General features: G+C 70.6%; 104 protein-coding genes, 1 other RNA gene and 2 pseudogenes (1 of these 107 only partly in view). 63 read left to right on the top strand and 44 right to left on the bottom strand.

Annotation, left to right across the window (positions count from 1 at the left end; genetic code table 11):
- A protein-coding gene (locus ACXJKQ_RS06535; protein ID WP_457104951.1) for a GNAT family N-acetyltransferase crosses the window boundary here: on the top strand, positions 1-1,072 show its 3' portion. Its footprint begins 62 nt before the window's first position; only the last 1,072 of its 1,134 coding nucleotides appear in the window; the start codon falls outside the window, past its left edge; its stop codon occupies positions 1,070-1,072.
- 48 nt (positions 1,073-1,120) lie between these two features.
- On the opposite strand, the gene ACXJKQ_RS06530 is transcribed toward ACXJKQ_RS06535, so the two are convergent.
- Positions 1,121-1,405, bottom strand: a complete 285-nt coding sequence (locus ACXJKQ_RS06530; protein ID WP_457104950.1) for a hypothetical protein — start codon at positions 1,403-1,405, stop codon at positions 1,121-1,123.
- A 161-nt stretch (positions 1,406-1,566) separates the two neighbouring features.
- On the opposite strand from ACXJKQ_RS06530, the gene ACXJKQ_RS06525 reads away from it, so the two are divergent.
- Positions 1,567-1,821 (top strand): hypothetical protein, encoded by a 255-nt coding sequence (locus tag ACXJKQ_RS06525; protein ID WP_457104949.1) that lies wholly within the window; start codon positions 1,567-1,569, stop codon positions 1,819-1,821.
- 113 nt (positions 1,822-1,934) lie between these two features.
- Here ACXJKQ_RS06525 and ACXJKQ_RS06520 read toward each other — a convergent pair whose 3' ends face one another.
- The 4 genes and pseudogenes from ACXJKQ_RS06520 to ACXJKQ_RS06505 form a co-directional block, all read right to left on the bottom strand.
- A complete protein-coding gene (locus tag ACXJKQ_RS06520; protein ID WP_457104948.1) occupies positions 1,935-4,304 on the bottom strand; it encodes a PAS domain-containing sensor histidine kinase in 2,370 nt (789 codons plus the stop codon).
- Positions 4,305-4,492: 188 nt separating this feature from the next.
- Complete coding sequence (pepN, locus tag ACXJKQ_RS06515) at positions 4,493-7,114, bottom strand: aminopeptidase N (protein ID WP_457104947.1); 2,622 nt, start codon at positions 7,112-7,114, stop codon at positions 4,493-4,495.
- A gap of 191 nt (positions 7,115-7,305) precedes the next feature.
- Positions 7,306-7,686: a Crp/Fnr family transcriptional regulator gene (locus ACXJKQ_RS06510; RefSeq protein ID WP_457104946.1), complete on the bottom strand. Its 381-nt coding sequence runs from the start codon at positions 7,684-7,686 to the stop codon at positions 7,306-7,308.
- A gap of 118 nt (positions 7,687-7,804) precedes the next feature.
- Positions 7,805-8,017: pseudogene (locus ACXJKQ_RS06505) on the bottom strand (MBL fold metallo-hydrolase); the annotation flags it as partial.
- A 351-nt stretch (positions 8,018-8,368) separates the two neighbouring features.
- On the opposite strand from ACXJKQ_RS06505, the gene ACXJKQ_RS06500 reads away from it, so the two are divergent.
- The 9 genes from ACXJKQ_RS06500 (at position 8,369) to murD (ending at position 18,726) form a co-directional block, all read left to right on the top strand.
- Complete coding sequence (locus ACXJKQ_RS06500) at positions 8,369-8,809, top strand: VOC family protein (protein WP_457104945.1); 441 nt, start codon at positions 8,369-8,371, stop codon at positions 8,807-8,809.
- 51 nt (positions 8,810-8,860) lie between these two features.
- Positions 8,861-9,257, top strand: an RNA gene (gene rnpB / locus ACXJKQ_RS06495) — RNase P RNA component class A.
- 427 nt (positions 9,258-9,684) lie between these two features.
- The gene (gene rsmH / locus ACXJKQ_RS06490) at positions 9,685-10,752 is read left to right on the top strand and encodes a 16S rRNA (cytosine(1402)-N(4))-methyltransferase RsmH (RefSeq protein WP_457104944.1); all 1,068 of its coding nucleotides are present in this window, start codon (positions 9,685-9,687) and stop codon (positions 10,750-10,752) included.
- Positions 10,749-11,162 carry a cell division protein FtsL gene (gene ftsL, locus ACXJKQ_RS06485; RefSeq protein ID WP_012319332.1) on the top strand — a complete coding sequence of 138 codons (414 nt, stop codon included), beginning with the start codon at positions 10,749-10,751 and terminating at the stop codon, positions 11,160-11,162. Before rsmH ends, ftsL begins: the two co-directional genes overlap by 4 nt.
- A gap of 6 nt (positions 11,163-11,168) precedes the next feature.
- Positions 11,169-13,058, top strand: coding sequence for a peptidoglycan D,D-transpeptidase FtsI family protein (locus tag ACXJKQ_RS06480; RefSeq protein ID WP_457104943.1), 1,890 nt, complete (start codon positions 11,169-11,171; stop codon positions 13,056-13,058).
- Between the two features lie 10 nt (positions 13,059-13,068).
- Positions 13,069-14,526, top strand: coding sequence for a UDP-N-acetylmuramoyl-L-alanyl-D-glutamate--2,6-diaminopimelate ligase (locus ACXJKQ_RS06475; protein ID WP_457104942.1), 1,458 nt, complete (start codon positions 13,069-13,071; stop codon positions 14,524-14,526).
- Between the two features lie 19 nt (positions 14,527-14,545).
- Entirely contained in the window at positions 14,546-15,994 is a 1,449-nt protein-coding gene (locus tag ACXJKQ_RS06470; protein ID WP_457104941.1) for a UDP-N-acetylmuramoylalanyl-D-glutamyl-2,6-diaminopimelate--D-alanyl-D-alanine ligase, read from the top strand.
- 77 nt (positions 15,995-16,071) lie between these two features.
- On the top strand, positions 16,072-17,157 hold the full coding sequence (mraY, locus tag ACXJKQ_RS06465) for a phospho-N-acetylmuramoyl-pentapeptide-transferase (RefSeq protein WP_457104940.1): 1,086 nt from the start codon (positions 16,072-16,074) through the stop codon (positions 17,155-17,157).
- A 204-nt stretch (positions 17,158-17,361) separates the two neighbouring features.
- Entirely contained in the window at positions 17,362-18,726 is a 1,365-nt protein-coding gene (gene murD, locus ACXJKQ_RS06460) for a UDP-N-acetylmuramoyl-L-alanine--D-glutamate ligase (protein ID WP_457104939.1), read from the top strand.
- 13 nt (positions 18,727-18,739) lie between these two features.
- Here murD and ACXJKQ_RS06455 read toward each other — a convergent pair whose 3' ends face one another.
- Positions 18,740-20,215: a methyl-accepting chemotaxis protein gene (locus ACXJKQ_RS06455; protein WP_457104938.1), complete on the bottom strand. Its 1,476-nt coding sequence runs from the start codon at positions 20,213-20,215 to the stop codon at positions 18,740-18,742.
- A gap of 281 nt (positions 20,216-20,496) precedes the next feature.
- Here ACXJKQ_RS06455 and ACXJKQ_RS06450 point away from each other — a divergent pair, with 281 nt between their 5' ends.
- The 13 genes from ACXJKQ_RS06450 (at position 20,497) to ACXJKQ_RS06390 (ending at position 35,544) form a co-directional block, all read left to right on the top strand.
- Complete coding sequence (locus ACXJKQ_RS06450; protein ID WP_457104937.1) at positions 20,497-21,663, top strand: FtsW/RodA/SpoVE family cell cycle protein; 1,167 nt, start codon at positions 20,497-20,499, stop codon at positions 21,661-21,663.
- On the top strand, positions 21,660-22,769 hold the full coding sequence (gene murG / locus ACXJKQ_RS06445; protein WP_457104936.1) for an undecaprenyldiphospho-muramoylpentapeptide beta-N-acetylglucosaminyltransferase: 1,110 nt from the start codon (positions 21,660-21,662) through the stop codon (positions 22,767-22,769). Before ACXJKQ_RS06450 ends, murG begins: the two co-directional genes overlap by 4 nt.
- Before the next feature lie 48 nt (positions 22,770-22,817).
- On the top strand, positions 22,818-24,224 hold the full coding sequence (gene murC / locus ACXJKQ_RS06440; protein WP_457104935.1) for a UDP-N-acetylmuramate--L-alanine ligase: 1,407 nt from the start codon (positions 22,818-22,820) through the stop codon (positions 24,222-24,224).
- 4 nt (positions 24,225-24,228) lie between these two features.
- On the top strand, positions 24,229-24,828 hold the full coding sequence (locus ACXJKQ_RS06435) for an endonuclease domain-containing protein (RefSeq protein ID WP_457104934.1): 600 nt from the start codon (positions 24,229-24,231) through the stop codon (positions 24,826-24,828).
- On the top strand, positions 24,825-25,751 hold the full coding sequence (murB, locus tag ACXJKQ_RS06430; protein WP_457104933.1) for a UDP-N-acetylmuramate dehydrogenase: 927 nt from the start codon (positions 24,825-24,827) through the stop codon (positions 25,749-25,751). The genes ACXJKQ_RS06435 and murB overlap by 4 nt, the downstream gene beginning before the upstream one ends.
- 112 nt (positions 25,752-25,863) lie before the next feature.
- Positions 25,864-26,787 carry a D-alanine--D-alanine ligase gene (locus ACXJKQ_RS06425; RefSeq protein WP_457104932.1) on the top strand — a complete coding sequence of 308 codons (924 nt, stop codon included), beginning with the start codon at positions 25,864-25,866 and terminating at the stop codon, positions 26,785-26,787.
- The gene (locus ACXJKQ_RS06420; protein WP_457104931.1) at positions 26,754-27,707 is read left to right on the top strand and encodes a cell division protein FtsQ/DivIB; all 954 of its coding nucleotides are present in this window, start codon (positions 26,754-26,756) and stop codon (positions 27,705-27,707) included. Before ACXJKQ_RS06425 ends, ACXJKQ_RS06420 begins: the two co-directional genes overlap by 34 nt.
- A gap of 52 nt (positions 27,708-27,759) precedes the next feature.
- Positions 27,760-29,082: a cell division protein FtsA gene (ftsA, locus tag ACXJKQ_RS06415; protein WP_457104930.1), complete on the top strand. Its 1,323-nt coding sequence runs from the start codon at positions 27,760-27,762 to the stop codon at positions 29,080-29,082.
- A 92-nt stretch (positions 29,083-29,174) separates the two neighbouring features.
- Positions 29,175-30,923: a cell division protein FtsZ gene (gene ftsZ / locus ACXJKQ_RS06410; RefSeq protein WP_457104929.1), complete on the top strand. Its 1,749-nt coding sequence runs from the start codon at positions 29,175-29,177 to the stop codon at positions 30,921-30,923.
- A gap of 436 nt (positions 30,924-31,359) precedes the next feature.
- Positions 31,360-32,307: a UDP-3-O-acyl-N-acetylglucosamine deacetylase gene (lpxC, locus tag ACXJKQ_RS06405; protein WP_457104928.1), complete on the top strand. Its 948-nt coding sequence runs from the start codon at positions 31,360-31,362 to the stop codon at positions 32,305-32,307.
- Positions 32,308-32,499: 192 nt separating this feature from the next.
- Entirely contained in the window at positions 32,500-33,381 is an 882-nt protein-coding gene (locus tag ACXJKQ_RS06400; RefSeq protein WP_457104927.1) for an outer membrane protein assembly factor BamD, read from the top strand.
- A gap of 172 nt (positions 33,382-33,553) precedes the next feature.
- Positions 33,554-35,227, top strand: coding sequence for a DNA repair protein RecN (gene recN / locus ACXJKQ_RS06395; RefSeq protein ID WP_457104926.1), 1,674 nt, complete (start codon positions 33,554-33,556; stop codon positions 35,225-35,227).
- A 116-nt stretch (positions 35,228-35,343) separates the two neighbouring features.
- Positions 35,344-35,544, top strand: a complete 201-nt coding sequence (locus tag ACXJKQ_RS06390) for a hypothetical protein (protein ID WP_457104925.1) — start codon at positions 35,344-35,346, stop codon at positions 35,542-35,544.
- Between the two features lie 14 nt (positions 35,545-35,558).
- Here the strand turns inward: ACXJKQ_RS06390 and ACXJKQ_RS06385 are convergent, their stop codons facing one another.
- On the bottom strand, positions 35,559-35,804 hold the full coding sequence (locus ACXJKQ_RS06385; RefSeq protein ID WP_457104924.1) for a hypothetical protein: 246 nt from the start codon (positions 35,802-35,804) through the stop codon (positions 35,559-35,561).
- A 233-nt stretch (positions 35,805-36,037) separates the two neighbouring features.
- Between ACXJKQ_RS06385 and pstS the strand changes: the two genes are divergently transcribed.
- The 6 genes from pstS (at position 36,038) to phoB (ending at position 41,557) form a co-directional block, all read left to right on the top strand.
- Positions 36,038-37,078, top strand: coding sequence for a phosphate ABC transporter substrate-binding protein PstS (pstS, locus tag ACXJKQ_RS06380; RefSeq protein ID WP_457104923.1), 1,041 nt, complete (start codon positions 36,038-36,040; stop codon positions 37,076-37,078).
- An 85-nt stretch (positions 37,079-37,163) separates the two neighbouring features.
- Positions 37,164-38,141, top strand: a complete 978-nt coding sequence (pstC, locus tag ACXJKQ_RS06375) for a phosphate ABC transporter permease subunit PstC (protein ID WP_457104922.1) — start codon at positions 37,164-37,166, stop codon at positions 38,139-38,141.
- A 12-nt stretch (positions 38,142-38,153) separates the two neighbouring features.
- Entirely contained in the window at positions 38,154-39,044 is an 891-nt protein-coding gene (gene pstA, locus ACXJKQ_RS06370; protein ID WP_457104921.1) for a phosphate ABC transporter permease PstA, read from the top strand.
- 22 nt (positions 39,045-39,066) lie between these two features.
- Positions 39,067-39,882 carry a phosphate ABC transporter ATP-binding protein PstB gene (gene pstB / locus ACXJKQ_RS06365; RefSeq protein ID WP_457104920.1) on the top strand — a complete coding sequence of 272 codons (816 nt, stop codon included), beginning with the start codon at positions 39,067-39,069 and terminating at the stop codon, positions 39,880-39,882.
- A 112-nt stretch (positions 39,883-39,994) separates the two neighbouring features.
- A complete protein-coding gene (phoU, locus tag ACXJKQ_RS06360) occupies positions 39,995-40,714 on the top strand; it encodes a phosphate signaling complex protein PhoU (RefSeq protein WP_457104919.1) in 720 nt (239 codons plus the stop codon).
- Between the two features lie 147 nt (positions 40,715-40,861).
- Entirely contained in the window at positions 40,862-41,557 is a 696-nt protein-coding gene (phoB, locus tag ACXJKQ_RS06355; RefSeq protein ID WP_457104977.1) for a phosphate regulon transcriptional regulator PhoB, read from the top strand.
- A 182-nt stretch (positions 41,558-41,739) separates the two neighbouring features.
- Here the strand turns inward: phoB and ACXJKQ_RS06350 are convergent, their stop codons facing one another.
- Positions 41,740-43,917 (bottom strand): protein-disulfide reductase DsbD family protein, encoded by a 2,178-nt coding sequence (locus ACXJKQ_RS06350; protein WP_457104918.1) that lies wholly within the window; start codon positions 43,915-43,917, stop codon positions 41,740-41,742.
- A gap of 119 nt (positions 43,918-44,036) precedes the next feature.
- Positions 44,037-45,875 (bottom strand): aminopeptidase P family protein, encoded by a 1,839-nt coding sequence (locus ACXJKQ_RS06345; protein WP_457104917.1) that lies wholly within the window; start codon positions 45,873-45,875, stop codon positions 44,037-44,039.
- Positions 45,876-45,939: 64 nt separating this feature from the next.
- Between ACXJKQ_RS06345 and ACXJKQ_RS06340 the strand changes: the two genes are divergently transcribed.
- On the top strand, positions 45,940-46,266 hold the full coding sequence (locus tag ACXJKQ_RS06340) for a hypothetical protein (RefSeq protein WP_457104916.1): 327 nt from the start codon (positions 45,940-45,942) through the stop codon (positions 46,264-46,266).
- On the opposite strand, the gene rmf is transcribed toward ACXJKQ_RS06340, so the two are convergent.
- Positions 46,267-46,440 (bottom strand): ribosome modulation factor, encoded by a 174-nt coding sequence (gene rmf, locus ACXJKQ_RS06335; protein ID WP_457104915.1) that lies wholly within the window; start codon positions 46,438-46,440, stop codon positions 46,267-46,269.
- Between the two features lie 40 nt (positions 46,441-46,480).
- Positions 46,481-47,401, bottom strand: a complete 921-nt coding sequence (locus tag ACXJKQ_RS06330) for a 50S ribosomal protein L11 methyltransferase (protein ID WP_457104914.1) — start codon at positions 47,399-47,401, stop codon at positions 46,481-46,483.
- 275 nt (positions 47,402-47,676) lie between these two features.
- Here ACXJKQ_RS06330 and ACXJKQ_RS06325 point away from each other — a divergent pair, with 275 nt between their 5' ends.
- From ACXJKQ_RS06325 to modB, 4 genes are all read left to right on the top strand, one after another.
- Positions 47,677-47,820 carry a hypothetical protein gene (locus ACXJKQ_RS06325; RefSeq protein ID WP_457104913.1) on the top strand — a complete coding sequence of 48 codons (144 nt, stop codon included), beginning with the start codon at positions 47,677-47,679 and terminating at the stop codon, positions 47,818-47,820.
- 214 nt (positions 47,821-48,034) lie between these two features.
- On the top strand, positions 48,035-48,175 hold the full coding sequence (locus ACXJKQ_RS06320; RefSeq protein ID WP_457104912.1) for a hypothetical protein: 141 nt from the start codon (positions 48,035-48,037) through the stop codon (positions 48,173-48,175).
- Between the two features lie 118 nt (positions 48,176-48,293).
- A complete protein-coding gene (gene modA, locus ACXJKQ_RS06315; protein WP_457104911.1) occupies positions 48,294-49,109 on the top strand; it encodes a molybdate ABC transporter substrate-binding protein in 816 nt (271 codons plus the stop codon).
- A gap of 15 nt (positions 49,110-49,124) precedes the next feature.
- On the top strand, positions 49,125-49,817 hold the full coding sequence (modB, locus tag ACXJKQ_RS06310) for a molybdate ABC transporter permease subunit (protein WP_457104910.1): 693 nt from the start codon (positions 49,125-49,127) through the stop codon (positions 49,815-49,817).
- A gap of 30 nt (positions 49,818-49,847) precedes the next feature.
- Here the strand turns inward: modB and ACXJKQ_RS06305 are convergent, their stop codons facing one another.
- Positions 49,848-50,501, bottom strand: a complete 654-nt coding sequence (locus tag ACXJKQ_RS06305; protein ID WP_457104976.1) for a glutathione S-transferase — start codon at positions 50,499-50,501, stop codon at positions 49,848-49,850.
- A gap of 65 nt (positions 50,502-50,566) precedes the next feature.
- Between ACXJKQ_RS06305 and modC the strand changes: the two genes are divergently transcribed.
- The 5 genes from modC (at position 50,567) to ACXJKQ_RS06280 (ending at position 53,874) form a co-directional block, all read left to right on the top strand.
- A complete protein-coding gene (modC, locus tag ACXJKQ_RS06300) occupies positions 50,567-51,670 on the top strand; it encodes a molybdenum ABC transporter ATP-binding protein (protein WP_457104909.1) in 1,104 nt (367 codons plus the stop codon).
- A gap of 108 nt (positions 51,671-51,778) precedes the next feature.
- Positions 51,779-52,240: a TadE/TadG family type IV pilus assembly protein gene (locus ACXJKQ_RS06295; RefSeq protein ID WP_457104908.1), complete on the top strand. Its 462-nt coding sequence runs from the start codon at positions 51,779-51,781 to the stop codon at positions 52,238-52,240.
- Between the two features lie 183 nt (positions 52,241-52,423).
- Complete coding sequence (locus tag ACXJKQ_RS06290) at positions 52,424-53,026, top strand: TadG family pilus assembly protein (protein ID WP_457104975.1); 603 nt, start codon at positions 52,424-52,426, stop codon at positions 53,024-53,026.
- The gene (locus ACXJKQ_RS06285) at positions 53,027-53,521 is read left to right on the top strand and encodes a hypothetical protein (protein ID WP_457104907.1); all 495 of its coding nucleotides are present in this window, start codon (positions 53,027-53,029) and stop codon (positions 53,519-53,521) included.
- A 20-nt stretch (positions 53,522-53,541) separates the two neighbouring features.
- Positions 53,542-53,874 (top strand): hypothetical protein, encoded by a 333-nt coding sequence (locus ACXJKQ_RS06280; RefSeq protein WP_457104906.1) that lies wholly within the window; start codon positions 53,542-53,544, stop codon positions 53,872-53,874.
- Here ACXJKQ_RS06280 and ACXJKQ_RS06275 read toward each other — a convergent pair.
- The 5 genes from ACXJKQ_RS06275 to ACXJKQ_RS06255 all read right to left on the bottom strand — a co-directional run bounded on the left by ACXJKQ_RS06275 (position 53,756) and on the right by ACXJKQ_RS06255 (position 58,778).
- Positions 53,756-54,235, bottom strand: a complete 480-nt coding sequence (locus tag ACXJKQ_RS06275) for a hypothetical protein (RefSeq protein WP_457104974.1) — start codon at positions 54,233-54,235, stop codon at positions 53,756-53,758. The two genes, ACXJKQ_RS06280 and ACXJKQ_RS06275, sit on opposite strands and share 119 nt — an antisense overlap.
- 701 nt (positions 54,236-54,936) lie before the next feature.
- Positions 54,937-56,097: a M20 aminoacylase family protein gene (locus tag ACXJKQ_RS06270; RefSeq protein ID WP_457104905.1), complete on the bottom strand. Its 1,161-nt coding sequence runs from the start codon at positions 56,095-56,097 to the stop codon at positions 54,937-54,939.
- The gene (locus ACXJKQ_RS06265) at positions 56,094-57,362 is read right to left on the bottom strand and encodes a GNAT family N-acetyltransferase (RefSeq protein WP_457104904.1); all 1,269 of its coding nucleotides are present in this window, start codon (positions 57,360-57,362) and stop codon (positions 56,094-56,096) included. The genes ACXJKQ_RS06270 and ACXJKQ_RS06265 overlap by 4 nt, the downstream gene beginning before the upstream one ends.
- 190 nt (positions 57,363-57,552) lie before the next feature.
- A complete protein-coding gene (locus ACXJKQ_RS06260; protein WP_457104903.1) occupies positions 57,553-58,302 on the bottom strand; it encodes a glycerophosphodiester phosphodiesterase family protein in 750 nt (249 codons plus the stop codon).
- Positions 58,303-58,304: 2 nt separating this feature from the next.
- Complete coding sequence (locus ACXJKQ_RS06255) at positions 58,305-58,778, bottom strand: RidA family protein (protein WP_457104902.1); 474 nt, start codon at positions 58,776-58,778, stop codon at positions 58,305-58,307.
- 342 nt (positions 58,779-59,120) lie between these two features.
- On the opposite strand from ACXJKQ_RS06255, the gene ACXJKQ_RS06250 reads away from it, so the two are divergent.
- From ACXJKQ_RS06250 to ACXJKQ_RS06235, 4 genes are all read left to right on the top strand, one after another.
- Positions 59,121-60,311 (top strand): acetylornithine transaminase, encoded by a 1,191-nt coding sequence (locus tag ACXJKQ_RS06250; protein ID WP_457104901.1) that lies wholly within the window; start codon positions 59,121-59,123, stop codon positions 60,309-60,311.
- 169 nt (positions 60,312-60,480) lie between these two features.
- A complete protein-coding gene (gene argF, locus ACXJKQ_RS06245) occupies positions 60,481-61,461 on the top strand; it encodes an ornithine carbamoyltransferase (RefSeq protein WP_457104900.1) in 981 nt (326 codons plus the stop codon).
- Positions 61,462-61,789: 328 nt separating this feature from the next.
- Positions 61,790-62,821 (top strand): Hsp33 family molecular chaperone, encoded by a 1,032-nt coding sequence (locus tag ACXJKQ_RS06240; protein ID WP_457104899.1) that lies wholly within the window; start codon positions 61,790-61,792, stop codon positions 62,819-62,821.
- A gap of 170 nt (positions 62,822-62,991) precedes the next feature.
- On the top strand, positions 62,992-64,221 hold the full coding sequence (locus tag ACXJKQ_RS06235) for a hypothetical protein (protein ID WP_457104898.1): 1,230 nt from the start codon (positions 62,992-62,994) through the stop codon (positions 64,219-64,221).
- A 44-nt stretch (positions 64,222-64,265) separates the two neighbouring features.
- On the opposite strand, the gene speG is transcribed toward ACXJKQ_RS06235, so the two are convergent.
- The 3 genes from speG to apaG are packed head-to-tail and all read right to left on the bottom strand — an operon-like array spanning position 64,266 to position 66,428.
- On the bottom strand, positions 64,266-64,835 hold the full coding sequence (gene speG, locus ACXJKQ_RS06230; RefSeq protein ID WP_457104897.1) for a spermidine N1-acetyltransferase: 570 nt from the start codon (positions 64,833-64,835) through the stop codon (positions 64,266-64,268).
- The gene (gene argE / locus ACXJKQ_RS06225; RefSeq protein ID WP_457104896.1) at positions 64,832-66,001 is read right to left on the bottom strand and encodes an acetylornithine deacetylase; all 1,170 of its coding nucleotides are present in this window, start codon (positions 65,999-66,001) and stop codon (positions 64,832-64,834) included. Before argE ends, speG begins: the two co-directional genes overlap by 4 nt.
- Before the next feature lie 34 nt (positions 66,002-66,035).
- Positions 66,036-66,428 carry a Co2+/Mg2+ efflux protein ApaG gene (apaG, locus tag ACXJKQ_RS06220; RefSeq protein WP_043355208.1) on the bottom strand — a complete coding sequence of 131 codons (393 nt, stop codon included), beginning with the start codon at positions 66,426-66,428 and terminating at the stop codon, positions 66,036-66,038.
- 275 nt (positions 66,429-66,703) lie between these two features.
- Here apaG and ACXJKQ_RS06215 point away from each other — a divergent pair, with 275 nt between their 5' ends.
- Together ACXJKQ_RS06215 and ACXJKQ_RS06210 are read left to right on the top strand one after the other, a co-directional pair.
- The gene (locus ACXJKQ_RS06215) at positions 66,704-67,828 is read left to right on the top strand and encodes a 2'-deoxycytidine 5'-triphosphate deaminase (RefSeq protein ID WP_457104895.1); all 1,125 of its coding nucleotides are present in this window, start codon (positions 66,704-66,706) and stop codon (positions 67,826-67,828) included.
- A gap of 35 nt (positions 67,829-67,863) precedes the next feature.
- Positions 67,864-68,325: an Lrp/AsnC family transcriptional regulator gene (locus ACXJKQ_RS06210; protein ID WP_457104894.1), complete on the top strand. Its 462-nt coding sequence runs from the start codon at positions 67,864-67,866 to the stop codon at positions 68,323-68,325.
- Between the two features lie 22 nt (positions 68,326-68,347).
- Here the strand turns inward: ACXJKQ_RS06210 and ACXJKQ_RS06205 are convergent, their stop codons facing one another.
- From ACXJKQ_RS06205 to ACXJKQ_RS06175, 7 genes are all read right to left on the bottom strand, one after another.
- Positions 68,348-68,869 (bottom strand): cysteine dioxygenase, encoded by a 522-nt coding sequence (locus ACXJKQ_RS06205; RefSeq protein WP_457104893.1) that lies wholly within the window; start codon positions 68,867-68,869, stop codon positions 68,348-68,350.
- Between the two features lie 265 nt (positions 68,870-69,134).
- Positions 69,135-69,860, bottom strand: coding sequence for a 6-phosphogluconolactonase (gene pgl / locus ACXJKQ_RS06200; RefSeq protein ID WP_457104892.1), 726 nt, complete (start codon positions 69,858-69,860; stop codon positions 69,135-69,137).
- A gap of 55 nt (positions 69,861-69,915) precedes the next feature.
- Positions 69,916-70,893 (bottom strand): phosphogluconate dehydrogenase (NAD(+)-dependent, decarboxylating), encoded by a 978-nt coding sequence (gene gnd, locus ACXJKQ_RS06195; RefSeq protein ID WP_457104891.1) that lies wholly within the window; start codon positions 70,891-70,893, stop codon positions 69,916-69,918.
- A 153-nt stretch (positions 70,894-71,046) separates the two neighbouring features.
- Positions 71,047-73,893 (bottom strand): bifunctional transaldolase/phosoglucose isomerase, encoded by a 2,847-nt coding sequence (locus ACXJKQ_RS06190; protein ID WP_457104890.1) that lies wholly within the window; start codon positions 73,891-73,893, stop codon positions 71,047-71,049.
- A gap of 83 nt (positions 73,894-73,976) precedes the next feature.
- Positions 73,977-76,052, bottom strand: a complete 2,076-nt coding sequence (gene tkt / locus ACXJKQ_RS06185) for a transketolase (RefSeq protein ID WP_457104889.1) — start codon at positions 76,050-76,052, stop codon at positions 73,977-73,979.
- Positions 76,049-77,938: a glycoside hydrolase family 15 protein gene (locus ACXJKQ_RS06180; RefSeq protein WP_457104888.1), complete on the bottom strand. Its 1,890-nt coding sequence runs from the start codon at positions 77,936-77,938 to the stop codon at positions 76,049-76,051. Before ACXJKQ_RS06180 ends, tkt begins: the two co-directional genes overlap by 4 nt.
- 111 nt (positions 77,939-78,049) lie before the next feature.
- A complete protein-coding gene (locus ACXJKQ_RS06175; RefSeq protein WP_457104887.1) occupies positions 78,050-78,697 on the bottom strand; it encodes a hypothetical protein in 648 nt (215 codons plus the stop codon).
- A 220-nt stretch (positions 78,698-78,917) separates the two neighbouring features.
- Here ACXJKQ_RS06175 and ACXJKQ_RS06170 point away from each other — a divergent pair, with 220 nt between their 5' ends.
- The 7 genes from ACXJKQ_RS06170 to cysG all read left to right on the top strand — a co-directional run bounded on the left by ACXJKQ_RS06170 (position 78,918) and on the right by cysG (position 90,591).
- Positions 78,918-79,505: an ANTAR domain-containing response regulator gene (locus ACXJKQ_RS06170; protein WP_457104886.1), complete on the top strand. Its 588-nt coding sequence runs from the start codon at positions 78,918-78,920 to the stop codon at positions 79,503-79,505.
- Entirely contained in the window at positions 79,502-80,500 is a 999-nt protein-coding gene (locus ACXJKQ_RS06165; protein ID WP_457104885.1) for a CmpA/NrtA family ABC transporter substrate-binding protein, read from the top strand. The genes ACXJKQ_RS06170 and ACXJKQ_RS06165 overlap by 4 nt, the downstream gene beginning before the upstream one ends.
- A gap of 897 nt (positions 80,501-81,397) precedes the next feature.
- Positions 81,398-82,666 carry an NAD(P)/FAD-dependent oxidoreductase gene (locus ACXJKQ_RS06160; RefSeq protein WP_457104884.1) on the top strand — a complete coding sequence of 423 codons (1,269 nt, stop codon included), beginning with the start codon at positions 81,398-81,400 and terminating at the stop codon, positions 82,664-82,666.
- Positions 82,667-82,676: 10 nt separating this feature from the next.
- Positions 82,677-84,494 carry a NirA family protein gene (locus ACXJKQ_RS06155; RefSeq protein WP_457104883.1) on the top strand — a complete coding sequence of 606 codons (1,818 nt, stop codon included), beginning with the start codon at positions 82,677-82,679 and terminating at the stop codon, positions 84,492-84,494.
- Entirely contained in the window at positions 84,491-86,095 is a 1,605-nt protein-coding gene (locus ACXJKQ_RS06150) for a sulfite reductase subunit alpha (protein WP_457104882.1), read from the top strand. Before ACXJKQ_RS06155 ends, ACXJKQ_RS06150 begins: the two co-directional genes overlap by 4 nt.
- A 116-nt stretch (positions 86,096-86,211) precedes the next feature.
- Positions 86,212-88,908: a nitrate reductase gene (locus ACXJKQ_RS06145; RefSeq protein ID WP_457104881.1), complete on the top strand. Its 2,697-nt coding sequence runs from the start codon at positions 86,212-86,214 to the stop codon at positions 88,906-88,908.
- Positions 88,909-89,118: 210 nt separating this feature from the next.
- Positions 89,119-90,591: a siroheme synthase CysG gene (gene cysG, locus ACXJKQ_RS06140; RefSeq protein ID WP_457104880.1), complete on the top strand. Its 1,473-nt coding sequence runs from the start codon at positions 89,119-89,121 to the stop codon at positions 90,589-90,591.
- 82 nt (positions 90,592-90,673) lie between these two features.
- Here cysG and nudC read toward each other — a convergent pair whose 3' ends face one another.
- From nudC to ACXJKQ_RS06115, 5 genes are all read right to left on the bottom strand, one after another.
- Positions 90,674-91,576 carry an NAD(+) diphosphatase gene (gene nudC / locus ACXJKQ_RS06135; protein ID WP_457104879.1) on the bottom strand — a complete coding sequence of 301 codons (903 nt, stop codon included), beginning with the start codon at positions 91,574-91,576 and terminating at the stop codon, positions 90,674-90,676.
- 7 nt (positions 91,577-91,583) lie between these two features.
- Positions 91,584-92,003, bottom strand: coding sequence for an HIT domain-containing protein (locus tag ACXJKQ_RS06130; protein WP_457104878.1), 420 nt, complete (start codon positions 92,001-92,003; stop codon positions 91,584-91,586).
- 81 nt (positions 92,004-92,084) lie between these two features.
- On the bottom strand, positions 92,085-92,681 hold the full coding sequence (locus tag ACXJKQ_RS06125) for a hypothetical protein (RefSeq protein ID WP_457104877.1): 597 nt from the start codon (positions 92,679-92,681) through the stop codon (positions 92,085-92,087).
- Positions 92,682-92,792: 111 nt separating this feature from the next.
- Complete coding sequence (locus tag ACXJKQ_RS06120) at positions 92,793-93,656, bottom strand: universal stress protein (protein WP_457104876.1); 864 nt, start codon at positions 93,654-93,656, stop codon at positions 92,793-92,795.
- A gap of 27 nt (positions 93,657-93,683) precedes the next feature.
- Positions 93,684-94,832 carry an acyltransferase family protein gene (locus tag ACXJKQ_RS06115; protein WP_457104875.1) on the bottom strand — a complete coding sequence of 383 codons (1,149 nt, stop codon included), beginning with the start codon at positions 94,830-94,832 and terminating at the stop codon, positions 93,684-93,686.
- Between the two features lie 283 nt (positions 94,833-95,115).
- On the opposite strand from ACXJKQ_RS06115, the gene ACXJKQ_RS06110 reads away from it, so the two are divergent.
- Positions 95,116-95,817, top strand: a complete 702-nt coding sequence (locus tag ACXJKQ_RS06110) for a DUF4142 domain-containing protein (RefSeq protein ID WP_457104874.1) — start codon at positions 95,116-95,118, stop codon at positions 95,815-95,817.
- A gap of 167 nt (positions 95,818-95,984) precedes the next feature.
- Here ACXJKQ_RS06110 and ACXJKQ_RS06105 read toward each other — a convergent pair whose 3' ends face one another.
- From ACXJKQ_RS06105 to ACXJKQ_RS06095, 3 genes are all read right to left on the bottom strand, one after another.
- Entirely contained in the window at positions 95,985-96,650 is a 666-nt protein-coding gene (locus tag ACXJKQ_RS06105; protein WP_457104973.1) for a carbonic anhydrase, read from the bottom strand.
- A 44-nt stretch (positions 96,651-96,694) separates the two neighbouring features.
- Positions 96,695-97,210, bottom strand: coding sequence for an NUDIX hydrolase (locus ACXJKQ_RS06100; RefSeq protein WP_457104873.1), 516 nt, complete (start codon positions 97,208-97,210; stop codon positions 96,695-96,697).
- 88 nt (positions 97,211-97,298) lie between these two features.
- Entirely contained in the window at positions 97,299-98,066 is a 768-nt protein-coding gene (locus ACXJKQ_RS06095; protein ID WP_457104872.1) for a DUF429 domain-containing protein, read from the bottom strand.
- Between the two features lie 110 nt (positions 98,067-98,176).
- Here ACXJKQ_RS06095 and ACXJKQ_RS06090 point away from each other — a divergent pair, with 110 nt between their 5' ends.
- Both ACXJKQ_RS06090 and dut read left to right on the top strand, forming a co-directional pair.
- On the top strand, positions 98,177-99,058 hold the full coding sequence (locus tag ACXJKQ_RS06090; protein ID WP_457104871.1) for an HpcH/HpaI aldolase/citrate lyase family protein: 882 nt from the start codon (positions 98,177-98,179) through the stop codon (positions 99,056-99,058).
- Positions 99,055-99,525 carry a dUTP diphosphatase gene (dut, locus tag ACXJKQ_RS06085; protein WP_457104870.1) on the top strand — a complete coding sequence of 157 codons (471 nt, stop codon included), beginning with the start codon at positions 99,055-99,057 and terminating at the stop codon, positions 99,523-99,525. The genes ACXJKQ_RS06090 and dut overlap by 4 nt, the downstream gene beginning before the upstream one ends.
- A gap of 11 nt (positions 99,526-99,536) precedes the next feature.
- Here the strand turns inward: dut and ACXJKQ_RS06080 are convergent, their stop codons facing one another.
- On the bottom strand, positions 99,537-100,412 hold the full coding sequence (locus tag ACXJKQ_RS06080) for an ATP-binding protein (RefSeq protein WP_457104869.1): 876 nt from the start codon (positions 100,410-100,412) through the stop codon (positions 99,537-99,539).
- Positions 100,413-100,578: 166 nt separating this feature from the next.
- On the opposite strand from ACXJKQ_RS06080, the gene ACXJKQ_RS06075 reads away from it, so the two are divergent.
- The 5 genes from ACXJKQ_RS06075 to ACXJKQ_RS06055 all read left to right on the top strand — a co-directional run bounded on the left by ACXJKQ_RS06075 (position 100,579) and on the right by ACXJKQ_RS06055 (position 104,315).
- Entirely contained in the window at positions 100,579-101,022 is a 444-nt protein-coding gene (locus ACXJKQ_RS06075; RefSeq protein WP_457104868.1) for an OsmC family protein, read from the top strand.
- Positions 101,023-101,101: 79 nt separating this feature from the next.
- Complete coding sequence (locus tag ACXJKQ_RS06070; RefSeq protein WP_457104867.1) at positions 101,102-101,467, top strand: YybH family protein; 366 nt, start codon at positions 101,102-101,104, stop codon at positions 101,465-101,467.
- 99 nt (positions 101,468-101,566) lie between these two features.
- Positions 101,567-102,907, top strand: a complete 1,341-nt coding sequence (gene serS / locus ACXJKQ_RS06065; RefSeq protein ID WP_457104866.1) for a serine--tRNA ligase — start codon at positions 101,567-101,569, stop codon at positions 102,905-102,907.
- Positions 102,907-103,671, top strand: a complete 765-nt coding sequence (gene surE / locus ACXJKQ_RS06060; protein WP_457104865.1) for a 5'/3'-nucleotidase SurE — start codon at positions 102,907-102,909, stop codon at positions 103,669-103,671. Before serS ends, surE begins: the two co-directional genes overlap by 1 nt.
- A complete protein-coding gene (locus tag ACXJKQ_RS06055) occupies positions 103,668-104,315 on the top strand; it encodes a protein-L-isoaspartate O-methyltransferase family protein (RefSeq protein ID WP_457104864.1) in 648 nt (215 codons plus the stop codon). Before surE ends, ACXJKQ_RS06055 begins: the two co-directional genes overlap by 4 nt.
- 109 nt (positions 104,316-104,424) lie before the next feature.
- On the opposite strand, the gene ACXJKQ_RS06050 is transcribed toward ACXJKQ_RS06055, so the two are convergent.
- The 6 genes from ACXJKQ_RS06050 to ACXJKQ_RS06025 form a co-directional block, all read right to left on the bottom strand.
- Positions 104,425-105,303, bottom strand: a complete 879-nt coding sequence (locus ACXJKQ_RS06050; RefSeq protein WP_457104863.1) for a phytoene/squalene synthase family protein — start codon at positions 105,301-105,303, stop codon at positions 104,425-104,427.
- Complete coding sequence (locus ACXJKQ_RS06045; protein WP_457104862.1) at positions 105,303-105,701, bottom strand: Mth938-like domain-containing protein; 399 nt, start codon at positions 105,699-105,701, stop codon at positions 105,303-105,305. The genes ACXJKQ_RS06050 and ACXJKQ_RS06045 overlap by 1 nt, the downstream gene beginning before the upstream one ends.
- 12 nt (positions 105,702-105,713) lie before the next feature.
- Complete coding sequence (gene secF / locus ACXJKQ_RS06040) at positions 105,714-106,655, bottom strand: protein translocase subunit SecF (protein WP_457104861.1); 942 nt, start codon at positions 106,653-106,655, stop codon at positions 105,714-105,716.
- A gap of 190 nt (positions 106,656-106,845) precedes the next feature.
- A complete protein-coding gene (gene secD / locus ACXJKQ_RS06035; RefSeq protein ID WP_457104860.1) occupies positions 106,846-108,450 on the bottom strand; it encodes a protein translocase subunit SecD in 1,605 nt (534 codons plus the stop codon).
- 57 nt (positions 108,451-108,507) lie between these two features.
- Entirely contained in the window at positions 108,508-108,840 is a 333-nt protein-coding gene (yajC, locus tag ACXJKQ_RS06030) for a preprotein translocase subunit YajC (RefSeq protein WP_457104859.1), read from the bottom strand.
- Between the two features lie 132 nt (positions 108,841-108,972).
- Complete coding sequence (locus tag ACXJKQ_RS06025) at positions 108,973-109,854, bottom strand: alpha/beta fold hydrolase (protein ID WP_457104858.1); 882 nt, start codon at positions 109,852-109,854, stop codon at positions 108,973-108,975.
- 125 nt (positions 109,855-109,979) lie between these two features.
- Between ACXJKQ_RS06025 and ACXJKQ_RS06020 the strand changes: the two genes are divergently transcribed.
- On the top strand, positions 109,980-110,372 hold the full coding sequence (locus ACXJKQ_RS06020) for a YidB family protein (protein ID WP_457104857.1): 393 nt from the start codon (positions 109,980-109,982) through the stop codon (positions 110,370-110,372).
- An 11-nt stretch (positions 110,373-110,383) separates the two neighbouring features.
- On the opposite strand, the gene ACXJKQ_RS06015 is transcribed toward ACXJKQ_RS06020, so the two are convergent.
- Positions 110,384-110,644: a hypothetical protein gene (locus ACXJKQ_RS06015; protein WP_457104856.1), complete on the bottom strand. Its 261-nt coding sequence runs from the start codon at positions 110,642-110,644 to the stop codon at positions 110,384-110,386.
- A gap of 166 nt (positions 110,645-110,810) precedes the next feature.
- Between ACXJKQ_RS06015 and ACXJKQ_RS06010 the strand changes: the two genes are divergently transcribed.
- Positions 110,811-111,134, top strand: coding sequence for a YidB family protein (locus ACXJKQ_RS06010; protein WP_457104855.1), 324 nt, complete (start codon positions 110,811-110,813; stop codon positions 111,132-111,134).
- On the opposite strand, the pseudogene ACXJKQ_RS06005 reads toward ACXJKQ_RS06010, so the two are convergent.
- Positions 111,036-111,995, bottom strand: a pseudogene (locus ACXJKQ_RS06005) (IS481 family transposase); the annotation flags it as partial. The gene ACXJKQ_RS06010 and the pseudogene ACXJKQ_RS06005 sit on opposite strands and share 99 nt — an antisense overlap.
- Positions 111,996-112,077 lie beyond the last annotated feature (82 nt).

Here is a 112,077-nt window from a genome sequence, read left to right as displayed (position 1 = left end):
CGACGACTGGGACGCTCTGGTCGCGGCGAGCGCCGCGCCGCACCCGCATTTCTCCCGTCACGTCATGGACGCGCACAGGACCGCCGGCCTGCTTCCGGGCAACCTGCGCTACGTCACCGTCTACCGGGAGGATCGCCTCGTCGCGCTCCTGCCCTGCGTGCCGGGGCGCGACCTCTCCGGCCTCGGCGGCCGGATCCTGCGGCCGTTCCTCTCGCCCTTCGTGACGGCCACCTCCCCCCTCGTCGCCGACGGCCCGGACCGGGCCGCGCACGCGCAGGCGCTGGTGGTCGCGATGGAGCTGGCCTCCGGCGGCCGTGCCTGGCGCTGGCCGCTGCTGCCGACCGGGGAGGGCGCCGTTCCCGAAATGCTGGCCGCGATGCGCCAGCGCGGCTGGGCGATCGGCACGGTGGCGGAGTTCGAGCGCCCGGTCATGGACCGTCGCGCCGATCACGCGGCGTTCCTGACCGACCATCCGAACCGGAGTCGCTTCAAGGATCTCCGCCGCCGCGCCCGGCGCCTCGCGGAGACCGGAGCCGTCGCCTGTGCGAGCGCCACGGACGGAGCGGACCTCGCCCGCCTCGTCGCGGCCTTCCTCGATCTGGAACGCGAAGGCTGGAAGGGCGAGGCCGGCACCGCCATGGCCTGCAGGCCGGAGCATGCCGCCTTCGCCCGCGCCCTCTTCACCGCCGCACCGGGTCCGGTCGGCGTGCGGGCGGACGCGCTGACCCTCGACGGGCGGCCCATCGCGGTCAGCTTGGCCCTGGTCAACGGCGGCACCGCGACCCTGTTGAAGACCGCCTACGACGAGGGGCTCCGCAGCCACGCCCCCGGCCTTCTGCTGGAGGCAGAGATCGTCCGCGCCTGCCACGAGACCGCATTCGCCGACCGGCTCGATTCTGCCACCCTGGAGGGGTCGGCTCTGGAGAGCCTGTACCGCGACCGGATTCAGGTGGCCGAGATCATCGCCGTCCCACCGGGCAGTCACGCGCTCGCCCTGGAGCGGCGCATCCGCCTCGCGCGGTTCGAGCGGGAGGCGCGGGCTGTCGCGAAGCGGGCCTTGCGGCGGCGCTAGATCGGACCGGCGCGGGACGGCGCACTGCAGAACCCGCCGACACGACGATCAACGGCGCCGGTACGGTCCCTCGCCCTGCGCGCGTTCATAGACATCGTGCCCCGTCCGGGCGCGGTAGGCGCGTCCGGCGATCGCGCCGGGGGTCGGCGGGGTGCCCGGCTGCGCGAAGCTGGTCTCCGGCCGATAGGCCGGCCCCCAACCGATCGCCTCGTCGCCCGCGGGGTCCTTGCCGGGAAAGCCGGTGACATAGCCTGTGCTCTGCGCGGCGGCCGGCGCGGCAGTGAGTGCGAGCAGGGGCGCGAGGCACCACTGAAGCCTTGTACGGGATGGCATCGGACGTATTCTCCGCAACGGGTCCATCGGAAAGCCCTTCGCGGGAACCAACACCGGACCAAGACGCGGGTTTGCCGGCATGCGCGCATGTCGCAGGGCAGACGGTTTCAGAGCCAAGCGGGAGCCGTCCTGCGCGGGCGGACATCGCGAAGGGGCGCGATATGGAAGACTGGAAAGCGGGGTTCAGGGCCGAATTGCGGGCCATCGCGATCGCCACCGGCGATGCCGCCTCGGCGCAGCTGCCGGATCTGCTGCGGCGCCTGCAACGGCATCAGGCCGGCCTTGGCGGCCATCCGGTCCTGACCCTCTATCGTCGCTGGCGCATCCGTCGCCTCGCGCGGGCCGTTGCGGACGCGCGCTGGCACGCGGAACAGGGACGTCTCGCGCGCCGCGGCGGGCTCGACGTCCGGCCCTAGTGCTCAGACGCCGTCACGTCGTTTCCGGGCCTGAGACCTGGGTTGTTATCGAGTATCACTCGTCCAGACTGCGCTGACGCTCTCGTTTGCAGCGATGCCCGAGGCGGGTCCGGTCAGGCGGCGGCGTATCGGCCGATCGTCCCGCGGCGCGCCTGTGGCGTCTCTCGTGCGGTCCTCCCCGGAAGCCCGGCCGCGACGTGGCGCGCGGACGCGTCCAAGCGGTCGTCCAAGGCGGCCGGCAGACGCACGAGTACGATGGTGCCCACCGCCTCCTCGGAGCGGATGCGGAGCGAACCGCCGTGCAACTCGACCATCGAGCGGGTGATAGCGAGGCCGAGTCCCGAACCCTTGTGGCTCCGGGTCATCTGCGTCTCGACCTGCGTGAAGGGCCGGCCGAGCCGAGCAAGGTCGGAGCGCGGGATGCCGATGCCATTGTCCTCGATGAACAGGTGGGTGCTGGCGCCTGCGCGCCGCGCGCGCACCGCGACGCGCCCTCCGGCCGGGGTAAACTTCACGGCGTTCTGCATGAGGTTGGCGAGGATCTGCCGGATCGCATGCGGATCGGCCAGGAGATCGAGGTCGGGCGCCACGTCGATGCTGACGGTGATCGCCTTCTCGCGGGCGGCCGCCTCGACCGGGGCGAGGGCGGCCGAGACGGCGGCCTCTGCCGAGATCGCCTTGGGGCTCAGCCGCACCCGGCGCGCGTCGAGCCGGGCCATGTCGAGGATGTCGTCGATCATGGACAGGAGGTGCGAGCCGCTCTCGCGGATGTCGCGGCAATATTCGGTGTAACGCGGGGTGCCGAGGGGGCCGAGCACGGCGTTCTCCATCACGTCAGCGAAGCCGATGATGGCGTTGAGCGGCGTGCGCAGCTCGTGGCTCATGTTGGCGAGGAACTCGGCCTTGGCCTGGTTCGCGGCCTCTGCGGCGGCCTTCTGGTCGAGGTAGCGCTCGGCGAGGTCTGCGAGCTGCTGGGTCTGGAGTTCGAGGGTCCGGCGGGACCGCTTGAGGTCCTTCACGGTCTCGATCAGCTCGCGCTCGGAGGCGAGGAGCTGCTCCTGGTTGCGCTTCAGGCTGGTGATGTCGGTGCCGACGGAGACGTAGCCCCCGTCCTTCGTCCGTCGCTCGCTGATCTGCAGCCAGCGGCCATCGGTGAGTTCGGCCTCGAAGGTCCGGGCCGCCATGCCGGTCATCGCCATGCCGGCCTCGGGCGATTCCCGCCGGACCTGCGGCAGGACCCCACGGCCCATCACGTCGGTGTAGCTCCGCCCGGACTGGGCGTCCTCCGGGCTGAGGGCGTGGAGGTGGCGGAATTTCGAATTGCACAGGACCAGCCGGTTGCCGGTATCCCAGAGCACGAAGGCCTCCGAGATCGCCTCGACGGCGTCGCGCAGGCGCATGTCGGCTGCCGCGTTGGTCTCCTCCAGGGCGCGCTGTTCGCTGATGTCGGTGGCGATGCCAACGAGATGGCGGCCGCCATCGGCCGCGTCGGCCACGACCTCGGCCCGGGCGCGCAGCCAGACATAGGCCCCGTCGGCGCCACGCATCCGGAAGGCGTGGTCGATGACGGTCTGGTTGGCGGCGAGCCCCCGGGCGAGGCTGTAGAGGTCCCCGTCATCGGGGTGGACCAGGCCGTTGACGTCCCCGAAAGAGAGGTACTCGTGCTGCCGACGGTAGCCGAGCAGGGTGTACATCGAATCGGACCAGTAGATCCGGCCCCGGGCGATGTCCCAGTCCCACAGGCCGCAGGCGCCGCGGCGCAGGGCCGTCTCCAGGCGTCCGCGGATCTGCTCGCGGGCACGGTCGGCCCGGGCGGCCTGCCGGGTCTGCAGGCCGTAGGCGAGGCCGACGCCGATGATGACGAGGCTCGCGGCGGCGATCAGGACGATCTGGTCACGGGTGCGGGCGCTCCATCCGCGCAGCAGCGGCTCGACGGGCTGGAGCACCGCCACCTGTCCTGCGCCGCCCGGCAGGCTGTGCATGGCGGCGAGCACGCTCTCACCGCCCGGGAGTTCGAGGGCCATGGCGCCGGCGCGCTCCCCGAGGCCGGAGAGCGGCTCGCCCTCGCCGAGCACCTCGGCGAGGGTCGTCCGATCATCGGGCAGAGGCGGATGGGACGCGACGATGCGGGTGTCGGGGCGCACGAGCAGCAGGCGCCGGCCCGGATGGCGCTCGCTCTCCGGCATCAATGCGCGCAGGTCCGCCGCCACACTGCCGGGCGGAGCCACCACCCGGGCCGCCAGACGCGCGAAGCCTTCGACCTCGGCCCGGGCACCCGCCAGGATCTCGGCGCGCTGACCCTGGATGTGGAGCGCGGCGAGACCGACCAGGCAGGCCAGGAACACCGCGAGGGTCCCTGGAACCGCATAGCGCAGCCAACGCTCGGCTTGGCCGAGCCGCGGATCCCGAGCCCGCATCGGCCAGGAGATCGTGAGACTCGATTCCGCACGCGCGGAGAAGGAAGCGGAAGCCGCCTCCGGCATGGCCGAACCTCACCCTTGGGAACTGTGACCCGGTCGGGGCGCCCGGCCCCCGAAGGCCCCCCCGAATCTGTGTGAATACAATCACCTCGCACACCGGTTTGTCCACGGATTTTTTACCATACGGGCTTGACGCAGGCTTGGTGTGACCCGTCCGCCCGGGAATCAATTTCTACCGCAGGTTCAAACCCTTAGCCGCCTCCGAGCGTGCGGGCGACGATGTCGGCCGTGTCCCGGGAGAGGCCCGGGATCGCCTTGATCCCATTCAGCATTTCCACGGCTTTGGCACTGCGAAATTTTTCCAGCCTGCGCCACGATCCGAAGGCTGTCAGGAGCCTTGCGGCAACCTGTGGGTTGGTCGAATCGAGTGCCGCGACCGTCTCGGCGACCCGGGCGAAGCCCGCCCCGTCCTGGCGGGCGAACTGGGTCGGGTTGCCGAACGCGAAGCTGCCGATCAGGGCTCGCACCCGATTCGGATTGGTCATGGTGAAGGCCGGATGGCCCTGGAGCCGCGCGATCCGGTCGAGGGTGCCGTCCTCCGGGATCTGCGCCTGGATGGCGAACCACTTGTCGAGGACGAGCGGTTCGTCGGCATAGCGGGCGGCGAATTCCGCCAACGCGGCCTCGCGGGTTTCCCCGGGGATCAGCGCCAGGGTCCCGAGGGCGGCGAGCCGGTCGGTCATGTTGGTGGCCTCGGCCAGGCGCTCCGCGGCGCGCGCGGCACCGGACTGGGGATCGCCCGCCGCGATCAGGTCGAGGGCGGCGTTGCGAAGCGACCGGCGCCCCGCAGATGCGGCGTCTGGGCTATAAGCCGCCCCCGCGACCGGCTCGAGCGCCCCGTCGATCCCCTCGAGCCGCGGTCGCAGGATCTGGCCGAGCCGCGACCGCAGGTCGGACCTTGCCCGGTGAATCGCGTCGGGGTCGACGTCGGCGGGCACGGCGTCGGCCGCCTCGCCCTCGCTCGGCACGGCCAGGACCGAGGCCGCGAAGGCCGGGTCAGCCAGGGCCTCGCCGTCGAGGAAACGGCCGAGTGCCGCCGCGAAAGCCTCGGTCCGGTCGGCGTCGGGTTCGAGGATCAGCCGCAGCGCCACGTCCTGCGCCGCCTGCCAGCGGTTGAACGGGTCGCCGTCAAGCGCGAGGAGGCGCATGCGCTGCGCGTCGGTGAGGGCGAGATCGAGCTTCACCGGCGCGGAGAAGTCGCGCAGGAGCGAGGGCACCGGCTCCTCGGCGACGGCCTCGAACACGATCTCGGCCTCGGGCCGTTCGAGCACGTAGATGCCGTCCCGAACGTCCCGGCAGGTCGCACCGGTCAGCGGCCCGGACAACCCCACGAGGCCGAGGGCGACCGGAATCACCAGGGGCGGTCCGTCCTGTCCTGCGGCGTCGGGCAAAGTCTGGGCGAACCGGAGGGTGTAGCGCGCGGCCGTCGGATCGAAGGCGGCCGTGACCGCGAGGCGAGGCGTCCCGGGGCGCTCGTACCAGCGGGCGAAGTCGCCCAGGTCGCGCCCGGTCACCGCCGCGAAGGACGCGAGGAAATCCTCGACGGTGGCGGCGCGCCCGTCATTGTCGGCGAAGTAGCGGTCCATCCCGGCCCGGAACGCCGCCGGGCCGATCAGTGTCCGCAGCATGCGGACGATCTCGGCGCCCTTGTCGTAGACGGTCGCCGTGTAGAAGTTGTTGATCTCCGCATAGGCCCGCGGCCGAACCGGGTGGCGCAGCGGACCGGCATCCTCCGGGAACTGGCGCGCCCGCAGGCCGCGCACCTCGGCGATCCGGTGCACCGGGCGGGACCGCATGTCGGAGGAGAATTCCTGGTCGCGGAAGACCGTGAGACCCTCCTTCAGGCAGAGCTGGAACCAGTCCCGGCAGGTGACCCGGTTGCCCGACCAGTTGTGGAAATACTCGTGGGCGATGATCGCCTCGATCGCCGCGTAGTCGCCGTCGGTCGCCGTCTCGGGGCTGGCCAGGACGTATTTATCGTTGAAGATATTGAGGCCCTTGTTCTCCATCGCGCCCATGTTGAAATCGGACACGGCGACGACGTTGAACACGTCCAGGTCGTAGGCGCGGCCGAACGCGGTCTCGTCCCAGGCCATGGAGCGGATGACGGCGTCGAGGGCGTAGCCTGCGCGATCCTCCTTGCCGGGCTCGACGTAGACCGCGCAGGTGACGGACCGCCCCTCCATCGTGGTGAAGGCGGTCTCGACCTTCCCGAGCCGGCCGCCGACGAGGGCGAACAGGTAGGCGGGCTTCGGGTGCGGATCGTGCCAGACGGCGAAGTGCCGGCCGGGTCCGGCATCGCCGGTCGCGACGCAGTTGCCGTTGCCGAGCAGCACGGGGGCCTCCGCCCGGTCCGCCTCGATGCGGGTGGTATAGACCGCCATCACATCGGGGCGGTCGAGGAAATAGGTGATCCGCCGGAAGCCGTCGGCCTCGCACTGCGTGCAGTAGACCCCGCTCGACCTGTAGAGGCCCATCAGCTTGGTATTGGCGGTCGGATCCACCTCGGTGACGAGACGGAGCACGAAGGGGCGCCGCGGTGGGTCGTGCAGCGTCAGCCCCGCCGGACCCGCCGCGTAGGCATCGGGCGCGAGGGGCGCGCCGTCGAGGGCCGCCGAGACAAGCCGCAGGTCGTCGCCGTCGAGGACCAGGGGCGCATCGGCTAGACCCTCCGGGTTGGGACGAAGCGTCAGCGTGGCGTCGATGCGGGTCCCATGCGGGTCGAGACGGATGTCGAGATCGACGCGATCGATCAGATAGTCGCTCGGCCGGTATTCCTCGAGGCGGATCAGCGGCGGCGTCTCGGTGCGCATTCGGCTCACTCCGGGTTCGGGATGGACCCGTTCTGGTCCCTCGGCGCGCGCGGCGCAACGCGCGCGGCGCCTCCGGGGCGGCGACCCGTGCAACCGTCGTGCGCGTCCGATGCGCCCACGCTCGGGCTTGCTTCGCGACGCGGCGGGTCGCCATCCCGCTGAGGGCGGCCGTCTCACCGGGACGCCGCATGTCACCGCCGGCCCGAGACCTCCAAGCTGGCACGGTCAACTATCTCGACAGCGCCCCGACGGAGCTCGATCAGACCCGCCTCGGCCCATTGCCCCAGAATGCGGCTCACGACCTCGCGAACGCTGCCGATGTCGTCTGCGCGCTTCTGATGGGTGACGGCTGCGACGCCGTGCGGATCGGTCTCGGCGAGCAGGCGTTGCGCGAGGCGCTGCTTCAGCGGTGCGAACGCGACTTCGTCGATCAGCGTGAACAGGACGGACACCAGGCGCGTGTCGTCGTCCATGACGACGCAGCGGAAGATGCGCGTGCGTCCCTCCCGGTACATCGGGTCGTTGGTGCACGCGCCGTCCAGTTCGCAGGTGGTCGCCCACGCCTCCAGCATCGGGATGTGAACGGTTCCCCGGGCGATCTGAGGAGCGCCGGGCTCAGCCCTTGGAAAAGCGGAAACCGGTCGATCCAGCGCTCGACTTCCTGGGCATCCGTCATGGCTGGCGTCGTCCCCGACCATGACGACGGGCTGATCGTCCGGCGCGCGTTGCGTTTTTCACCGGCCGTGCCGGACTTGTGCGGATGCTGCGCCGGAGCGCGTGCCCGCTGTCGCCCGGGAAGTCGGCCCGCGCCGAACCGCTGTCGGGCATGAACAGGGTATCGTGGATGAAGGCGGCGTCGCCGACCCGGTAGGCGATGGAGGCTAGGGTGTGGCCCACCGCGTAGCCTTCCCGCTCGATATGGGCGAGCAGGGCGTCGCGCCGGAGCGGGCTGAGCCTGCAGCTGCGCGACCGGCCAGGGCTTGAGGCGGAGATCCTTCGTTTCTGATGCGGTCAGCCGAGGTCCGGACAGACGTTGTCCTTGTGGCAGCCGTAGCCAGCACGCCTGCCAAACGGTTCCATTCGGGAGCCTGAAGCGATGCGGCTGCTTGTATATGGCCTACTCGCCGCCCAATCGAACGCTAGCTACCGCGGCGATCACCCAGCGGCCGCAGCCGGACGCCCGGCAAGCAAGTTCGTGTCAGTGTCTTGCCAGAACCGACAAAAATTTACTGATGACAATGGGATAGCGCCATTATGGAATTTCTGCACACCATGGTCCGGGTCGCCGATCTCGACCGCGCCCTGGCCTTCTACGTCGACACGTTCGGACTGAAGGAGGTCCGCCGGGTCGAGAACGAGAAGGGCCGCTTCACTCTCGTGTTCCTGGCCGCGCCCGGCGACGTCGAACGCGCGACGGCGACGAAATCGCCCCTCGTCGAACTCACCTACAACTGGGACCCCGAGACCTACGGGGGCGGCCGCAACTTCGGCCATCTCGCCTATCAGGTGGACGACATCTACGCCTTCTGCACGCGCCTGCAGGAGAAGGGCGTCACCATCAACCGGCCACCGCGCGACGGCTACATGGCCTTCGTGAAGTCACCGGACGGGATCTCCATCGAGATCCTGCAGAAGGGCGGCGCCAAGGAGCCGCAGGAGCCGTGGACCTCCATGGAGAACACCGGCACCTGGTAGCGGGTCCGCGCCCTTGACCCGGACGGCCCGGCGGGCGCATCTGCCCGCGGATCAGCCGGCCGGGCGGCCGCTCCGGACGCGTCAGCGTCCGGGGAGGAAAGTCCGGGCTCCATGGAGAGACGGTGCCGGATAACGTCCGGCGGGGGCGACCCCAGGGACAGTGCCACAGAAAGCAGACCGCCCCGGATGCGTCCGGGGTCAGGGTGAAAGGGTGCGGTAAGAGCGCACCGCGGACGCGGCAACGCGGACGGCACGGCAAACCCCACCGGGAGCAAGACCGAATAGGGGCGGCGCGCCCTTCGCGAGAGGGGCAGGCCGGCTCTCCAGGCCAGTCGTCCGGGTTGGTTGCTCGAGGCGGTCGGCAACGACCGTCCCAGAGGAATGGCCGCCACGTCGGCGCGCATGCGCGCCGGCCCTACAGAACCCGGCTTATAGGCCGGCTGATCCACCACCCGATAAGCCTATCCCGGTCAAAGCCTTAGCGGCCCCGCGCCAAGCGTGCGGAGTCGCGCGACCGCCTGAAGATTCCGGCGCGGCAAAAACCTTCGGTTAACCTTGCCGGGGTCAGATCGGTCCGCGCGGCAGCGCCACGCTCGTGCGTTGACGATCCTCCGAGGCCCATGATACCCGGCATCCTCCCGTCAACGGCGTGTATCGGATCGCCGGGCGCACCCTGCCTCAGTGCAGGTTCCGTCCGTGCGCGGCGTGTTGCGCGCTCCGCATCCGGTGCCGTTCCCGTCACGCGCGCCGCGCTCGCGCGGTCCGGCACAGGGCACCATGAGACGCACGAGCCGCATCCGCGACCGGATTTCCGGGGCGCGCCGACACTCCGCCCGCCATCCCGAGCGGCGCCGCACCGCCTCGGCGAGGCGTCCATGATCCGGCGTCGTCCATCACCCGAGCGCGCGACCCGGCACGGGAACGCCCCCGAAGCGCCCGCCCAGCCGCATCTGCCCGTCCTCCTGGAGGAGGTCGTCGCCGCGCTGGACACCGCCGGCGGTGTCGCGGTCGACGGCACCTTCGGCGCCGGCGGCTACACGCGCGCCTTGCTGGCGGCGGACCCGGCCCTGCAGGTGGTGGCGATCGACCGCGACCCCACGGCGATCGCGGCCGGTCAGAGGCTGGTCGCGGAGGCCGGAGGACGCCTGCATCTGCTGGCCGGCCGGTTCGGCGACCTCGACACCCTCCTGGCAGACGCGGGCATCGGGCAGGTCGACCGGGTGGTCCTCGATATCGGCGTCTCGTCGATGCAGCTCGACGCGCCGGAGCGCGGCTTCTCGTTCCGCAACGACGGCCCCCTCGACATGCGCATGGGCAACGCCGGCCCGAGCGCTTCGGACCTCGTGAACGAGGCCGACGAGACCGTGCTTGCCGACATCATCTACCATTACGGCGAGGAGCGGCGCTCGCGCGCGGTGGCGCGGACCATCCTGGAAGCCCGCCGCCGCGGACGGATCGAGACCACCGCGCAGCTCGCCGAGCTGGTGGCCGGCGTGGTGCGGGTGGAGCCCGGCAGCCACATCCATCCGGCGACGCGGACCTTCCAGGGCCTGCGCATCGCCGTGAACGACGAACTCGGCGAACTGGTCCGCGCCCTCCACGCGGCCGAGCGTGCGCTCAGGCCCGGCGGCCGGCTCGCGGTGGTGACGTTCCACTCCCTCGAGGATCGGATCGTCAAGCAGTTCTTCGCCGCGCGAAGCGGCCGCTCCGCGCAGGGCTCACGCCATCTGCCCGGGGGTCCGGTCGAGACCGTCCGAAGCTTCCGTCTCGTGACGAAGGGTCCGGTCCTGCCGGGCGACGCCGAGACCGCCCGCAACCCGCGCGCGCGGTCGGCCAAGCTCCGGGCCGCCGAGCGCACCGAATCCGACGTCCCGGAGCCGCTGGCGGCGCTGACCGCCCTGGCGAGCCTGCCGGATACCGCCCGCGGGGGCCATCGCCGATGATCCGCCTGCTCAATCTCCTGGCCGTGGCCGGCCTCGTCGCGTCGGCGATCTACGCCTACTCGATCAAGTACGACACGCTCTACCAGGGCGGCCAGGTGTCGAAGCTCCAGACGGCCCTGCACAAGGAGCGGCAGGCCATCGCCGTGCTCCGGGCCGAGTGGCAGCTGCTCACCCGGCCCGATCGCCTCCAGGCGGCCGTGGACAAGCACCTCGCCCTGGAGCCGATCGGCACCAGCCACCTCGCGCGTCTCTCCGACCTGCCCGCCCGGCCGGAGCGCGGCGACGAGATCGGCCGCCTGCTCGCCGCCACGGCGACGCCCAAGGACAAGGGCGCGATCGAGCCGCGCACCACCGGCTCGATCACCCGCACCGTGACCACGACCCGCACCCCGACGACGGCTTCGAGGTAGTCTCCCGTGTCCGATGACGCCGACCAGACCCTAGACCCGGCGGTCGAGCCCGCCGTCGCCGACCACGAGGCCGCGCTTCTCGAGGCCGCCGCGCTCGCGCATGCCGCGGGCGCGCCGCGTCTCCTCGAGGAGGAGGCCCGCGCGCCGGTGCCCCCTGCCGAGCGCGCCAAGGCGTTCCTGCGCAGCATGTTCCGGCTGGCCATCGAGCGCTCGCACATGCGGGTCGCGCTGGTCGGCCTCGTCTTCGTGGGCGTCTTCGGGACGATCTCCGCCAAGCTCCTGATGATGGCGATCTTCGGGGAGCCGCCCAGCCAGGAGCACCGGGTCGCGGCCGCGTCCTCGACCGCCTTCCGGCCCGACATCGTCGACCGCAACGGCGAGATCCTGGCCACCGACATCCGCACGGTCTCGGTCTTCGCCGAGCCCGGCAACATCTACGACAAGGACGAGGCGGTGGAGCTGCTCACCGCGGTCCTGCCGGAACTCAACGCTTCCGAGCTGCGCGCCAAGCTCACCCAGCGCAAGGACAAGAAGGGCGCGGGTTTCGTCTGGGTGAAGCGCGAGCTGACCCCGAAGCAGCAGGCCGAGGTCCATCGGCTCGGCATCCCCGGCATCGGCTTCCTGCCCGACCACAAGCGGGTCTATCCGAACGGCGTCGCCGCCGCCCACATCCTGGGCGCGACGAACCTCGACGGTGTCGGCATCGCCGGCATGGAGAAGTACATCGATTCCACCGGCCTTCAGGCGCTCAACAGCTTCGGGCTGATCAACAAGCAGGCCGACCTGAAGCCCGTGCAGTTGTCCCTCGACCTGCGCGCGCAATTCGCCGTGCGCGACGAGCTGGCCTGGGGCATCGATCACTTCAAGGCCAAGGCCGGCGCCTCGATGATCCTCGACGTGAAGACCGGCGAGGTCATCGCCCTGGTCTCCATGCCGGATTTCGACCCGAACGATCCGAAGGACGCGCTGTCGCCCGACCGCATCAACCGCATGAATGTCGGCGTCTACGAGATGGGCTCGACCTTCAAGGCGATGACGCTGGCCATGGCGCTCGATTCCGGCAAGTACAACGTCAACTCGACCTTCGACACCCGCGGCGGCGTGCTGAACTGGGGCCGGCAGAAGATCCACGAGTACCACGGCACCAACCGGGTCATCACCATGCCGGAGGTGTTCACGCATTCGTCGAACATCGGCTCGGCCAAGATGGCGTTGGGCGTGGGCGTGCCCGGCCACAAGGCCTTCCTGAAGAAGATGGGCCTGCTCGACCGGCTGCGCACCGAGCTTCCGGAGAGCGCGGCGCCAATCGTCCCGTCCCGCTGGACCGAGATCAACACCATCACCATCGCGTTCGGACACGGCATCGCGGTGGCGCCGATCCAGGCGGCGATGGCGGTGGCGGCCATCGCCAACGGCGGCGACCTGATCACTCCGACCTTCCTGAAGGCCAATCCCGACGACAAGGCCCGCAGCACGCATGTCCTGTCGGCCCAGACCTCCGAGGCAATGCGGTACATCATGCGCCTCAACGCCTCCGAGGGCTCGGCCAAGAAGGCGGCGATCCCGTACTACTTCGTCGGCGGCAAGACCGGCACGGCCGAGAAGGTGATCGGCGGCCGCTACATTCACAACCGCCTGTTCACGACCTTCATGGCGGCGGCGCCGATGAACGACCCGAAGTACCTGTTCGTCACGATCATGGACGAGCCGCAGGGCCTGCCCGAATCCGGCGGCTACGCCACGGCGGCCTGGAATTCCGGCGTGGTCACCGGCAAGGTGATTGAGCGCGTGGCGCCGATCCTGGGCCTGCCGCCGCAATTCGAGCCGCCGGTGAGGCCGTTCCCGCAGATGGTCAAGCTCAACGCCTACCACATCAACCAGCTCGGCGGCCCGTGATGGTGGCGGCATGAGCATGCGGCTCGCCGACCTCTTCCCCGAGGCCCCCGGCCCGGCCGGGGACCTGACGGTCTCGGACCTGACGGCCGACAGCCGCCAGGTCGCCACCGGCACCGTGTTCGTGGCCGTGCCGGGCACCAAGGCGGACGGGCGCCGCTTCGCCGCCCAGGCGGCCCAGCGCGGCGCCGCCGCGGTGGCCGGGGAGGGGACGCGGCCCGCCGACCTGCCCGACGCGGTCGCCTGGATCCCGGTCGCCGACGCGCGCCGCGCCCTGGCGCTGGCCGCCGCCCGCCTCGCGGGCGCGCAGCCCGGGACCGTGGTGGCCGTCACCGGCACTGCCGGCAAGAGTTCGGTGGCCGACTTCGTGCGCCAGATCCTGGCGCGCCTCGGGCGGGACGCCGCGAGCCTCGGCACCGTCGGGATCGTCACGAACCGCGGCGCGCAATACGGCTCGCTGACCACCCCCGACCCGGTATCGCTGCACCGGACGCTGGCGCGTCTCGCCGCCGAGGGCGTCACCGACCTCGCCATGGAGGCCTCGTCCCACGGGATCGAGCAGCGGCGCCTCGACGGCGTGCGCCTCGACGCGGCGGGCTTCACCAATCTCGGCCGGGACCATCTCGACTACCACGCGAGCATCGAGGAGTACCTTGCGGCCAAGCTGCGCCTGTTCACCGACCTGCTGCCGCCGGGCTGTCCGGCGATCGTCAATGCCGACGGCGCCTATGCCGAGCGGGTGATCGCCGTGGCCGAAGGCGCAGGACGCCCGGTCCGCACGGTCGGGCGGGGCGGCCGGGAGCTGCGCGTCGAATCCGTCCGGACGGAGGGCTTCGCGCAGGCGGTGCACCTCCTGTTCGAGGGCCGCGCCCGGGATCTGCGCCTGCCCCTCGTCGGGGAGTTCCAGGTCGAGAACGCCCTGGTGGCGGCCGGCCTCGCCCTGGCCACGCCGGCAGGCGCCGCCGATCCCGACGGCGTGTTCGCGGCCCTCGACCATCTCACCGGCGTCCCCGGCCGCATGGAGCGGATCGGCGAGGCTCGGGGCGGGCTCTGCCTCGTCGACTACGCCCACAAGCCCGAGGCCCTGGAGAGCGTGCTCGCGGCGCTGCGTCCGTTCGCATCGGGCCGGCTGATCGTGGTGTTCGGCTGCGGGGGCGACCGCGACCGCGGCAAGCGGCCGCTGATGGGGGCCATCGCGCAGCGGCTCGCCGATCTCGTCATCGTCACCGACGACAACCCGCGCACCGAGGATCCCGCCGCCATCCGCCGGGCGATCCTCGACGCGGCGCCGGGCGCGGAGGAGATCGGCGACCGCTCCGAAGCGATTCAGAGCGCTGTCGGCCGGCTGGGACCGGGCGACGTGCTGGTCGTGGCCGGCAAGGGCCATGAAACCGGCCAGATCGTGGGGGATCGGACGCTGCCGTTCTCGGACCACGCAGTCCTGCGTGCCGCGATCGCCGCGGCGGCCTGAGGGCGACGGGGGACCGACCATGACCGCACTCTGGACGCGGGAGGAGCTGGAATCCGCGACGGGCGGCCGCCTGACCGGCGCGGAGCGCGCCATCGGCGGTGCCTCGATCGACACGCGCACGCTCCAGCCCGGCGACCTGTTCTTCGCGATCCGCGGCGACACCCGCGACGGCCACGACTTCGTCCCCGACGCCCTGAAGCGCGGGGCCGGGGCCGCCGTGGTGGGCGCAACCCGCGCCGCGGAGCTCGCGTCGCACGGCCCCGTCCTGGCGGTGCCCGAGGCGAGCGCCGACCCGGTGCTCACCGCGATGGTGCGCCTCGGTGCCGCCGCCCGCACCCGGACGCGCGCGCAGGTCGCGGCAGTCACCGGTTCGGTCGGCAAGACCGGGACCAAGGAGGCCTTGCGCCACGTCCTGGCCGAGCAGGGCGAAACCCACGCCTCGGCGGCCTCCTACAACAATCACTGGGGCGTGCCGCTGACCCTGGCGCGGATGCCGCGCACCACGCGCTACGGCGTGTTCGAGATCGGCATGAACCACGGTGCCGAGATCGTGCCGCTGACCGCCCAGGTCCGGCCCGACATCGCGCTGATCACCACGATCGCGCCCGCCCATATCGAGCATTTCGCCTCGCTCGCCGCCATCGCGGACGCCAAGGGCGAGATCTTCTCCGGGCTCCAGCCCGGCGGCATCGCGATCCTCAATCGCGACGTCCAGCATTTCGACCGGCTCGCGGCCCACGCGCAGGCCTCCCCGGCGGGACGGGTGGTGACCTTCGGCGAGCATCCGGATTCCGACGTGCGCGCCCTGAAGATCGTGCTCCGCCCCGACCTGTCGGTGATCGACGCGGTGGTGATGGGCCAGCCCGTCACCTACAAGCTCGGCACGGCCGGCCGGCACGCGGCGCTGAACTCGCTCGGCGTCATGGCGGTGGTCCACAGCCTCGGCGCCGACCTCGCCCGCGCCGCCCTGTCGCTGGGCGGACTGACGCCGCCGGCGGGGCGGGGCGAGCGCACCGCCCTCGAGATCGGCGGCGGACCCGCCTACCTCGTGGACGAGAGCTACAACGCCAATCCCGTCGCGGTCCGGGCGGCGCTGGCGACCCTCGCGGGGATCGAGACCGGCCCCCGCGGCCGCCGCATCGCGGTGCTGGGCGACATGCTGGAACTCGGCGCCGCCGCGGCCGACCTGCATCGCGGCCTCGCGGAGGCGATCGAGGCGGCCCGGATCGACCTCGTCTTCACGGCTGGTCCGCTGATGCGCCACCTGTTCGAGGCCCTGCCGGTGAGCCGCCGCGGTGCGGTGGCCGACACCGCCGCGGACCTGCTCGAATCGCTCGTCCGGAACCTTCGGTCCGGCGATGTCGTGATGGTGAAGGGTTCGAACGGCAGCCGCATGGGCCGGATTGTCGAGGCGCTGAAAGCCCGCTACGCGGTCGATCCGACCCGGCGGACCGAGGCCGTCCCATGACCGGCACGCCCGCGCCTTCGGCGCGACCGGCGCCGACCCCCGAAACCTGAGCCTGAACAAGGGGGCCGAGCGCCCGGATGCTGTACCTTCTCTCGGACCTGAGCAGCGCCTTCACGCCGCTCAACGTCTTCCGCTACATCACCTTCCGCACCGGCGGCGCGCTGTTCACGGCGGGCCTGTTCGTGTTCTGGTTCGGACCCTGGATCATCTCCCTGCTGCGGCTCCGCCAGGGCAAGGGCCAGCCGATCCGCGAGGACGGGCCGCAGACCCATCTTCTGACCAAGCGCGGCACGCCGACCATGGGCGGCCTGATGATCCTGGCCGGCGCTGTCGTGGCGATCCTGCTTTGGGCCAATCCACGCAACCACTACGTGTGGGTGACGCTCACGGTGACGCTCGGCTTCGGCGCGATCGGCTTCTACGACGATTACCTCAAGGTCACGAAGCAGTCGCATAAGGGCTTCTCCGGCAAGTTCCGCCTCGCCCTGGAGGCGTTGATCGCCTTGGCGGCCTGCGTGACCATCGCGGTCTACTCGCCGGCTACGCTCCAGAACCAGCTCGCCTTCCCGGTGTTCAAGGACGCGCTCCTGAACCTCGGCTGGTTCTACCCCCTGTTCGGCGCCTTCGTGATCGTCGGGGCCGGCAACTCCGTCAACATGACCGACGGACTGGACGGACTGGCGATCGTTCCGGTGATGATCGCCTGCGGCACCTTCGGGTTCATCGCCTATCTCGTCGGCAACTCGTTCACCGCCAGCTATCTGCAGGTGAACTACGTCCGCGATACCGGCGAACTCGCCGTGGTCTGCGGCGCGGTGATCGGCGCAGGCCTCGGCTTCCTCTGGTTCAACGCGCCGCCGGCCCAGATCTTTATGGGCGATACCGGCTCCCTGGCTCTCGGCGGCCTGCTGGGCTCGATTGCGGTGGCGACGAAGCACGAAATCGTCCTGGCGATCGTCGGCGGCCTGTTCGTGCTCGAGATGATGTCGGTGATCATCCAGGTCGCCTCGTTCAAGCTCACGGGCAAGCGCGTCTTCCGCATGGCGCCGATCCACCACCATTTCGAGCAGAAGGGCTGGAAGGAGCCGCAGGTCGTGATCCGGTTCTGGATCATCGCGGTGATCCTGGCGATGGCCGGTCTGGCGACGCTGAAGCTGCGCTGAAAATATGTGCTAGAGGGGCGATCCGAGTGGGCGATCCCACGCTCGCCCTCATCCTGAGGTGCAGCCGCGAAGCGGGTGCCTCGAAGGAGGCTTCCAGCCGGCCCCGCGATTTCTGGAACCCTCCGTCGATGTCCGCCGATGCGGACACCTGGGGGTGAGGGCGCGGGTAGGATCGGCCGGGTCCTGCCGCATCCAGAGTTCCGCATGACACCGATCACGACCTTCGCCGACCGCACCGTCGCCCTGTTCGGACTCGGCGGCTCCGGACTCGCCACGGCGCTGGCGTTGAAGGCGGGCGGCGCGGGCGTGTGGGCCTGGGACGACAACGCCGATAGCCTCGCCCGGGCACGGGAGGCCGGGATCGAGACCCAGGACCTGCGCGAGGCCGACTGGTCGGGCTTCGCCGCGCTGGTGCTCAGCCCGGGCGTACCGCTCACGCATCCCGAGCCGCATTGGAGCGTCCGACTCGCCCGGGACGCGGGCGTGGCGATCATCGGCGACATCGAGCTGTTCTGCCGGGAGCGGCGGGCGCACGCCCCGGGGGCGCCGTTCGTGGCGATCACCGGGACCAACGGCAAGTCGACCACGACGGCCCTCATCGCCCACGTCCTCAGCCAGGCGGGACGCGACGTGCAGATGGGCGGCAATATCGGCACCGCGATCCTGTCTCTGGAGCCGCCCGCGGCCGACCGCGTCCACGTGATCGAGATGTCGTCGTTCCAGATCGACCTGACGCCGAGCCTCGATCCGAGCGTCGGCGTGCTGATGAACGTCACCCCCGACCATCTCGACCGCCACGGCACCATGGAGCAGTACGCGGCGATCAAGGAGCGACTGATCCGCGGGGCGGCCCTCGCCGTGGTCGGCGTCGACGACGGCCCGAGCCGGGCGATCGCCGAGCGGCGCGGGACCGACCTCGTGCGCGTCCACGTGCCCCACGGCGAGGTGCTGTGCACCGACGCGCTCACCGTGCGCGACGGCATCGTCCGGGATGCCGACGGCACGGCGCTGGCGGACGTCAACGGCATCGGCTCGCTCCGCGGGGCGCATAACTGGCAGAACGCCGCGGTGGCGGTGGCGGTGGCCCGCGCCCTCGGCCTGTCGCAGGAGCAGATCCAGGCCGGTCTGACGGCCTTCCCCGGTCTGCCGCACCGGATGGAGGAGGTCGGGCGGCGGGGTCCCGTGCTGTTCGTCAACGATTCGAAGGCGACCAATGCGGATTCGACCGAGAAGGCGCTCACCGCCTTCCGGGACATCCACTGGATCCTCGGCGGCAAGGCCAAGGAGGGCGGGATCTTCCCGCTGGTGCCGTATTTCGAGCGGGTCGCCCACGCCTACCTGATCGGCGCGGCCTCCGACGCCTTCGCGGCGACCCTGGAGGGTGCCGTGCCCTATACCCGCTGCGAGACCCTGGAGGTCGCGGTCCCGAAGGCCGCCGAGAACGCGGCCGCCTCGGGCGCACCGGAACCGGTGGTGCTTCTGTCCCCCGCCTGCGCCTCGTACGATCAGTTCCGGAACTTCGAGATCCGCGGCAACCGCTTCCGGGAGCTGGTGCAGGCGCTCCCCTGAATCGCTTCCCGCCTCAGCGCGCCAGCACCTTCGCGGCATCGCGGGTGGTATCGACCGCCTGCGAGACCTCGGCCACCGACTGAACGATCGCCCCGATATTGCCGGTGATCGCCGTGACGGCACCCGCCGCGCTCTGCATGCTCTCGGCGAGGTCGCGGGTCACCGCGCTCTGTTCCTCGATGGCCGCGGCCGTGGCCACGACGGTCTCGCGCATGACCGAGACGGAAGCGCCGATCGAGCCGAGCGCCCCCACGACCTCCTGCGAGACGCGCTGGATGCTGGCGATCTCGCCGTTGATCTGACCGGTGGCGCGGGCGGCCTGATCGGCCAGGGCCTTGACCTCGGAGGCGACGACCGCGAAGCCGCGGCCCGCCTCGCCGGCGCGGGCGGCCTCGATCGTGGCGTTGAGGGCCAGGAGGTTGATCTGGCCGGCGATGTTCTGGATCAGCCCGACGATGCCGGTCATGGCCGTGGCGGTGTCGGCCAGTCGTTTGGTGTGGCCGTCCGCCTCCTGGACACAGGCGTAGGCGGTGTCGGTGGCGCTTTGCGAACGCACGATGCTCTGGGACATCTCGGCCACGGAGGCGGCCAGTTCCTCCGCCGCAGCAGCGACGGTCTGGACATTGCCGGAGGTCGAGTCGGCCGCCGAGGAGGCCAGGGAGGCCGCCTTGGTCGAGTGCCCAACCGCGTGTTCGATCTCGCCGAAGTTCTTGTCGATGAGCGTCCGCAGGTCGGCCAAGAGGCGGACCTGGTCGCTGATGTCGGTGGCGAACTTCACAACCTTGTAGGGCCGCCCAGCCGCGTCGAGGATCGGATTGTAGGAAGCCTGGATCCAGACCTCGCGGCCGCCCTTGCCCAGGCGCCGGAACTGGGCCGCCTGATAGGTGCCGTTCCGCAGCGCCGCCCAGAACGCCCGGTAGGCCTCGCTCTCGCGATAGGCGGGCTCGACGAACAGGCTGTGGTGCTTTCCGACCACCTCGTCGCGGGCGTAGCCCACCGCGGCCAGGAAATTGTCGTTCACCTCGATCACGGTCCCGTCGAGGTCGAAGGCGATCACCGCCTGCGCCTTATGGATCGCCGCGATCTGGCCGGCACGGTCGGCCTCCTCGGTCCGCTGCCGGGTGATGTCGGTTGCGAACTTCACCACCTTGTAGGGCCGACCGCGTGCATCCAGCATCGGGTTGTAGGAGGCCTGGATCCAGATCGGACGTCCGCCGCGGCCCATCCGCTGGAACTGACCGGTTTCGAAAGCGCCGGATCTCAGGCGCTCCCAGAAGGTCCGGTATTCCTGCGAGTCGCGCTGGACCGGATCCATGAACAGGCTGTGGTGCTGGCCGACGATTTCGGGAAGCGTGTACCCGACCACGTCGAGGAAATTGCGGTTCGCCGAGAGGATCTTGCCGGTGAGGTCGAACTCGATCACGCCCTGGACCCGGTCGAGGGCCGCAAGCTTGGCATGCGCTTCGCGGACGTTCAGGGCAGAAAACATGGCGCGTCGGCTTCCGCTGGGCGGATCGGGGGCGGCGACGCCGCTTGCCGGGCGCCCCGCCCCGCTCCGCCGGGGTACATCCGAGAGTTGCACTGAGAAGATTAATATGGAGTATCTTTATACCAGTATTGCATCGACCAATACTGAGCTGCCGCTGCGGACCCGTGCCTGATCGGAGCGCCGGGGTGCGGGACGCATAAGGCTCCGTTTACCATTCCTGCACAGGATCCGGCCCGACCCGCGCGGATCGGCATTCGCGCGGCCTGGAGTCGTTGCCCGGCATGATGTCACGCGCGGAACGCACCCCCCTGACCGACTGGTGGTGGACCGTCGACCGCGGGCTGCTCGCGGCGCTGTTCGCGCTGATGGTGGCCGGCCTCGTCTTCCTCATGGGCGGCGGTCCGCCGGTGGCCGAGCGGATCGGCCTGCCGACCTTCTACTTCCTCAACCGGCAGGCGATGTACCTCGCGCCGACCATCCTGCTGATCTGCGCGGTCTCGTTCCTGTCGCTGCGCGGCATCCGCCGGCTCGCCCTGGTCACCTGGATCTGCGGCGTGGCGCTCTGCCTTCTCGCCGGCAAGTTCGGACCGGAGATCAAGGGCGCGCACCGCTGGATCCAGTTCGGCTCCTTCGGCCTGCAGCCGTCGGAATTCGTGAAGCCGGCCTTCGTGGTGGTGGCCGCCTGGGCGTTCTCGGAGGGCGCCCAACGCCGCGACATGCCCGGCGGCATCCTGGCGCTGCTGCTCCTGCCGATCACCATCGTGCCATTGCTGCTCCAGCCCGATTTCGGCCAGACCATGCTGATAACCATGGTGTGGTGCGCGCTGTTCTTCGTGGCCGGCCTCCACCTGATCTGGGTGGCCGTTCTCGGCGTGCTCGGCCTCGGAGGTGTGTTCGCTGCCTACCTGTTCTTCCACCACGTGCGTGAGCGCTTCAACAAGTTCCTCGACCGGGATTCGGGCGGCGGCTTCCAGGATTTCTGGTCCCGGGAATCCTTCCGCTCGGGCGGCTGGTTCGGCACCGGCCCGGGGGAGGGGGTGGCCAAGCGCCACCTGCCGGATGCGCATACCGACTTCATCTTCTCGGTCACCGGCGAGGAGTTCGGCGTGATCGTCTGCCTGTGCCTTGTGGCCCTGTTCGCGTTCATCGTGCTGCGCGGCCTCAAGCTCGCCCGGCGCACCGACGACACCTTCTCGCGGCTGGCTATCACCGGCCTGACCACGCTGTTCGGCCTCCAGGCCGCCATCAACATGGCGGTGAACACGCAGTTGATGCCCGCCAAAGGCATGACGCTGCCGTTCGTCTCCTACGGCGGCTCGTCGCTGATTTCCCTGGCGCTCGGCACCGGCTTCCTCGTCGCCCTGACCCGCAAGCGCCCCCGGACCGTCATGCTCAGCCAGAAGCCCCCCGGTACCGCGCCGGCCACCGTCGCCGGGGTGATGCGGTGACCGTCTTCACCCCCACGATCTTGCTCTGCGCAGGCGGCACCGGCGGGCACCTGTTCCCGGCCGAGAGCCTCGCACACGCCCTCCGCGCCCGCGGAATCCGTGTGGCGCTCGCCACCGACGCCCGGGTCGACGCGATCGCCTCCGAATTTCCGGCCTCCGAGGTGGTGACCATCGCGTCGGCGACCCCGTCCGGCCGCTCGCCGCTCCAGCGCGCGAGCGCCGTGCTGACGCTCGGACGCGGCTTCGGCGTCGCCGCGAAGGAAATCCGCCGGATCAACCCGGCCGCCATCGTGGGATTCGGCGGCTACCCGACCGTGCCGCCGGTGCTCGCCGGCCAGCTCCTGCGCGTGCCGACGGTGCTGCACGAGCAGAACGCCGTGATGGGCCGGGCCAACGCCTTCCTGGCGCGGGGCGCACGCACCATCGCCACCGGCTTCAAGGTCGTGCGCGGCGTACCCGACAAGGCCAAGGCCCCGCGCATCCACACCGGCAACCCGCTCCGCCCGGCGGTCATCGAGGCGGCGAAGGTCCCGTATCCGGCCTTCGGTCCGGACGCCGTCCTGCGGCTCCTGGTGTTCGGCGGCAGCCAGGGCGCCCGGGTCATGGGCGAGGTCGTGCCCGAGGCGATCGCCCGGCTGCCCGCCGCGCTGCGCGCCCGGCTCCACCTCGTCCAGCAGGTTCGGCCCGAGGATCTGACGGCGGTGCAAAACCGCTACCTCGCCATGGGGCTCGCCGGCATCGAGGCCGCGCCGTTCTTCAAGGACCTGCCGGCCCGCATGGCCGCGAGCCACCTCGTGGTCTCGCGCTCGGGCGCCTCGACGGTCTCGGAGCTGGCGGCGATCGGCCGCCCGGCGATCCTCGTGCCGCTGCCCGGCTCCCTCGATCAGGACCAGGCCGCCAATGCCGCGACCCTCGACGCCATCGGCGCCGCCCGAGCCGTGAAGCAATCCGATTTCACGCCGGAACGCCTCGCCGCGGAACTCACCGCCTGCTTCGCGACGCCGGCAAAATTGACCGCGGCGGCCGATGCGGCCAGAAGCGCCGGCATCCACGACGCCGCCGAGCGGCTGGCCGAGGTCGTCGTCGAGACGGCCGCCCGCACCTGATCCTTAGGGCTCTCGCACCGGCGATCCCGCCACCAGACGGTTCGACCCATGAAGCTGCCCGACAAGCTCGGCCCCATCCACTTCATCGGCATCGGCGGCATCGGCATGTCCGGCATCGCCGAGGTGATGCACAACCTCGGCTACACGGTGCAGGGCTCGGACGCGTCCGACAACGCCAATGTCCGCCGTCTCGCCGAGAAGGGCATGCGCACCTTCGTGGGCCACAACGCCGACAACGTGGCGGAAGCCGCTCTGGTCGTGGTCTCGACGGCGATCCAGCGCGACAATCCCGAGTTGCAGTCCGCCCGCGAGCGCCGGTTGCCGGTGGTGCGGCGGGCCGAGATGCTGGCCGAGCTGATGCGCTTCAAGTCCTGCGTGGCCATCGCGGGCACGCACGGCAAGACCACGACGACCTCGCTGGTCGCGACCCTGCTCGACGCCGGCAACCTCGACCCCACTGTGATCAACGGCGGCATCATCAACGCCTACGGCACCAACGCCCGGATGGGCGCGGGCGAGTGGATGGTGGTGGAGGCCGACGAGTCGGACGGCACCTTCCTGAAGCTGCCGGCCGACGTGGCGATCGTCACCAACATCGACCCGGAGCATCTCGACCATTTCGGCTCGTTCGACGCCATCAAGGACGCGTTCCGGCGCTTCATCGACAACATCCCGTTCTACGGCTTCGCGGTGATGTGCATAGACCACCCGGTGGTGCAGGATCTCGTCGGCCACATCGAGGACCGGCGGATCATCACCTACGGCGAGAACCCGCAGGCCGACGTGCGCCTGATCGACGTAGACCTGCGCGGCGGCCAGAGCCGCTTCCGGGTGATGATCCGGGATCGCCGGCCGGGCTACCGGATGGAGATGGAGGATCTCGTGCTGCCGATGCCCGGCAAGCACAACGCGCTGAACGCCACCGCGGCGCTCGCCGTCGCGCACGAACTCGGCGTGAAGCCCGAGGCGATCCGCAATGCGCTCGCCAGCTTCGGCGGCGTGAAGCGGCGGTTCACGCGCACCGGCGAGTGGAACGGCGCCACGATCTACGACGATTACGGACACCATCCGGTGGAGATCAAGGCGGTGCTCAAGGCGGCCCGCGCCTCCACCGAGCACGGCGTGATCGCCATCGTGCAGCCGCACCGCTACACGCGGCTGCAATCGCTGTTCGACGATTTCTGCACCTGCTTCAACGATGCCGACACGGTCATCGTCGCGCCGGTCTACGCCGCGGGCGAGCAGCCGATCGAGGGCTTCGACCGCGACAGTCTCGTCGCCGGCCTGCGCTCCCGCGGCCACCGCGACGCCCGGGCGCTGGAAAGGCCTGAGGAACTCGCCGGGATCATCGCGGACCTCGCAAAGCCGGGCGACTACGTGGTGCTCCTCGGTGCCGGCACGATCACCCAGTGGGCCTATGCGCTGCCGGACGAACTCGCCGCGCGGGGGCGGTGAGGGGATGCGCGAAGCCGAGCCGGAACGAGCCCGTTTCCGGCGGCGCTTGCGCGAGACGCAAACCGAGGCGGAGCGCCGCCTCTGGTATCGCTTGCGCGACCGGCGTCTGGCCGGTTTCAAGTTCGTCCGCCAGGAGTCGATCGGCCGATACGTCGCGGATTTCTGCTGCCGAGATCTTCGACTGATCATAGAACTCGACGGCGGCCAGCATGCCGACAGTGAGCATGATCGCGTTCGTGACGCGTGGCTGGCCACGCAGGGTTATCGCGTCCTGCGGTTCTGGAACGCTGAGATCGTGAACAACATCGTCGGTGTCTTGGACACCATCCTGGCCGCGCTTCCCCCCTCTCCCCGCGCGCGGGGAGAGGGCCGCGACGACCCTGTCGTCGGCGCGGCGAGCCCGAAGGGCGAAGGTGAGGGGGCGGCTCCGGTCGAGTCATATCCGGAGCCGCCCCCTCACCCTCGGCTGCCGCCTCGATGCGACGACATCCCAAGTCGGGCTTGCCCGACTTGGGCAACGAAGATCGGATCTCGGGCAAGCCCGAGATCCGTGGTCGTCGCATCCCTCTCCCCGCCTGCGGGGAGAGGGGAGAACCACAAATGACCACATCCCTCCACGACCGCATCCGCGCCGCCGCGCCCGACCTCCGCGGGCGCCTCCTCGCCGACCAGCCGCTCGCCGACCTCACGTGGTTCCGGGTCGGCGGACCGGCCGAGGTCCTGTTCACCCCAGCCGACGAGGAGGATCTCGCCCGCCTCCTCGCCGCCCTGGATCCGGACGTGCCCGTGACCGTGATCGGGCTCGGCTCGAATCTGATCGTGCGCGACGGCGGCGTGCCGGGCGTCGTGATCCGCCTCGGCGGCAAGGCCTTCGGCAGCATCGCGATCGACGGCGACACGCTGACCGTCGGCACCGCGGTTCCCGACATGCGCCTCGCCAAGGCGGCGGCCGAGGCCGGTCTCGACGGGCTCGCCTTCTATCGCGGCATCCCGGGCTCGATCGGCGGCGCCCTGCGGATGAATGCCGGCGCCCATGGCGGCGAGACCACCGACGTGCTGGTGGAGGCCCGCGGCATCGACAGGCGCGGCGCACTGCGCACCTACAGCCACGCCGCGATGGGCTTCTCCTACCGGCATTCGGACGCTCCGGAGGACGTGATCTTCACGCGCGCCCTGTTCCGGGGCAGGCCCGGAGACCGGGCCGCCATCGAGGCCGAGATGGAGCGGGTCACGGCCGCCCGCGAGGCGGCCCAGCCGATCCGCGAGCGCACCGGCGGCTCGACCTTCGCCAACCCCGAGGGCGGCAAGGCGTGGCAGCTCATCGACGCGGCCGGCTGCCGCGGCCTGACCCGGGGCGGCGCGCAGGTCAGCGAGATGCACTGCAACTTCCTGATCAACACCGGCACCGCGACCGCGGCCGACATCGAGGGGCTCGGCGAGGAGGTTCGCCGGCGCGTTCGCGAGACCAGCGGGATCGCCCTGCGCTGGGAGATCCGGCGGATCGGATCGGCGGCCGGGGCGCCGTGAGAAGGGCGTTCCCGACACGCTGATGCGGCCGCGACACGATGCTCGGCGGCCACGGGCGAGCGTCCGGGTGCATCCAGATTCTGTTTGAAGCCGACCTATTTGAGGTGCCCTGATGTCCAAGCACGTCGCCGTCCTGCTGGGCGGCACCTCCGCCGAGCGCGAAGTCTCGCTCAACTCCGGCAAGGCCTGCGCCGACGCCCTTGAAAGCGAGGGCTTCCGTGTGACCCGGGTCGATGTCGGTCCGGACGTCGCGTCGGTGCTCACCGCGCTCAAGCCGGACGTGGCCTTCAATGCGCTGCACGGCCCGGACGGCGAGGACGGCACGATCCAGGGACTGCTGGAGATCCTCAAGATCCCCTACACCCATTCCGGCGTCCTCGCTTCGGCTCTGGCCATGAACAAGGAGCAGGCGAAGACCGTCATGCGCGCGGCCGGCGTCGACGTGCCGGAGGGCCGGATCGTTAACCGTCGTGAGGCCGCCAGGACACACCCCCTGCCGCCACCCTACGTGGTGAAACCCATCGCCGAGGGCTCATCGGTGGGTGTGATCATCGTGCGTGACGGCCGCTCGCACCCGCCCCAGATCCTCGGCTCCGACGACTGGACCTTCGGCGAGCAAGTCCTTGTGGAACCTTACATAGCCGGCCGCGAGCTCACCTGCGGGGTGATGGGTGACAGAGCCCTCGGCGTGATCGAGGTGAAGGCCGCGACGGGGGATTGGTACGACTACGACGCCAAATACGCCCCGGGGGGGTCGGTTCACGTGCTGCCGGCCGAACTTAAACCAAATGTTTACCAGCGTGTCCAAGAACTGTCGTTAACGGCGCATCAAGCACTGGGCTGCCGGGGCGTCAGCCGTGCCGACCTTCGATTCGACGACACACCGGGTGGAACCGGTCTGCTCGTCGTGCTGGAGGTCAACACGCAACCCGGCATGACCCAGACGAGCCTTGTGCCAGAGATGGCGGCCCATGCGGGCCTGAGTTTCGGTGAGCTCGTCCGATGGATGGTGGAGGACGCTTCCCTGAATCGCTGAGCGGCGACGCCGCCGGCCGGACCGGTCCCGCGCGCCTCGTCGGCGCCGTGCTGGGTCGGATCACCGGCCGCCTGCCGTCGCGCTCCCTCTCGGTGCGCCGGTCTCGCCCGGCTCAACGGCTGATCGAGCGCCTGCCCCGTGGCGTCGGGGCGGTCGGGGTATCGGTATCCTGCGCTGTCGTGGCGCTCGCCGGCTTCGTGGCGAGCGGCCGCTACGACGCCTTCGTGGCCGAGCAGGGTCGTCCCCTGGACATCGCCGCGCGCGTCGCCGGCTTCGGCGTCGAGCGCGTGACCATCTCTGGCATCTCCCGGATGTACGAGCGCGAAGTCCTGGCCGCCGCCGGGATCGACTGGCGCTCCTCGGTTCCGTTCCTGGACRTCAACGACGTGCGCGAGCGGCTGCTCCGCGTGCCGCTGATCGCCCAGGCCTCCGTCCGGAAGATCTATCCCAACGAGATCGCCATCACCCAGGTGGAGCGCGAGCCCGCGGCCCTCTGGCAGAAGAACGGCGAGATCAGCGTGATCGCCGCCGACGGCACCGTCATCGACGCCATGCGGGACGACCGCTACGCCAGCCTCCCCCTCGTGGTCGGCGACGAAGCCAACACCAAGCTTCCGGAATATCTCGCCCTCGTCGCCGCCGCCGGTCCGCTCGCCGAGCGGATCAAGGCCGGCACCTACGTGTCCGGCCGGCGCTGGACCCTCAAGTTCGACGGCATCGATGTGCGCCTGCCCGAGGTCGATCCGGCCGCGGCGCTCGCCCGCCTCGTCCGGTTCGAGCGCGAGGCCGGCCTTCTGGAGAAGGACATCATCGCGGTGGACCTGCGCATGCGGGACCGCCTCGTTGTGCGCCTGACCGAGGAGGCCGCCGCGGCCCGTGCGGAAGCCCAGAAGGCGAAGAAGAAGGGCGCGGCCAGCTGATGACCTCGACCACGATCTCCGCCCGTCCCGCCTCCCGCGTCCGGTAGCGTCAATGCACAGCCAACACGGCCTCACGCCGCGCTTGAAGCCGCTCTCCGCCCGGCGTTCGACCACCCTCTCGGTGCTCGATATCGGCACGAGCAAGGTGGTCTGCCTGATCGCCGAGCTGCAGCCCGCCGAGGCGCTCTCGACCCTCCGCGGCCGCACGCATCTCGCGCGCATCATCGGCATCGGCCACCAGCGCTCGCTGGGGCTGAAGGGCGGCGCCATCGTCGATCTCGCGGCCGCCGAGGGGGCGATCCGCCAGGCCGTGCACGCGGCCGAGCGGATGGCCAAGGTCGAGGTCCAGTCGGTCATCGTCAACATGTCGGGCGGGCGTCTGGCCTCCCAGCATTTCCAGGCGCGGGTGAACGTGCGCTCGGGGACCGTCACGGGCAGCGACGTCGAGCGGGTGCTCGAGACCGCGAGCGCCCACGGCGTCAGCCCCGGCCGGGCCGTGCTGCACGCCCTGCCCACCGGCTACGCCCTGGACGGGCAGGGCGCCGTCATCGACCCGTCGGGCATGATCGGCGAGGCGCTCAGCGTCGATCTGCACGTGGTCACCAGCGAGCTGGCGGCGGCCCGCAACGTCATGCTGGCGGTGGAGCATTGCCACCTCGGAGTCGAGGCGGTGATCGCCACGCCGTACGCGGCCGGGCTCTCGGCGCTGGTCGACGACGAGGCCGAGATGGGCGTCTGCGTCGTCGACATGGGCGGCGGCACGACCAGCGTCGGCGTGTTCTCCGGCGGCCATCTCGTCCACGTCGACGCCCTGGCAGTCGGCGGCCACCACGTCACCATGGACATCGCCCGCGGGCTCTCCACGCGCATGGCGGCGGCCGAGCGGCTGAAGACCCTCTACGGCTCGGCCCTCTCCACCCCCTCCGACGACCGCGACATGATCGCGGTCCACGGGGTCGGCGAGGACGAGGGCGAGGCCCCGGCCCACATCCCGCGCTCGCAACTCGTGCGGATCATCAAGCCGCGGGTCGAGGAGGTGGTCGAGCTGGTCCGCGACCGCCTGCGGGACGCGGGCTTCGCCGCCCAGGCCGGGCGGCGCGTGGTCCTCACCGGCGGCGCCAGTCAGCTCGTCGGTCTGCCCGAGGTCGCCCGTCGCGTCCTCCAGGGTCAGGTGCGGATCGGGCGGCCCCTCGGCATCCGGGGTCTGCCGGAAGCCGCCAAGGGTCCGGCCTTCTCGGCGGCGGTCGGCCTGCTGGTCTACCCGCAGGTCGCCCATGCCGAGCATTTCGAGCCGCGGGGGCACGGCGCCTTCGCGGCGACCGGAACCGACAACTACCTGAACCGGGTCGGCCGCTGGCTCCGGGACAGCTTCTAGGTTTCGCGCCCGCCCGGGTGGTCGGGCGGGTCGAAGAGAATCCGGCGCTCAGGCGTCGCACGGACAGCACAGTTAGCGAGAGGCTCGACACCATGGCCATCACCCTCCAGGCGCCGGACATCCGGGAACTGAAGCCCCGCATCACCGTCTTCGGCGTCGGTGGCGCCGGCGGTAACGCCGTCAACAACATGATCGAATCGGGCCTGCTCGGCTGCGAGTTCGTCGTGGCCAACACCGACGCGCAGGCGCTCACCTCCTCGAAGGCCGAGCGCGTGATCCAGATGGGCCTCGGCGTCACGCAGGGCCTCGGTGCCGGCTCCCACCCGGAGGTCGGCTCGGCCGCCGCCGACGAGGTGATCGACGAGATCCGCGACCAGCTCTCGGGCGCCCACATGTGCTTCATCACCGCCGGCATGGGCGGTGGTACCGGCACCGGCGCCGCCCCGGTCATCGCCCGCGCCGCCCGCGACATGGGCATCCTGACGGTCGGCGTCGTGACGAAGCCGTTCCAGTTCGAGGGCATGCGCCGCATGCGCACCGCCGAGTTCGGCATCCAGGAGCTTCAGGCCGCCGTCGACACCCTGATCGTGATCCCGAACCAGAACCTGTTCCGGGTCGCCAACGAGAAGACCACCTTCGCGGACGCCTTCGCGATGGCCGACCAGGTGCTCTACTCGGGCGTCGCCTGCATCACCGACCTGATGGTGAAGGAGGGTCTCATCAACCTCGACTTCGCCGACGTGCGGGCGATCATGCGCGGCATGGGCAAGGCCATGATGGGCACCGGCGAGGCCTCCGGCGAGAAGCGCGCCAACCGCGCCGCCGAGGCGGCCATCGCCAACCCGCTCCTCGACGACGTCTCCATGAAGGGCGCCCGCGGCCTGCTGATCTCGATCACCGGCGGCTCGGACCTGACCCTGTACGAGCTCGACGAGGCCGCCACCCGAATCCGCGAGGAGGTCGATCAGGACGCCAACATCATCCTGGGCGCCACCTTCGACGAGAGCCTCGACGGCATCATCCGCGTCTCGGTGGTCGCCACCGGCATCGAGCCGCTGCTGATCTCGGCCAATTCGCCGAACAACCCGGCCATCGCCGAGACCGAGCAGCGCATCGCCGAGGTTGCCGAGCGCCTGCGCGCCGAGGCCCGCTCGCGCGCCGCTTCGCCGGTTCCGAGCATCCGCACCGAGTCGGTCGCCCCGGCGCCGAGCGTCGCTTCGGCCCCGGCGCCGCAGCCGCACTCCGAGCCGCGGATCGAGAACCGCCTCGACGCCGCGCCGGTCACCCGCGACGACGTCGTGCTGGCGCCGGCCCAGCCGCGCGCCGCCGCGCCGTTCGTCCCGGCACCGGCGCCGCAGCCGGCCGAGACCGCACCGAGCTATCAGGCCGGTCCGTTCGTGCCGCCGCGTCCCGTCGCCCCGACGGGGACGCCCCTCGCCCGCGCCCCGCGGATGCCGCAGATCCACGAGCTGCCGCCGATCGCCCAGACGCAGATCATGGCGAACCGCGCTGCCGAGGAGGCCGCCCCGGAATCCAAGCGGACGTCGCTGCTGCGCCGGCTCGCCACCGTCGGCTTCGGCGGCCGCCGCGAGGAGATGGAGGGTAGCGCCCCGGCCCCCCGGGCTGCGGCCCCCGTCGCCCCGCAGCCGCACATGCATCAGCCCCAGGTGACCCAGGCCCACGCGCCGGCGGCCCCGCGTGCGCCGGCCGCGCCCGCGGTCCCGCAATACCGTCCGGCGCAGGGCGGTCTCGACCCGCAGGGTCGGATCGCCCCGCAGTCGCGGATGATGGATGACGATCAGCTCGAAATCCCGGCCTTCCTGCGCCGTCAGGCGAACTGAACCGTCCGCGTCGCGGACGCCACGGGGGCCGGCGGGACACCGCCGGCCCTTCGCGCTGCAGCAAGGCAACCCTTGGTTGTTAAGTCGCTTCGCTGGGGCCGCGATCGGCCACTGACCGCGGCTGGCGAGGCTTCCTGCGTGGTGCATCCGCGCCACAGAACGGCCGTCGGTTAGCCACGTCTTAACCAACCTTTAAGCCTCTGGTGGATCAAGATTTTGTGGCAACCGACCGGTAAGCGTGTCTGTAACAGACCGTAAGAATCCGTGATTTGGCTGCCCTGTGCGGTGCAGCTATAGAAACGACAAGAACGAGACGACGCGCGCCGGGACACAACCTGATCGCGTGGACCAGGGCATCAAGCAGCGGACGGATCTGTGTTTTTCTCCTCACCCCCGGTCGGGGTGTCGGGAACGGATCGCGCCCGGGGGCTAAGGAATGCGAACGCATAAACAGACGACCCTCAAGGGGCCGGCGACTCTCTCGGGCATCGGGGTTCATTCCGGGAATCCCGCCGAGATCACGATCCGCCCCGCTCCCGCCAATCACGGCGTCGCCTTCCTCCGCACCGGCACCACCCATGGCAACGACCGCCTGATCAAGGCGCATCACGCCCTCGTCTCCGCCACGGAACTCTGCACCGTTCTGGGGGACGTCGAGACCGGGGCGGTCGCCACCGTCGAGCACCTGATGTCCGCCCTCTACGGGCTCGGCGTCGACAACGTTCTGATCGAGATCGACGGCCCCGAGATGCCGATTCTCGATGGATCCGCGCTCCCCTTCGTCCAGGCGATCGACCAGGTCGGGATCGCGACCTGCGACACGCCGCGGCGCTGGCTAAAGATCCTCCGCCACGTCCGCATCGAGACCGGGACGTCCTTCGCGGAACTGCGCCCGATCGACCGGGGCTTCCGCCTCGACGTCGAGATCGATTTCGAGAGCCCCGTGATCGGCCGCTCCCGCAAGGCGATGGACCTGTCCCCCGCCGTCTACCGCCGCGAGATCGCCGGCGCCCGCACCTTCGGCATGATGCGGGACGTGGAACGGTACTGGAAGGCCGGCTTCGCCCTCGGCGCGTCGCTGGAGAACACCGTGGCGGTCGGCGAGACCGCGGTGGTCAACCCCGAGGGCCTGCGCTTCCAGGACGAGTTCGTCCGCCACAAGATCCTCGACGCGATCGGCGATCTCGCCCTGGCCGGACTGCCGATCCAGGGCGCCTACCGCTCCCATTGCGGCGGCCACCGGATGAATGTCGGCGTTCTGTCGGCCCTCTTCGCCGACCGCTCGAACTACGCAATCGTCGAGGCGCAGGGCTCGCGCCGCGAGACCGTGCTGTCCGAGTTCGGCGTGGGCCTCGGCCTGGCCGCCTTCGCGGGCGACCTGTAGCCAACCATCTGTGACCCGCGGGACACAGCCGCCAACCGATCCTGGCCGCCGCAGCCTTGCCGCTTTCGTGCCCGAATCGAACGGCACGGTTTAACGGTCCGTGAACGGCGGGCACGGCCCCGGGCGGGCCGGATCCACCCACGCGATGGCATGACGGCGCGAGACGGCGCCGGATCCGGGAAAGAGCGCCAGATGCCTGTCACCATTCGTCAACGCCGGGCGGCGGCCTTCGTGGCCCCCCTCGTGGCCATCCTCGGCCTGGGTCTCGGCAGCTGCGACTTCGACCCGACCAACCTGTTCGCCGAGAAGTACAAGCCCGAGGTCGTCCCGGACGTTCCGGCCGACAAGCTGTACAGCGACGGCTTGGCCAAGCTCGAGGACAGCGACTACGAGGGCGCGGTCAAGAAGTTCGACAACCTCGACAAGCAGTACCAGTATTCCGATTGGTCCCGGAAGGCGCTGCTGATGACGGCCTACGCCAACTACGAGGGCCAGAAATACGACGACGCCATCAACGCGTCGAAGCGCTACCTGCAACGGCACCCGGCCAGCAAGGATGCCGCCTACGCGCAGTACCTGTTGGCGATGTCGAACTACAAGCAGATCCCGGACGTGACCCGTGATCAGGATCGCTCCGAGAAGGCCCTGGTCGCCCTGCAGGAGCTGGTCCAGAAGTATCCGACCTCCGAGTATGCGACCGACGCCAGGGCGAAGATCCAGATCACCCGCGACCAGCTCGCCGGCAAGGAGATGGAGATCGGGCGCTTCTATCTGGAGAAGCGGAACTTCCCGGCCGCGATCAACCGGTTCCGCGACGTGGTCGCCAAGTACCAGACTACCCGTCACGCCGAGGAGGCGCTGGAGCGCCTGACCGAGGCCTACTGGGCGCTGGGCATCACCCAGGAGGCGCAGAACGCCGCCGCGGTGCTTGGGCACAACTTCCCAGAGAGTTCCTGGTACAAGGACGCGCATGCGCTCCTGGCCCAGGGTGGCCTGGAGCCGCGGGAGGAGAAGAGTTCCTTCCTGTCGAAGATCTACCGCACGGTCACGGGCAAGACCGCCTCGGCCGAGTGAGGATCCGGGCCTGCAGAGGCCCGTTCCACGAAACACGAGGGCCCGGAGCCGCCGCTCCGGGCCTTTCCCGTTGCGGCACACCGACTGACGCGGTGCGACGCATTTTTGGGGTGAATCCGCGCCGCGGCGGCCTTATGTCTGCGGTCCCGTCCTGAGGAAACCCCGTCGCCGCATGCTGGCGCAGCTCGCGATCCGCGACATCGTCCTGATCGACAGGCTCGAACTGAATTTCCGATCCGGGCTCAGCGTCCTGACCGGGGAGACGGGTGCGGGCAAATCGATCCTGCTCGACGCCTTCGCCCTCGCTCTCGGCGGCCGGGGCGACGGCCGCCTGGTCCGCCATGGCGAGGCGCAGGGCGTGGTCACGGCGGTGTTCGACCTGCCCGTCGATCATCCGGCGCGCCGGATTGCCGGCGAGGCCGAGATCGACACCGAGGGCGACCTGATCCTGCGCCGCACCCAGCTGGCGGATGGCCGGACCCGCGCCTTCGTCAACGACCAGCCGGTGGGCGTGCAGGTCCTGCGGGCGATCGGCGCAGCCCTCGTGGAGATCCACGGTCAGCACGACGACCGAGCGCTGGCGGACCCCGCCTCACACCGGGCGATCCTCGATGCCTTTGGCGGTCTCCATTCCCAGCTCGCCAAGGTCGGCGCGGCCGCGCGGGCGGTTCGGACGGCCCGCACCGAACTCGCCGAGCAGCGCGCCCGTGTGGAGGCGGCCCGCAAGGAGGCCGACTTCCTGCGCCACGCCGTGGAGGAACTGGCCGAACTGGCGCCCCAGCCGGGCGAGGAGGCTCAGCTCGCCGAGCGCCGCAGCGTCATGCAGCAATCCGAGAAGGTTGCGCGCGAACTCAACGAGGCCCTCGAGGCTGTCGGCGGCCCGCATTCGGGCGTGCCCCATCTCTCCGCCGCCCTGCGCAAGCTGGAACGCCGCGCCGCGCAGCTGCCTGCCCTCGTGGATCCCTGCGTGACCGCCCTGGACGCCGCGATGGTCGCCCTGGACGAGGCCCGTGCGGTGCTCGACGCCGCGGTGGCCGAGACGGAGTTCGACCCGCGCGACCTGGAGCGCGTGGAGGAGCGGCTTTTTGCCCTGAGGGCTGCATCGCGGAAATACGATGTCGCCGCCGACGACCTCGCGGCCCTCGCGGAGCGCTATGCCGGCGACGTGGCGTCGATCGATGCCGGCGAGGCGGCTCTGGCGGGCCTGGAGCAGACGCTTGGCGCCGCGGAGGCGACCTATGCCGAGGCGGCGGAGAAGCTCAGCGCCGGGCGCCGCCGGGCGGCCAAGCAGCTCGATGCCGCCGTGAAGGCCGAGTTGCCGCCACTCAAGCTGGAGCGCGCCCGGTTCATCACCGAGATGGCCAGCGACCCGGATTCGCGGGATCCGGCCGGCACCGACCGTGTCGAGTTCTGGGCGCAGACCAATCCCGGCACCAAGCCGGGCCCGATGATGAAGGTCGCCTCGGGCGGCGAGCTCTCGCGCTTCATGCTGGCCCTGAAGGTCGTGCTCGCCGACAAGGGCTCGGCCCCGACCCTCATCTTCGACGAGATCGATACCGGGGTCGGGGGCGCCGTGGCGGACGCCATCGGGCTGCGGCTCGCCCGGCTGGCCGCGACCGTACAGGTCGTCGCCGTCACCCACGCGCCGCAGGTGGCGGCGCGGGCCGAGACCCATTTCCTGATCGCCAAGGCGCCCGTGAAGGGGGCCGGTCGGGTCGCCACCCGGGTGGCGAGCCTGCCGGTCGCCGAACGGCGCGAGGAGATCGCCCGGATGCTGGCGGGCGCCACGGTCACCGACGAGGCCCGCGCGGCTGCCGCGCGCCTCCTCCAGGGAGCAGCCGCGTAACCTGGCAGCAACCCTAACCGTTGGTTGATAGTAACACTTTGTTAACCACTCATCGTGAGAGTGGCGCCATCCCGAAGCCGCGGCTGGTCGAGGCGGCCGATGGGCGGGAGGGAGACATGAAGCCGTCAGTCGTCGATTCCGAAGGCCACCTGCCTGCGGGACAGCCTCTGAAGCGCGCTGTCGACACCCGCCAGCTCGGCCTCACACTCCGCATGGTCTACGAGGGCAGCGTCGACACGCAGCCGATCACCGACACCCACGTGGAACTCCTCCTGCGCCTGCGCCAGAAGGAGCGGGAGTTGCGCCGGGCGAACTGACCCGACCATCCTTCCTACCAGCGGCGCGCACCCGGCCGGCGGCGGTATTCGGCGGCGCGAATCAAGGTCAGCACCCGGTCGAGAGCTGCGAGAAGCTTGGCCTCCTCGATCTGCGCCGTCGCGGCCACCTCCGGATCCGAACTGAACTTCTGGCGGGCCTGCGCCAGGGTCAGGGCGCGTTCCACGGCTTCCCGCTCGGCATGCAGAGCCAGCCAAGCCGGATCGGCGTCCGTCGCCGTATCGACCTCCTCGCCGCTCACGATCCGGACGTCCTTCCTCTGGTGCTACCAGTGAGGAACGCACGAGACCCCGGAACCGTGCCGCCGGAGATGCGGCGCGATGTCATGCCGGTGTCATCTCCCTGTCGTAACCGGCCGGCCATCGGGCGGCCGGCGCTGGGTCTCTTCGGAAGATCGGCCGCATAGCTCTGCCGCGGGCACGGGCTTGCCGGCGGAGCGGCGCAGGATCCCGCCCGACGGCAACGGAGATTCCATTGAGACCCTTCGCTTACGCGCTCGCCGTCGGCCTCGCGACGGCTCAGCTGGCGTCCGCGGCGCTCGCCGCCGACATCACGGGTGCCGGCGCCACCTTCCCGTTCCCGGTCTACTCCAAGTGGGCCGAGGCCTACCGGAAGGAGACGGGCTCGGGCCTTAACTATCAGTCGATCGGCTCCGGCGGCGGGATCAAGCAGATCCAGGCCAAGACGGTCGATTTCGGCGCCACCGACGCACCGCTGAAGGGCGAGCAGCTGGCCAAGGACGGCCTCGTCCAGTTTCCGACGGTCATGGGCGGTGTCGTGCCGGTAGTGAACATCCCCGGGATCGAGCCGGGCAAGCTCAAGCTCACGGGTGACGTCCTCGCCGACATCTACGCCGGCAAGATCGCCAAGTGGACCGATCCCCGGATCGCCAAGCTCAACGAGGGGCTCAAGCTACCCGATTCGAACATCACGCCGGTCTACCGCTCGGATGCGTCGGGCACGACCAACATCTTCACCACCTACCTGTCCCAGGTCTCCGAGCCCTGGAAGAAGGAGTACGGCGCGGCCACGACGATCTCCTGGCCGGTCGGCCAGGGCGGCAAGGGCAACGAGGGCGTGACCGCCACCGTGAAGCAGGTGCCGAACGCCATCGGCTACGTCGAGTCGGCCTACGCCAAGCAGAACAGGCTGTCCTACGCCCTGCTCCAGAACAAGGCCGGCAAGTATCCACAGCCGGACGACAAGGCGTTCCAGGCCGCCGCCGCGAGCGCCGACTGGAAGGCAGCCCCGGGCTTCGGCATCTCGCTCACCAACCAGCCGGGCGACGAGGCGTGGCCGATCACGGCGGCGACCTTCATCCTGATCCACAAGGATGCCGCCGATCCGGCCAAGGCCGCCGATACGCTCAAGTTCTTCGATTGGGCCTACAAGAACGGCGACAAGCTCGCCTCCGACCTCGACTACGTCCCGCTGCCGGACAACGTCGTCGAGCTGATCCACCAGGAGTGGAACGACGTGAAGGGCAAGGACGGCAAGCCCGTCTACACCAAGTAAGCGTGGCCGGGAGGAGGTGAGAACCTCCTCCCTCGCTTCTGAGATCGCACCGCGCTACCACGCCACCCTTCGCAGAGAACCGCGGATGCCCGCTTTGACAGACTCGATCGCCCTGGGCCGACCTCGTGCTGCCACCGCGCGGAAGGCGCCGAGCCGGAGCCTCGACACCCTGTTCCGGACGTTCTCCTACGGAGCGGCCCTGCTCGTCCTGATCGTGCTCGCCGGCATCCTCGGATCGATCCTGTACGGCGGCTGGCCCGCCTTCCGCGAATTCGGCTTCGCCTTCCTCACCTCCAGCGCCTGGAACGTCGGGACCGAGCAGTACGGCGCCCTCGTGGCGGTGATCGGCACCGTCGCCTCCGCCTTCCTGGCTCTGCTGATCGGCGTACCGGTGTCCCTCGGGATCGCGGTCTTCCTGACCCAGCTCTGCCCGGGCTGGGCGCGCAAGCCCGTCGGCATGACGATCGAGCTGCTCGCCGCCGTGCCGAGCATCATCTACGGCATGTGGGGGCTGTTCGTGTTCGCGCCGCTCTTCGCGCGCTTCGTCCAGATCCCGACCTCGAACCTCGTGGAGGGCATGCCGGTCGTCGGCACGCTGTTTTACGCCCGGGTGCCGTCCGGCGTCGGGGTCCTGACCGCCGGGATCATCCTGGCGATCATGATCGTGCCGTTCATCGCCTCGATCGCCCGGGACATGCTCGACCAGATCCCCACCGTCCTGCGCGAGAGCGCCTACGGGATCGGCTGCACCACCTGGGAGGTGGTGCGCCACGTTCTGGTTCCGCAGGCGGCCGTCTCGATCATCGGAGCGATCATGCTCGGCCTCGGCCGGGCGCTCGGCGAGACGATGGCGGTGACCTTCGTGATCGGCAACGCCAACCGGCTCTCCGCGTCGATCTTCGATCCGAGTTCGACCATCGCGTCGCGCATCGCCAACGAGTTCAACGAGGCGGACGGCCTTCAGCTCAACGCGCTGATGGCCCTGGGCTGCATCCTGTTCGTGATCACCTTCGTCGTGCTCATCATCGCACGGCTGCTGACCCGCCGCGTCAAGGCCGCCTGAGGAATTCGCGCGATGGACGCCACCAACACGATCGCCGCGACCGCCCAGCGCCGTCCCGGCCGGGTCCGCCGGGGGCGCCGCCTCGCCGACCGGACGCTGCGCATCGCCTGCACCGCCGCGACCCTGGTGGGCGCCCTGGTCCTGGGCTCGATCCTGGTGATGCTGATCGTCCAGGGCGTGCGCGGCTTCACGCCGACCCTGTTCACCAGCCCCACCCCGGGTCCCGGCTCCGAGGGTGGCGGCATCGCCAACGCCATCCTCGGGAGCCTCGTGCTGACCGGGATCGGCATCCTGATCGCCACCCCGGTGGGCGTCATGGCGGGGACCTTCCTGGCCGAGTACGGACGCGGCTCGAAGCTCGCGGCGCTGATCCGCTTCCTCAACGACATCCTGCTCTCGGCGCCGTCGATCCTGATCGGCCTGTTCGTCTACACGCTGATGGTGCGGCCGATGGGGACCTATTCGGGCTGGGCCGGCGGCGTGGCCCTCGCCATCATCGCCGTCCCGGTGATCGTGCGCACCACCGAGGACATGCTGCGCCTTGTCCCCGGCACCCTGCGGGAGGCGGGCGCGGCCCTCGGCGCACCACCCTCGACGGTGATCGTCAGCGTGACCTGGCGGGCGGCGTCCGCCGGCATCGTCACCGGGATCATCCTGGCGCTGGCGCGCATCGCCGGCGAGACCGCGCCGCTCCTGTTCACCGCCCTCAACAACAATTCCTGGTTCTCCGCCAACCTGATGGGCGGCGTCGCGAACCTGCCGGTGATGATCTACCAGTTCGCCCTCTCGCCCTACCCGAACTGGCAGGGCCTCGCCTGGGCGGGCGCGCTCCTCATCACCGCGACGATCCTGGCGCTGTCGATCATCGCGCGCCTCGTGATCAAGCCGCAGCCCACGCGCTGAGACCCCCTTCGAGGACACGACGATGAACGCCGCCTCCGCGATCCCCACGGTCGATCTGAACCGCAATCGCGCCGAAGAGGGCGGGCCTGTACGGATCGCCGTCAAGGGCCTGAACTTCTACTACGGGAGCTTCCACGGACTGAAGGACGTCAACATCAACTTCCACGACCGGCAGGTCACGGCGCTGATCGGGCCGTCCGGCTGCGGCAAGTCCACCCTTCTGCGCTGCTTCAACCGGATCTACAGCCTCTACCCGGAGCAGCGGGCCGAGGGCGAGATTCTGCTGGACGGCGAGAACATCCTCAGCCCCTCCGTCGATTTGAACGAGTTGCGCTCGCGCATCGGCATGGTGTTCCAGAAGCCGACGCCGTTCCCGATGTCGATCTACGACAACGTCGCCTTCGGCTTGCGCCTCTACGAGAAGCTGCCGAAATCCGAGCTGGACGGCCGGATCGAGGAATCCCTGCGCAAGGCCGCCCTGTGGGACGAGGTGAAGGACAAGCTGAAGCAGCAGGGCACCGGCCTGTCGGGCGGACAGCAGCAGCGCCTGTGCATCGCCCGCACGGTGGCGCAGCGCCCGGAGGTGATCCTGTTCGACGAGCCGACCTCGGCCCTCGACCCGATCTCCACCGGCCGCATCGAGGAGTTGATCGAGCAGCTGCGCGACGAGTTCACCATCGTGATCGTCACCCACAACATGCAGCAGGCGGCGCGCATCTCGCAGTTCACCGCCTTCATGTATCTGGGCCAGCTGGTCGAGTTCGGCCCGACCAACCGGATGTTCATGAACCCGACGGAGCGGCGCACGCAGGACTACATCACCGGCCGCTTCGGCTAGCCTGCCCGAACCCTCCGGCCCCGGGCACCGCCGCTCCACCTCCGGGGTCTGCCGGCGGATCGCCGTCCGCCCCCCGGAGCGCCGCCCCCGGGACACCATCGAAGGATCCACCATGCCCGGCCATATCGTCACCTCCTACGATACCGACTTGGAGAACCTGCGTCGCTCGATCTCGGAGATGGGCGGCGTGGCCGAGAAGATGACCGCGGAGGCGACCGACGCCCTCGTGCGCCGGGACGACACCCTCGCGCAGGCGGTGATCCTGGCCGACAAGCGCCTCGACGCCCTCCAGCGGGACATCGAGGAACGCGCGGTGCTGCTCATCGCCCGGCGCCAGCCCCTGGCGATCGACCTGCGCGAGACCATCTCGGCGATCCGCGTCTCCGGCGATCTCGAGCGGATCGGCGACCTCGCCAAGAACGTCGCCAAGCGGGTGGTGGCGATCTCCGATCAGGCGCCGGCACAGAAGATCGTTCTGGGCGTGCGCCACATGAGCGACCTCGCCGAGGGTCAGCTCAAGGACGTCCTCGACGCCTATGCGAGCCGGGACATCGAGGCAGCGCACGACGTCTGGGAGCGCGACGGCGAGATCGACGCCCTGTACAATTCCCTGTTCCGCGAACTCCTGACCTACATGATGGAAGATCCGCGCAACATCTCGTTCTGCACGCATCTCCTGTTCTGCGCCAAGAACGTCGAGCGCATCGGCGATCACACCACCAACATCGCCGAGACGATCCATTACCTCGCCACGGGCGAGACCCTGGCGGGCGACAGGCCGAAGAACGATGCCTCGAACTACGTGACGGTGGACGGTGTCCAGGCTCCGTGAGCACCCGGAATCGGGCCGTACGCCGCGGCTGGGGGCGCCGTCTCCTGTGGGGTGCCGCCAGAGAGGCCGTGCGTACGGATTGAGGCGGAGCGGTGCCTCCTGCACCATCCGCGGGGCCGCTGGTAGAACGGGTCATCAAACGTGAGCATGCAAGTCCTGATCGTCGAGGACGAGGAGGCGCTGACCACGCTGCTGCGCTACAATCTCGAGGCGGAAGGCTTCCTGGTTGACACGGCTGCCCGCGGCGACGACGCCGAATTGCTGCTGGCGGAGCGGATCCCGGACCTCGTCCTGCTCGACTGGATGCTGCCGGGCCTCTCAGGGATCGAGCTGTGCCGCCGGATCCGGGCGCGCCGGGAGACCGAGCGCCTGCCGGTGATCATGCTCACCGCCCGCGGCGAGGAGGGTGACCGGATCCGGGGGCTCGGCACGGGGGCCGACGACTATATCGTCAAGCCGTTCTCGGTACCGGAACTGCTCGCCCGGATCCGTGCGCTTCTGCGCCGGGCCAAGCCCGCCCACGTTTCGGACCGTCTGGCGGCGGGCGACCTGGAGCTCGACCGCACCGGCCACCGCGTCCGCCGCGGCGGCGAGGAGTTGCATCTCGGTCCGACCGAGTTCCGGCTGCTGGAATTCCTGATGCTGGCGCCGGGCCGGGTCTTCTCCCGGGAGCAGCTGCTCGACGGGGTCTGGGGTCACGACGTCTACATCGACGAGCGGACCGTAGACGTGCATGTCGGGCGCCTGCGCAAGGCCCTGAACGGGCCGCGCCAAGCGGACCCGATCCGGACGGTGCGCGGCTCCGGCTACGCCTTCGACGAGACCTTCTCCCTCGAAGCCTGAGGCGGCCCCACGGGCTGTCCGGATAGGACATCGCTCCGGCCGTTCCGTCATCACGAGCGCAGCGAAGTGACCCAGGGCATCGGGACGCCTGTGAGCGTGGCGCTGCTGGGTTGCTTCGCTCCGCTCGCAAAGACGGCGGGACGGGCGCGCGGATCTTCGAGCGGGCTAGGCCCCTCAAAGCCTCAGCGGGCCAGCGCCGCGCTCCGGCCCGACGCGGCCGGCACCGCCTCCAGCGCCGCGAGGACCGTGCCCTCGGTCAGGATCTGCGGCAGCACCTGGGGCTCCCCGGTGCCGCTGTAGAGCAGGTAGAGCGGCACGCCGCTGCGCCCGTGCTTCTCCAGGAGGCGGGTGATCTCGGGGTTCTGATTGGTCCAGTCGCCCTTCATGTAGGTCACACCGCGCTCGGCCATCGCGGAGCGTACGGCCTTGGTGTTGAGCGAGGTCGCCTCGTTCACCGCGCAGGTGATGCACCAGGCGGCGGTCATGTCCACGAAGACCGGGCGGTGCGCATCGATCAGGGCGGCGAGGCGTGCCTGGGTGAACGGCTCGACCCCGTCGGCGGCCTGCGCCGACGGCGCGATGCGGTCCCGCGGCAGGGTCACCGCGAGGGCGGCCCCGGCGAGCAGCGCGAGGGCCGCGGCGGACTGCGCGATCCGGCCGGCCGTGGGCGCGCCGGCACGTCCGTGCTCCCAGGCCCAGGCCGCGAAGCCGATCAGCACGAGGCCGATCAGTGCCGCCAGCAGACCCTGGGGATCGACCTGCTGTGCCAGCACCCAGATCAGCCACGCCACCGTTGCGTAGACCGGGAAGGCCAGGATCTCCTTGAGGGTCTCCATCCAGGCCCCCGGCCGCGGCAGCGCCCGCAGGGCCGGCGGCCAGAGCGTCAGCACCAGGAACGGCAGGGCGAGGCCGAGGCCGAGGCTCGCGAACACGGCGAGCGCCACCCCTGCGCTCTGGGTCAGCGCGAAGCCCACCGCGGAACCCATGAACGGTGCCGTGCAGGGCGTCGCCACGAGGGTCGCGAGGACGCCGGCGAAGAACGAGCCGCTCAGGCCGGCCCTTCGGGCGAGGCCGTCACCGATCCCGGCGAGGCCGCCGCCGACATGGACGACGCCCGACAGGCTCAGGCCCATCGCGAACAGCAGGTAGGCGAGGCCCGCGACCACGGCGGGCGATTGCAGCTGGAAACCCCAGCCGATGGCCGCGCCGCCGCCCTTCAGGGCGATCAGCAAGGCGGCGAGGGCCAGGAAACTGCCCACCACGCCCGCCGTGTAGGCGAAGCCGTGCAGGCGCAGCCGCGACCGGCTCTCGCCGGCATGCCGGACGAGGCTCAGCACCTTGATCGACAGCACCGGGAACACGCAGGGCATCAGGTTGAGGATCAGGCCGCCGAGGAAGGCGAAGGCGGCAGCCGTCGCAATCGTCAGGGCGTCGAGATCGGGACCGATCGCCGTTGTGGCCGCCGCCGGTGTGGTCGCCGCCGAGGCCGCCGGGGCCGCGGCGGCCTGGAGCACCGGCTCGTCGCCATACGCGAAGGCCAGGCGTCGCGTTCCGGAATCACCCAGCTCGTCGAGGGTCAGGACGCCGGGGAGCGTGCCGGGCGCCGGATCGGCCGGAGTGCTGCGGGCGAGGGTGAGGTGCAGGCCGGATTCGTCGACGGACATCACCTGCGCGGCGGCGTTGTCGATCGCCGTCTCGGCATAGGGAAAGTACGCGGCGTTCCGGATGGAATCCGGCCTGAGGCCGGTCGCGGCGAAATCGAGCCGGAGGGTGTCACCCTGGCTCGACACGCGGAGCGGCCAGAGTGCCGGCTTGGGCAGGGCGGCCCGGGCACGGTCGAACAGCGCCGCATTGGCCGGGTCCGGGTCGGCCTTGCCCACCGGCAGGGTGAGGGCCAGATCGGCCGAACCGGGGACACATTCGGTCTCGCAGACGAGGTAGGTGAGCTTCGCCCGGATCTGCACCGGATCCGCCGGGTCGAGGCTCGGCGGCGGCGTGACCGGAACGAGGAGCGTCACCTCGCCCTCGTAGCCGTAGTTCATCAGCGTCGCGATCGGGATGCGCTCCGGGGCGGGCCACCGGATCGCCCCGGGGTTGAAGCCCGCTGGCAGCGTCCAGGTGACCTCCGGCGGCAGGCCGGAATCACCCGGGTTCCGCCAGTAGACGTGCCAGCCGGGCTTGATCTGCATCCGCACCGCCAGCGTGAAAGGCTGCGCGCCGGCGACCGCGGCGGGCTCGGCCACGAGGCTCGACCGGACGAGGTCGGGGGGCGTGCGGAATCCCTGCGGGAGACCTTGGGCGGCAGCGGCCGAGAGGCCCGCGGTGCAGGCCAGGATCAGGATGGCGAGGCGGCGGATCATGCTGTCCCTTCGCGCGCAGGGCGGTCGCGGTTTCACGCGGGGCGTGTCCGGCCCAGGGCGGGCATTTTCACGATGCCGGGTCTTACCACGACCTGCGACCGGGGTCCTGCGCCGGTGCGTCACCCTTCCAGCGGCGCCGTAGCGCGCTCCAGCCAGTCGCGCGTATCTGCGTCCAACCCGTGTGCCAGGGTGTCGCGCACCCGGGCGTGGTAGGCGTCGATCCAGGCGCGCTCCTCGGGGTCGAGCAGGTCCGTCCAGATCAGCCGCCGGTCGTACGGGGCGAGCGTCAGCGTCTCGAAGCCGAGCATCGGACGCTCGCCGCCGGCGATGGTGCGGGGCTCGACCAGCACGAGGTTCTCGATCCGGATACCGTAGGCGCCGCGGGCGTAGTAGCCGGGCTCGTTGGACAGGATCATGCCGGGTTCCAGCGCCACCGTGCCGGTCTTGGCGATCCGCTGCGGCCCCTCGTGCACCGACAGGAAGGCGCCGACGCCGTGTCCGGTGCCGTGATCGAAGTCGAGGCCCGCCCGCCAGAGCGGTGCCCGGGCGAAGGCGTCGATCTGGGCACCGGTCGTGCCCACCGGAAACACGGCCCGGGCGATGGCGACGTGGCCCTGCAGGACCCGGGTGTAGCGGTCGCGCATCTCCGCGCTCGGAGCGCCCACCGCGACCGTGCGGGTGATGTCGGTGGTGCCGTCCGGATATTGCGCCCCGGAATCGATCAGGAACAGCTCGCCGGCCCGGACCGTGCGGTCGGTGGCGCGACTCACCCGGTAATGGACGATCGCGCCGTTCGGCCCGGATCCCGAGATCGTCGGGAACGAGACCTCCCGCAGGTCGCCCCCCGCGGCGCGGAAATCCTCCAGCGCCTCGACGGCGACGATTTCGGTGAGGCCGCCGGCGGCGGCCGCGCCGTCGAGCCACGCCAGGAAGCGCACGACGCTCGCCCCGTCGCGGATATGGGCGGCGCGGGCACCAGCGATCTCGGCGGCATTCTTGACCGCCTTCATCCCGGTGATCGGATCCTTGCCGATGTCGGCGGTTCCGCCGGCGGCCTCGATCTTCTCTTTCAGGGCCACGGCGCCGGTCGCCGCATCGAGGCGGACCCGCACGCCAGCCAGGGATCCCAGCCCATCGTCCAGATCCGCCCGGGACAGGATCTCGGCGAGGGGGGCGAGCGCCGCACGCAGGGCCGGGTCGACGTTCGGCGAGCCGAGGAACAGCCGAGCCCTGCCTTCGCGGGGGAGGATCGCGTAGCCGAGGGCCAGGGGGGTGTGGCCGACATCGGAGCCGCGCAGGTTGAACGCCCAGGCGAGATTGTGCGGGTCCGAGATCACCAAGGCGTCGCAGCCTCCCTCGGCGAGGGACGCGCGGATCCGGACGAGCTTGTCTGCGGCGGTCTCGCCGGAGAGCGCATCCGGATGAATTACCACCGGTCCGGCGGGCGGCCTCGGCCGGCCGGCCCAGACCGCGTCGACGAGGTTCGGCACCGCCCGGACCGCGCCGCCCGCACGGGTCGCCGCACGCTCCAGCCGAGCCAAGCCGTCCGGCGTGTGCAGCCAGGGATCGAAGCCGAGCACCTGATCCCGCTTGAGGTTGGCGCCGATCCAGGACTCCGCCGTCGAGTCCGACAGGGGCACGACCGCGACCACGCCGGTATCGACCTGCTCGGGTGCCTGGAGGGTATAGCGGCCGTCGACGACCAGCGCCGCGGTCTCCATCAGGATCACGGCCGTGCCGGCCGAACCGGTGAAGCCGGTAAGCCAGGCCAGGCGCTCGGCATCGGCCGGAACGTATTCGGACTGGTGCTCGTCGGCCCGCGGCACGACGAAGCCGTCGAGCCCGTTCTCGCGCAACGCCGTCCGCAGGGCCTCGATTCGCTCAGGCCCCTTCCGATGGCTCGGATCGTCGAAGCTCTGGAAGCGGGCGTGGGGCCGTGGCGGGCTGGTCTCGGTCATGCCGCGAGCCTAGCGCCCGCCGCTCCCGCGTCGCAACACCCCGCCTTCGCGAGGGACCGCATCGTTGCGGTGGTTAAAGATCGTCAACAATCTTATCACGCCGTGGGTTTTGGCCTATTCCTCAGACATGCCACGCCGCGTTTACTACCGGATCAGCGACAGACCCGACGGCCGCTTCGACGCCGTCGTGACGATCGAACCTGCGACCGTGGTCCGCCGGGACGGTTTCGATTCGCTCGCGGAACTCGAGGAGTGGATCGACGGTCTGCGGATTTTGATGGCCGCCCTCGGCGCGCCGGTGGCGCAGGCCGAAGGGGGTGAACTGCCGACGGAGACGACCGGGGAACCGCCCGGGCCGCATCGGCCCGGGCGATTGCGGACCGCGCGCTGATCAGCCGCCCGTCGCCGGAGTGTCCGGCGCGCCGTCATAGCCTTCTAGCCAGGCCCTGCGGGCGGCCGAACCCGCCGGATAGGGACAGGCGTCCTTCGGCCGGCCCTGCGCCCGGGCGCGGGCGCCCTCGGCGATGGGGTCCGAGGGTGGGTTATGGGGCGACGTGCGGCTCATGCGCGGATAACGCGCAGGCGCACGGCCGGTTCGGAGCGGTTCAGCGTCGCGGACGACGCGCCGCGCCGCCGCGCATCAGGACGAGGGCGACCCAGCCCTCGATCTCGCCGCGCCGCACGAGGGCGAAGTCCTGGAGGCGGTAGGCCGCGAGGACGCCCGGGACGTCCCGGGCGATCAGGCCAGACAGAACCAGCACGCCCTCCGTGGCGACCACCCGCGCCAGCGTCGGCGCGAGCAGCCTCAGGGGCCGCGCGAGGATGTTGGCGAAGACCAGATCGAAATGGCGCGGCCGGTGGGCGAGGCGATGGCGCACCCCGGACCCCTCGTAGAGCTTGAGATAGGGGCCGAGTCCGTTGGCCCGGGCATTCTCCCGGGCCGTGCGGACGGCCTCGGCGTCGAGGTCGCCGGCCACGACCGGCTGCCGCAAAGCCTTGGCGGCCGCGAAGGCCAGGATCCCGGTGCCGGTGCCGACATCGAGCACATAAGCCGGGCGCCGGCGCTTCAACTCGGCAACCAGCGCCCGCAGGCAGCCCAGGGTCGTTCCGTGATGGCCGGTGCCGAAGGCCAGGGCCGCCTCGATCTCGATGGGCAGATCGTTGGCCCGCACGGCATCGCGGTCGTGGGAGCCGTGCACGAGGAAGCGCCCGGCGCGGACCGGCTTCAGCCCCTCCAGCGAAGCGCGCACCCAATCCTGCTCCGCGATCGTGCGGAACTCCGCGGCGTCGGCCGCGTCGCCGATCACCGGCCGGATCAGCGCGCGGACGTAATCCTCGTCGGGCGCGTCGGCGAAATACGCTTCGAGGCGCCACGTGCGGCCATCCTCGTCCTCGAAGGCCGCGACCGCGGTCTCCATGGGATCGAACATCTCGCCCAGCAGATCCGTCATCGCCCGGGCCGACCGTTCGTCGGTCAGCAGGCGCAGGACGTGGGACGGGCGGTGGGGCGGCAGGCCTTCGAGCATGATACCGGGCTGTAACGCCGGGGCGCGCCACATCCCAGGGGGCGGGGCGAAAAAATCCGGTCGCCGCGGGCGGACCCGCGCGGCCGAGACCCGGCGCGCCCCCTTGTTGCCGGTCGGACACAACCGGCAATACTTGCGATTGCGTCGATCGAAATCAGTGTCCAGAGCCATCACCCGTGCTTAAACAGTCTCGGCTTCCCCAAGGCCAGACCCTTAACTAGGCGCGCCGTTCATCGCGAACCGGCGCGCCAGTTTTTCCAGACGACCGGGCCGCCATGCTTTCGCCCCTCCTGATCAGCGTCGCCTTCGCGATCGTGACGACAGCTGCGGCCGCGGTCTGGGCGGTGCTGGTGGCGGATGGCATGAGCGGCGTCCCGGAAGGCCGGTCGGCCGATCGCCGCGACATCCGCACGTGGTGAGATGAGGTCGCGCGAATCGCAGCGGGCACTGCCCAGGAATGCGGCACACTGTTCGCGCGTTAACCACATGATCCAGCGCTGCCGCGGAACCTGCCGCTTCGAGCGACGTTTTTGCCAGCTTTTTACGTGAATCACGATTGAGCAGGGTGCGTACAGCGTGACCAAGTCCAGGCGTTCCGGCCCCCGGGGGCCCGTGGTCGTCAACGACACGTCCGTGCGTTCCCGTCCGCGCGAACGCATCTTCGGCGGTCCGGCGCCGGACGGACCCCTGCCGGGCCATCTGCTCGTCCTGCTGAGCCGCCTGCACCGGGCCGAGGCCACGCCCGAGGACCGTCGCGAGTCCACGCGGGGATGACGCGAGCTGAGGTCCGGTCGATCACCGCCGTCTGCCCTTGGCCGGCCGCGGAACCGGCCCTATGATCCCCGTCGTACCCCGCCGTATATAGCGGGCCGCGACCGGGGGACACCCTTCCATGCGCCTGACCCGACGGATCCTGGCTTCGTTCGCCCTGGCGACCCTGATGGTCGCGCCCGCGGATCGGGCGGCGCGGGCCGAGGAGCCCGTGGCGGTGTTCGCGGCCGCCAGCCTCAAGACCGCCCTGGACGAGGCCGCCGCGGCCTGGACGAAGGCGACCGGCAAGACCACACGGATCTCCTACGCGGGCTCGAACGCCCTCGCCAAGCAGATCGAAAGCGGAGCACCGGCCGACCTGTTCATCTCGGCCGACCGCGCCTGGATGGACTACGTCGACCGCGCGGGGCTCCTGAAGCCAGGATCGCGGATCGATGTCCTGCGCAATGCCCTGGTGCTGATCGCGACCGGGCCGAAGAACGGCGCCGGGGATCCGCAGGTCGCCCTCGCGCCGGATCTCGGCACCACCCTGACGCGGATGCTCGGCGGCGGCAGGCTGGCGATGGCCACGATCGACGCCGTCCCCGCGGGCCGGTACGGCAAGGCCGCCCTGGAGACATTGGGCGCCTGGGACGCGGTGAAGGGGCAGATCGCTCAGGCGGAGAATGTGCGCGCCGCCCTCTTGCTCGTGGCTCGGGGCGAGGCGCCCCTTGGCATCGTCTACGCCACCGACGCGGCCGCCGATCCGAGCGTCCATGTGCTGGCGACCTTCCCGGCGGACAGCCATCCGCCGATCGTCTACCCGGCGGCGGTGACCAAGGATTCGCTCAATCCCGACGCTGCCACCCTGCTGACCTTCCTGCGCGGGCCGGAGTCCCGCGGCCTGTTCGAGCGCCAGGGCTTCACGGTGATCGGACAGCCCGGCGCCAGCCAGTAGCGGCGCGCCACTCCCTTGCTCGGCCTCACCCCGGAGGAGTGGACCGCCGTCGCCCTGAGCCTTCGGGTGGCCACGGTGGCGACGCTCGCGAGCCTCGTGCCCGGCTTGGCCGTCGCGTGGCTGCTGGCGCGTCGGCGGTTCCCCGGCCGCGCTCTCCTCGACGGGCTGGTCCACCTGCCGCTGATCCTGCCGCCGGTGGTGACCGGCTACCTGCTGTTGCTGGCGTTCGGTCGGCGGGGGACCTTCGGCGCCGCCCTCGCGGAGATCGGCCTCGTGTTCTCGTTCCGGTGGACCGGCGCAGCCCTCGCCTGTGCGGTCATGGGATTCCCGCTGATGGTGCGGGCGATGCGGCTGTCGATCGAGGCGGTGGACCGGCGCCTGGAGCAGGCGGCGGGGACGCTGGGCGCTCCTCCCGTCGCGGTGTTCCTCACGATCACGCTGCCGCTCAGCCTGCCCGGCTGCATCGCAGGGGCGGTTCTGGCCTTCGCCAAGGCCATGGGCGAGTTCGGCGCGACGATCACCTTCGTGTCGAACATCCCGGGCGAGACCCAGACCCTGCCGTCGGCCATCTACACCCTGACCCAGGTTCCCGGCGGGGAGGGGCCGGCGCTGCGCCTCACCCTAATCTCGATCGCGCTGTCGGTGACGGCCCTGCTGATCTCGGAATTCCTGGCCGCCCGCGCCGGGCGGCGGCTGGGAGCGGGCTGAATGAGAGCGGTTCCGAGCGGGGCGGACCGTTCAGGCATACGCGTAGGGGCCACCCTGCCGCAGAGCCCGCCGATAGGCCGGTCGGGCATGGATGCGCGCGAGCCAGTCTGTCACCTGCGGCCCCGCACCCGTGCCGCGTGCCGCGAAGGCCTCGAACGGGAAGCTCATCATGATGTCGGCGGCCGTGAAATCCGCACCGCAGAAGAACGGCCGGCCGGCGAGTTCCGCCTCCCAGAAGGCCCCGTGCCGGCGCAGGTCCGGATCGACGAAGCCCTGGAGCACCGAATCGGCGATCCGGCGGATCAGGGGGCGCAGGAGCCACGGGCTGCCCGATGCCAGGCGACCGACGGTCAGCTTCAGGAGCAGCGGCGGCATCGCCGACCCCTCCGCGTAATGCAGCCCATAAACGTAGCGCGCCCGCGCCTCGGTTTCCGGTTCAGGCACCAGCCTGCCGCCGGCGAGACCCGTGAGATAGGCGACGATCGCGCCGGTCTCGGCGACCACCCGCGCACCGTCGGTGATCACCGGCGACTTGCCGAGCGGGTGCACGGCCACGAGTTCGGCTGGCGCCCGCAACGTGCGGGGATCCCGGGCGTAGCGCTTCACCGTGTAGGGCAGCCCGAGTTCCTCCAGCAGCCAGAGCACGCGCTGCGAGCGGCAGTTCTCGAGATGGTGGACCGTGATCCTCGCGGGCCTGTCCGGAGCGGCACCGGGACGCGCCGCGAGACCTGTTACCCGAGTCCCCCCGCGTGAGCATCCAGGTCGACGTGCAGCTTCGCCGCGGGGCTTTCGCCCTCGATGCCGCCTTCGAAGCCGGACCAGGGCTGACCGCCCTGTTCGGACGCTCGGGCTCCGGGAAGACCACGCTGATCGATCTGATCGCCGGCCTCGCCCGGCCGGACGTGGGACGCATCGTCGCCGGAGGGACGACGTTGGTGGATACCGCTGCCGGGCTCATCCTGCCTCCGCACCGGAGGCAGGTCGGCGTGGTGTTCCAGGATGCCCGACTGTTCCCGCATCTGAGCGTCCGCACCAACCTCGGCTACGGCCGGCTCTTCGGCCGGCACCGCGCCGACCCGGCGGCCTTCGCGGCCGTGACGGACATGCTGGGCATCGACCACCTTCTCGACCGGCGGCCCGCGGGGCTGTCGGGGGGCGAGCGCCAGCGGGTGGCGATCGGGCGGGCGCTCCTCGCCAAGCCGCGCCTCCTCTTGATGGACGAGCCCCTGGCGGCGCTGGACGAGGCCCGCAAGGCGGAGATCCTCCCCTACATCGAGCGCCTGCGCGACGAGGCCGGCGTGCCGATCGTCTACGTCAGCCATGCGGTGTCCGAGGTGGCGCGTCTCGCCACCACGGTGGTCGTCCTGGAGACGGGGCGGGTCGCCGCGGCCGGTCCCGCGGAGACGATCCTGCGGCGGGCCGATCTCGTACCGGTCCACGACGCCGAGGCAGGTGCCCTGCTGGACATGATCGTCGAGGATACCGATGCCGCGACCGGGCTGACCCGCTTGGCCGGGAGCGCCGGGCGCCTGCTGGTCCCGGGCCTCTCCCGGCCTCCGGGGACGCGGCTAAGGGTACGGATCGCCGCCCGCGACGTGCTGGTTGCCACCGAGCGCCCGCGGGGGCTCAGCGCCCGCAACGTGCTGGCCGGCCGGATCTGCGGGCTCGCGGTCGCGGGGGCCGAGACCGCGGTGGAGATCGATTGCAACGGTGCGCGCCTCGTGGCGCGCCTCACCGCCGCCTCCGTCCGCGAACTCGGCCTGGAACCGGGGCGGGACGTCCATGCAATCATCAAGAGCGCCGCCTTCGATCCGGCGGGGATCGGCCTGCTGCGGCCGCCGACGGCCATCTGAGGCGCAAGCGATACCCTCATTGGTTGCATAATATTAGATCAAAACAACCTTCGGTTATAATATCGCGCCCACGATGGGTCGTGCAGCGGTCGGGCTGCCCGAGACGCGGTGAAGGGCGATGCGATGGACGTGCGGCGCTTGCGCCGGCGCGACGCGCCGAGCGGTTGGATGTGTCGGCGCGGCAGCTCCGCGGTCGAGTTCGCCCTCGTGGCACCCATGCTGCTGCTTCTGTCCGCCAGGATCGCGGCGTTCGGGATCTGCCTCGGCGCCGCCAACAACCTGCGCCAGATCGCCGCGGAGGCGGCGCGGGCCTCCGTGGCGGGCGTCACCGATACCGAGCGTGCGAGCCTCGCCCGCAGCGTGGTGAACCGAAGCCTGAGTGCCGGCGCGATGTTCTCGCCGGGCAGCATCACCGTGCAGGTCGGCCCGGATCCCAACGATGCGACGGTGTACACGGTCACCGTCACCCTCGACGCCACGACCCTCGGGATCAACGTCTTCGCGCGGCTGCTGCCGATGCTGCCCAGCCTGATCCGTAGCACCGTCAGCGTTCGGAAGGGCGGCCTGTGATCGGGTCGGGCGGCCGGCGCGCGCGCCACTTCGGGGCCGCGCGCGGCGGCAACGTCGCGATCCTGGTGGCGCTTGGCAGCGCCATGCTGATGGGCGCGGTCGGGATCGACCTCGGCATGGTCTTCCAGGCGCGGCGCAAGGCGCAGGGCGCGGCCGACATCGCCGCCATGCTGGCCGCCGTCGATCCGACCCAGGCCGACACGGTGGCGCGCCGGTCGCTCAGCGACAACGGCTACGGCACCGCGACGGTCCACGGTCGACGCCGGCAGCTACGACGCCAGCGCCCCCGAGACCGCGCCGGGTGGCCGGTTCAGCGCCGGCGGAAGTCCGGCGAACGCGGTGCGGGTCGGTCTCTCCATGTCGGTCCCGGTGACCTTCGGCCGGGCCATCGGCCTGCCGGGCAGGGTGCCGTTTCGCGTGACCGGCACGGCCGCCAGCGCCCAGTTCGCCGCTTTCACGATCGGATCCGGAACCCTGCAACTCCAGGGCTGCATCGCCAACGCCGTTCTCGGCGCTCTCCTCGGCGCCAGGCTGTCGCTCAGCGTGAGCGACTACGACGCCCTGCTGGGCGCCCGCGTCGACGGGCTGCGCGTGCTCGACGCCCTCGGGGCCAGCCTCAACATGCAGGTCGCGAGCTACACCGACATCGTTCAGGCGCATGCCAGCGTCGGGCAGATGCTGATGGCCCTGAGGGTCGCGTCTCAGAACAGCAGCGGCGCCGTGGCCGCCCTGTCGGGGATCCTCAACGCCCTGCCGAATGCTGGCAATCTGATTACGATCGGCTAGGTGGACGGGCTGGGCGACGCCGCGGCGCTGGCACTACCGCGGGGCTTCACCGGCCCCTCCCTCAACGTGATGAACCTCCTGGGCGCCACCGGCTCCCTGGCAAACGGCCAGAACCAAGTGGCGGTCGATCTCGGGGCGACGCTGCCGGGCCTCCTCACGACTCGGCTGACCCTGGCGATTGGCGAGCGCAAGCGCAGTTCGGGCTGGGTGCGGCCAGGCAGCCCGAACGCAACCATGTCGACGGCACAGACCCGCCTGCTGATCGAGGCCACGGTCGCGGCGCCCCTGGGGCTCGGCACCGTTAACCTGCCGGTTTACGCGGAGGTCGCACCGGCGCAGGCGACGCTGCAGGCCCTCAATTGCGCCGGTTCTGGCGGCCGTCAGGTCACCCTCGACGCGCAGACCGGGCTGGCAACCCTCGCGATCGCCGGCGTGCCGCGCTCCGCCATCACGGGGGCAGCACCGGCCCAGACCTGTCGCAGCCGGCGACGCTGATCGCCCTGCCGCTCATCAGCGTGTCCGGGCGCGCGCTCGCGACGATCGGCAGCACGGCGCAGACCCTGGTGTTTTCGGACGCGGACATCGCCAATCACACCGTCCGCACGATCGCGTCGACCAACCTCACCCAGTCGCTCACCGGCAGCCTGCTCCGCAACCTGTCGCCGAATATCAACGGCATCGGCGTGAGCCCGCTGCTCCAGTCGGACCTGACGACGACGCTGAGCGCCGTCACGCCGGCCCTCGACCTCGTGCTCGACACCGCGCTGCGCAGCCTCGGCCTGCGCCTCGGCTACGCGGATCTCGACGTGGACGGGACCCTGTGCAGCCAGGCGGTGCTGGTGCAGTGAGGCGGCCCGGCGCGGCTCGATGGCTGCGCCGGCCCGCGCCGGTCACCGAGGCCCTGGCGATCCGCCGGCCCAGGTGCGGCAGCAGCATGTCGATGAGGAGCTGGAGCTCCGAATCGGCCACACCCTCCAGGACGTCGCGGCATTCGAGGGCGCGGTCCACCGCCTGCGCGAGCGCGTCCTCCCGATCCCCCACCGGAGCGGTGACCGGCTGGGATTCGGTCACGTCGATGATGATTCCATGCCCCAAGTGCCGGCTCGACGCGCCCGCCGGGATGCGACCGCGGTCGAGGATCCGTCGGATCTGTCCGGCGGGCGAGAGCGTCCGGTACTCGGCCACGAACAGGCCGCCGCGCTCGCGCATGGCCTTGAACGCCCGCACCACCGCCGGCCGGTCCTCCGGATGGACACAGGCCTTGGCCACCGATAGCGGAAGCGTGCGTCCGGCGAGCCCGGCATCTCCCGCCAGCACGTCGGCGGCGCCGGCATCGAGGATGCACCGTTCGGCGCGGGGCGACCACGACCACGCGCCGATGATGCCGGACGCGTCGAGGGCGGCCGAGAGGTCGACCGGCCAGGCGCGAAGTCCCCCCTATCGCGTCGGCAACCATAGGCGATCTCCGAATCCCGCGTGCCATGCACGCTTTCGACGAAGGCATACAACCTTTGATTGAATCAACAGATAGTTAACTCAACTCGAACGGGCATAACCCACATCGATCGTTTGGTAGAGCGGCCAGCCGATGCCTCGTCCCCTGGAGGCTGCTCTGCGTCGGCGCGACCCGGCGCGGTTGCGAACCCGGGTCTCATCCGAGCTGCGTGAGCAGCGTGAAGGCACCGAAAATCAGGACCGCCCCCACCGAAGTGGCGAGCAGGATGAGCGCGGCGCGCGATTCCCGCAACTCCGGTGACATGGCGCCTCCCCGTCGCGGCCCGCGTTGGTCGATGGGCCTTGAGGTGAAGATTTGCATCGATCGGGCGGCCTGTCGACGGCCGCCCGGGCCGCGACGTGCCATCGCCCGCCGTCCGGACAGTCCGGGACGGCGGGGCAGGGTGTCGCGGCTCTCAGGCAGCGGTGCGGCGCTCCACCATTCGCGCCAGGAAGGCGCTGCCGATCGGGATGATCGAGTCGTCGAAGTTGTAGCCGGCATTGTGCAGGCCGGGTCCGGGATTGCCGCCGAGCCAGACATAGGCGCCCGGGACGACCATGGTCATGTCGGCGAAATCCTCGCTCCCCATCTTCGGAAGCACGTTCGCCTCGACCTTGTCGGCGCCGAGCAGCTCGGTGGCGACCTCCGTGGCGGCCGCGGCCTGCTCGGGGGCGTTCTCCAGCACGGAGAACATGTCCTGCAGGTCGACCGTGATCTCGGCCCCGTAGGCCGCCGCGAAGCCCGCCGCGAGTTCGCGCATGCGGGTGCCGGCCAGCGCCCGGATCTCCTTGTCGAAGGTGCGGATCGTCCCGGCGAGGTGGGCCGTCTCCGGGATGACGTTGTAGGCGGAGCCCGCCTCGATACGGGTGATCGACAGCACGAGCGACTTCAGCGGGTCGACGTTGCGCGAGACGACCGATTGCAGCGCCTGGGCGAGACCCGTGGCGATCACGATCGGGTCGTTGCCGCCGTGCGGGTGGGCGGCGTGGCTGCCGGTACCCCGGATGTGGATGTCGAAGAAGTCGGCGGCTGCCATGAGCGGTCCGGGCCGCAGCTTGATCATGCCGTGGCCGCCGCCCGGCTGGTTGTGCAGGCCGTAGATCTCGTCGCAGGGGAAGCGCTCGAACAGCCCGTCTTTCAGCATGGCGCGGGCGCCGCCCCGTCCCTCCTCCGCCGGCTGGAACACGAAGACGGCGGTGCCGTCGAAATCGCGGGTCTCCGCGAGGTAGCGCGCCGCGCCGACCAGCATGGTGGTATGGCCGTCATGGCCGCAGGCGTGCATCTTGCCCGCATAGGTCGAGCGGTAGGGGAGGTTGGTCTCCTCCTCGATGGGCAGGGCGTCCATGTCGGCGCGCAGTCCGATGCGCCGGCCGTTGTCGGTGCGGCCCTTGAGCAGCCCGACCACGCCGGTGCCGCCGACGCCGCGATGCACCTCGCAGCCGAACGACTCCAGAAGGTCGGCGACGATGCCGGCGGTGCGGACCTCCTCGAAACCGAGTTCCGGATGGGCGTGCAGGTCGCGGCGCAGGGCCGTCAACGCGTCGGCATAGGTCTGGATGCGGTCGATCGGGTTCATGTCTCGGGACTCTCGAGGGACGAAATCTGGGCAGGCGCGGCGCCGTCGCAGGCGCCGCCCGCATCCGTACGCCGGAACGGCGTCAGCGTGTCGAGGACGTCAACCGCCTCGGCGACGTGGGCGCGCTCTCGCTGCAAGTAATCGGCCACCGCACGGCGCAAGGCCGGGTCGGCGATGTCGTGGGCCGAGTGCATCAGGACCGGCCGGTAGCCGCGGGCGAGCTTGTGCTCGCCCTGAGCCCCCGCCTCGACCCGCTTCAGGCCCCGGGCGATCGCGAAGTCGATCGCCTGATAGTAGCAGACCTCGAAATGCAGGAAGGGGTGGTCCTCGACGCAGCCCCAGTTGCGTCCGTAGAGCGCCGTGTCGCCGATCAGGTTGAGGGCGCCGGCGATGTAGGCGCCCGCCCGCTTCGCCATGATCAGGAGCACCCGGTCGGCCATGCGCTCGGAGAGCAGCGAGAAGAACCGACGGTTGAGATAGGGGCGCCCCCACTTCCGGGACCCCGTATCCAGGTAGAAGGCGTAGAACGCGTCCCAATGCGCCTCGGTGATGTCCGCGCCGGTCAGGTGCTCGACCGTGATCCCGGGCGCGAGGGCGTCGCGACGTTCCTTGCGGATGGTCTTGCGCTTACGGGAGGCGAGGGCGGCGAGGAAGTCGTCGAAGCCCGCGTAGCCGTCGTTCTCCCAGTGGAACTGCTGGTCGGTCCGCTGCAGGAAGCCCGCGGCTCCCGCCCGGTCCGACTCGGCCGCGCCCATGAAGGTGACGTGGATCGAGGACGCCTTGGTCTCGCCCCGCAATGCCCGCAGGCCGGCGACGAGGCCCGCCGTGGCCTCGTCCGGGTCGGCCCCGGGGGCGATCAGGAAGCGCGGCCCGGTGACGGGCGTGAACGGAATGCTGACCTGCAGCTTCGGGTAGTAGGAACCGCCGGCCCGCTCGTAGGCGTCGGCCCAGCCGTGATCGAACACGTATTCGCCCTGGCTGTGCGATTTCAGGTAGCAGGGTACGACCCCGAGGCGCTCGCCGTCACGCTCGACGGAGACGTGGAGGGGCAGCCAGCCGGTTTTGCGGGAAACGCACCCCGAATCCTCCAGTGCCGAGAGGAAGGCGTGCGACACGAAGGGATTGTGGGTCTCGTCGCCGCCCGCCAGGGTCTCGGCCGAGAAGGCGCAGGCATCCCAGTCCGCCGCGCCGATCTCCTTCAATCCGGGAAGCGCCCGCACAGTCAGCGTGGCGGCCTCCGGCGTCGGCCCGGGTGCTTGCTTCATGGCCGTGAGTCTAGCCGGTGTCGGGGGCGGGGCAAGCGGGCGGATGCGCGCGGCGGCCATGCCGGGCTTGTCAGACGGCTGCCGACGTCACCGGTTTTCAGGCGGCCCTGACCGGATGCGCCAGAGCCCGCCGCGCTGCCTCCGGCTCGCGCGGTCGAGGACAGCGAAGTCTGGCGCCCTCAGGGACAGATCATGGGACGAATCCCTCGAACACCATCTGGTCCGCATGCGTGCTCGCGCGGGCGCGCTGATCCTCGGTCCGGACCGTCCAGGCCATCACGGGGATCCGCCCGAGCAGCCGGCAGAGATAGGTCGGTGCGCTGGGCAGGTCGTCCACCCGCCAGGACAGGAAGTCCGGCCGCGTCTCCGCGAAGTGCAGCACGTTGGACAGCGCCCGGCGGAAAGAGGGCGGCAGGGCCGCGTAGAGCGGATCGTCCTGCGTCGTCTCGGCGACGATGCCCCGCGGGATAGTGGGAGGGCAGAGGTCGCGCAGGGCCGCAACCACCTTCGGATCGAAGGATTTCAGGGCGACCGGCCCGGCATAGGAGGCCGCGACGTCCGCCGTACGGGTCGCGAGCCGCAGGTCGCCGTCGTAGCGGGACTTCACCTCGATCACCACCGGCACCGCCCCGGCCACCGCCGCCAGGAAGGCCGGCAGGGTCGGGATCGTTTCCGCCGAGCCGGCGACGGCAAGCGTCCCGAGTTCGGCAGCCGATGTCTCCGCGACCGCCTCGCTCGCGCCCGTCAGACGCCCGAGGGCGGCGTCGTGGAACACCATCGCCTCGCCGTCGGCGCTCATCTGGACGTCGCACTCGATGGCGAAACCGCCCGCGACCGCAGCCCGGGCCGCCGCCAGGGTATTCTCCGGCCGGCCCGCCCCGCGGTCGTGCAGGCCGCGATGGGCGATCGGCCGCGCGGTGAGCCAGTCGGGCGCGGCCATGGTCAGCGGACCTCGAACATCGCCTCGACCTCGACGGCGGCGTCGAGGGGCAGTTCCGCGACGCCGACCGTGGAGCGGGCGTGGCGTCCGCGGTCGCCGAGGAGTTCGACCATCAGGTCGGAGGCGCCGTTCATCACCCCGGCCACCGCCGAGAAGCCCGGCGCCGCGTTGATGAAGCCGCCGAGCCGCACGCACTGGACCACCGCGCGATCGAGGTCGCCAACCGCCGCCTCGAGCTGGGCGAGGACGTTGAGCGCGCAGAGGCGAGCGGCCGCCTTGCCGGCCTCCGCGGAGACGTCGCCGCCGACCTTGCCCTTGTGCTCGGCCGCGATGGCGCCGTCGGCACCGAAGCAGATCTGACCGGAGATCACCACGAGGCTGCCCGTGCGCACGAACGGCACGTAGTTGGCGACCGGCGCCGCCGCCTTCGGCAGCGTGAGGCCCTGCGCCTGCAGACGTTCCTTGATCGTGCTCATCGGGATCTCCCAGCCTCCGTCGAATCCGCGGGAGCAGGAGCACGGGCGGCCCCCGCGGCGCAAGGGCCGCATGGCCCGAAGGCCGGAATCGGTCCGGGACGCGCCTGTCCCGGCGCAACCGTCGCGGCATCCGCGCCGCGGGCGTCCGATTCGCCGCCGAGATCAGCCTCCCAAGGACCGCGTGCAGGCCTGTCCGGCAGTTCCGCCGGACATTGAAACGTTGACAGAGGCCGGCTCTTTCATAGTAATCGCGCGCGTGCCGCCCAGGACTGAGGCGGCACTTTCATTTGGAGCCGGCTCAACGCTTGCTCCGAGATCCTGCTTGAAACGGAGATGGGACCCGTGACGTCAGCCCTTCTGCCGACCTACGCCCGTGCGCCGCTCGCCTTCGAGCGCGGCGAGGGCGCCTGGCTCGTGACGGAGGGCGGCGAGCGATACCTCGACTTCGGCGCCGGCATAGCGGTGAACGGGCTCGGCCATGCCCACCCGCACCTCGTCGGAGCCCTGACCGAGCAGGCGGCCAAGATCTGGCACACCTCGAATCTGTTCCAGATTCCCGGCGGCGAACGCCTTGGCCAGCGCCTCGCCGAGGCGACCTTCGCGGACGTCGTGTTCTTCTGCAATTCGGGGGCGGAAGCCAACGAGGCGGCAATCAAGATCGCCCGCAAGTACCACGCGGCAGGCGGCCATCCGGAGCGCTACCGGATCGTCACCTTCGCGGGCGCCTTCCACGGGCGGACGCTGGCGACCCTCGCGGCGGGCGGCCAGCAGAAATACATCGAGGGCTTCGGGCCGAAGGTCGAGGGCTTCGACCAAGTTCCGGCGGGCGACTGGGCGGCGCTTGAGGCGGTGATCGGGCCGGAGACGGCCGCGCTGATGATCGAGCCGATCCAGGGCGAGGGCGGCGTGCGGGAGATCCCCCACGCGGACCTGCGCCGGCTGCGCGAGATCTGCGACGCGCAGGGCTTGCTCCTGATCATGGACGAGGTCCAGACCGGCGTGGGCCGCACCGGCCGGCTGTTTGCACATGAATGGTCCGGCATCACCCCGGACATCATGAGCGTCGCCAAGGGCATCGGCGGCGGCTTTCCCCTGGGCGCCTGCCTGGCGACCCGCGAGGCCGCCCGCGGAATGACTGCAGGCACACATGGGACTACGTTCGGCGGCAACCCCCTCGCCATGGCGGTAGGCAACGCCGTGCTGGACGTCGTGCTGGCCGATGGCTTCCTCGAGGGCGTCGCCCGCTCCGGCCTGCTGCTCAAGCAGAAGCTCGCCGCCCTGCGCGACCGGCATCCGCACGTCATCGAGGAGATCCGCGGCGAGGGCCTGATGCTCGGCCTCAAGCTCGGCGTGCCGAACACGGATTTCGCCGCCGCCGCGCGGGATGCGCATCTGCTGGTGATCCCGGCGGGCGACAACATCGTCCGCCTGCTGCCGCCGCTGACCATCGGCGAGGCCGAGATCGACGAGGCGGTCCGCCGCCTGGACTCGGCGGCGTCCGGCTTCGAAGCCGTACGCGGCGCGGCCGAATAGGATCGCGAGGTCGGATTTCAGAACACCGCCCTCCGGCTCCCGGAGGGCGGCCCGAAGCATTTCCGGGCGCGGTCGATCCCGCCGCGCGTGACGGAGATGCCCCTGTCAGGAGGTAGAGTGCGGTTCATGATCAGGTGATCGGTGAGCAGACTCTAGGTATTGTGACGCGATGAAAGCCCAGATTGACGGCCGGGCAGAGGCCCCGGCCAGGCACCTGAACGGTGCCGGCCCTCGTCATTTCCTCGATCTCAAGGATTTCTCCGGTGCGGAGCTGCGCCGGGTTCTCGATGCCAGCGCCGCCATCAAGGCGCGCCGTCGGAAGGGCGAGCTGGCCGCGGAGCGACCGCTCACCGGCAAGACCCTGGCCATGGTGTTCGACCGGCCCTCGACCCGCACCCGCGTCTCGTTCGACGTGGCGATGCGCGAGCTCGGCGGCGAGACCCTGATGCTCACCGGCTCCGAGATGCAGCTCGGCCGCGGCGAGACCATCGGCGACACCGCGCAGGTGCTGTCGCGCTTCGTCGACGCGATCATGATCCGCATCCTCGACCACGGCCAGATGCTCGAACTGGCCGAGTACGCCACCGTCCCGGTGATCAACGCCCTGACCAAGGTCTCGCACCCGTGCCAGATCATGGCCGACGTGCTGACCTTCGAGGAGCATCGCGGGCCGATCAAGGGCCGCAAGGTGGCGTGGTCGGGCGATGCGAACAACGTCCTGGCGAGCTGGGTCCACGCGGCCGCCCGGTTCGACTTCACCCTGAACATCGCGAGCCCCCCCCAACTGGCTCCGCCCCCGGCGCTCCTCGCCTGGGCGCAGCAGGAGGGCGCCGACGTCCACGTCACCACCGACGCCTTCGCGGCGGTGGAGGGCGTCGATGCCGTGGTCACCGATTGCTGGGTGTCGATGGGCGACGATGACGAGGCCCACCGGCACAACCTGCTCAGCCCCTATCAGGTCAATGACAAGCTGATGGCGGCGGCCAATCCCGGCGCGATCTTCATGCACTGCCTGCCGGCCCATCGCGGCGAGGAGGTCACCGCCGAGGTGATGGACGGACCGCGCTCCGTGGTGTTCGACGAGGCCGAGAACCGCCTGCATGCGCAGAAGGGCATCCTGGCCTGGTGCCTGCGGGCGAGCGGGCTTTGAAGCGACCGCCGCGTCCGGGCTCGCGCGGGCGGGGCGGGCGCACCATATAGGCGTGAGCGGGTAGTCCAGGCCGCCCGCCTCCCCATCACGGCTGCCGACAGGCGGCATTCCCCGCGACGGATCTGACGCGCGACGCGCGCTGTCCCGCACGGGCCGGGCGGGGTGAGGGATCCGATCGCGCCGCCAAGGTCATCGCCTCACACCGCCCGGCCAGTCCGGAAGACGGATCCGCGCCGCGGATCCCGCTCCAAGCCGGGATCATGCCGGGACGGTCGCCTGATCCGGGGGCAGGGCGCCGCAGGCGCCGGACGCATCGATCGGAGAGGGCATGACCTCAGGAACGCACACCCCGACCCAGCCGCAGCAGCCCACGGCCGGAAACGGCCACGCGGGCGATGACGACGCCGTGCTCCCCTTCGCCGTCGAGGCGCTGGACGTACGCGGGCGCGTGGTCAGGCTGGGCGATTCCGTCGATACCATCCTGCGCCGCCACGGCTATCCGGACCCGGTGGCCCGGCTGCTCGGCGAGGCGGCGGCGCTCACGGTGCTTCTCGGCTCGTCCCTCAAGTTCGAGGGCCGGTTCCAGCTCCAGACCAAGACCGACGGCCCGGTGGCGATGATCGTGGTCGATTTCGAGGCGCCGGATCGCCTCCGCGCTACCGCACGGTTCGACCCGGACCGGGTCGCCGCCCTCGGCACCGGCCCGCTCAAGGACGCCGACCTGATCGGCACGGGTCATCTGGCCATGACCATCGACCAGGGCAGCGCGTCGAGCCGTTACCAGGGCGTCGTCGCCCTCGAGGGCCAGGGCCTGGAGGAGGCGGCGCACCAGTATTTCCGCCAATCCGAACAGATCCCCACGCAGGTGCGCCTCGCCGTGGCCGAAGCCGTGGAGGAGGGCAGCGGGCGCTGGCGCGCCGGCGGGCTGCTCGTGCAGTTCCTGCCGCAATCGGTGGACCGGGCGCGCCTCGCGGACCTGCCGCCGGGCGACATCCCGGAGGGTCGCGCGCATCTCTCGGGTGGCGCGCCGGAGGACGATGCCTGGGTCGAGGCGCGCTCCCTCGTGGCGACGATCGAGGATCACGAGCTGGTCGACCCCCACGTGTCGAGCGAGCGCCTGCTCTACCGGCTGTTCCACGAGCGCGGCGTCCGCGTGTTCGATCGTCAGCCGGTCCACGAGACCTGCCGGTGCTCGCGCGAGCGTGTGATGGGCATGATCCGCTCGTTCAGCCCCCAGGAGCGGCACGACATGGTCGCGGATGACGGGCGCATCGTCATCACCTGCGAGTTCTGCTCGCGGCGTTACGACCTCGATCCCCAGGATGTCGAGGCTGAGATCGGTGGTCCGCCGACGCAGTAGAGCGCCGGCCAGCCAGGTTACGGAGCAGCAATACCCATCCTTACGGTCAAGCTTTTCCGCGCGAAACGTACGATGCCCGGTATTCGTTGCATGAATTTTTGGTCACTCCGATCTGAACCGTTTCGCGACCTTCGACGTTGCGTCGCAGATTCAACATTGGAGACCTCGCGATGCGGAAATTGTCGATTGGGTTGGCCGCGCTGCTGATCAGCACCTCGGCCTATGCGCAGCAGGCCGGCGCCGGGATGGGCGGCCGCGGCGGCCAAGCCGGTGCCGAGTCCGGGATGAAGGCGGGTGGTGCCGAGCGCGGTGGCGCTCAGGGTGGCGCGCAGGGCGGCCTGCAAGGCGATATGAAGGGTGGCCGTCAGGCGACGTCCGACCGGGGCGGCGCAGAGTCGGGCCGGGCCGCACAGGGCCGGGATGCCGGCGGCGAGGGCCGCATGGCCCAGGATCGCGATCGCGGCGACACCGGGCGCGGCGGCCGTGACGGCGCCCGCGCCGACCGCAACGAGCGCGGTGACCGGAACGAGCGCGGCGACCGCGTCGCCGATCGTCATGGGGACCGGCATGGCGATCGTCACGCCGACCGGGCGGACTTCCGCGGCCGGACGGATGTGAGCCGGACGAACGTGCGGTCCGAGCGGTTCGAAGGCGGCGTCCGCCGCGAGGGCCGGTTCGTGTTCATCGGTGGCCGCCGGGTCGTGTACGGCTCGCCCGAGTACCGCCGCCTGATCGTGACCGAGAACCACGGCCCGCGCGCGCGCTACGTCGTCATTCGCGGCCAGCGCGTCCTCTACGGGTCGCCGGAATACCGCCGTCTCGTCAGCGTGCGCGAGTCCGGTCCCCGCGAGCGCTACGTCGTCGTCCGCGGCCACCGTGTCCTGTACGGCTCCCCCGAGTATCGCCGCCTCGTAACGGTGCAGGACGACCGCTTCGTGACGATCCGGGGCCAGCGCGTGCGCTACGGCTCGGCCGAGTATCGCCGCCTGAGCGGTGGCGGGACGGTCAATGCCAGCTTCCGGTCCGAGCAGCGCGCCGGCGCGCGGTTCGACCGGCACGGCGATCGGGACGGCATCCACAATGGCGCCCGGGCCGAGGGCCGCAACGACGGCCGGATGGGCCGCAACGACCGTGGCCCGGATCGGGCGGTAGCCCAGGACGGCCGCAACGGCGGCAAGGGCGCCGGCATGCGCAACAGCGACATGCGCGGCGGCCAGCAGGACGGGATCCGCAACGCCTCGGATCGCGGCGGCCAGCAGGGCAGCATGAAGTCCGGCGCCGAGGGCGGCCGGACGGGTGGCGCCGAGCGCGGCGGCATGAATTCCGGCGGCAACGGCAGCATGGGCGGCGCCCAGGGTGCCGGCCGGACCAGTGGCCAGCCGGGTGCCGGCCGCAACTGAACGGTCGCGAATCGTCGGGGGGAGGGGCTTTCGCAGCCCCTCCCTCATACTTTGAGCACGGGCTCGGCGATGTCGCCGGCCCCACCGCGGGCCTTGAGATAGTCGGGCTGGAACAGGCACATCCGAACCGCGTCGCGATAGCGCCCGTTCACGAAGAATTCGTCCCTCAGCACGCCCTCGGGGCGGAAGCCGCAACGCTCGTAGATGCGCACGGCCCGGGCATTGTCCCGGTCGACGTGCAGGTAGAGCTTGTGGATGTTGAGCACGCTGAACGCGTAATCCATGGCGATCCGGGTCGCCTGCCACGCGTAGCCGCGGCCCTGGAAGCTCGGGTGGATGGCGATCTGAAACTCGCAGCGCCGGTGCAGGTGGTTGATCTCCACGAGCTCGATCAGGCCGGCCGGCTCTCCGCTCGGATCGGCCACGATGAAACGGCGCTCGGTCTGATTGTGGATGTTGCGCTCGTAGAGCTGCTGCAGTTCGGCGAAGGATTCGTAGGCCTCCTCGAACCAGTAGCGCATGATGCTGTCGTTGTTGTTGAGCTGGTGGACGAAGCGCAGGTCCTCCCGCTCAAGCGGCCGCAGCTTAATGGTGATTCCGGTCACCGCGTTCATGACGAACACATCTCGATCAGGTTGCGCAGGAACCGCTCACCCTGGGCGAGGGCGTCGAGGGTGATGAACTCGTCGGGCTGGTGCGCCTGGGCGATGTCGCCGGGTCCGCAGACGACGGTCGGCAGGCCCGCCGCCTGAAACCGTCCGGCCTCCGTGGCGTAGGGCACTGCGACGGTGCGGTTTCGTCCAGCGATCCGCAGGCAGAGCCGCTCGGCCTCCGAGCCCGGCTCGGGGGCGAGACCCGGGATGTCCACCTCTTCCAGGGTCTCGATCCGCCCGTAATCGCCGTAGCGGTTGAGGCGTTCGCGGGTCACGCGTTCCACCTCCCGGGCGAAGAGGCGCGGGATCTCGGTCGGATCGAGATCCGGGAGGCCGCGATACTCCCAGTGGAAGCGGCACTCCTTGGCCAGGATGTTGCGGGCGGTGCCGCCGTGGATGGTGCCGACATGGACCGTGGTGGCGGCCGGGTCGAAACGTCCCGACCGGTCGCCGCGCTCGATCATGAGGTCGGCGATGCGGTTGAGGCCGGCGACGAGGTCGCAGGCAGCCGTTACGGCGTTCGCCCCCAGAGCGGGCCGGGCGGAGTGGGCCTCGTGGCCGTGGACCGTGGTGAGGCAGGTGACGATGCTCTTGTGGGCGTCCGCGACGTCCATGCCGGTGGGCTCGCCGACGATCACCGCGGCGGGTCGCGGCAGGTCGGCACCGAACCGGGCGATGCCGTCCATGGAGCCGAGGCAGGTCGTCTCTTCGTCGTACGAGAGCAGGATGTGAATCGGCCGAGTCAGCCCGGCCGCGAGCATGTCGGGCACCAGGGCCAGCGCGAGGGCGTCGAAGCCCTTCATGTCGACCGCGCCCCGTCCGTAGGCCCGGCCGTCGGCGATGCGGAGCGTGAACGGATCGCTCGTCCAGGCCTGACCCGTCACGGGGACCACGTCGGTATGGCCTGAGAGCACGACGCCGCCGTCGACCATGGGGCCAATCGTGGCCAGGACGGCGGCCTTGTCGCCCGCGGCGTTCGGGAGGCGCAGGTACGGCACACCCCAGCCGTCGAGATAGGCGCAGACCGCGTCGATCAGGGGGAGATTGGATGTGTCGCTCTCCGTGTCGAAGGACACGAGGCGGGCGAGCATGTCGAGCGGGCTCAGCCGCTCGCCGGTCGCGGACATGGATTCCTCCGGGGCGAGGCCCCGGGCCGGGGCCTCAGTGCAGGCTGCGGCGGACGTGCGGACTGTCGAGGGAGAAGGCGGGGATCTCCGCCTCAAAGCTCTCGCCGGCGACCGTCGCCATGGTGTAGCTGCCGGCCATCAACCCGTCGGGTGTGTTGAGCGGGCAGCCGCTGGTGTAGCAGAAGGACTCGCCCGGCTCCAGCACCGGCTGCTTGCCGACCACGCCGGTGCCGCGCACCTCCTGGCAGGCACCGTGGCCGTCGATGATGCGCCAATGACGCGAGCGCAGCTGGACCTGCTCGCTGCCGTTGTTCACAATCTCGACCGTGTAAGCGAAGAAGTAGCGGCTCTCGTTCGGCGAGGATTCTTCCTCGACGAAGCGGGACTGAACGGTGACACTTATTCCCCGCGTCTCGGCCTTGTACATCGCCCTATTTGGCCCTTCTTCGGACTGTACGATTCGCTGAAGTCGAGTGGAACCTGCGTCCCGGCCGGTGGTAGTGGGCGGGGGAATCGCCGTCAATCGCGGCGGACTACCTCGGACGGTCTCGATCCGGCCCCCGATCCGGGGGTTGAGACCGGCCAAGTTGAGGCTCCGGCATGACGCGGCCTGCGCGCTCGGTTAAGCCAACGTTAGCCGGTCCGGGCGGACAACCCTCACGGACGCGGACCTGCCGGGCGCGCGAAGGAGTCAGGGGCGCGATGAACGCGGGCGCAGCCACCGGAGCCGCCGATTCAGGTGCGGAGGGCCGGTCGGGCATTCTGCCGGCCCAGGCGATCGCCGCCCTGGCCAAGGTCGGCGGGATCCGGACCGAGAGCCCCTTCGCGCCCGACCAGATCCAGCCCGCGAGCCTCGACCTGCGCCTCGGCGCGAAGGCCTACCGGGTGCGGACGAGCTTCCTGCCGGGCGCGGGCCGGACGGTCCAGGCCTGCGTCGATCGGCTGTCGCTGCATGCCGTCGACCTGCGCCCCGGTGCCGTCCTGGAGACGGGCTGCGTCTATATCGCCGAGCTGCAGGAGCGCCTCGTCCTGCCGGGCGATCTCGCGGCGGCGGCGAACCCGAAGAGCTCGACGGGCCGCATCGACGTCTTCACGCGGGTCATCACCGACCGGGGCGAAGCCTTCGATCAGGTCGAGCCCGGCTATGACGGACCGCTCTACGCCGAGATCTCGCCGCGCACCTTCCCGGTTCTCGTACGCACCGGTTCGCGCCTGTCGCAGATCCGCTTCCGCCGCGGGGCACCGCGGCTGACGGAGGCGGACCTCGTCCTGCTGCATGCCCGCTCGCCTTTGGTGGACGTGGATAGCCCGTCCTTCCAGGGCGGGGTGGCAGTCTCGGTGGACCTCGCCGGATTCGACGGCCTCGTCGGCTACCGGGCGAAGCGTCATACCGGCCTCGTGGACGTCGATGCCCCCGGCCGCCACCGGGCCGCAGAATTCTGGGAGCCGCTGGCCGCCGACGGATCGCGCAGCCTGATCCTCGATCCCGGGCAGTTCTACATCCTGGCCTCCAAGGAGGCCGTCCAGGTGCCGCCGGACCACGCCGCCGAGATGGTGCCGTTCGATCCATTGGTGGGCGAATTCCGGGTCCACTACGCCGGCTTCTTCGATCCGGGCTTCGGCTATGCCGGGGCGGGCGGGGCGGGCGCGCGGGCCGTGCTGGAGGTCCGCTCCCGCGACGTCCCGTTCCTCCTGGAGGACGGGCAGATCGTCGGCCGCCTCGTCTACGAGCGGATGCTCGATCTGCCGGAGACGCTCTACGGGGCGGGGGCCGGCTCGAACTACCAAGCCCAGGGGCTCAAGCTCTCGAAGCACTTCGCCCTGTAGTCCGGCCCGGACCCGCCGACGGGAGCATCGACCGCATGGACGCCGTGGACCGGAAGATCCTCGATCTCCTCCAGCAGGACGCGACTCTCCCAGTGGCCGAACTCGCCGAGCAGGTCGGCATCAGCGCCGCGCCGTGCTGGCGCCGGGTGAAGAAGCTGGAGGCCTCCGGGGTGATCCGCCGCCGGGTCGCCCTGGTGGATCGCCGCAAGGTCAACGTCCCCACCACGGTGTTCGTTGCCGTGAAGGCGCCGCGCCACGCCGCCGACTGGTCGGACGCCTTCCGGCGGGTCTTGGCCGGATTCCCCGAGATCGTCGAGGCGTGGCGCCTGACCGGCGAGATCGACTACCTGCTGCGGATCGTGGTGCCGGACATCGAGGCCTACGACGCCGTCTATCAGCGCCTCATCGCCAAGCTCGAGTTCTCGAACCTGTCCGCCTCCATCGCCATGGAAGAGTTGAAGTACACGACCGCGGTCCCGACGATCTACGTGGCGTGAGGCGGCCGCTCCGCGGTGCGGCTCAGCCCGCCGCGACCGCGTAGGTCCGATGGATCGAGGAATCCTGCGCCCGGTGGTCGTAGCCGTAGACGTGGATCGAGACGGCCGCCTCTGGCCCGTCATTGGCGATCCGGTGCAGGTTCGGCCCCGACGGCATCATGCAGGCGACGAAACCGGGCTCGCGGACGGCGTCGACGGTCGCGACGGCGTGGGTCTCGCTGACCGGGCGATACCATGTCTCCCGCAGACTACCGCGCAGCAGGCCGAAACAGCATGAGCAATGGTGGTCGTGCACCGGCGTCACGGCGCCGGGCGCCCAGACCATCGCCCAGACGCTGATCGCCTCGGTGCCGAACAGGAGATTCCGGCTCAATCCCGACCCGCGGCCGGCCAGCTTGGCCGGATCGAGGAGATCGGGCTCGGCCAGGATGCGGACCAGGGTGGCCCGGGCCGAGGCCAGATAGGCCTCCGGCGAGCGGCTGGCGGAGCGGGCCAGGTTCGCCATCATCGCCGCGACGTCGGCCGGGCTGGTGGTCTGCGGCATCGGCGGGTCTCCTTCGGTGCCCTTTGCGCGGTGCCCATTCGAGGCTGCGAGAAGGATACCCGGAGGCCTGCCGCAACGGGTTGCGTTGTCGCGCTTGATGGCGCCCGAAGCGGCAAAGTCATTGCGCAGAGGGGCCGGGACCGGAAATGACATTGCGCGGTCTTCGCCATGCCGGCGAGACCGGCTTCGCCGAACCGGTTCCGGACAGCCGGGATGGCCGTCTCCTGGGCGGCCGAACCCCGCTGCGTCGTCGGGACGGACGGTGTTATCCGGCCGCAGCGTCGTCGAGCAGCCACGCTACGGCGCCCGTGCTGGTCACGCGGCCGGCGGGCAGGTCCTCTCCGGCGGCGAGCCGGGCGAGGGGCGCGCGCTTGCCGGCGCCCGTGACCAGGAACAGCACGTGCCGCGCGGAGGCCAGCGCCGGCAGCGTCAGGCTGATCCGCGGGACGAACGGCTCCAGGCCGGACTCCGGCACGGGGACGACGAGCCGTTCAATTTCATCGACGGCGGGCTTGCCGGGGAACAGCGAGGCGGTGTGCCCGTCCTCGCCGAGGCCGAGCAACACGCAATCGAACAGCGGCCGAGCGGAATCGAGGCGCGCGGCGCCGTAGAAATCGAGGAGCGTCCGCTCGTAGGCGCGGGCGCCCGCGTCCGGACCGTCGTCGGACGGGATGAAGTGGAGATGGGTCGGCGGGATCCGGGACCCGTGGCCGAACGCCTCCCGGACCATCCGGACATTACTGCGCGGATCGTCCCACGGTACCGCGCGGTCATCCCCGAAGAACCAGTGGATCCGTTCCCACGGCATTCGGGCGGCGTAGTCCGGGCCGGCGAGAAGCCCGTACAGCATCCTGGGCGTCGAGCCGCCCGAGAGGCAGATCGCGATCCGCTCCGATCGGCTCTCGCCGCAAGCCGCAATGATCCGCTCGGCCGCCTCGCGGGCGACCGCCTCCGGATCCTTCAGGACATGCGTTCCGACGGGAAGGCTCATGGGTTCCGGCCCTGCGGCTTCAGGAATCGGCCTCTGACGGCCCGGGGCTGCCGGCTCAGCCCTTCGGCTCCTGGTGGCCGCCGAAGCCCTTGCGCATCGCCGAGAGCAGCTTGTCGGCGTAGCTCGCGTGCTCGCGGGAGCGGAAGCGACGGTAGAGGGCGGCGGAGAGGACCGTGGCCGGGACGCCCTCCTCGACGGCGGCGTTGATGGTCCAGCGGCCCTCGCCCCAATCCTCCACGTAGCCGGAGAAGTCGGTGAGCTGCTCGTCGCCCGCCAGCGCCTGGGCGGTCAGATCGAGGAGCCAGGACGAGACGACGCTGCCCCGCCGCCAGACCTCGGCGATGTCGCCCATGTTGAGGTCGAAGCGGCGCTCGGCCGGCAGATCCTCGGCATTGGCATGGCGCAGGATGTCGAAGCCCTCGGCGTAGGCCTGCATCAGCCCGTACTCGATGCCGTTATGGACCATCTTGACGAAGTGACCGGCGCCGGTCGGCCCAGCATGGATGTAGCCCTGCTCGGCGCGGGGGTCGCGCCCCTCGCGGTTCGGGGTCTTCGGGATGTCGCCGACGCCCGGCGCCAAGGTCTTGAAGATCGGGTCGAGGCGGTCGACGGTCTCGGTGTCGCCGCCGATCATCATGCAGTAGCCGCGCTCCAGGCCCCAGACGCCGCCCGAGGTGCCGACATCCACATAGTGGAGGCCCTTCGCCTTGAGGGCGAGACCGCGGCGGACGTCGTCGCCGTAGAAGGAGTTGCCGCCGTCGATGATGCAGTCGCCGGACTGCATCAGGCCCGAGAGCGCCTGGACGGTCTGCTCGGTGATCGCGCCGGCCGGCAGCATCACCCAGGCCGCGCGCGGCACCTCCAGCTTGGAGACCAGATCCTCCAGGCTCGACGCGCCGATCGCCCCGGCCTCGACGAGGCCGGCGACGGCGGCCGGGTTCTGGTCGAACACCACGGCCGTGTGCCCGTCCCGCAGAAGGCGACGGACGATGTTGCCGCCCATCCGGCCGAGGCCGATCATGCCGAGTTGCATTGCCGATCTCCTCAGGACGATTCCGCCCCCAAGCGGGGAGGGGGCCAGGGGTGGAGTGGGGTTGGGGGCGGGTGCGTACGGGACCGCTGAGCCTCGTCCGCCATCACCCCCGTCTCCGGCTCCTCCCCGAGAAGGGGAAGAGCGAGCCGGCGCCTAAGCCACTGCGGCCTTGAGGGCCGCCGCGACGCGCTTCAGCCCAGCCACAAGGTCCCCCTTGATGTGGACCCGCAGCGCCCGCCGGCCCCGCTCGGCCAGCACGGCGAAATCGCCCCGGGCCTGCGCGGCGACCACGGTGGCGAAGCCGAGGGACCGTCCCGGGATCGGGAGATCCTGGGACGGATCCGCGGTGATCTGGAGGAAGACGCCGGTATCGGGGCCGCCCTTGTAGGCCTGGCCGGTGGAGTGCAGGAATCGCGGCCCGAATTCGAGGCAGGTCGCTACCCTGCGGGCATCGCGCACGGCGATCCGCGCCTCCTGGAGGATGCCCGCGGTCTCGGCATTGCGCGGGACGTAGGCGAGCAGCCCGAGGTAATCGCCGTCCTTGAGCCGGGCGATCTGCGCCTTCAGGGCGGATTCCAGACCCTCGGCCGCCTGCTTCAAGCCGTCGGCGTTCCGCGCGTCGGCGTAGAGGGCGATCGCGTCGTCCGAGAAGAGCGGCGTCTCGGCGGGGAGGGCGCCCTTCGCCTCAGCCTCGGCAAACAGCTTCTTGGTCTCGACCTTGCTGGCCTCGACGTCCGGCTGGTCGAATGGATTGATTCCGATCACCCCGCCGGCCACCGCGGTAGCCATCTCCAGCCGGTAGAATTCCTGCGGCAGCTGCTCGATCGAATCCAAAGTGATGCGGGCGATCGGATGGCCGTCCCGCTCCAGGGCGCGCAGGGCCTCGTCCTGCGCCGCCTCGGCGTTGCCGTCGAGGCGGAGATAGAGGAAGAACCGGTCGTGGCCATAGACCGCCGGCACGCCCACCGGCTCGCCGTCCACCGGCACGAGACCCTTGCCCTGCTTGCCGGTCGATTCCGCGATCAGCTGCTCGGCCCAGGCGCCGAAGCTGGCGATCGCCGGGGAGGCCACGACCGTCACCTTGTCGCGGCCAGACAGCGCCGCGGCCCCAATGGCGGTCCCGAGGAGCACACCCGGGTTGACGGCCGGCGGCACGGCCGGGCCGCAGGAGCGGACCATGATGCGGGCGGTCTCGAGGAGCGCCTTCACGTCGAGGCCCATGGCGGCGGCCGGCACGAGGCCGAAGGCCGAGAGCACCGAGTAGCGCCCGCCGATCTGCTTCACGCCGTAGAAGATCTTCTTGAACCCGTCCGCCCGGGCGGCGCGCTCCATGTCGGAGCCGGGGTCGGTGACGGCCACGAAATGGTCGCCGGCCCGGTCGCCGAGCACGTCCTTGGCACGTGCCAGGAAGTAGTCGCGGAAGACGTTGGGCTCCAGCGTCGAGCCGGATTTCGAGGCGACGATGAACAGCGTCCTGGCCAGGTCGATGCTGGCCTCCAGGTCCCGCACCTGATCCGGGTGCGTCGAATCGAGGATCTGGAGCTTCGGGAAGCCCTCGCGCTGGCCGTAGGTCAGGCTCAGCACCTCCGGACCAAGGCTCGATCCGCCCATACCCAGCACGACGGCGTCGGTGAAGCCCTGCGCCTTCACCCAGTCGGAAAAGGCGGCGTAGTCGGCGGCCTTCTCGAGCTCCTCCTCGACGATGTGAAGCCAGCCGAGCCAGTGCGCCTCGTCGTGGCCGGACCAGACCGAGGCGTCACCCGCCCAGAGCCGGCGGATCGAGCCGTTCGCCCGCCACGATTCGACGGTCTTCTTCGCCTCGGCCGCCAGGGCGTCGTCCATGGCGAGGCTCTGGCCGTCCAGCCGGTGCCCCAGGAGCGCGACGCGCTTGCCAGCGACCGCACCCAAAAGGTTGTCGGCCGCATCGATGAAGAGCTGCACGCCTTCCCGCACCAACTGCTCGGCCACCGCCTCGATTTCGATGCCCGCCCGGGCGAGGCGGGCCATCACGGCCTCGGCGCCGGGAACGTCTTCCTCGATGGTCGCCCGCACCACGCCGTGGTCGCGGAACGCGTCCATGGTGGCGGGCGGCATGGTGTTGACGGTGTTCGGCCCGATCAGCTCCTCGACGTAGAGGACGTCCGAATAGGCCTTGTTCTTCGTGCCGGTGGAGGCCCAGAGCAGACGCTGCGCCTTGGCGCTCTTCTCGGCCAGGGCGGTCCACTGCGCCTCGGCGAAGATCTTGCGGTAGCGCTGGTAGGCGAGCTTGGCGTTGGCGATCGCCACCTTCCCCTTCAGCTGCTCCAGGGCGATCTTCTCATCGGGGTCGTTGGCCTGAGCGATCTTCTCGTCGAGGAGCTTGTCGACCAGCACGTCGATGCGGCTGATGAAGAAGCTCGCCACGCTGGCGATCCGCGAGACGTCGTGCCCGGCCTTGGCCCGCGCGTCGAGACCGTCGATGAAGGCGCGGGCAACGGCCTCGTAGGCCTCCTGCGAGAACAGCAGGGTGACGTTGATCGAGATGCCCTCGCTCGTCAGCTGCCGGATCGCCGGGATGCCCTCTGGGGTGGCCGGCACCTTGACCATGAGATTGTCACGGGAGACCGCCTTGTGCAGGCGCCTTGCCTCGGCGAGCGTCGCCTCGGTGTCGAGGGCAAGGTAGGGCGAGACCTCCAGGCTGACGTAGCCGTCGGCGCCGTCGCTCGCCTCGTAGACCGGTCGGAGCACGTCGGCGGCCGCCTGGATGTCCGCGATGGCGAGCCCCTCGTAGAGGTCGATGACGCGGCTGTCGCCGGTCGCCTGCACGGCCTTCAGGCTGTCGTCGTACTCGTCCGAGTGGCCGATCGCCTTCTCGAAGATCGACGGGTTGGAGGTGACGCCCCGCAGGCCGTCGCGTTCCACGAGCTGCTTCAGCTCGCCCTTCTGGACAAATCCGCGGGCCACGAAGTCGAGCCAGACCGCTTGATCCTGTTCGTCGTGCAGGGCCTTGAGCGCGTTCATGTCGGTTCCTCGCCTCGCGTACCGCGTACTCTCGCCCGAACGCGCCCGCCCGCCCGGATCGGGCGGGGGAGCAGGCCCTCGGGCTACGTCCTGTGCTTGGCCAGCTGCGCTTTCGCGGCGTCCAGGACCTTATCGGGGGTAAAACCGAACTTGGTCTGGAGATCCTTGATCGGCGCCGAGGCGCCGAAGGTGTGCATGCCGATGACCGTGCCCTCGGAGCCGGCGTAGCGGTCCCAGCCGATGACGCTGCCCTGCTCCACGGCGACCCGCGCCTTCACGGCGGGCGGCAGCACCGCGTCACGGTAGGCCTGATCCTGCCGCTCGAACAGGTCCCAGGACGGCATCGACACCACGCGGGCCTTCACGCCCTCGGCCTTCAGGGCCTCATAGGCACCGACGCAGAGTTGCACCTCGGAGCCCGAGCCCAGCAGGATGACGTCGGGCGTGCCCTCGCTGTCGGCGAGCACGTAGCCGCCCTTGGCGGTGCCGGAGGCGGCCCCGTACTTCGCGCGGTCGAGGGTCGGCAGCGGCTGGCGCGACAGCGCGAGCACCGCCGGCTGGTTCTTCAGGGAGAAGATCACCCGGTAGGCCTCGGCGACCTCGTTGGCGTCGGCCGGGCGCAGGGTCACGAGGCCGGGGATGCAGCGCAACGACAGGAGCTGCTCCACCGGCTGGTGGGTCGGCCCGTCCTCGCCGACGCCGATCGAGTCGTGGGTGAAGATGTGGAAGACCGGCAGCTCCATGAGAGCGGCGAGCCGGATCGGCGGCCGCATGTAGTCGGCAAAGACCAGGAAGGTCGCGCCGTAGGCCCGCAGCCCGGAGAGGCCGAGCCCGTTCACGATCGAGCCCATGGCGTGCTCGCGGACGCCGAAATGCAGATTGCGGCCGCCCGGCGAGAACGGGCCGAAGGATCCCGCGCCCTCGAAGGTCAGGTTCGACTTGTTGGACGGGGCCAGGTCCGCCGAGCCGCCGAGCAGGAACGGCACGTGCTGGGCGATGGCGTTCAGCACCTTGCCAGAGGATTCGCGGGTGGCGAGGCCCTTGGCGTCCGGCTCGAAGACCGGGATGTCCTTGTCCCAGCCGGCCGGCAGGCGGCCTTCCAGGAAGGCGTTGAGGTCCTCGGCGTGAGCGGCGTCGGCCGCCTTGGCCTCGGCGAGCAGGCCCTGCCACGCGTCGTAGAGGCCGGCGCCGCGCTTGCCGATGCCGGTCCGGAAATTCTCCTGCACGCCGTCCGGCACGAGGAACTGGGCGTCCTCCGGCCAGCCGTAGGCGCGCTTGGCGCCCTTCACCTCGTCCTCGCCGAGCGCGTCAGAATGGGCCTTGGAGGTGCCCTGCTTCTTCGGCGCGCCGTAGCCGATCACCGACTTGACGATGATGAGCGTCGGCCGGTCGTTGGTGGCGAGGAAAGTCTCGATGGCGCCCGCGAGCGCGTGCACGTCGTTGGCGTCGGCGACGCGCAGGACCTGCCAGCCGTAGGCCAGGAACCGGGTCGCGACCTCCTCGCCAAAGGCCAGCTCCGTGTGGCCCTCGATGGTGATGGTGTTGTCGTCGTAGATCCAGCAGAGGTTGGCGAGGCGCAGGTGGCCGGCCAGCGAGGCGGCCTCCGAGGCGACGCCCTCCATGAGATCGCCGTCCGAGCAGACGGCGTAGACGTTGTAGTCGAACAGCGGCAGGTTCGGCCGGTTGAGGTGCTGGCCCAGGAAGCGGCTGCCCATGGCCATGCCGACCGAGTTGGCGACGCCCTGGCCGAGCGGGCCGGTGGTGGTCTCGACGCCGGTGGTGAAGTGGTATTCCGGGTGGCCGGGGGTCCGGCTGTCGAGCTGGCGGAACTTCTTGATGTCCTCCAGCGTCACTGCCGGCGCGTTGCCGCCGTCGCTCTCGGCGACGCCTGCGAGGTGCAGTAGCCCGTAGAGCAGCATCGAGGCGTGGCCGCAGGACAGCACGAACCGGTCGCGGTTCGGCCAGTGTGGATGCGCCGGGTCGTAGCGCAGGTAGCGGTTCCACAGGGTGTAGGCGACCGGCGCCAGCGCCATGGGCGCCCCCGCATGCCCGGAATTGGCCTTTTGCACCGCGTCGATCGCGAGCGTCCGGATCGTGTTGATGCTGAGCGTATCGATCTCAGCGAGAGCCGCCTTGGCGGGAGTGTCAGCACCGCTCATGATGTCGCGTCTTCCAGTTCGCCTCTCGCGTGCCGCTTCGCGGCTTCGCGCTGCCGAAGGACGGCGGGAGGAGCTCCGTTGCCCTTACCACCCTGCCGATCCGCCGGCCCTTCGCCGCGCGTATAGCTGAGCAGCGTGTTGACGAGCGCGACGTGAGTGAAAGCCTGCGGGAAGTTACCCACAAGTCGTTTGGCTTGCACGTCGTATTCCTCGCTGACGAGGCCGAGATCGGTGCAGATGCCGATCAGGCGCTCGATCAGCACCCCCGCCTCGTCGCGGCGCCCCAGGCCGATGAGATTGTCCGCGTACCAGAAGGTGCAGGGCAGGAAAGCCCCCTCGTTGCCCGAGAGGCCGTCGGTCGTCTGACCCTCGGTCTCGTAGCGCAGAAGGAAACCGTCCCGCATCAGCCCTTTGCCGATCGCCTCGACGGTCCCGATCACCCGGGGATCGTGCTGTGGCAGGAAGCCGGTATGGGCGATGAGCAGCAGGCTCGCGTCCAGCGCCTTGGATCCGTAGGACTGGACGAAGCTCTTGAGTTCCGGGTCGAAACCCTTCTCGCAAACCTCGGCGTGGATCTCGTCCTTGATAGCGCGCCAGCGCTTGGCATGTTCCTCGGTGGCGCCTGATTCGTGCATCTCGTGCATGCGCAGCGCCCGGTCGAACGCCACCCAGGCCATGACCTTCGAGTGGGTGAAGTGGCGGCGGCCGCCGCGCACCTCCCAGATCCCCTCGTCGGGCAGGCGCCATGCCTGCTCCAGGTGGCCGAGGATCGCCAGCCCGACCCGCAACCCGTCCTGGCTGACCGGCAGGCCCCGGGCATGGGCTTGATAGAGCGCGTCGAACAGCTCGCCATAGACGTCGATCTGAAACTGGCTGGCGGCGGCGTTGCCGATCCGGACGGGCCGGGAACCCTCATAGCCCGGAAGCCAATCCAGCTCGATCTCGGGCAGAAGCCGCTCGCCGGCGATCCCGTAGAGGATGTGCGCCTGCTCGGGGTTCCCGGCCACCGCCCGCTGCAGCCAGTCGAGCCAGTTGCGCGCCTCGTCGATGTATCCCCCGTCCATCAGGGCGATCAGCGTCAGGGTCGAATCGCGCAGCCAGCAAAAGCGGTAATCCCAGTTGCGCTCGCCGCCGAGCCCCTCCGGCAGCGAGGCCGTCGGCGCCGCCACGATGCCCCCGGTGGGTTCGTAGATCAGCGCCTTGAGGGTCAGAAGGGAGCGCTGGAGCATCCGGTCCCAGGGCGTGCCGCCCGCGCAGCGGCACGCCCATTCGCGCCAGTGCTGGTCCGTGGCGTCGAGGACCTTACGGGGCTCGATCGGGTGCGGGTCGTCTTCGTGGGAGGGGCCGTAGCTCAGGACGAACCGGTGCCTGTCGCCGGCATGGACCGTGAACTCGGCGACGGTGGTCTGCGCCTCAGAGCCCTTGAGATGGACGTCGGTACGCAGCACGACCTTGTGCGGTCCCGAGACGGCGCGCAGGTCGCCCAGCTCGGAGCGGGACACCCAGGGCACGGCCGAGCCGTAATCGAACCGGACCGCCATCTCCATCCGCATGGCGACCCGCCCGTGCACGCCTTCGACGAGGCGCACGAGATGCGATCCGTCGCCGACGGGCATGAAGTCCGTGACCAGAACCTCGCCGAGCCGGGTGGTGTGACGGGTCTCGAGGACGAGGCTGCCGGGGCGATAGGCCCAGCGCGTCTCGACGTGCTCTGCCTCGGGGAAGATCTTCCAGAAGCCGTGCGCCTCGGTCCCCAGCAGGCGGGTGAACAGGGCGGCCGCATCGAAGCGCGGCCAGCACAGCCAATCGACGCTGCCCTGCCGGCTGATCAATGCCGCGCTGCGGCAATCGCCGACGAGCGCGTAATCCTCGATTCGTGCAGCCATCCGGCCCCGGCTCCGATCAGCGGTCGGCGGCCCGGGCCGTCCGCTGCGACGCACCTAGGACGTGCGGTCAGGAGATCCAGAGGCGTCCTACGGGGCAGTCCGCGGACGGGATCAGCGCAGGCAATCGACCACCGCCAGGGCCACCGAGCCCTGGACGGCCGCAGCGCCTGAGCGAACGAGGTCCGCCGCATCGCCGACGGCCCGGGCGGCGGGAACCAGGGTCTCGACCACGGAGGCCGCGAAGGGCAGGGCCTGCGACGGCAGCGGCGCGTCCTCAGCCGTCTGGGCGCTGTCCGCACGCGCAGCCGCCAGGGGATCGGCGAAGGGATCGACGAAGGGATCGGCAAGGGAATCCGGAAGAGGGCCAGGCGTGCGCGGCGTCTCCGGGCAGCGCCGGCCCGGGCAAGCGCGTCGCACCGCCGCCGCGACGTGGGCCGGCGCCCGGGCAGCTCCGGCGGAACGGGACGGCAGAGAGCCCGTTCGCGAAGCCGCGGAGTCGAGGGGGTACAACTCTGCGAACACGATCGCGGCCGGCAGGCGGCCGGGCGTTGCGATCGCGGCGACGGGGGCGAAATCCGTGGGTCCGGGGGCCGCGGGCTCTTCCACCTCCGCCCGGACGCGCGCCGGCGTCGGGCTCGACGATGGGCAATAGAGAGAGGCCACGCCCAGGAGGGCAACGACGGCCAGCGTCGGCAGGAAGGGCATGGAGACGCGGCCGGTCGCGGCGTCCGTCAGGGCGGGCTGATCTGGCCTGCGCATCCGAATCACCGATCTCCCTGATCGCTTCGAGGCGCTCAGGATGCGGCCAGCATTGCGGCGGAAGCTGGACCGTTTCTTTGCGGGGCGGTTACCAAGGCCTAGGATGGGATTCCCCTCGACCCTCCGCGGCGGGCGCCAACTCGGGCATAGGGCTTGCTTGGCCTGCCACGGCCCGAGCCGGGCCGCCCGCCCGTCGAGACTCGCCCCGAACCGGGCCAAGATGACCGAAACCAACCTCACCGTCGCCGTGATCGACCCGAGCCGAGCCCGCGCGGCCATCCTGGAGGAGGGCCTGCGCGCCGCCGGGATCGGACGCGTGGTGGTCATCCCCGATTCGGCCGACCTCATGGAGCGCGTGGCGGCGCTGAGGCCCGACGTGGTGGTGATTCACCTTGAGAGCCCAAGCCGGGACATCCTGGAACAGATGTCCGGCGTCTCGCGGCAAGTCGAGCGGCCCGTGGCGATGTTCGTCGACCGGTCGGACTCGACCATGATGCAGGCCGCCGTCGATGCCGGGATCTCCGCCTACGTGGTGGACGGTCTGCGGGCCGAGCGGATCAAGTCGATCCTCGACATCGCGATCCTGCGCTTCAACGCCTTCGCGCGGCTCCAGCGCGAGCTGACGGAGGCCCGGAGCGAACTCGCCGACCGCAAGCTGATCGAGCGGGCGAAGGGCATCCTGATGACCATGAAGGGCCTCTCGGAGGATGAAGCGTACAAGCAGCTGCGCCGCAAGGCCATGAACGAGAAGCGCAAGATCGCCGACATCGCCCGGGCCATCGTCACCACCGCGGACCTGCTCGGATGAGGCTGCAGCTCGGCTACGTCCCGCTCTGCGACGCGGCGCCCCTGATCGCCGCGCATGAACTCGGCTTCGCCCGGGCCGAGGGCCTCGACCTCGATCTCACCGCCGAGCCGTCCTGGGCGACCCTGCGCGACCGTCTGGCGCTGGGGCATCTCGACGGCGCCCACATGCTGGCACCGCTGGCGCTCGCCAGCCGCCTCGCGCTGTCGGGGCCGCCCTCCGACCTGATCGTGCCGATGCAGCTCAGCGTCAACGGCAACGCCGTGACGCTGTCCCACACCCTCTGGACGACGATGGGCGCTGAGAGCACGGCCGTTGCGGCCGTCGCCCGCGCCTTCGCCCGGGTGGCGGAGCAGAGGTACCGCGCCGGCAGCCCCGTCACGCTCGGCACCGTGCATCCCTTCTCGTGCCACAGCTACCAGCTACGGCTGTTCGCCGAAGCCGGCGGGCTCGATCCCTCGACCGTCCGCACCGTCGTCGTCCCGCCGCAACACTGCGTGGAGGCCCTGGCCCGCGGCCTGGTGGACGGGTTCTGCGCGGGGGCGCCCTGGAACGACGTCGCTGTCGCGGCCGGCCATGGGTGCATCGCTGTGCGCGGCGGCGCCCTGGCGCCGGACGCGCCCGAGAAGGTGCTGGCCGTCTCCGCACGGCTCGACGGCGCGATCCTACCGCTGGTGCGGGCGGTCGCCCGGGCCGGACGCTGGTGCGCGGATCCCGAGAACCGCACCGAGCTGATCCATCGGCTCGCCCGCGCCACCTACCTGAATCTCGAACCGTCGCTGCTCGGGCAGGCCTTTGCCGACGGGGCCGAAGCGCCGGCCGCAGCCGGCGCGGTCCTCCGGTTCGACGCGACGATCCAGGAGCCGCGCGCGGAGCACGCCCGGTGGCTTCTGAAGCAGATGGGCGCGTCGCAGCAGATCCCCCGTCACCTGGACCTCGCGGCGGCGGCGACCGTTTTCCGTGGCGACCTGTATCGCGCAGCCGTCGCCGATTTCTGAGGACCGCGACAGTCGCGGCCTTTCGTCACCGACCCGAGGCGCCGGTGCGAACCGAGGCGGAACGTCGGACAGGCTCACCCGTTGTGGTCATGCCATGCCCGGATGCCGCAAACTCGAAACTGGATCGTCGATCTCGCATCCGCGCGGGCGGGTCGAGCTGAGACGTTACGTAGGCCGGGGCGGCAAGGTCCCCCGCGCGTGTAACGATAACCGCCGGCCCGGCCCGACCTATACGTGGTACTGGGTCCTCGCGGCCGGCGCGATGCCGACCCTGGGCTTGCTGGCGATGCTCTCGACGCTGCTTTAGCAGGCGATCCACCCGGCGCAGCGGGTATCGATCGATCGCATCACCGGGCGACACTCGCCTTCGGTGCATTGCGGATCGAGATCGGGTATCTGTTCTCAGCAGGACACATTGTGCGGTCTTGTTGCGGTTTCTTACCGTATTGCCGCCGTCCTGCATGCATAAGGCGATATTTATCGTGTCGCCACGCGCCTTGACCTCGTCCTGATCGGCGTTGCCAAGCACTTTCCCTCGCCCCGGAAATCCCCCCGTCGCGGCGACAGCCCTCTCTGATCCCTGTCTCGATCCGTGACCGTTTTTACAACGGTCCGCACACTTTTTGTGCAGCGCAACGCCGACGATGGTCGGGGGCCGCCTGTCTGCGAGCCGCCGCGGATTTCTAAATTACTTCAACATGTTGCTGTCAGTCATTCTGGCTGGCACGGAACCTGCTGAGCCTCGGGCGTCCGTCAACGGCGACGGACAGCGCCGTCAGCGAGGCCGCTGATCCGGTTCTCCTGAGGCTTGAGCCTGCCGGGAGACGACCGGCAGCGGCTTTTTCGTGGGCGGTCCGCCAACGATCCTGCAATCGAGGTTCCAGACGCGACCGAGCGATGGCGACATCTCCCAAAGCTTTCCCTGAGAACGACGTGCGCGGTGACATCGCTCTGCCGCGCGAGCGGCTCGTCGTCGTCGGCAACGGCATGGCCTCGCTGCGTTTCCTCGAGCGGCTGTCCGAGTGCGCGCCCGACCGGTTCGACGTCACCTGCGTCGGAGCCGAACCGACCGCCGCCTACAACCGCGTGCTGTTGTCCTCTTTGCTCGGCGGCGAAGTGGACGAGGCCGCCTGCACCTTCCGCGGCCTCGACTGGTACGCGGATCACGGCATACGCCTGATCACCGGCGCGCCGGTGACGCGGATCGATCGGGAGAACGGCCTCGTCATCGTGGGCGAAACCCACGTCCTGCCCTTCGACAAGCTGGTCCTCGCGGTCGGCTCTTTGCCGATCCGCCTGCCCAAGCCCGGCATGGACCTGCCGGGCGTCATCACCTTCCGTGACCTCGCCGACGTGGCGGCGATCCGGAAGGCCGCCGTGCAGCATGCCCGGGCGATCGTCATCGGCGGCGGCCTCCTGGGCCTCGAGGCGGCGGTCGGGCTCGCGCGGCTCGGCGTCGACACCACGCTGCTCCACGTCATGGACCGGCTGATGGAGCGCCAGCTCGACCATCACGCCGCCGGGCTGGTGAAGCGCGCCATGGAGGCGCGGGGCGTGCGCGTGATCCTCAAGGCCGACACCGCCCGGATCGAGGGTGCGGCCGGCGTCGAGCGCCTCGTCCTGGCCGACGGCACCGTGCTCCCGGCCGACCTCGTCGTGATGTCGGTGGGCGTGCGCCCCTCGGTGGCGCTGGCCCAGGCGGCGGGTCTGGCGATCGGCAGGGGCATCACGGTCGATGACCGCCTGACAACCTCGGACCCGAGCATCTTCGCGCTGGGCGAGTGTGCCGAGCACCGCGGACAGATCTACGGACTGGTCGAGCCGGCCTACGAGCACGCCGAGACGCTGGCCCGGAACCTCGCGGGTGAGCCGGCCGAGTATCGGGGCACGGCCCTGTCCACGAGCCTGAAGGTATCGGGCCTGCCGGTCTTCTCGGCGGGCGTCGTGGACACGCCCGACGACGCCGAGGCGATCGTGCTCTCCGATCCCGGCGCCGGCCTCTACCGCAAGCTGTTGGTGCGCGAGGGCAGGCTGATCGGTGCGGTGTTCGTCGGCGACATCGCCGAGCAGGGCGCCTGCAAGGGGCTGATCCGCTCCGGCGCCCCCATCGAGAACGTGGACGACTTGATGTTCGGGCGCCCCGCGCCCGAGCCGCTGGCTGCTTGAGGAGGCGCGCATGTCCGAGACCAATACCCAGACCGCCGTGGGCGTCTTCGACGCCGAGCAGAAGCGCTACCTCGAAGGCTTCGCCTCCGGCATCGCCGCCGTCCGCATGACCGGCGGCCTCGCCGGGGGCGGAGCTGCGGCGGCCGCAGCCCCCGCCGAGCCCACGGGACCGGACGCGATCCACATCAAGGCGCAGGACCGGACCGTGAAGAACGGCGGCAAGCTCTGCGACCAGGAGAAGTGGAAGCGCGCCGAGAACCCGTTCGACGGCCACAACCGTCTCATCCAGGAGGCCGCTGCCGGCAAGCAGCCGAAGCCCGAGGACAATTTCCGCTGGCGCTACCACGGGATGTTCTGGGTCGCGCCGAACCAGGTCTCGTACATGTGCCGGCTGCGGATCCCGAACGGGATCCTCCACCACTGGCAGTTCGCGGGCGTCGCTGACCTCGCCGACGAACACGGCGGCGGCTACGTCCACGTCACCACCCGGGCGAACCTGCAGGTCCGCGAGATCAGCCCGGAGCACGCTCAGCCCTTCCTCGACGGGCTCACCGATATCGGCCTCACGGCCCGGGGGGCGGGCGCCGACAACATCCGCAACGTCACCGGCTCCTCGACCGCCGGCATCGACGCCCAGGAGCTGCTGGACACGCGCCCGCTCGCCAAGTCCTGGCACACCTGGATCCTGAACGACCGATCGCTCTACGGCCTGCCGCGCAAGTTCAACGTCGCCTTCGACGGCAGCGGCGTGATGCCGACCCTGGAGGAGACCAACGACATCGGCTTCCAGGCCGTGGAGGTGCTCGACGGCGCCGCGGTGGCGCCGGGCATCTACATGCGCCTCGTGCTCGGGGGCATCTCGGGCCACCGCGATCTCGCCCGCGACACCGGCATCGTCCTGAAGCCCGAGGACTGCAACGTGGTCGCCGACGCGATCATCCGGGTGTTCATCGAGAACGGCGACCGGACGAACCGCAACAAGAGCCGGATGAAGTACGTCCTCGACGCCTGGGGCTTCGACAAGTACCTCGCCGCCGTCGAGGACAAGCTCGGCCGCAAGCTCGACCGGGTCGCGCCGGAGCACGTGGCGCCGCGCAAGGCCACCGACCGCTTCGCCCATGTCGGCGTGCACGCCCAGAAGCAGCCGGGCCTCAACTGGATCGGCGTCGTCCTGCCCGTGGGCAAGATGACCAGCGATCAGGTGCGAGCTCTGGCCAAGATCGCGGCCGAGTGCGGCGACGGCCAGATCCGCCTGACCGTCTGGCAGAACTTCATTTTTTCAGGGGTTCCGGACGCGAAGGTCGCCGAGGTCGAGCAGCGGGTGCTTGATCTCGGCCTCACCACTAAGGCGGCCGGCATCCGCTCCGGCCTCGTCGCCTGCACGGGCGCCCGAGGCTGCAAGTTCGCAGCCTCCGATACCAAGGGCCACGCCCTGATCATCGCGGACCACGTCGAGACGGCCCTGCCGAACCTCGACGTCCCGGTGAACCTCCACCTCACCGGCTGCCACCACAGCTGCGCCCAGCACTACATCGGCGATATCGGGTTGATCGGCGCCAAGGTCGTCGTCTCGGAGGAGGGCGACACCGTCGAGGGCTACGACGTCGTGGTCGGCGGCGGTTTCGCCGAGAACCCGAAGATCGGCACCGAGATCTGGAAGGCCGTGAAGGCCGAGGACGCGCCCGCCCGCGTCGAGGCTCTGCTGCGCGCCTACCTCGCCCTCCGCCAGGGGCCGGAGGAGAGCTTCCAGGCCTTCACCAGCCGCACCGGCGCGGAGGCGCTCCGCGACGCCGCCGAGGACCACCCCGCCCTGAAGGCCGCCGCATGACCCAGCACGTCTCGCCCCCCCTCGTCCTGATCCCCGAGACCGCGCCCTTCAACGAGGACCAGCGGGCCTGGCTCTCGGGCTACTTCGCGGCTCTGCTCGGCCCCGCCATCGAGGGCGCCACGGCCCTGGCGCCCGGAGAACTGCCGGGCGCCGGCGCGAAGCAGCTTGCCGACAACGACGACGCCCCCTGGCACGACCCTTCCGTGCCGATCGGCGACCGGATGGAGATGGCCAAGGACCGCTCCGAGCCGCAGAAGCTGATGGCCGCCATGGCCCAGCAGGATTGCGGCCAGTGCGGCTACAACTGCGCCGACTACGCCAACGCGATCTTCCTGAAGAACGAGGCGCGCCTGAACCTTTGCCAGCCCGGCGGCAAAGAGACCCTGCGCATGCTCAAGAAGCTGGATGAGGAGTTCGGCGCCGCCGGAGGCGCCCCGGCCGCGCCGAAGGCGGACGACGACGCCCCGAAGGCGGCCGACCTCGGGCCGCTCGGCTATTGCCGCGAGAACCCCGTCGAGGCGCTCTTCCTGTCCCGCCGCCGCCTCAACGACCCGGGCGGCGAGAAGGAGACGTGGCACGTCGAGATCGGCCTCGACGGCACGCCGATCCAGTACGAGGTCGGCGACTCGCTCGGCCTGTTCCCCGCCAACGCCCCGGCCCTGGTCGACGCGGTGATCGCGGAACTCGGCGCCCGGCCCGAACGGGTGATCGGCGAGAAGACCCTGCGCGAGCACCTGCTGATCAACTACGCACTCGGCGCCGCGCCCGACAATCTCTACCAGCTCCTGTCGCTCCTCACCTCGGGCGCAGCCCGCAAGAAGGCGCAGGCGCTCGCCTCCGGCGAGGATCCGGACGGCGACGCCGCCTATCTCGACGTGCTCGGCGCGCTCCACAAGTTCCCGGGCGCCCGGCCCGACGCTGAGGTCTTCCTCGAGGCCCTCGACGAGCTGCAGCCCCGGCTCTACTCGATCTCGTCCTCGCCGAAGATGGATGTCGGCCGCGTGTCGCTGACGGTGGACGCGGTGCGCTACAACCACCGCTCGCGGCTGCGGCTCGGCGTCGCCTCGACCCACCTGGGCGAGCGCCTGCCCGAGCAGACCCGGGTGAAGGTCTATCTCCAGAAGGCGCACGGCTTCGGCCTGCCGGCCGACCTGTCGAAGGACGTGATCATGTGCGGCCCCGGCACCGGCGTCGCGCCGTTCCGGGCCTTCCTGCGCGAGCGGGCCGCCACGCAGGCGCCCGGCCGCAACTGGCTGTTCTACGGCCACCAGCGTCAGGCGAGCGACTTCTTCTACAAGGACGAGCTGACCAAGCTGAAGGACGACAAGGTGCTTACCCGCCTGTCCCTGGCCTGGTCGCGCGACGGCAAGGAGAAGACCTACGTCCAGGATCGGATGCGCGAGAACGGCGCCGAGCTGTGGAAATGGCTCGAGGGCGGCGCGCACTTCTACGTCTGCGGCGACGCCAAGCGCATGGCCAAGGATGTCGAGCGGGCGATCATCGACGTGGCCGCGCAGTTCGGCGGCAAGAGCCCCGAAGACGCGGTGGCCTACCTCGCCGCGCTGAGGAAGGCCGGGCGCTATCAGGCCGACGTGTACTGAGCGTCCAAAACCCTTCCTCCTGCGGGGGAGGGTGCGCCGCGGATGCGGGGCGGGAGCGGGGAAGCGGCGGCGCGAAGCTTGCTCCTGCCCGGAACGACCCTTCGAGGATTCGAGCCATGACCCAGCCAGTGGCGGCGCCGACGGTGCGGACCACCTGCCCCTATTGCGGGGTCGGGTGCGGCGTGCTCGCGAGCCCGGACGGGCAGGGCGGCGCCACGATCGCTGGCGATGCCGAGCACCCGGCCAATTTCGGCCGCCTATGCTCGAAGGGCTCGGCGCTGGGCGAAACCCTGTCGCTGGAGAACCGCCTGCTCCACCCGCAGGTCGACGGCGCGCAGGTCTCGTGGGACGCGGCCCTCGACACGGTCACGGCGAAGCTGCGCGCGGTCGCCGCGGAGCACGGGCCGGACGCGATCGCCTTCTACCTCTCGGGCCAGCTCCTCACCGAGGATTACTACGTCGCCAACAAGCTCGCGAAGGGCTTCATCGGCACGCCGCACGTGGACACCAATTCGCGGCTGTGCATGTCGAGCGCGGTCGCGGCCCACCGCCGGGCCTTCGGCTCCGACACGGTGCCGGGCTGCTACGAGGATCTCGACGAGGCCGACCTGATCGTGCTGGTCGGCTCCAACACCGCGTGGTGCCACCCGATCCTGTTCCGCCGCATGGCCGACGCCAAGGAGCGCCGCGGAACCAGATTCGTGGTCATCGACCCCCGCCGGACCCAGACTGCGGAGGAATCCGACCTGTTCCTTGGCATCCGGCCGGGCACCGATACCGCCCTGTTCTCGGGCCTGCTGGTCTACCTGTCCGACAACGGTTTTCGCGATCGCGCCTTCGTCGACGCCCACACGGCCGGGCTCGACGGCGCCCTCGACCGCGCCCGCCAGATCGCACCGGATCTCGCGGCGGTCGCCGCCGTCACCGGCGTGCCGGAGGCCGACATCGCGGCCTTCTACGCCCTGTTCGCCGGGACCCGCCGGGTGGTCACGGCCTTCTCGCAGGGGGTCAATCAGTCGGCGCAGGGGACCGACAAGGGCAACAGCATCATCAACTGCCACCTCATCACCGGCCGCATCGGCGAGACCGGGATGGGGCCGTTCTCCCTGACCGGCCAGCCCAACGCCATGGGCGGGCGCGAGGTCGGGGGGCTGGCCAACATGCTGGCCGCCCACATGCACTTCACCCCGGAGGAGGTCGACCGGGTGCGCCGCTACTGGGGCGCCCCACGGATCATCACCGGCGAGGGCATGAAGGCGGTGGCGCTGTTTGAGGCGATCGACCGCGGCAAGATCAAGGCCCTCTGGGTGATGGGCACGAACCCGCTGGTCTCGATGCCGCGGGCCGACGCGATCCGCGAGTCGCTCGCCGGCCTCGACCTCTACGTGGTCTCCGAGGCGGTGGCGGATTCCGACACGGCCCGGGGATGCGGCAAGACCACCGTGCTTCTCCCCGCCCAGGCCTGGGGCGAGAAGGACGGCACGGTCACCAATTCCGAGCGCCGGATCTCGCGCCAGCGCCGCTTCCTCACGAGCCCCGGCGAGGCCCGGCCCGACTGGGCGGCGCTGGCGAATGTCGGCCGCCGCCTCGGCCACGGCCGGGCCTTCGCGTTCGATTCCGCTGCCGAGATCTTCCGCGAGCATGCCGGGCTCTCGGCCTACGAGAACAACGGCACCCGCGACTTCGACCTCGGCGCGCTCGCGGAGATCAGCGACGCCGCCTACGACGCGAGCCCGCCGGTGCAGTGGCCGATCCCGAAGCGCTCCGGCTTCCGGGGCGCCCCGCAGGGCAAGGCCAGGCTGTTCGGCGACGGCCGGTTCTACACCTTCGACCGGCGCGCCCGTTTCGTGGCGGTGCAGCCGCCCGCCCTCGCGCTCGCGGCCTCGACGGCGTTCCCGCTCATGCTCAACACCGGCCGGGTCCGCGACCACTGGCACACGATGACCCGAACCGGGAAGAGCCAGCGCCTGTCGGCACACCGGGCCGTCCCGTTCGTCGAGGTCCATCCGGACGACGCCGCGGCCCACGGCCTCGCGGAGGGCGACATCGCCCGGGTATCGACTGCGCACGGCAGGGCCGAGCTGGAGGTGACGGTCACCGACACGGTGGTGCCGGGCAGCCTGTTCATGCCGATGCACTGGAGCGGCGCCTTCGCGTCGCAGGCGCGGGTCGGCGCGCTGGTGCGCGGCATGCCCGACCCGGTCTCGGGTCAGCCCGAACTCAAGGCGACCCCCGCGGCCATCACGCCCGTCGGATACCGCGCCCGCGGCTTCCTGCTGACGCGCCGGCAGGTGGCGCTCCCCGACGGCTGGTGGTGGGCGCGCGCCGCGATCACCGGCGGCTGGGGCGCGCAATTCGCCACCGCCGACAGCTCCCGGGCGGTGGCGCTGATGGTGCGCGGGCTGATCCAGAGCGAAGCGCTGTCGGGCTGCGAATTGGCGGAATATGCCGACCACGCCCGCGACCGCTACCGCTGCGCGGTCTACGACGGCGACCGCCTCGTCGCCTGCCTCGCCTACGCGCCCGCCGCGGAGCGGCCGGACTGGGAGGCCGCCAAGGCCCTGTTCGCCGCCGAGGCGCCCGATGCCGCCGAGCGGCGGGCGCTGCTCTCGGGCCGTGCGGCCGCGGCGTCGGCGGGACCGGTGGTGTGCGCCTGCCACGGCGTCGGCGCCGACGTGATCGCCACGACGATCGCCGGGGGCGCCCCCTCCGTGGAGGCGGTGGGCGCCGCCTGCAAGGCCGGCACGAATTGCGGCTCGTGCATACCGGAGATCCGCAGGATGCTGGCCGGGCAAACCGCATGCGCCGCGTGATTTTCTGATACACTCGCCGCCGAGGACAGATCGGCTTCTCCTGCCAGATCACCTCATCCTGAGGTGCCTGCGTGAGCGGGCCTCGAAGGAGGGTTCCAGCCGGCCTCGTGATCCCTGGAGCCCTCCTTCGAGGCCTCCGCTGCGTTCTGGCACCTCAGGATGAGGGGCGTGGGCGGGACCAGTCAAATCAGGACGATTCAGGACAGGCCCGTGACCGAGACCCCCCTGCGCGCCGCCCGCGCCCCCCGCGAGACCAAGGCCGCCGGCCTGGAGCCGCTGGCGGTGCTGCCCGTCTTCGTGCCCCTGCGCGGCAAGCGCGTGGTTCTCGCCGGCTCGTCCGGGGGCGCCCCGTGGAAGGTGAAGGTGCTGGCCGCGGCCGGCGCCCATGTCGACGTCTACGCGCCCGAGCCCAGCGAGGAGCTGCGCGCCGTGCCGGGCGAGATCGTCGACGGGCAGGTGGTGCTGCACCAACGCACCTGGAGCCCGGACGATCTCTGGGGCGCGGCCTTCTGCATCGGCGCGATGGAGGACGAGGCCGAGTGCGTCGCCTTCGTGGTCGCGGCCCGCGGGGCCGGCGCCATCGTCAACGCGGTGGACCGGCCGCATCTCTGCGACGTGAAGTTCGGCGCCATCGTGAACCGCTCGCCGCTCGTGGTCGGCATCTCCACGGAGGGCGCCGCCCCGGTCTTCGGCCAGACCGTGCGCGCCCGGATCGAGGCGATGCTGCCCCGAGGCTTCGCCCGCTGGGTCGGCGCCGCCCGCGACTGGCGGGACGGCGTCACGGCCCGCTTCCACGGTTTCGCGGAGCGGCGCTTCTTCTGGGAGCGCTTCACAGACCGCGCCTTCGCGGAGCCCGACCGGGCGCCGTCGGACACGGACCTCGCCGAACTGCTCGGCGAGACCGAGGCCGCCCCGAAAGGCGGCGCGGTCTGGCTGGTGGGGGCCGGCCCAGGCGACGCGGAACTGCTGACGCTCAAGGCGCTTCGGGCGCTCCGCAACGCCGACGTGATCCTCTACGACGACCTCGTCGCCCCCGAGATCCTGGATTACGCCCGCCGCGAGGCCCGCACGATGCTGGTTGGCAAGACCGGCCACGGACCCTCCTGCCGCCAGGACGACATCAACGCGCTGATGGTGCAGCTCGCCCGCTCGGGCAAGCAGGTGGTGCGGCTGAAATCCGGCGACCCGCTGGTCTTCGGCCGGGCGGGCGAGGAGATCGAGGCCTGCCGGGTCGCCGGCATCCCCGTGACGGTGGTGCCGGGCGTCTCGGCCGCGCAGGGTGCGGCGGCGTCGCTCGGACTGTCCCTGACCCATCGCGACGCCGCGCGCCGGCTCCAGTTCGTCACCGGCCACGACCGCCGCGGGGCGCTCCCCGATGACCTGAACTGGGGGGCGCTCGCCGATCCCAGCGTCACCACGGTGGTCTACATGCCCAAGCGCACCCTCCGGGCGCTGCTGGCACGGGCGGTGGAGGAGGGACTGGCGCCGTCGACCCCGGCGCTCCTCGTGTTCAACGCCACCCGCCCGAACCAGCAGGCCCTGCGGGGCACGGCCGCCGACCTCGCCGACGCGGTGGAGGCGGCAGGTCTCGACGGGCCGGCGCTGCTGATGGTCGGGACGGCCTTCGCGGAAATGCGGGGCGCGGTGCCGGTGGACGCGGAGCAGAGCCGCATGGTGGTCTGACCGCAGAGCCTCCGCGCGTCTCTTGCGTCGCGACGATCCGAACCGACAGCCCGGCGGCCCGGGCTGAACCGAGCCACGTCGGTCAGGTCTCGCCGGCCACGAAGGCGCGCATCAGATAATTGGCAATCGCCATGGGCGGGGGGGCCTGGATGCCCTCGGGATGCGTGCCGTCGAGCATGGCGGCGACGTCGCCCCGGGTGAACCATCGGGCGTCCTCCAGCTCGTTCGGGTCGGTCACGATCGCCGCGTCGAGGGCCTCGGCCGCGCAGCCGAGCATCAGGGAGGACGGGAACGGCCAGGGCTGCGATGTCCGGTAGGTGACCGCGCCGACGCGGATCCGCGTCTCCTCGAAGACCTCGCGGCGGACCGCGTCCTCGATCGTCTCCCCGGGCTCCAGGAAGCCCGCGAGGCAGGAGAACATGTGCGGCCGGAAATGCGGCCCCCGCCCCAGGAGGCAGGTGTCGCCCCGGCGCACCAGCATGATCACCACGGGGTCGACCCGGGGAAAGTGGTGGGCGCTGCACTGCGGGCATTCCCGCCGGAAGCCGCCCGCCTTCGCCACGGTGGCGGTGCCGCAATTGGCGCAGAAGCCGTGACGAGCGTGCCAGTCGAGCATCGACTTGGCCACGGCCAAGAGGCCGAGTTCTTCGGCCTCCACGGCGGCTTCGGTGGCGATCGACCGCAGGTCGAGGGTCCGGGTCCGGTCGTCGGCGAACCGCTCCGCCGCCTCGGCGGGTGCGGCGGCAGCGAAGACAGGCTGCCCGTCCCGATGGCCGAGGAAGATGCGCGGGCCGGGCTCGAGGTCGGCCGCCGCCGCGGGCGCGATCAGCGCCGTCGGCCCGTGCAGGACGATCCGGTCGCCGCAGATCAGGACGAGGCGGGCGCCCGGCGCGTCGAAGGCGGGCACCGCCTCCTCGGGCTGCTCGGCCGAGTGGCGCTCGAGGCGGTTGCGGACGAAGCCCAGGGTGTCGCGGGGATCGGTCATGCGAGCGTCAGGCCGCGGAGAACAAGGCGCCGGCGCGCTCCAGGAGCTGGGCGCGGGCATGGGTCGGGTAGGGCGTGCGGGTCTCGAAGCCCCAGACGGGGCTCGGCCAGGCCGGATCCGAACGGAATCGGCCGACCACGTGGACGTGGAGCTGCGCCACGACATTGCCGAGGGCGCCGACATTCACCTTGTCGGGCCTCGACAACGTCTGCATCACACCCGTGGCGAGACGGATCTCCTGCCAGAGCGTGGCCGCGTCGGTCTCGGTGAGATCGGTGACCTCGCTGACGTCCGGACGGCGGGGCACCAGGATCAGCCACGGAAACCGGGCATCGTCCATCAGCAGCACGCGGCACAGGGAAAGGTCGCCGACTTCGACGGTGTCGGCGGCCAGGCGCGGATCGAGGGTGAAGGCGGACTCGGTCATCGCCCACCGATGTAGCGCAGCTTGCGCGTCCGCGCGCGGGTTCCCTGCGCCGTCGGTGACGCAGCGCGGCGATCGGCGCGGTCAGAGTCCCGGGACGACGCCCTGGCGTCCCACCGCGATCGTCCCGGCCACCAGGGCGCCACCCTCCGGCCCCGACCGCGCGAAGATCGTGACGGCAGCGCCCGGCTGGAGCATCGCCTTCTCGCCGGGGGAGAACTGGGTGACCGGCGTGCCCTCGGGGATCGCGAAGGACGCTTGGCCTCCGCCATAGGCGAGCGTCAGCCGCATCGGCGCCCCCCTCTGGAGGTCGGCGACCCATCCGGCCGACAGAATCGCCCCCTTCGCCGTGTCCCAGGGCTGGCTGCCCGCCTCGAAGCCCCGCTCGGAGGGCGAGTACAGCGTCACCGCCTGGGCCTGTCGCGGCTCGGAGCCGCCAGCGCCCAGAACGCTGACGTAGCTCTCGGGCTTGATGTTCCGCAGGGCGGCCCCGTTGACCGCGTAGATCCGGGTCCGCGGGCTCATCTGCACCGTGAGGGTGCTGCCGCTGGAACGGCGGATCTCCAGCCGCTCTGAATCGGCCGACACCACGACGCCGCGGAACCGGACCGTCATCGGCTCGGCCCGCGCGGCGGGACCGGCTGCGACCGCCAGGACGCCGGCGAGGAAGAGACGTCTCACGAGGCTCGTCACGGGGCTCCTCTACAATCGGTCCGCCATCCGGGTGCGGGAGCCGAACGCCAGGGGCCGGCACCGGTTCCCGGCGCGGTCGCGGTCCGGCGCCCGGTCGGCTCAGTGGGCCATCAGAACCGGCATGTCGGCATGGGCCAGGACGTGGCTGGTGACGCCGCCGAAGATCATCTGGCGCAGGCGGCTCTGAGTGTACGCGCCCTTGATCAGCAGGTCGCAGCCGAAGGCCTTGGCCTCGGCCAGGAACGTCTCACCCGGAACCCGCCGGCCCGCCGGCAGGGCGCGATACGAAGCGTCCACGCCCTCGCAGGCCAGCGCCTGGGCCAGATCCTGAGCGGTCGGTCCCGGCACCATGCCGCCCTCGACGCTGAGAACCAGGACCCGTTCCGCCCGCCGCAGGAACGGCATCGCGAAGGCCACCGCCCGGGCGGTCTCGGTGGAGCCGTTCCACGCGATGATGATCGCGTCGCCGAGGCTCGTCGGCGCCGTAGGGGGCGCCAGCAGGATCGGCCGGCCGCTCTCGAACAGGGCCGTCTCGAAGGTGGTCATGCGCGGAGCGTTGTCGGTGGTGCCCGGGCGCCCGACCACTGTGGCCGAGAACAGCCGCGCATACTGGCCCAGGAACGCGTCGCCGGTGGGCACGTCCTGCCGCCAGCGGTAGCGCGGACCGGCATCCGGCACGCGGTCCGGTATGCAGAGACCGTCCCGAGCGTGACGGGGGATGCCGGCCCCGTCCATGAAGGCGACGAAGCGCCCGCCCGCCTCCTCGGCCTCGGCGCGGTCGGCCTCCTCGTCGCGCAGCCACGTCATGCCGCCAACCATGTCGACGGGCACGTATTCGGCCAGCGCCGGGCGCAGCGAAACGCCCTCGATCAGACTTCCGAAGCGCGTCGCCGCCAGCCGCGTCGTCTCGAAGACGGAGGGCAGAGCATCGTGCATCGCGACGGGTACGAGCAGGGTCTTCATGGTGGCCTCTTCCTCGGGCTCGCGAAGCTAATCCGCCCGGCCGCCCGGTGGAACCGGGGCGGGCGCGGCGCGCACACGGTTTTGCGGTTCGCCCGGATCGAGCTGGGCGCGGACCGTCGCGGTCAGCGGCCGCTCTACCCAGCGGTGGACCACGCTCGCGGCCACGGCGCTGCCCGCGAGCATCAGGGCCATGCCGCCCCAGGGGTGCAGGTCCGAGGCGAGCCCGAAGCGGACCAGCCCTTCGCGCACCAGCCGGAGGGCGAAGGGATGCACGAGATAGAGCGCGTAGGACGCGTCGCCGAGGCTGACGAGCCCCCGGATCGCGGCGGGCAGCCGCGCAACCTCAGTGGCCCCACGCGCCGGCCCGAGGGCGGCCGCCACCAAGAGGACGGCCGGCACCCCGACGAGGAGAGGCCGCAGGAACCCGGCAGCCTCGCCCTGGCCGTCGAGGACCCGCGCGGCCAGGACCAGCCCGACGCCCCCAAGGATCGAGAGGCCGACCCGCAGGACGGCCTTCGGCCGGAATCCTTCCCGGTAGGCGAGGGCGAGGCCGGCGCCGGCGGCGAATTCGAGCACGATCGGATCGGCCCAGAAGCGCAGGGCCACCGGGAGGCCGGACACGAGGGCGCCGGCGGCCACGAGCAGGACCAGGGCCGCGCACAGAAACGCGACGGCGCCACGCCGGCCGAATCCGAGCCCGAAGGCGAAGAGTGCGTAGAAGAACGCCTCGTAGTTCAGCGTCCAGCCCAGTCCGTAGAGCGGCTGGACGGAGCCGTCTGGGCGTGCCGCCGGCCAGAACAGGAATCCGGCGACGAGGGCGCCGGGATCGCGGGCCAGGGCCGCCGCATCGCCGAGCAGGTCCGGTCGCGCCAGGGCGAGGGCGAGATAGACAAAGCTCACCAGCCAGTAGAGGGGAACGACCCGGGCGATCCGGTGGGCGAGGAAACGGGCACGTCCACCCGGCATACCGGCCAGCCGGCCGCCGGCATGGACGATGACGAAGCCGGAGATGACGAAGAACAGATCGACCCCGCCCCACCAGGGGACGAGCGTCGAAGGGTCCAGCCCGGGACCGGCACCGCGCTGGGCGAGCAGCCCGGCCTCGTGCCGCGCATGATGCCACGCCACCATCAGGGCGGCGGCGGCGCGCAGGATTTGGATCGCGACGAAAATCACCGGAAGCCCCGGAACCGCGCGGACGACGCCGCGATGCCGGCGCGACGGCCTCGGCTGCCGGCCGCGCAGTGGGCGATCCGGGCGGCCAACCCGTGCCGCCGGCGGCTCATCGCCGGGCCGGACGCCGGTCCGGAACCCCATGGCCCGAGGCAAAAATGACAGGAACCATAAGGCCATGGCCTCGTTGACGCACCAATTCGCGAACGCGCCGGCGCCGAGTGTCTAGCCCTGCGCATACGGCGTCCCCGAACAGTTCGCGCGTCCATTTCGATGAGAGGTCCCGATGCTGAAGAACTACGCTGCCGCGTCCGCACTCGTCCTGGCGCTGTCGACCCCCGCCCTCGCGCAGAGCGCCAACGACTTCCGCCTTCAGTCGATGCAGGCGAACGCGTTCGAGATCCAGTCCTCGCAGATCGCCCTGTCCAAGTCGCGCAATCCGAAGGTCCGCTCCTACGCCCAGGCCGTGCTGCGTGACCACCGCGCCGCCAACGTCGCCCTCGCCGGTGGCCAGATGAACGGCGTGGCCGGCGAGCCGGGCCTCGGCGGTCTGGTCACCGCGCCGCTCGCTGTGGCGGGCAGTGCCGTGGGCGCGGGCGTCGGTGCCGCGACCGGCGTGGTCGGCGGCACCCTGGCGGGTGGTCCCGTCGGCGGCCTCGAGGGCGCCGGTGCCGGGGCTGCGAACGGCGCGGCGGCGGGCGGCCGTCTCGGCCGCGGCGACGGGATGGCCACGGGCGCCTCGACCATCGTCCCGCCGAGCCCCGAGCAGCAGGCGATGCTGTCCGAACTGTCCGCGGCCCCGGCCGGCCCGCGCTTCGATCGGCTGTACGCCAGCCAGCAGCTCCAGGCGCATCAGATGACCATCGCGATGACGCAGGCCTACGCCCAGGGTGGCCCGAACCCGGCCCTGCGCAACTACGCCCAGCAGGCCCTGCCGGCGCTGCAGATGCATTACAACCAGGCCCAGCGCCTGCCGGGCGCGATGTAAGTCGTCGGCACCCGGTTGATGGGCGGCTCGGCTTCGGCCGGGCCGAAAGGCGGGGGGCGCGAGCCCGCCGCCTTTTTCGTGTCGGGAGAGCCCGCGGCCCGGGTCCGGGATCGCGCGGATCGGAACCGGGAGGGCCGGTTCCGATCCGCGGCGTCAGCGCCGCTCGCTCACTCGCAGGCGATGGCGGCCACCGAGCGGACCGCCAGTCCGGCGGTGTCGATCGGCGCCTTGAACTCGCCGGACTGCGGATCGCGCACCAGCAGGGAGCCGCTGGCCACGCCGAAATGGGCGCCGTGGATCTCCAGCCGGCCGCTATCGACCCGCTCCTTCACGAACGGGAAGGTCAACAGGTTCTCCATGCTCTGGACGACCACGGCGTGTTCCAGCCGGGTCAGATAGCCCGGTGCTTCGGGATCGCCGGCCTTGTCCTCGGCCTGACCGACGAGCGAGACCCATTTCCCGATGAAGTCGCCGGGCGAGAGCGGCTTGGCCTTGTTGGCGTAGGCCTTGATGCCGCCGCAGGTAGCATGACCGAGCACCACGATGTGCTTCACCTCGAGAGCCTGGACGGCGAATTCCAGAGCCGCCGAGGTGCCGTGATACTGGCCGTCGGGCTGGTAGACCGGCACGAGGTTGGCGACGTTGCGGATCGTGAACAGCTCGCCCGGCCCGGCATTGAAGATCGCGCTCGGGGACACCCGGCTGTCGCAGCAGCTGATGACCAGGATTTCCGGGTTCTGACTGGACGCGAGTTGCGCGAAGCGCCGCCGCTCGGTCGGGAAGCGGTCGAGCAGGAAGGACCGGTAGCCTTCGGTCAGGTAAACGGGGAACATCACGTCGTCTCCAGTTAGACAATCCCGCGTCGGCGGGGGTGAACTCAAGGTTCGCGCCAAGCAAGAACGCGTGGCTGTGTCGGAATAGTCCCGCTCGCGAGCTCGGCCGCAAGGTCGGCGAGGCCGGCCGGCTCGACGCGCTCGCCGCTGGCGCGGAGTTCCGCGAGGGGCCACCAGCGCGTTCCGATCAGCGGGTTGTCCTCGGTCTCGGCGAGGCGGCTCGTATCGACCCGGTCGTCGGGCAGGCGGACCAGGAAGTAGCGCTCCCGGGCGTCCCGCGACTGTCGGAACAGGTGGAACGGGCCGTCGCAGGCGGCGACCTGCGGGCCGATCGTGACGTCGGGACGGCCGATCTCCTCCTCCAGCTCCCGGCGGCAGGCCGTGACGTGGTCCTCGCCGGGCTCCAGACCGCCGCCGGGCATGAACCAGAAGCGCAGCGGCGCGCCGTCCGGCTCCTTCGCGTGCACCGACGTGTAGGCGATGAGCAGGATGCGGTCCTGCGGATCGAGGACGATCGCGCGGGCGATGTGACGGACGGGAAGGGGGTTGTCGGCACTCATGCAGCCAGAGCTAGAGCGGATGCCCGGGCACGGACACTGGCTCCGCGCAAAACAGCACGGTTCCGCTGCCGATCGGCGGCGCACGGCGCTACCGCGCTGCGTGCGCCGCGCTCTCCCCGGTCCCGCCGAGCGCCGGTGCCCAGATCACCACGGGTAGCCCGTAGGCGTCCTCGTCCGGCGGATCCGGCAGCGGTACGGCTCGTCCCAGGAGGATGTCGCGGGCCACCACCAGCGCGGCCAGAGCATCGAGGTGGTCGTTCTCCGGAACGCCCTTCACCCGTGTCGCGATCAGCGGGGCCGGCAGGCCCGCCGCCGCGAGGAGCGTCCGCCGGAGGTCCAGCCCCGCCCGGGCGCGGGCGCCCTTCTTGGGCAGCCCGAGGGGGTGGCCGCCGTTGAGGGCATGGAAGGCGACCTCGGGATGGACCTCGTGGACCCGCCCGCGCACCTCCGGCCGCTCCCGCAGCAGCGTGTCGACCGCGCGGACATAGGGGAAGATGTTGTAGCCCTGGATCGAGGGGGCGAAGGGCGGATCGCTGGCAGCGCGCGAAGCGGCCTTGGCGGCCGCGTAGTCTGGGGCGTAGACGGCAGCCCGCGGCGGCATCGGGAAGACCGACGACCGCGCCGCTCCGAGCCGGGCACGCGCCGCCCGGTCGGCGGCCCGGCCGCCGCCGCGGATCCGGTCGGGCAGCCCGATGGGCACGTCGATCCCGACGCAGCGCGGCTGCTCGGGTGCGTCGAGGAGCGCAGCCAGGTCCGGGAACAGGGCGCAGCGGTGCCGGCCGGGATCATCGAGGTCGATCAGCGCCCCCGCCCAGGCACCCTGGCAGCCGTCCAGCCCCGCGATCCACCGCCCCATGCCGCTCCTCACTGTCGCCCGCGCCGCAGAACGCCGTCCGGATCCTTGCCCGCCTGCCCGCGGAGAGCTATCCGCGACGCGGCGGGCGCCGCCGCCCCGGGAGAAGCGTGATGAGCGAGATCCGTCCCCGCCGCAGCGTGCTGGCGATGCCCGGCTCCAACGCCCGGGCACTGGAAAAGGCACGGTCGCTGCCGGCCGACGTCATCCTGATCGACCTGGAGGACGGCACCGCGCCCGAGGCCAGGGCGGCGGCGCGCGTACAGGTCGCCGCCGCGGTGGCGGCGCGCGGCTTCGGCCCCCGCGAGGTGGTGGTGCGGATCAACCCGCCCGAGACCGAGGATGGCGAGGCGGATCTCACGGCGCTGGCCACGGCCGCGCCGGACGCGATCCTGGTCCCGAAGGTGCGCAGTTCCGACACGCTGATCGCCGTCGGCTCCCGGCTGCGCCGGCTCGGCGCGCCGCAGGCGACCCGGGTCTGGGCGATGATCGAGACGCCCATGGCGGTGGTGAACGCCGCCGAGATCGCTGGGGCGGCCCGGGACGTGGACGGTCGGCTCGCCGCCTTTGTGATCGGCCCCAACGACCTGCTGAAGGCCGCGCGTATCCGGCCCCCGGGACGGGCGGCCCTCGTGCCGTGGCTCATGACGGTGCTGGCTGCGGCCCGGGCCTACGAGATCGAGGCGATCGACGGCGTATTCACCGACCTGCGCGACGCGCCGGGGTTCGACGCCGAGTGCCGGCAGGGGCGCGACCTCGGCTTCGACGGCAAGATGCTGATCCATCCGAGCCAGATCGACCCGGCCAACGCCGCCTTCGGGCCGGAGGCCGACGAGATCGCGCAGGCGCGGCGCGTGGTCGACGCCTTCGCGGCGCCGGAGAACCGCGAGCGGGGCGTCATCGCCCTCGACGGGCAGATGGTCGAGCGCCTCCACGTCGAGTCCGCCCGGCGCACCCTGGCCCTGGCCGAGGCGATCGGGCGGCTCGGCGCGTGAGCGATCTGCCGGAAGTCGGCCTGCAACTGCTCGACCCGCGGTTGCCCGAGTGGGGCTTCCCGCGTTGGGGCTCGTCGGCCGCCGCGGGCCTCGACCTGCATGCCTGCCTCGACGCGCCGCTTGTGCTGCAACCCCAGGCCAAGCCGGTGCTGATTCCGGCGGGGTTCAGCGTCCTGATCCGCGATCCCGCGTGGTGCGGGCTGATCTTTCCCCGTTCGGGGCGCGGGCACCGCGAGGGCTTGGTGCTCGGCAACGGCACCGGCGTCATCGACGCGGATTACGAAGGGCCGCTGATGGTCTCCGCCTGGAACCGCGACGCTTCCGAGCCCGTCCGGATCGAGCCGGGCGAGCGGATCGCGCAGCTCGTCTTCACGCGGATCACCCGACCGGTGCTGACCGTGCTGAAGGGCGAGGCGGCCCCCGCCTCGGGGCGCGGGTCGGGCGGGTTCGGGTCGAGCGGGCGGTAGCTGGGTATCCGTCAGTCCAGCGTCTTGCCGAGCCGCCCGGCCAGGTCCTGGATGAACTGGAAGGCGGTCCGGCCCGAGCGCGAGCCGCGCGTGGTGGACCATTCCAGCGATTCGGCGCGCAGCTGCTCCGGCGGCACGGCGAGGCCGTGGCGGTCGGCATAGGCGCGGATCATCGCGAGATACTCGTCCTGGCTGCACTTGTGGAAGCCGAGCCACAGGCCGAACCGGTCGGACAGCGAGACCTTCTCCTCCACGGCCTCGCCGGGATTGATCGCCGTGGAGCGCTCGTTCTCCACCATGTCGCGGGCCAGCAGGTGCCGTCGGTTGGAGGTGGCGTAGAACAGCACGTTGTTCGGCCGGCCCTCGATGCCGCCGTCCAGCGCGGTCTTGAGCGACTTGTACGAGGTGTCGTCCGCGTCGAAGGAGAGATCGTCGCAGTAGACGAGCCAGCGGTGCGGGTCCGGGCGCAGCAGGGCCATCAGGTCGGGCAGCGCCTCGATGTCCTCGCGGTGGATCTCCACGAGCTTCATCGGCCGGCTGCCGGCGGGCCGGCGGGCGTTGATCTCGGCATGGGCCGCCTTGACCAGCGAGGACTTGCCCATGCCGCGGGCGCCCCACAGCAGGGCGTTGTTGGCCGGCAGGCCGCGGGCGAAGCGCTCGGTGTTCTCGACCAGGATGTCGCGCGCCCGGTCGATGCCGGTGAGCAGGCCCATCTCCACTCGCGCCACCTCCGGCACCGGGGTCAGACGGCGCTCGGGACCCCACAGGAAGGCGTCCGCGGCGGCGGGATCGAAGGCCGGCGGGGCGGTCGGCGCGGCCCGCTCCAGCGCTGTGGCGATGCGCTCCAGAAGAGGCATCAGGGTATCCAGGGTCGCGGGGCTCGTCATCGGATCGGGGGGTTCGCGTTCGGATCGGTCAGGCAGCCGGTTCTACGGACATCGCCCGGGGAAATCATCCGTCTCCCGACGCAGGGCGCGGGCTTTCCGAACGCGAACCCGGATCGGGCGTTGGACATCGCGGCAGGTCGAGGCGCAGGGCCGCCGGAGGGCATCGATGGAAGCGGGACCGACGATCCGGATCACCCAGGTCGCCGATTACATCTTCACGGTGGATTTCAGCGCGGCGCTGCCGGCGCTCATCACCGACGAGGCACCGCCGATCGGCGGCGGGACCGGCCCCTTCCCGGAACAGCTGCTGATCTCCGGCGTCGCGAACTGCCTGTGCGCCAGCCTCGTCTTCGCCCTCGGCAAGTTCCGGCAGGACGGGCAGGGCGTGTCCGCCGAGGCCTCCTGCCGGGTGGAGCGCAACGGGGAGGGGCGCCTCCGCATCACCGGGATCGACGTGCGCATCCGCCTCGGCGCGGCGGTGGTCGAGATGCCGCGGATCGACCGGGTGCTGGACCAGTTCGAGCGGTTCTGCACCGTCTCGGAGAGCGTGAAGGCCGGGATACCGGTGGCCGTCTCGGTGGCCGACCGCGACGGCACGCGCCTGAAATGACCGGCGGTCGGGGAAAGATCGGCCGTCCGGCGCATTGCCGCACCATCGGCCGGCCGCCGAGGCCAAACGAGGAGACGCTATGTCGGACGAGATGCGAGAGACCGCCCGCGCCCCCGAAGCGCTTGCCGCCCTGTTCAACCGACGCGCCAATGCCGGCGACGTCGAGGGGCTCGTCGCGCTGTACGAGCCGGACGCGGTTCTGGCGGCGGGCCGCGTCGTCGCCACGGGCCATGCCGAGATCCGGAGCTTCTACACCGACCTGCTGGCGCGGAAATCCGATTTCCCGGCCCCGGAGACGCTGYCGCCCCTGCGCAACGGCGCGCTGGCCATGACCTTCGCGCGGTTGCCCAACGGCGCATTCTCGGTGGAGGTCGCCCGGGAGCAGGCGGACGGGACTTGGCTCTGGGCGATCGACCAGCTCAAGCTGGCGCCGCCGAAGGCGTAACCGGCGGCACGGGATCCCAGCCGCGCTTGTCCCACCGGGCGCGATGCGGCAAAGCGAGCCCGCGCGCTCGACGCTGCGCAGAAGACCCGAGCCGACTCGATGCACGACATCCGCGCCATCCGGGAGAACCCGGACGCCTTCGACCACGATCTCCAACGCCGCGGCCTCGCGCCGCTCTCGGCCACGCTGATCGACCTCGACGAGGCGCGCAAGGCGTCGGTCTCGGCCGCGCAGGCCAACCAGGAGCGGCGCAACGCGCTGGCCAAGGAGATCGGCGGTGCCAAGAAGGCCAAGGACGAAGAGCGTGCCGCCGCCCTGATGGCCGAGGTCGCGACGCTGAAGGGAGCCGAGCCGGAACTGAAGGCCGCGCAGGACGCGGCCGACAAGGCCCTGGCCGACCGCCTCGCCGCGATCCCGAACCGGCCGAAGGCCGACGTGCCGGAAGGCGCGGACGAACACGGCAACGTCGTCTACCGCAGTCACGCAGCGACGCGCGAAAGGCTGACCGAGGGCCGCGAGCATTTCGAACTCGGCGAGGCCGCCGGGCTGATGGATTTCGAGGCGGCGGCCCGGCTGTCGGGCTCACGCTTCGTGGTTCTCAAAGGCCAGCTCGCCCGTCTGGAGCGGGCGCTGGGCCAGTTCATGCTCGACCTGCACACGCAGGAGCACGGATATCTCGAGGTGGCGCCGCCCATCCTGGTGCGCGACGCCGCCATGTTCGGCACCGCGCAGCTGCCGAAGTTCGAGGACGACCAGTTCTCGGTGTTCAAGGGGCTAGATGCCGTCAAGGCGCGGGACTCCGATGCGGACCCGGCTTCGGGCAATACCGAGAAATTCTGGCTCGTCCCCACCGCCGAAGTGCCGCTGACGAACCTCGTCCGCGAGTCGATCCTCCGCGAGGAGGAACTCCCCCTGCGCTTCACCGCGCTGACGCCCTGCTTCCGGGCCGAGGCCGGGGCGGCGGGGCGCGACACCCGTGGCATGCTGCGCCAACACCAGTTCAACAAGGTCGAGCTGGTCTCGATCACCACGCCCGAGGAATCCGCCAACGAGCACGAGCGGATGCTCACCTGCGCCGAGGCGGTGCTGAAGAAGCTCGACCTGCCCTACCGGGTGATGACCCTCTGCACCGGAGACATGGGCTTCGCCTCGCAGAAGACCTACGACATCGAGGTCTGGGTGCCGGGCCAGCGCACCCACCGCGAGATCTCCTCGTGTTCCGTGTGCGGCGACTTCCAGGCCCGGCGGATGAACGCCCGCTACCGGGGCAAGGACGGCAAGCCGGCCTATGTCCACACCCTCAACGGCTCGGGCGTCGCGGTCGGCCGCGCGCTCATCGCCGTGATGGAGAACTACCAGAACCCGGACGGGAGCCTCACGATCCCGTCGGTGCTCCACCCCTACATGGGCGGGCTCAACCGGATCGAGGGCACCCGCTGATGCGTATCCTGGTCACCAACGACGACGGCATCCACGCGCCGGGCCTCGCCACCCTGGAGGAGATCGCCCGGGAACTCTCGGACGACGTCTGGGTCGTGGCGCCGGAGAGCGACCAGTCCGGCGTGTCGCACTCGCTCTCGCTCAACGACCCGCTGCGGCTGCGGCAGGTCTCGGAGCAGCGCTTCGCCGTGAAGGGCACGCCGTCGGATTGCGTGATCCTGGGCGTGCGCCACATCCTGGGCGACCACGGGCCGGACCTCGTCCTGTCGGGGGTCAACCGCGGCCAGAACGTCGCCGAGGACGTGACCTATTCGGGCACGATCGCGGCCGCCATGGAGGGAACGATCCTCGGCATCCGCTCCATCGCGATGAGTCAGGCCTATGGGGCCGGCGGCCGCGGCAATCTCAAATGGGACTGCGCCCGGACCCATGGGGCGCGGGTCGTCCGCAAGATCCTGGAGACCGGGATCGAGCCGGGCATCCTGGTCAACGTGAATTTTCCGGATTGCGAGCCGGCCGACGTGCAGGGCATCGCGGTGGCCGCGCAGGGCTTCCGCAACCAGGCGCTGCTGTCGATCGACGCGCGGGTCGACGGACGCGGCAACCCGTATTTCTGGCTGGCCTTCGCCAAGGCTCGGTTCGAGCCGGGCCACGGCTCGGATCTGAAGGCCATCGCCGAGAAGCGGATCTCGGTCACGCCCCTGCGCCTCGACCTCACCGACGAGCCGACGCTGACGCGATTCGCGCAGGCCTTCGCCGAGTGATCGATCTGGGCAGCCTGGAGGCGGCTGCCGGCAACGCGGCCTTCGTGATGGCGCTCCGGGGGCGGGGCCTTCGGGACACTGCGGTTTTGCGGGCCATGGAGCAGGTGCCGCGGGAGGCCTTCGCGCCGCCGCAGTACCGGGAGCACGCCAGGCGGGACATCGCGCTGCCGCTGTCCTGCGGGGCATCCATGACGGCGCCGTCGACTGTGGCGGTGATGCTGGCGCTGCTGCGGGTCGAGCGGGGCCAGCGGGTGCTGGAGATCGGCACCGGATCGGGCTACGCGACGGCGCTGCTTGCCCGGCTCGGGGCCGGCGCGGTGCTCAGCCTCGAGCGCTACGCGACCCTCGCCGGCGAGGCGACGCGGCGGCTCGCGGCCCTCGCGGAGGTCCATGTCGTCCGGGCGGACGGGCTGGGCGCGGACCTGCCGGATGGCGGATTCGACCGGATCCTCGTGCAGGGCAGTGTGCAGGCGATTCCGCCGCACTGGCGCGCGGCGCTCGAGCCCGGCGGGCGGCTCGTGACGGGACTGATCCGCGACGGGCTCTGCCGGATCGCCACTCTGGCATCGCCGGAGGCCGAGCTCGAGCCCGGTGCGGCGGCCCGTCTTCCAGGACTGACCCCCGGGCTGGCGCGGGTGCTCTGAGGGCAGCGGGACCGGCGGCGCCGTCTGCACGTCGCCGCCTCGGGCCTTTTCCGGCATGCGGGCGGCCGGGCGCGGGCAAAGCCCAACGGTACCGTTCGGGTCCCGGCCGCTATCCCAACCGCCGCGACGCGCGCCAAAGGCGCCACATCCTCCGCCAGCGCGGAAGCTCGATGAGCGTGTTGAGCGGATCGTAGCTCGCCCGCTCCATGGCGGCGAGGTAGGGCTCCACCAACGCCACGGGGAGGAAGGCGGCCCCGGCCGAGGGCGCGATGGTCGGGCGGGCCGCCTCGAAGGCCTTGAGGTGCTGCCGGGCAAGCCCCCGCAGGTCGGCGCAGGCCCGGCGCAGGCCCGGGCCGCCGCGCCCCGTGACGATGTCCTCGCGGGTGACACCGTAGCGGCCGAGGATGTCGGCAGGCAGGTAGACCTGACCCGAGCGGGCATGCCAGGGCAGGGCGCGCAGCAATCCGGTGATCCCGTAGGCCACGCCGGCATGGCCGGCCGCGCCCGCACCCCCCGGCTCTGTGCCGGTGCCGATCACGAGGCTCGCCAGCCGGAGCAGGGCCGAGGCGGTCTCGCCGCAATAGCCCTCCAGATCGTTCACCCGGGGCATCGGGTCCTCGTAGAGGTCGAAGACGCGGGCGTCGATCAGGTCGACGAAGGGCTGGCGCCCGAGCCGGTTCACCCGGATCGCCTCCTCCAGGGCGGCCGCCACCGGATTGGCGCGCACGTCGCCCCGGGCTTCCCCCTGGAGTGCGTCGCGCCACCATTGCAGGCGGATCTCGCCGGCCATCGGGTTCGAGGCGGCCTCGCGCACCCGTGCGATGGTCAAGCTGAAGGCGTAAAGGGCGAACAGATGCGGGCGGGCCGCCGCCGGCGCGAACAGGGTCGCGTAGTAGCGGTCCGGGTCGCCGGCCCGCACGAGATCCTCGCAATGGGATTGCGCGAAGGGGAGCCCGGTCTCCGCCGTCCTGCCATCGGCCTCCGGCATCAGGCCACCGCGATCAGGGCAGCCGCGACCTTGCGGTTCTCGGCCACCAGGATGTTGTAGGTGCGGGCCGCAGCTCCGGTCTGCATGACGTCGAGGCCGACCCCGAAATCCTTGAGCCAGCCCCGCAGGGCTGGGTCGATCGCCGCGATGTCGAGGCCGGTCCCGACGAGCAGGAGCTCGATCCCCGCCGCCTCGGCCTGGACCGGGCGAAGTGCCGTACGGTCGATCGCTCTGGGCTCCATCACCTCCCAGGCGCGCACACCCGATGGCAGGAGCAGGATCGAGCCGCGGTGGGACATTCCGGCGAAGCGGAAGCCGCCATTGCCGTAGGTGTCGATGATGTGGCGCCCCGGCACGAACCCGGATTCGAAACCCTTGGAAGTCTCCGGCTCGGCCATAACGTGAAAAAACTACTCCGCCGCCTGCGGGACACCGGAACGCTCGGCCGCCGCGCGGGCGCCGGAGAGCATCAGGCCCAGATAGATCAACACCGGCGTCGAGATGAAGATCGCCGAATAGGTGCAGATCACGACGCCGCAGAGCATCACCACGGCGAAGCCCTTGATCGCCTCGCCGCCGAACAGCACCAGCGCCAGCAGCGACAGGGATGACGAGATCGAGGTCATCACGGTCCGCGACATCGTGGAGTTGATCGACAGGTTGAGCAGGTCGACGGTCGGGATCGTCTTATAGCGGCGCATGAGCTCGCGGGTCCGGTCGAACACCACGACGGTCTCGTTCAGCGAGTAGCCCACGATGGTGAGGATCGCGGCGATCGAGGTCATGTTGAATTCGATGCGGGTGATGATGAACACGCCCACCGTCAGCACGATGTCGTGGAGCGTGCCGACGATCGCGCCCAGCGCCAGCTCCCGCTCGAACCGGAACCACAGATAGAGCAGCACCGCCACGACCGAGAGCACGACGCCGAGGGTCCCGGACTGCACGAGTTCGCCCGAGACGCGCGGGCCGACGGTCTCGGTGCGGCGGAAGTCGTAATCCTTGTCGAAGGCGGCGTGCGCCTTGTTCATCACCGCGGTCTGGCCCTGTTCGCCGGGCTGGAGCGGCAGGCGCACCAGCACGGTGCCCTGGTTGCCGAGTTCCTGCACCTCCGGCTCGCCGAAGCCGAAGCCCGCGGCGGTATGGCGGATCGACGCCACATCCGCGGTGCCCGACTTCGCCTGCAGCTCCACCAGGGTACCGCCCTTGAAGTCGATGCCGAAATTCAGCCCGATGGTCAGGAACAGCGCCACCGTGGCGAGCGAGAGCAGCGCCGAGAGCGGGAAAGTGAAGCGCCGGAATCGCATGAAGTCGAAATGCGATTCATCGGGCCAGAGGCGGAGCAGGCGCATGGTCGTGTCTCTTCTACGGGAGCCGCGACGCGAGAAGCCGAGGCGCAGGTCCCCTCTCCCGTGCGGGAGAGGGACAGGGTGAGGGGCGTGCCCTATCCGGATGGGTCGCATCCCTCACCCCAACCCTCTTCCACACGGGAGAGGGGGTCCGTCGCGCCGCCAGCGCTTCCTTCGTCGACCCTCCAAAACTTCAGAACGGCAGGGCCTTCGGCCGGAAGGTCTTGTACCACACCGCGATCATCATGCGGGTCAGCGTCACCGCGGTGATGACCGTCGTCAGGATGCCGAGGATGAAGACCACGGCGAACCCCTTCACCGGGCCCGAGCCGAGGAAGAACAGGATCAAGGCGGCGATCGCCATGGTCGAGTTCGAGTCGATGATCGTGGCGAACGCCCGGTCGAAGCCCGCCTGCAGGGCCGAGATCAGCGAGCGGCCGGCATGGCTTTCCTCGCGCATGCGCTCGTAGATCAGCACGTTCGAGTCCACCGCGGTTCCGATGGTCAGCACGATGCCGGCGATGCCCGGGAGCGTCATGGTCGCCTCCAGCACCGACATCAGGCCCAGGATGAGGCCGACGTGGACCATCAGCGCGATGTTGGCGATGAAGCCGAAGGTCCCGTAGGTCGCGAACATGAAGGCCACCACGAGGCCCGCAGCGACGAGGGTTGCGAGCTTGCCGGCCTCGATGGAGTCGCGACCGAGGCCCGGGCCGACGACGCGGCGCTCGACCACGGTGAACTTCGCGGGCAGCGCACCGGCCCGGAGCAGGACCGACAGGTCGTTGGCCTGCTGGACCGTGAAGTTGCCGGTGATCTGGCCCGAGCCGCCGGTGATTGCCGAGCGGATCACGGGGGCGGAGACCACCTCGTTGTCGAGCACGATCGCCATGCGCCGGCCGACGTTCTCGGAGGTCGCCTGCCCGAAGCGCTGCGCGCCGCGCAGGTTGAACTTGAAGCTCACCATCGGCTCGTGGGACTGCTGGTCGAAGGAGGGCTGCGCATCGGTCAGCTCGCCGCCATCGGCCATCACCCGGCGCTCGACCGGGACCTTGGCGCCCTTCTCGTCCTTCGACGGCAGCATGTCGACGTCGCCCGACGGGCTGTCGGCGAGCATGCGGAACTCGAGCTTGGCGGTGGAGCCGAGGAGGCGCTCGAGCCGCTCGGGATTCTGTTCGCCCGGAACCTGGATCAGGATCCGGTCGGCGCCCTGCTGCTGGATCGACGGCTCGGTGGTGCCGGTGGAGTCGAGGCGGCGCCGGATGACCTCGATGCCCTGGCTCACGGCCCGGCGGGTGCGGTCGGTGATGCCGGCATCGGTGAGCGTCAGGCGGATCACGCCGCCGGGCTGCTCGGCGATGTCGAGGGTCCGGGCGGCGGTCTGGCCCAGCGAGGTGGTGATCGGCAGCGCCAGCTCCTGCAGCTTCGGCAGGACCTTGGCCCGGGCCGCATCGTCCGCGACCTTCACCTGGACGCCGCGCTGGAGCAGGCCGATGCCGCCGTCGGCGCGGACGTTCTCCTGCTGGAGAACCCGGCGCACATCATCGCGCAGGGCCTTGGCCTGGGACGCGATCAGCTCGTTCTGGTCGACCTCGAGCAGGAGTTGCGAGCCGCCCTGCAAATCGAGACCGAGCACGATGGCCCGCGTCGGCACGACCCAGCTGGGAAACCAGGAGGGCAGGCTGGCGACGAAGCCCTTGCGCTGCTCGGGCGAGAAGAAGCTCGGCACGGCGAGCATCAGCCCCACCAGGATCAAGCCTAGTGTCGCGATGATCTTCGCACGGGAGAAGCGCAGCATCGGCCGTCTGTTTCTCTTTTGGGCCGGCGCTCGGCGCCGGCCGGTTCAACCGGGACGTCAGGCGGCTTTCACCGTGCCCTTGGCGCGGACCTCGGAGATCATCGTCCGGACCACCCGCACGCGGATGTTCGGGGCGATCTCGACCTCGATCTCAGGCTGGTCGTCCGACGCCTTGGTCACGCGCCCGACGATGCCGCCGTTGGTGACCACCGTGTCGTCCCGGCGCACGGACTTGAGCAGCGCCTGGTGGTCCTTGACCCGCTTCTGTTGCGGTCGCAGGATCAGGAAGTACATGATCACGAAGATCAGGACGAACGGGACCACCTGAAAGGCGATCTCCGCTCCGCCAGCGGCCGTAGCGGCCCCTTGCGCGAAGGCGGGGGTGATCAACGAGCGTCTCCTGCAAATGGCGAACGAGCCTGCCGCCGGTTTTCGGCATGGACAGACCGGTCGAAAAGCGCGCGGACTATAGCCAGGGGCTTCCCGAAAGCAACGCCGAAGCGACGCGCCCCTGCGCCGTCCCTACAGCAGCGAGCGGACCGCCGCCGCGAAGGCCTCCGGTGCTTCCTGGGGAAAGTTGTGGCCCACCCCCGCGACGATCTCACGCCGATACGGGCCGGTGAAGTGACGGGCATCCGTGTCGGTCTCGGGTGGCGGCCCGACACCGTCGTCGGCGCCGAGGAGCACGATGGACGGGACGGTGATGTCCGGCTGCGCGGCGAGCCGCGCCTCGGTCTCCACCAGCGCCGCATCGCTCGGGACGAGCCCGAAGCGGTGGCGGTAGGAATGGATCACGACGTCGACGAAGTCGGGGTTGTCGAAGGATTGCGCGGTCTCGGCGAATGTCGCGGCCTCGAAGCCCCAGGTCGGCGACCAGAGCTGCCAGAGCAGGCGGCAGAAGGCGTCCCGGTTCGCCCCGAGACCGGCGCGCCCGCGTTCGCCGTGGAGGTAGTACTGATACCAGAGCCGATGCTCGGTCTCCGGCGCGACGGGCCGCCCGGCAGCCGGGATGTTCTGGATGTTGTAGCCGACGCCGCAGCTCACGAGCCCCGTGGCCCGGCTCGGCCAGAGCGCGGCGACCACGCAGGCGGCCCGGCCGCCCCAATCGTAGCCGGCCAGCACGGCGCGCTCGATGGCGAGGGCGTCCAGGAAGGCCAGGAGGTCGGCCCCGAGGGCCGCCTGCTCGCCGGAGCGCGGGGTCGCCGGATTCAGGAACCGCGTCGGCCCATAGCCGCGCAGGTACGGAACGAGGCAGCGCACGCCGGTTTCAGCGAGCAGCGCCGCGGAGGCCGTGCAGGCGTGGACATCGTACGGGAAACCGTGGAGCAGCACCGCGGGCGGCCCGTCCGCCGGCCCGATCTCCCGATAGGCGACGTCCAGCACGCCGGCATGCACGCGCTTCATCGAAGGCTCCCGCGATTCCCGGGCACGGACCTTACCCGTTCCGTCGCGCAATTGCCGCACGTGCTTGCCGATCCCGGCCGGCGCCCGATTTTCCGTGCGACGAAGAAGCGCGACGGTGAAGAGTGATGGGCCTGCTCGACGATGCGAAGAACCTGATCGGCGATGTTGTCGCGGCGGCCGATCGAGCCTTCGAAGAGGCCGGCAGCGGCAAAATCGCCATGGCCCTGGCGAAGTTCTATCCGGGCGGCTTGGCAGCCTTCCTCGACAGGCTGCGCGCCGACGGACACGGCGCCGCCGTCGAGTCGTGGCTCGCGTCAGGTGAGCGGCAGACGGTGCCGGCGACCGCAGTCGCGGCCTGCCTGCCGGAAGGCGTGACCGAGCGCCTCGCCTACGATCTCGGGGTTCCGGAGCCGCGCGTCGCCACGGCGCTGGCCGAGTTTCTGCCCGCCGCGGTCGCGGACCAGAGCGAGAACGGGGCGCTGAAGCCGCAGCCGAACTTCAGCACGCAGGTGCGCTGAGCGTCCGGGCCTCAGGGGGCGGCGCATTTCATCAGGGGCGGCGCAGTCGCGCAGCTCAGGTAGCAGCTCTGCCTCGCGAAGCAGAACCACGTCAACGTGCCGCTCTTCAGACAGGCGCCGCCGCAATGTCGATATGCGCCGTAGAGCGGCCGGACGAAGACGGCATCCGAGAGGACGCGCTCATCAGCGGCCCGGGTGGTCTCGTTGACCGGCAGCGCCTTCGCCGCGCCGGCCGTCACCAGGAGCACGAGACACAGCGCCAGGGATCTCATGACCGCCAACCGGGGAACGACGTCCAGGGCGGCATACCGGGCCAACGGCCGGGCGCTGTCGAGTAAATTGCGGTTCACGCGAGCCCGCCGCAGGCGGCCGGCCTCTCCCTCTTCCCGATCGGCGCCCTAAAATGCCGGAAGACCGATTGTCTGACGGGAGGCCCATATGAGTCTGCTCAATTCCCTCGGCGGCTCGCTGGGGCAGATGGCCCTCAAGGCGTTGCCGGGCGTGATCCAGCAGGTCTTACCGGGTGGCCTCAACGCACTCCTCGATCAGCTTCGGCGATCCGGCTACGAGAACCAGGTCAATTCCTGGCTCGGGCGCGGGCCGAACGAGCCGATCACCGCGGACGACCTGCGCAAGGTCCTCGACAACGAGCAGGTCCGCCATGTTCAGTCCCGAGGTGAGATGGGTTGGGTCGTATCTGAACCGGCCTGGGTCGTCTGCCCAGGCTCGGCAGGTCGCTTCGTATGGCGTGAGGCCGCGTAGGGTCTTGAGCCGCCGGGCGAAGTTGTAGGCATCCAGGAAAGCGGCGAGGTGTTCCCGCAGTTGGTCGTGGCTGTCGTAGTGGTAGCGCTTGACGGTCGCGTCCTTGAGGGTCCGGTTCATGCGCTCGACCTGGCCATTGGTCCACGGGTGGTTTGGCTTGGTGAGCCGATGCTCGATGTCGTGCGCCCGGCAGATCTGGTCGAAGCGGTTGACGCGGTACAGGGCGGTCGGGCCGCGGCGGTTCTTGGGCAGCTCGGCGAACTGGATGCCGTTGTCGGTCAGGATGATATGCGGGCGGTAAGGACAGGCCTCGATGAGTGCCTCCAGGAAGGCGCAGGCCACGGGCCGATCAGCGCGTTCGTGCAGCTGGGCGAAGGCGTATTTGGACGTCCTGTCGATGGCTACCCAAAGGTACAGCTTGCCTTCGCCGGTGCGAACCTCCGCGATGTCGATGTGGAAGAAGCCGATCGGGTAGGCCTTGAACGCTTGCTTGCCGGGCTTGTCGCCGCCGACCTCGGGTAACCGGCTGATCCCATGGCGCTGCAGACAACGATGCAGTGATGATCGGGTCAGGTGCGGGATGGTGGCTTGAAGTGCATAGAGGCAATCGTCCAGCGGCAGCAGCGTGTACCGGCGGAAGGCGACGATCACCGCCTCTTCCTCTGTCGTAAGCACGGTAGAGCGCGGCGTCTTCGGTCCCATCGCCGCGTCATGCACGAAGGCTCGCTTACGCCACTTCGCGACTGTCTTGGGGTTCAGTCCATGCTGGGCGGCAAGATCTTTGAGCGGAGCTTTCGATCGCTGTAGCGTTGCTCTGACCGCGTGCGTGGTCGTGGCGCAGCCGTGAAGAACCTGTCCCATAACGCCTCCCGGTGTGCGGCGGTTACAGCTAAATTGATGCCACCACACCGCGGGACTGCACACCACACCGCGGGACTGCACA

It is taken from the genome of Methylobacterium sp. P5_C11, from assembly GCF_054049775.1.
The sequence above is the reverse complement of the archived record's forward strand: the minus strand, read 5'-3'. Positions and strand labels throughout refer to the sequence as shown.

Excerpts from the sequence above, each read along its gene's own strand:
- ACXJKQ_RS06530 (WP_457104950.1), bottom strand. The coding sequence starts at position 1,405 with ATGCCATCCCGTACAAGGCTTCAGTGGTGCCTCGCGCCCCTGCTCGCA.
- ACXJKQ_RS06525 (WP_457104949.1), top strand. The coding sequence starts at position 1,567 with ATGGAAGACTGGAAAGCGGGGTTCAGGGCCGAATTGCGGGCCATCGCG.
- ACXJKQ_RS06520 (WP_457104948.1), bottom strand. The coding sequence starts at position 4,304 with ATGCCGGAGGCGGCTTCCGCTTCCTTCTCCGCGCGTGCGGAATCGAGT.
- pepN (WP_457104947.1), bottom strand. The coding sequence starts at position 7,114 with ATGCGCACCGAGACGCCGCCGCTGATCCGCCTCGAGGAATACCGGCCG.
- ACXJKQ_RS06510 (WP_457104946.1), bottom strand. The coding sequence starts at position 7,686 with ATGCTGGAGGCGTGGGCGACCACCTGCGAACTGGACGGCGCGTGCACC.
- ACXJKQ_RS06500 (WP_457104945.1), top strand. The coding sequence starts at position 8,369 with ATGGAATTTCTGCACACCATGGTCCGGGTCGCCGATCTCGACCGCGCC.
- rsmH (WP_457104944.1), top strand. The coding sequence starts at position 9,685 with ATGATCCGGCGTCGTCCATCACCCGAGCGCGCGACCCGGCACGGGAAC.
- ftsL (WP_012319332.1), top strand. The coding sequence starts at position 10,749 with ATGATCCGCCTGCTCAATCTCCTGGCCGTGGCCGGCCTCGTCGCGTCG.
- ACXJKQ_RS06475 (WP_457104942.1), top strand. The coding sequence starts at position 13,069 with ATGAGCATGCGGCTCGCCGACCTCTTCCCCGAGGCCCCCGGCCCGGCC.
- ACXJKQ_RS06470 (WP_457104941.1), top strand. The coding sequence starts at position 14,546 with ATGACCGCACTCTGGACGCGGGAGGAGCTGGAATCCGCGACGGGCGGC.
- mraY (WP_457104940.1), top strand. The coding sequence starts at position 16,072 with ATGCTGTACCTTCTCTCGGACCTGAGCAGCGCCTTCACGCCGCTCAAC.
- murD (WP_457104939.1), top strand. The coding sequence starts at position 17,362 with ATGACACCGATCACGACCTTCGCCGACCGCACCGTCGCCCTGTTCGGA.
- ACXJKQ_RS06455 (WP_457104938.1), bottom strand. The coding sequence starts at position 20,215 with ATGTTTTCTGCCCTGAACGTCCGCGAAGCGCATGCCAAGCTTGCGGCC.
- ACXJKQ_RS06450 (WP_457104937.1), top strand. The coding sequence starts at position 20,497 with ATGATGTCACGCGCGGAACGCACCCCCCTGACCGACTGGTGGTGGACC.
- murC (WP_457104935.1), top strand. The coding sequence starts at position 22,818 with ATGAAGCTGCCCGACAAGCTCGGCCCCATCCACTTCATCGGCATCGGC.
- ACXJKQ_RS06435 (WP_457104934.1), top strand. The coding sequence starts at position 24,229 with ATGCGCGAAGCCGAGCCGGAACGAGCCCGTTTCCGGCGGCGCTTGCGC.
- murB (WP_457104933.1), top strand. The coding sequence starts at position 24,825 with ATGACCACATCCCTCCACGACCGCATCCGCGCCGCCGCGCCCGACCTC.
- ACXJKQ_RS06425 (WP_457104932.1), top strand. The coding sequence starts at position 25,864 with ATGTCCAAGCACGTCGCCGTCCTGCTGGGCGGCACCTCCGCCGAGCGC.
- ftsA (WP_457104930.1), top strand. The coding sequence starts at position 27,760 with ATGCACAGCCAACACGGCCTCACGCCGCGCTTGAAGCCGCTCTCCGCC.
- ftsZ (WP_457104929.1), top strand. The coding sequence starts at position 29,175 with ATGGCCATCACCCTCCAGGCGCCGGACATCCGGGAACTGAAGCCCCGC.
- lpxC (WP_457104928.1), top strand. The coding sequence starts at position 31,360 with ATGCGAACGCATAAACAGACGACCCTCAAGGGGCCGGCGACTCTCTCG.
- ACXJKQ_RS06400 (WP_457104927.1), top strand. The coding sequence starts at position 32,500 with ATGCCTGTCACCATTCGTCAACGCCGGGCGGCGGCCTTCGTGGCCCCC.
- recN (WP_457104926.1), top strand. The coding sequence starts at position 33,554 with ATGCTGGCGCAGCTCGCGATCCGCGACATCGTCCTGATCGACAGGCTC.
- ACXJKQ_RS06390 (WP_457104925.1), top strand. The coding sequence starts at position 35,344 with ATGAAGCCGTCAGTCGTCGATTCCGAAGGCCACCTGCCTGCGGGACAG.
- pstC (WP_457104922.1), top strand. The coding sequence starts at position 37,164 with ATGCCCGCTTTGACAGACTCGATCGCCCTGGGCCGACCTCGTGCTGCC.
- pstA (WP_457104921.1), top strand. The coding sequence starts at position 38,154 with ATGGACGCCACCAACACGATCGCCGCGACCGCCCAGCGCCGTCCCGGC.
- pstB (WP_457104920.1), top strand. The coding sequence starts at position 39,067 with ATGAACGCCGCCTCCGCGATCCCCACGGTCGATCTGAACCGCAATCGC.
- phoU (WP_457104919.1), top strand. The coding sequence starts at position 39,995 with ATGCCCGGCCATATCGTCACCTCCTACGATACCGACTTGGAGAACCTG.
- phoB (WP_457104977.1), top strand. The coding sequence starts at position 40,862 with ATGCAAGTCCTGATCGTCGAGGACGAGGAGGCGCTGACCACGCTGCTG.
- ACXJKQ_RS06350 (WP_457104918.1), bottom strand. The coding sequence starts at position 43,917 with ATGATCCGCCGCCTCGCCATCCTGATCCTGGCCTGCACCGCGGGCCTC.
- ACXJKQ_RS06345 (WP_457104917.1), bottom strand. The coding sequence starts at position 45,875 with ATGACCGAGACCAGCCCGCCACGGCCCCACGCCCGCTTCCAGAGCTTC.
- rmf (WP_457104915.1), bottom strand. The coding sequence starts at position 46,440 with ATGAGCCGCACGTCGCCCCATAACCCACCCTCGGACCCCATCGCCGAG.
- ACXJKQ_RS06330 (WP_457104914.1), bottom strand. The coding sequence starts at position 47,401 with ATGCTCGAAGGCCTGCCGCCCCACCGCCCGTCCCACGTCCTGCGCCTG.
- ACXJKQ_RS06325 (WP_457104913.1), top strand. The coding sequence starts at position 47,677 with ATGCTTTCGCCCCTCCTGATCAGCGTCGCCTTCGCGATCGTGACGACA.
- modA (WP_457104911.1), top strand. The coding sequence starts at position 48,294 with ATGCGCCTGACCCGACGGATCCTGGCTTCGTTCGCCCTGGCGACCCTG.
- ACXJKQ_RS06275 (WP_457104974.1), bottom strand. The coding sequence starts at position 54,235 with ATGCGCGAGCGCGGCGGCCTGTTCGTGGCCGAGTACCGGACGCTCTCG.
- ACXJKQ_RS06270 (WP_457104905.1), bottom strand. The coding sequence starts at position 56,097 with ATGAACCCGATCGACCGCATCCAGACCTATGCCGACGCGTTGACGGCC.
- ACXJKQ_RS06265 (WP_457104904.1), bottom strand. The coding sequence starts at position 57,362 with ATGAAGCAAGCACCCGGGCCGACGCCGGAGGCCGCCACGCTGACTGTG.
- ACXJKQ_RS06260 (WP_457104903.1), bottom strand. The coding sequence starts at position 58,302 with ATGGCCGCGCCCGACTGGCTCACCGCGCGGCCGATCGCCCATCGCGGC.
- ACXJKQ_RS06255 (WP_457104902.1), bottom strand. The coding sequence starts at position 58,778 with ATGAGCACGATCAAGGAACGTCTGCAGGCGCAGGGCCTCACGCTGCCG.
- argF (WP_457104900.1), top strand. The coding sequence starts at position 60,481 with ATGAAAGCCCAGATTGACGGCCGGGCAGAGGCCCCGGCCAGGCACCTG.
- ACXJKQ_RS06240 (WP_457104899.1), top strand. The coding sequence starts at position 61,790 with ATGACCTCAGGAACGCACACCCCGACCCAGCCGCAGCAGCCCACGGCC.
- ACXJKQ_RS06235 (WP_457104898.1), top strand. The coding sequence starts at position 62,992 with ATGCGGAAATTGTCGATTGGGTTGGCCGCGCTGCTGATCAGCACCTCG.
- speG (WP_457104897.1), bottom strand. The coding sequence starts at position 64,835 with ATGAACGCGGTGACCGGAATCACCATTAAGCTGCGGCCGCTTGAGCGG.
- argE (WP_457104896.1), bottom strand. The coding sequence starts at position 66,001 with ATGTCCGCGACCGGCGAGCGGCTGAGCCCGCTCGACATGCTCGCCCGC.
- apaG (WP_043355208.1), bottom strand. The coding sequence starts at position 66,428 with ATGTACAAGGCCGAGACGCGGGGAATAAGTGTCACCGTTCAGTCCCGC.
- ACXJKQ_RS06215 (WP_457104895.1), top strand. The coding sequence starts at position 66,704 with ATGAACGCGGGCGCAGCCACCGGAGCCGCCGATTCAGGTGCGGAGGGC.
- ACXJKQ_RS06210 (WP_457104894.1), top strand. The coding sequence starts at position 67,864 with ATGGACGCCGTGGACCGGAAGATCCTCGATCTCCTCCAGCAGGACGCG.
- ACXJKQ_RS06205 (WP_457104893.1), bottom strand. The coding sequence starts at position 68,869 with ATGCCGCAGACCACCAGCCCGGCCGACGTCGCGGCGATGATGGCGAAC.
- pgl (WP_457104892.1), bottom strand. The coding sequence starts at position 69,860 with ATGAGCCTTCCCGTCGGAACGCATGTCCTGAAGGATCCGGAGGCGGTC.
- gnd (WP_457104891.1), bottom strand. The coding sequence starts at position 70,893 with ATGCAACTCGGCATGATCGGCCTCGGCCGGATGGGCGGCAACATCGTC.
- ACXJKQ_RS06190 (WP_457104890.1), bottom strand. The coding sequence starts at position 73,893 with ATGAACGCGCTCAAGGCCCTGCACGACGAACAGGATCAAGCGGTCTGG.
- tkt (WP_457104889.1), bottom strand. The coding sequence starts at position 76,052 with ATGAGCGGTGCTGACACTCCCGCCAAGGCGGCTCTCGCTGAGATCGAT.
- ACXJKQ_RS06180 (WP_457104888.1), bottom strand. The coding sequence starts at position 77,938 with ATGGCTGCACGAATCGAGGATTACGCGCTCGTCGGCGATTGCCGCAGC.
- ACXJKQ_RS06175 (WP_457104887.1), bottom strand. The coding sequence starts at position 78,697 with ATGCGCAGGCCAGATCAGCCCGCCCTGACGGACGCCGCGACCGGCCGC.
- ACXJKQ_RS06170 (WP_457104886.1), top strand. The coding sequence starts at position 78,918 with ATGACCGAAACCAACCTCACCGTCGCCGTGATCGACCCGAGCCGAGCC.
- ACXJKQ_RS06165 (WP_457104885.1), top strand. The coding sequence starts at position 79,502 with ATGAGGCTGCAGCTCGGCTACGTCCCGCTCTGCGACGCGGCGCCCCTG.
- ACXJKQ_RS06160 (WP_457104884.1), top strand. The coding sequence starts at position 81,398 with ATGGCGACATCTCCCAAAGCTTTCCCTGAGAACGACGTGCGCGGTGAC.
- ACXJKQ_RS06155 (WP_457104883.1), top strand. The coding sequence starts at position 82,677 with ATGTCCGAGACCAATACCCAGACCGCCGTGGGCGTCTTCGACGCCGAG.
- ACXJKQ_RS06150 (WP_457104882.1), top strand. The coding sequence starts at position 84,491 with ATGACCCAGCACGTCTCGCCCCCCCTCGTCCTGATCCCCGAGACCGCG.
- ACXJKQ_RS06145 (WP_457104881.1), top strand. The coding sequence starts at position 86,212 with ATGACCCAGCCAGTGGCGGCGCCGACGGTGCGGACCACCTGCCCCTAT.
- nudC (WP_457104879.1), bottom strand. The coding sequence starts at position 91,576 with ATGACCGATCCCCGCGACACCCTGGGCTTCGTCCGCAACCGCCTCGAG.
- ACXJKQ_RS06130 (WP_457104878.1), bottom strand. The coding sequence starts at position 92,003 with ATGACCGAGTCCGCCTTCACCCTCGATCCGCGCCTGGCCGCCGACACC.
- ACXJKQ_RS06120 (WP_457104876.1), bottom strand. The coding sequence starts at position 93,656 with ATGAAGACCCTGCTCGTACCCGTCGCGATGCACGATGCTCTGCCCTCC.
- ACXJKQ_RS06110 (WP_457104874.1), top strand. The coding sequence starts at position 95,116 with ATGCTGAAGAACTACGCTGCCGCGTCCGCACTCGTCCTGGCGCTGTCG.
- ACXJKQ_RS06105 (WP_457104973.1), bottom strand. The coding sequence starts at position 96,650 with ATGTTCCCCGTTTACCTGACCGAAGGCTACCGGTCCTTCCTGCTCGAC.
- ACXJKQ_RS06100 (WP_457104873.1), bottom strand. The coding sequence starts at position 97,210 with ATGAGTGCCGACAACCCCCTTCCCGTCCGTCACATCGCCCGCGCGATC.
- ACXJKQ_RS06095 (WP_457104872.1), bottom strand. The coding sequence starts at position 98,066 with ATGGGGCGGTGGATCGCGGGGCTGGACGGCTGCCAGGGTGCCTGGGCG.
- ACXJKQ_RS06090 (WP_457104871.1), top strand. The coding sequence starts at position 98,177 with ATGAGCGAGATCCGTCCCCGCCGCAGCGTGCTGGCGATGCCCGGCTCC.
- ACXJKQ_RS06080 (WP_457104869.1), bottom strand. The coding sequence starts at position 100,412 with ATGACGAGCCCCGCGACCCTGGATACCCTGATGCCTCTTCTGGAGCGC.
- ACXJKQ_RS06075 (WP_457104868.1), top strand. The coding sequence starts at position 100,579 with ATGGAAGCGGGACCGACGATCCGGATCACCCAGGTCGCCGATTACATC.
- serS (WP_457104866.1), top strand. The coding sequence starts at position 101,567 with ATGCACGACATCCGCGCCATCCGGGAGAACCCGGACGCCTTCGACCAC.
- surE (WP_457104865.1), top strand. The coding sequence starts at position 102,907 with ATGCGTATCCTGGTCACCAACGACGACGGCATCCACGCGCCGGGCCTC.
- ACXJKQ_RS06050 (WP_457104863.1), bottom strand. The coding sequence starts at position 105,303 with ATGCCGGAGGCCGATGGCAGGACGGCGGAGACCGGGCTCCCCTTCGCG.
- ACXJKQ_RS06045 (WP_457104862.1), bottom strand. The coding sequence starts at position 105,701 with ATGGCCGAGCCGGAGACTTCCAAGGGTTTCGAATCCGGGTTCGTGCCG.
- secF (WP_457104861.1), bottom strand. The coding sequence starts at position 106,655 with ATGCGCCTGCTCCGCCTCTGGCCCGATGAATCGCATTTCGACTTCATG.
- secD (WP_457104860.1), bottom strand. The coding sequence starts at position 108,450 with ATGCTGCGCTTCTCCCGTGCGAAGATCATCGCGACACTAGGCTTGATC.
- ACXJKQ_RS06025 (WP_457104858.1), bottom strand. The coding sequence starts at position 109,854 with ATGAAGCGCGTGCATGCCGGCGTGCTGGACGTCGCCTATCGGGAGATC.
- ACXJKQ_RS06020 (WP_457104857.1), top strand. The coding sequence starts at position 109,980 with ATGGGCCTGCTCGACGATGCGAAGAACCTGATCGGCGATGTTGTCGCG.
- ACXJKQ_RS06015 (WP_457104856.1), bottom strand. The coding sequence starts at position 110,644 with ATGAGATCCCTGGCGCTGTGTCTCGTGCTCCTGGTGACGGCCGGCGCG.
- ACXJKQ_RS06010 (WP_457104855.1), top strand. The coding sequence starts at position 110,811 with ATGAGTCTGCTCAATTCCCTCGGCGGCTCGCTGGGGCAGATGGCCCTC.